General features: G+C 64.8%; 107 protein-coding genes, 3 tRNA genes and 1 riboswitch (2 of these 111 running past the window's edge). Of the genes, 57 read left to right on the top strand and 53 right to left on the bottom strand.

All coding sequences use genetic code 11. The annotated features are described in order from the left end of the window. From ACT6Q8_RS13360 to ACT6Q8_RS13330, 7 genes are all read right to left on the bottom strand, one after another. Positions 1-1,073 carry the 5' portion of an HsdM family class I SAM-dependent methyltransferase gene (locus tag ACT6Q8_RS13360; RefSeq protein ID WP_444732720.1) on the bottom strand. It extends 715 nt beyond the left edge of the window, so only the first 1,073 of its 1,788 coding nucleotides appear in the window; it begins with the start codon at positions 1,071-1,073; its stop codon lies beyond the left edge, outside the window. A gap of 76 nt (positions 1,074-1,149) precedes the next feature. Continuing rightward, positions 1,150-2,064 carry a substrate-binding periplasmic protein gene (locus ACT6Q8_RS13355; protein ID WP_444732721.1) on the bottom strand — a complete coding sequence of 305 codons (915 nt, stop codon included), beginning with the start codon at positions 2,062-2,064 and terminating at the stop codon, positions 1,150-1,152. A 94-nt stretch (positions 2,065-2,158) separates the two neighbouring features. Further along, the gene (gene dnaA, locus ACT6Q8_RS13350) at positions 2,159-3,574 is read right to left on the bottom strand and encodes a chromosomal replication initiator protein DnaA (protein WP_054168599.1); all 1,416 of its coding nucleotides are present in this window, start codon (positions 3,572-3,574) and stop codon (positions 2,159-2,161) included. Between the two features lie 701 nt (positions 3,575-4,275). Then, positions 4,276-4,539 (bottom strand): 30S ribosomal protein S20, encoded by a 264-nt coding sequence (rpsT, locus tag ACT6Q8_RS13345; RefSeq protein ID WP_444732722.1) that lies wholly within the window; start codon positions 4,537-4,539, stop codon positions 4,276-4,278. Positions 4,540-4,814: 275 nt separating this feature from the next. Continuing rightward, the gene (locus tag ACT6Q8_RS13340; protein WP_444732723.1) at positions 4,815-5,201 is read right to left on the bottom strand and encodes a hypothetical protein; all 387 of its coding nucleotides are present in this window, start codon (positions 5,199-5,201) and stop codon (positions 4,815-4,817) included. 17 nt (positions 5,202-5,218) lie between these two features. Beyond that, positions 5,219-6,061, bottom strand: coding sequence for a bifunctional DNA-formamidopyrimidine glycosylase/DNA-(apurinic or apyrimidinic site) lyase (mutM, locus tag ACT6Q8_RS13335; RefSeq protein ID WP_444732724.1), 843 nt, complete (start codon positions 6,059-6,061; stop codon positions 5,219-5,221). A 75-nt stretch (positions 6,062-6,136) separates the two neighbouring features. Then, a complete protein-coding gene (locus ACT6Q8_RS13330; RefSeq protein ID WP_444732725.1) occupies positions 6,137-6,895 on the bottom strand; it encodes an SDR family oxidoreductase in 759 nt (252 codons plus the stop codon). A gap of 135 nt (positions 6,896-7,030) precedes the next feature. Between ACT6Q8_RS13330 and ACT6Q8_RS13325 the strand changes: the two genes are divergently transcribed. Next, positions 7,031-7,945, top strand: a complete 915-nt coding sequence (locus ACT6Q8_RS13325; protein ID WP_054168594.1) for a LysR family transcriptional regulator — start codon at positions 7,031-7,033, stop codon at positions 7,943-7,945. 16 nt (positions 7,946-7,961) lie between these two features. On the opposite strand, the gene ACT6Q8_RS13320 is transcribed toward ACT6Q8_RS13325, so the two are convergent. Next, positions 7,962-8,288 carry an ArsR/SmtB family transcription factor gene (locus tag ACT6Q8_RS13320; RefSeq protein ID WP_054168593.1) on the bottom strand — a complete coding sequence of 109 codons (327 nt, stop codon included), beginning with the start codon at positions 8,286-8,288 and terminating at the stop codon, positions 7,962-7,964. Between the two features lie 100 nt (positions 8,289-8,388). Between ACT6Q8_RS13320 and ugpQ the strand changes: the two genes are divergently transcribed. After that, positions 8,389-9,141, top strand: coding sequence for a glycerophosphodiester phosphodiesterase (gene ugpQ / locus ACT6Q8_RS13315; RefSeq protein ID WP_054168592.1), 753 nt, complete (start codon positions 8,389-8,391; stop codon positions 9,139-9,141). 29 nt (positions 9,142-9,170) lie between these two features. Here ugpQ and secB read toward each other — a convergent pair whose 3' ends face one another. Next, positions 9,171-9,683: a protein-export chaperone SecB gene (secB, locus tag ACT6Q8_RS13310; RefSeq protein ID WP_054168591.1), complete on the bottom strand. Its 513-nt coding sequence runs from the start codon at positions 9,681-9,683 to the stop codon at positions 9,171-9,173. 130 nt (positions 9,684-9,813) lie between these two features. Next, positions 9,814-9,893, top strand: a riboswitch (SAM riboswitch). Between the two features lie 60 nt (positions 9,894-9,953). On the opposite strand from secB, the gene metZ reads away from it, so the two are divergent. Further along, positions 9,954-11,162 carry an O-succinylhomoserine sulfhydrylase gene (gene metZ, locus ACT6Q8_RS13305; RefSeq protein WP_444732726.1) on the top strand — a complete coding sequence of 403 codons (1,209 nt, stop codon included), beginning with the start codon at positions 9,954-9,956 and terminating at the stop codon, positions 11,160-11,162. A 226-nt stretch (positions 11,163-11,388) separates the two neighbouring features. Continuing rightward, positions 11,389-14,376, top strand: a complete 2,988-nt coding sequence (locus ACT6Q8_RS13300; protein ID WP_444732727.1) for an ATP-binding protein — start codon at positions 11,389-11,391, stop codon at positions 14,374-14,376. Between the two features lie 84 nt (positions 14,377-14,460). Here ACT6Q8_RS13300 and ileS read toward each other — a convergent pair whose 3' ends face one another. Further along, on the bottom strand, positions 14,461-17,652 hold the full coding sequence (gene ileS, locus ACT6Q8_RS13295; protein ID WP_444732728.1) for an isoleucine--tRNA ligase: 3,192 nt from the start codon (positions 17,650-17,652) through the stop codon (positions 14,461-14,463). 259 nt (positions 17,653-17,911) lie between these two features. Between ileS and ACT6Q8_RS13290 the strand changes: the two genes are divergently transcribed. Beyond that, positions 17,912-20,647, top strand: a complete 2,736-nt coding sequence (locus tag ACT6Q8_RS13290) for a glycoside hydrolase family 127 protein (RefSeq protein WP_444732729.1) — start codon at positions 17,912-17,914, stop codon at positions 20,645-20,647. A 57-nt stretch (positions 20,648-20,704) separates the two neighbouring features. Here the strand turns inward: ACT6Q8_RS13290 and ACT6Q8_RS13285 are convergent, their stop codons facing one another. Then, entirely contained in the window at positions 20,705-21,517 is an 813-nt protein-coding gene (locus ACT6Q8_RS13285) for a helix-turn-helix transcriptional regulator (RefSeq protein WP_444732730.1), read from the bottom strand. Positions 21,518-21,611: 94 nt separating this feature from the next. Between ACT6Q8_RS13285 and ACT6Q8_RS13280 the strand changes: the two genes are divergently transcribed. Continuing rightward, positions 21,612-22,403 carry a class I SAM-dependent methyltransferase gene (locus ACT6Q8_RS13280; protein WP_444732731.1) on the top strand — a complete coding sequence of 264 codons (792 nt, stop codon included), beginning with the start codon at positions 21,612-21,614 and terminating at the stop codon, positions 22,401-22,403. 31 nt (positions 22,404-22,434) lie between these two features. After that, positions 22,435-22,731: a hypothetical protein gene (locus ACT6Q8_RS13275; protein ID WP_054168585.1), complete on the top strand. Its 297-nt coding sequence runs from the start codon at positions 22,435-22,437 to the stop codon at positions 22,729-22,731. Positions 22,732-22,740: 9 nt separating this feature from the next. On the opposite strand, the gene ACT6Q8_RS13270 is transcribed toward ACT6Q8_RS13275, so the two are convergent. Then, positions 22,741-24,672 carry an ATP-binding protein gene (locus ACT6Q8_RS13270; RefSeq protein ID WP_156344646.1) on the bottom strand — a complete coding sequence of 644 codons (1,932 nt, stop codon included), beginning with the start codon at positions 24,670-24,672 and terminating at the stop codon, positions 22,741-22,743. A 312-nt stretch (positions 24,673-24,984) separates the two neighbouring features. Here ACT6Q8_RS13270 and ACT6Q8_RS13265 point away from each other — a divergent pair. Continuing rightward, positions 24,985-25,060: transfer RNA gene (locus ACT6Q8_RS13265), tRNA-Ile, on the top strand. Positions 25,061-25,248: 188 nt separating this feature from the next. Beyond that, entirely contained in the window at positions 25,249-26,034 is a 786-nt protein-coding gene (locus tag ACT6Q8_RS13260; protein WP_444732732.1) for a dioxygenase family protein, read from the top strand. Between the two features lie 72 nt (positions 26,035-26,106). Here ACT6Q8_RS13260 and hppD read toward each other — a convergent pair whose 3' ends face one another. Then, complete coding sequence (gene hppD / locus ACT6Q8_RS13255) at positions 26,107-27,222, bottom strand: 4-hydroxyphenylpyruvate dioxygenase (RefSeq protein WP_444732733.1); 1,116 nt, start codon at positions 27,220-27,222, stop codon at positions 26,107-26,109. A 97-nt stretch (positions 27,223-27,319) separates the two neighbouring features. Here hppD and ACT6Q8_RS13250 point away from each other — a divergent pair, with 97 nt between their 5' ends. Both ACT6Q8_RS13250 and phhA read left to right on the top strand, forming a co-directional pair. Then, positions 27,320-27,841 (top strand): Lrp/AsnC family transcriptional regulator, encoded by a 522-nt coding sequence (locus tag ACT6Q8_RS13250; protein WP_444732734.1) that lies wholly within the window; start codon positions 27,320-27,322, stop codon positions 27,839-27,841. A gap of 147 nt (positions 27,842-27,988) precedes the next feature. Continuing rightward, positions 27,989-28,900, top strand: a complete 912-nt coding sequence (phhA, locus tag ACT6Q8_RS13245; protein ID WP_444732735.1) for a phenylalanine 4-monooxygenase — start codon at positions 27,989-27,991, stop codon at positions 28,898-28,900. Positions 28,901-29,070: 170 nt separating this feature from the next. Here phhA and ACT6Q8_RS13240 read toward each other — a convergent pair whose 3' ends face one another. Continuing rightward, a complete protein-coding gene (locus tag ACT6Q8_RS13240; RefSeq protein WP_444732736.1) occupies positions 29,071-30,399 on the bottom strand; it encodes a class I SAM-dependent RNA methyltransferase in 1,329 nt (442 codons plus the stop codon). A 195-nt stretch (positions 30,400-30,594) separates the two neighbouring features. On the opposite strand from ACT6Q8_RS13240, the gene ACT6Q8_RS13235 reads away from it, so the two are divergent. Beyond that, positions 30,595-30,837: a hypothetical protein gene (locus tag ACT6Q8_RS13235; RefSeq protein ID WP_054168580.1), complete on the top strand. Its 243-nt coding sequence runs from the start codon at positions 30,595-30,597 to the stop codon at positions 30,835-30,837. A 73-nt stretch (positions 30,838-30,910) separates the two neighbouring features. Here ACT6Q8_RS13235 and ACT6Q8_RS13230 read toward each other — a convergent pair whose 3' ends face one another. The 3 genes from ACT6Q8_RS13230 to pyrF are packed head-to-tail and all read right to left on the bottom strand — an operon-like array spanning position 30,911 to position 32,833. Beyond that, positions 30,911-31,465 carry a GNAT family N-acetyltransferase gene (locus ACT6Q8_RS13230; RefSeq protein ID WP_444732737.1) on the bottom strand — a complete coding sequence of 185 codons (555 nt, stop codon included), beginning with the start codon at positions 31,463-31,465 and terminating at the stop codon, positions 30,911-30,913. A gap of 4 nt (positions 31,466-31,469) precedes the next feature. Beyond that, positions 31,470-32,120: a phosphoribosylanthranilate isomerase gene (locus ACT6Q8_RS13225; protein WP_054168579.1), complete on the bottom strand. Its 651-nt coding sequence runs from the start codon at positions 32,118-32,120 to the stop codon at positions 31,470-31,472. Continuing rightward, positions 32,117-32,833 carry an orotidine-5'-phosphate decarboxylase gene (gene pyrF / locus ACT6Q8_RS13220; RefSeq protein ID WP_444732738.1) on the bottom strand — a complete coding sequence of 239 codons (717 nt, stop codon included), beginning with the start codon at positions 32,831-32,833 and terminating at the stop codon, positions 32,117-32,119. The genes ACT6Q8_RS13225 and pyrF overlap by 4 nt, the downstream gene beginning before the upstream one ends. Positions 32,834-33,023: 190 nt before the next feature. Between pyrF and ACT6Q8_RS13215 the strand changes: the two genes are divergently transcribed. Beyond that, positions 33,024-33,611, top strand: coding sequence for a DUF2889 domain-containing protein (locus tag ACT6Q8_RS13215; protein WP_054168626.1), 588 nt, complete (start codon positions 33,024-33,026; stop codon positions 33,609-33,611). 115 nt (positions 33,612-33,726) lie between these two features. Here ACT6Q8_RS13215 and ACT6Q8_RS13210 read toward each other — a convergent pair whose 3' ends face one another. Then, on the bottom strand, positions 33,727-33,903 hold the full coding sequence (locus ACT6Q8_RS13210; protein ID WP_444732739.1) for a polymer-forming cytoskeletal protein: 177 nt from the start codon (positions 33,901-33,903) through the stop codon (positions 33,727-33,729). A gap of 47 nt (positions 33,904-33,950) precedes the next feature. Next, positions 33,951-34,145 carry a hypothetical protein gene (locus ACT6Q8_RS13205; protein ID WP_444732740.1) on the bottom strand — a complete coding sequence of 65 codons (195 nt, stop codon included), beginning with the start codon at positions 34,143-34,145 and terminating at the stop codon, positions 33,951-33,953. Between the two features lie 252 nt (positions 34,146-34,397). Between ACT6Q8_RS13205 and ACT6Q8_RS13200 the strand changes: the two genes are divergently transcribed. Genes ACT6Q8_RS13200 through hslO form a run of 3 tightly spaced genes read left to right on the top strand, consistent with a single transcriptional unit; the run spans position 34,398 to position 37,449 of the window. Beyond that, complete coding sequence (locus ACT6Q8_RS13200; RefSeq protein WP_054168576.1) at positions 34,398-35,570, top strand: aspartate aminotransferase family protein; 1,173 nt, start codon at positions 34,398-34,400, stop codon at positions 35,568-35,570. Further along, entirely contained in the window at positions 35,567-36,481 is a 915-nt protein-coding gene (gene argF, locus ACT6Q8_RS13195) for an ornithine carbamoyltransferase (protein WP_444732741.1), read from the top strand. Before ACT6Q8_RS13200 ends, argF begins: the two co-directional genes overlap by 4 nt. Next, on the top strand, positions 36,478-37,449 hold the full coding sequence (gene hslO, locus ACT6Q8_RS13190) for an Hsp33 family molecular chaperone HslO (RefSeq protein ID WP_082372393.1): 972 nt from the start codon (positions 36,478-36,480) through the stop codon (positions 37,447-37,449). The genes argF and hslO overlap by 4 nt, the downstream gene beginning before the upstream one ends. A gap of 44 nt (positions 37,450-37,493) precedes the next feature. Here hslO and ACT6Q8_RS13185 read toward each other — a convergent pair whose 3' ends face one another. The 4 genes from ACT6Q8_RS13185 to ACT6Q8_RS13170 form a co-directional block, all read right to left on the bottom strand. Continuing rightward, entirely contained in the window at positions 37,494-37,952 is a 459-nt protein-coding gene (locus ACT6Q8_RS13185) for an aspartate 1-decarboxylase (protein WP_444732742.1), read from the bottom strand. Between the two features lie 32 nt (positions 37,953-37,984). Beyond that, positions 37,985-39,310 (bottom strand): thymidine phosphorylase, encoded by a 1,326-nt coding sequence (deoA, locus tag ACT6Q8_RS13180; RefSeq protein ID WP_444732743.1) that lies wholly within the window; start codon positions 39,308-39,310, stop codon positions 37,985-37,987. Between the two features lie 12 nt (positions 39,311-39,322). Next, positions 39,323-40,318, bottom strand: coding sequence for a TAXI family TRAP transporter solute-binding subunit (locus ACT6Q8_RS13175; protein WP_444739392.1), 996 nt, complete (start codon positions 40,316-40,318; stop codon positions 39,323-39,325). A gap of 144 nt (positions 40,319-40,462) precedes the next feature. Then, positions 40,463-40,684, bottom strand: coding sequence for a DUF4287 domain-containing protein (locus tag ACT6Q8_RS13170; RefSeq protein ID WP_054168623.1), 222 nt, complete (start codon positions 40,682-40,684; stop codon positions 40,463-40,465). Positions 40,685-40,904: 220 nt separating this feature from the next. Between ACT6Q8_RS13170 and ACT6Q8_RS13165 the strand changes: the two genes are divergently transcribed. Continuing rightward, positions 40,905-42,458, top strand: coding sequence for a S41 family peptidase (locus ACT6Q8_RS13165; RefSeq protein ID WP_444732744.1), 1,554 nt, complete (start codon positions 40,905-40,907; stop codon positions 42,456-42,458). A 140-nt stretch (positions 42,459-42,598) separates the two neighbouring features. Then, on the top strand, positions 42,599-42,766 hold the full coding sequence (rpmG, locus tag ACT6Q8_RS13160; protein ID WP_029012212.1) for a 50S ribosomal protein L33: 168 nt from the start codon (positions 42,599-42,601) through the stop codon (positions 42,764-42,766). A 451-nt stretch (positions 42,767-43,217) separates the two neighbouring features. Here rpmG and ACT6Q8_RS13155 read toward each other — a convergent pair. Together ACT6Q8_RS13155 and ACT6Q8_RS13150 are read right to left on the bottom strand one after the other, a co-directional pair. Continuing rightward, positions 43,218-43,292: transfer RNA gene (locus tag ACT6Q8_RS13155), tRNA-Gly, on the bottom strand. 42 nt (positions 43,293-43,334) lie between these two features. Then, positions 43,335-43,409, bottom strand: a tRNA-Gly gene (locus ACT6Q8_RS13150). Between the two features lie 239 nt (positions 43,410-43,648). Here ACT6Q8_RS13150 and trxA point away from each other — a divergent pair. Genes trxA through ACT6Q8_RS13130 form a run of 4 tightly spaced genes read left to right on the top strand, consistent with a single transcriptional unit; the run spans position 43,649 to position 45,871 of the window. Beyond that, positions 43,649-44,569 carry a thioredoxin gene (gene trxA, locus ACT6Q8_RS13145; protein WP_444732745.1) on the top strand — a complete coding sequence of 307 codons (921 nt, stop codon included), beginning with the start codon at positions 43,649-43,651 and terminating at the stop codon, positions 44,567-44,569. Then, positions 44,566-45,231 carry an LON peptidase substrate-binding domain-containing protein gene (locus ACT6Q8_RS13140; RefSeq protein ID WP_054168571.1) on the top strand — a complete coding sequence of 222 codons (666 nt, stop codon included), beginning with the start codon at positions 44,566-44,568 and terminating at the stop codon, positions 45,229-45,231. Before trxA ends, ACT6Q8_RS13140 begins: the two co-directional genes overlap by 4 nt. A gap of 43 nt (positions 45,232-45,274) precedes the next feature. After that, positions 45,275-45,484, top strand: a complete 210-nt coding sequence (locus tag ACT6Q8_RS13135) for a Trm112 family protein (protein ID WP_054168570.1) — start codon at positions 45,275-45,277, stop codon at positions 45,482-45,484. Beyond that, entirely contained in the window at positions 45,485-45,871 is a 387-nt protein-coding gene (locus tag ACT6Q8_RS13130) for a gamma-butyrobetaine hydroxylase-like domain-containing protein (protein ID WP_054168569.1), read from the top strand. A gap of 13 nt (positions 45,872-45,884) precedes the next feature. On the opposite strand, the gene mtgA is transcribed toward ACT6Q8_RS13130, so the two are convergent. Continuing rightward, positions 45,885-46,586, bottom strand: a complete 702-nt coding sequence (mtgA, locus tag ACT6Q8_RS13125) for a monofunctional biosynthetic peptidoglycan transglycosylase (RefSeq protein WP_444732746.1) — start codon at positions 46,584-46,586, stop codon at positions 45,885-45,887. Positions 46,587-46,694: 108 nt separating this feature from the next. On the opposite strand from mtgA, the gene ACT6Q8_RS13120 reads away from it, so the two are divergent. Then, complete coding sequence (locus ACT6Q8_RS13120; protein WP_444732747.1) at positions 46,695-47,333, top strand: glutathione S-transferase family protein; 639 nt, start codon at positions 46,695-46,697, stop codon at positions 47,331-47,333. A gap of 431 nt (positions 47,334-47,764) precedes the next feature. Then, on the top strand, positions 47,765-48,334 hold the full coding sequence (locus ACT6Q8_RS13115) for a DJ-1/PfpI family protein (RefSeq protein ID WP_054168620.1): 570 nt from the start codon (positions 47,765-47,767) through the stop codon (positions 48,332-48,334). Positions 48,335-48,495: 161 nt separating this feature from the next. On the opposite strand, the gene ACT6Q8_RS13110 is transcribed toward ACT6Q8_RS13115, so the two are convergent. Beyond that, positions 48,496-48,789: a DUF1244 domain-containing protein gene (locus ACT6Q8_RS13110; protein ID WP_054168567.1), complete on the bottom strand. Its 294-nt coding sequence runs from the start codon at positions 48,787-48,789 to the stop codon at positions 48,496-48,498. Positions 48,790-48,996: 207 nt separating this feature from the next. On the opposite strand from ACT6Q8_RS13110, the gene ACT6Q8_RS13105 reads away from it, so the two are divergent. Continuing rightward, positions 48,997-49,173 (top strand): hypothetical protein, encoded by a 177-nt coding sequence (locus ACT6Q8_RS13105; protein WP_156344645.1) that lies wholly within the window; start codon positions 48,997-48,999, stop codon positions 49,171-49,173. 6 nt (positions 49,174-49,179) lie between these two features. On the opposite strand, the gene ACT6Q8_RS13100 is transcribed toward ACT6Q8_RS13105, so the two are convergent. The 6 genes from ACT6Q8_RS13100 to ACT6Q8_RS13075 all read right to left on the bottom strand — a co-directional run bounded on the left by ACT6Q8_RS13100 (position 49,180) and on the right by ACT6Q8_RS13075 (position 54,551). Further along, positions 49,180-49,956 (bottom strand): N-formylglutamate amidohydrolase, encoded by a 777-nt coding sequence (locus ACT6Q8_RS13100; protein ID WP_444732748.1) that lies wholly within the window; start codon positions 49,954-49,956, stop codon positions 49,180-49,182. Positions 49,957-49,996: 40 nt separating this feature from the next. After that, the gene (locus ACT6Q8_RS13095) at positions 49,997-51,460 is read right to left on the bottom strand and encodes a coniferyl aldehyde dehydrogenase (RefSeq protein WP_444732749.1); all 1,464 of its coding nucleotides are present in this window, start codon (positions 51,458-51,460) and stop codon (positions 49,997-49,999) included. A gap of 59 nt (positions 51,461-51,519) precedes the next feature. Beyond that, entirely contained in the window at positions 51,520-52,041 is a 522-nt protein-coding gene (locus ACT6Q8_RS13090) for a hypothetical protein (protein WP_054168564.1), read from the bottom strand. 5 nt (positions 52,042-52,046) lie between these two features. After that, on the bottom strand, positions 52,047-52,577 hold the full coding sequence (locus ACT6Q8_RS13085; RefSeq protein ID WP_054168563.1) for a hypothetical protein: 531 nt from the start codon (positions 52,575-52,577) through the stop codon (positions 52,047-52,049). Between the two features lie 137 nt (positions 52,578-52,714). Next, positions 52,715-53,554 carry a ChbG/HpnK family deacetylase gene (locus ACT6Q8_RS13080; RefSeq protein WP_444732750.1) on the bottom strand — a complete coding sequence of 280 codons (840 nt, stop codon included), beginning with the start codon at positions 53,552-53,554 and terminating at the stop codon, positions 52,715-52,717. 10 nt (positions 53,555-53,564) lie between these two features. Then, positions 53,565-54,551, bottom strand: coding sequence for an ABC transporter ATP-binding protein (locus ACT6Q8_RS13075; RefSeq protein WP_054168561.1), 987 nt, complete (start codon positions 54,549-54,551; stop codon positions 53,565-53,567). A 209-nt stretch (positions 54,552-54,760) separates the two neighbouring features. Between ACT6Q8_RS13075 and ACT6Q8_RS13070 the strand changes: the two genes are divergently transcribed. Next, a complete protein-coding gene (locus ACT6Q8_RS13070; RefSeq protein WP_054168560.1) occupies positions 54,761-54,949 on the top strand; it encodes a zinc-finger domain-containing protein in 189 nt (62 codons plus the stop codon). 110 nt (positions 54,950-55,059) lie between these two features. Here ACT6Q8_RS13070 and ACT6Q8_RS13065 read toward each other — a convergent pair whose 3' ends face one another. Beyond that, the gene (locus ACT6Q8_RS13065; RefSeq protein ID WP_444732751.1) at positions 55,060-55,926 is read right to left on the bottom strand and encodes a CAP domain-containing protein; all 867 of its coding nucleotides are present in this window, start codon (positions 55,924-55,926) and stop codon (positions 55,060-55,062) included. A gap of 216 nt (positions 55,927-56,142) precedes the next feature. Between ACT6Q8_RS13065 and ACT6Q8_RS13060 the strand changes: the two genes are divergently transcribed. The 3 genes from ACT6Q8_RS13060 (at position 56,143) to ACT6Q8_RS13050 (ending at position 61,254) form a co-directional block, all read left to right on the top strand. Beyond that, positions 56,143-56,445 (top strand): hypothetical protein, encoded by a 303-nt coding sequence (locus ACT6Q8_RS13060; RefSeq protein WP_054168558.1) that lies wholly within the window; start codon positions 56,143-56,145, stop codon positions 56,443-56,445. 451 nt (positions 56,446-56,896) lie between these two features. Beyond that, positions 56,897-58,003: an efflux RND transporter periplasmic adaptor subunit gene (locus ACT6Q8_RS13055; RefSeq protein ID WP_444732752.1), complete on the top strand. Its 1,107-nt coding sequence runs from the start codon at positions 56,897-56,899 to the stop codon at positions 58,001-58,003. 110 nt (positions 58,004-58,113) lie between these two features. Further along, positions 58,114-61,254, top strand: coding sequence for an efflux RND transporter permease subunit (locus tag ACT6Q8_RS13050; protein WP_054168556.1), 3,141 nt, complete (start codon positions 58,114-58,116; stop codon positions 61,252-61,254). Between the two features lie 235 nt (positions 61,255-61,489). On the opposite strand, the gene ACT6Q8_RS13045 is transcribed toward ACT6Q8_RS13050, so the two are convergent. Beyond that, the gene (locus ACT6Q8_RS13045; RefSeq protein ID WP_444732753.1) at positions 61,490-62,962 is read right to left on the bottom strand and encodes a Do family serine endopeptidase; all 1,473 of its coding nucleotides are present in this window, start codon (positions 62,960-62,962) and stop codon (positions 61,490-61,492) included. Positions 62,963-63,503: 541 nt separating this feature from the next. On the opposite strand from ACT6Q8_RS13045, the gene ACT6Q8_RS13040 reads away from it, so the two are divergent. From ACT6Q8_RS13040 to ACT6Q8_RS12995, 10 genes are all read left to right on the top strand, one after another. Beyond that, the gene (locus ACT6Q8_RS13040; RefSeq protein ID WP_444732754.1) at positions 63,504-64,187 is read left to right on the top strand and encodes a winged helix-turn-helix domain-containing protein; all 684 of its coding nucleotides are present in this window, start codon (positions 63,504-63,506) and stop codon (positions 64,185-64,187) included. Then, a complete protein-coding gene (locus tag ACT6Q8_RS13035; protein WP_444732755.1) occupies positions 64,174-65,556 on the top strand; it encodes a sensor histidine kinase in 1,383 nt (460 codons plus the stop codon). Before ACT6Q8_RS13040 ends, ACT6Q8_RS13035 begins: the two co-directional genes overlap by 14 nt. 328 nt (positions 65,557-65,884) lie before the next feature. Then, positions 65,885-66,703, top strand: coding sequence for a phage capsid protein (locus ACT6Q8_RS13030; protein WP_054168552.1), 819 nt, complete (start codon positions 65,885-65,887; stop codon positions 66,701-66,703). Positions 66,704-66,708: 5 nt separating this feature from the next. Then, positions 66,709-66,978: a hypothetical protein gene (locus ACT6Q8_RS13025; RefSeq protein ID WP_054168551.1), complete on the top strand. Its 270-nt coding sequence runs from the start codon at positions 66,709-66,711 to the stop codon at positions 66,976-66,978. Between the two features lie 92 nt (positions 66,979-67,070). Beyond that, positions 67,071-67,643 (top strand): hypothetical protein, encoded by a 573-nt coding sequence (locus ACT6Q8_RS13020; protein ID WP_444732756.1) that lies wholly within the window; start codon positions 67,071-67,073, stop codon positions 67,641-67,643. Continuing rightward, positions 67,640-69,535 (top strand): hypothetical protein, encoded by a 1,896-nt coding sequence (locus ACT6Q8_RS13015; protein ID WP_444732757.1) that lies wholly within the window; start codon positions 67,640-67,642, stop codon positions 69,533-69,535. Before ACT6Q8_RS13020 ends, ACT6Q8_RS13015 begins: the two co-directional genes overlap by 4 nt. Then, a complete protein-coding gene (locus ACT6Q8_RS13010) occupies positions 69,535-70,092 on the top strand; it encodes a hypothetical protein (RefSeq protein WP_444732758.1) in 558 nt (185 codons plus the stop codon). The genes ACT6Q8_RS13015 and ACT6Q8_RS13010 overlap by 1 nt, the downstream gene beginning before the upstream one ends. 129 nt (positions 70,093-70,221) lie before the next feature. Continuing rightward, positions 70,222-72,588, top strand: coding sequence for a glycosyl hydrolase family 28-related protein (locus ACT6Q8_RS13005; RefSeq protein ID WP_444732759.1), 2,367 nt, complete (start codon positions 70,222-70,224; stop codon positions 72,586-72,588). Then, complete coding sequence (gene terL, locus ACT6Q8_RS13000) at positions 72,588-74,072, top strand: phage terminase large subunit (RefSeq protein WP_444732760.1); 1,485 nt, start codon at positions 72,588-72,590, stop codon at positions 74,070-74,072. The genes ACT6Q8_RS13005 and terL overlap by 1 nt, the downstream gene beginning before the upstream one ends. 17 nt (positions 74,073-74,089) lie before the next feature. After that, a complete protein-coding gene (locus ACT6Q8_RS12995; RefSeq protein WP_444732761.1) occupies positions 74,090-74,527 on the top strand; it encodes a cell wall hydrolase in 438 nt (145 codons plus the stop codon). Positions 74,528-74,636: 109 nt separating this feature from the next. Here the strand turns inward: ACT6Q8_RS12995 and ACT6Q8_RS12990 are convergent, their stop codons facing one another. After that, on the bottom strand, positions 74,637-74,858 hold the full coding sequence (locus ACT6Q8_RS12990; RefSeq protein WP_156344644.1) for a hypothetical protein: 222 nt from the start codon (positions 74,856-74,858) through the stop codon (positions 74,637-74,639). A gap of 256 nt (positions 74,859-75,114) precedes the next feature. Here ACT6Q8_RS12990 and ACT6Q8_RS12985 point away from each other — a divergent pair, with 256 nt between their 5' ends. From ACT6Q8_RS12985 to ACT6Q8_RS12975, 3 genes are read left to right on the top strand one after another with little or no spacing between them, the layout of a single operon-like run. Further along, complete coding sequence (locus tag ACT6Q8_RS12985) at positions 75,115-75,474, top strand: DUF952 domain-containing protein (RefSeq protein ID WP_054168544.1); 360 nt, start codon at positions 75,115-75,117, stop codon at positions 75,472-75,474. Further along, entirely contained in the window at positions 75,474-76,535 is a 1,062-nt protein-coding gene (locus ACT6Q8_RS12980) for a quinone-dependent dihydroorotate dehydrogenase (protein ID WP_444732762.1), read from the top strand. Before ACT6Q8_RS12985 ends, ACT6Q8_RS12980 begins: the two co-directional genes overlap by 1 nt. Before the next feature lie 43 nt (positions 76,536-76,578). After that, positions 76,579-77,763, top strand: coding sequence for an EAL domain-containing protein (locus ACT6Q8_RS12975; protein WP_054168542.1), 1,185 nt, complete (start codon positions 76,579-76,581; stop codon positions 77,761-77,763). 90 nt (positions 77,764-77,853) lie between these two features. On the opposite strand, the gene ACT6Q8_RS12970 is transcribed toward ACT6Q8_RS12975, so the two are convergent. Genes ACT6Q8_RS12970 through ACT6Q8_RS12955 form a run of 4 tightly spaced genes read right to left on the bottom strand, consistent with a single transcriptional unit; the run spans position 77,854 to position 84,599 of the window. Beyond that, a complete protein-coding gene (locus tag ACT6Q8_RS12970; RefSeq protein ID WP_444732763.1) occupies positions 77,854-79,938 on the bottom strand; it encodes a hypothetical protein in 2,085 nt (694 codons plus the stop codon). Next, positions 79,935-82,673 carry a DUF4159 domain-containing protein gene (locus ACT6Q8_RS12965; RefSeq protein WP_444732764.1) on the bottom strand — a complete coding sequence of 913 codons (2,739 nt, stop codon included), beginning with the start codon at positions 82,671-82,673 and terminating at the stop codon, positions 79,935-79,937. Before ACT6Q8_RS12965 ends, ACT6Q8_RS12970 begins: the two co-directional genes overlap by 4 nt. Before the next feature lie 4 nt (positions 82,674-82,677). Beyond that, a complete protein-coding gene (locus ACT6Q8_RS12960) occupies positions 82,678-83,574 on the bottom strand; it encodes a DUF58 domain-containing protein (RefSeq protein WP_444732765.1) in 897 nt (298 codons plus the stop codon). A 5-nt stretch (positions 83,575-83,579) separates the two neighbouring features. Further along, complete coding sequence (locus ACT6Q8_RS12955) at positions 83,580-84,599, bottom strand: AAA family ATPase (RefSeq protein ID WP_054170538.1); 1,020 nt, start codon at positions 84,597-84,599, stop codon at positions 83,580-83,582. 116 nt (positions 84,600-84,715) lie between these two features. On the opposite strand from ACT6Q8_RS12955, the gene ACT6Q8_RS12950 reads away from it, so the two are divergent. From ACT6Q8_RS12950 to ACT6Q8_RS12925, 6 genes are all read left to right on the top strand, one after another. After that, positions 84,716-85,324, top strand: coding sequence for a DUF1285 domain-containing protein (locus ACT6Q8_RS12950; RefSeq protein WP_444739390.1), 609 nt, complete (start codon positions 84,716-84,718; stop codon positions 85,322-85,324). Positions 85,325-85,355: 31 nt separating this feature from the next. Then, positions 85,356-85,976 (top strand): CoA pyrophosphatase, encoded by a 621-nt coding sequence (locus ACT6Q8_RS12945; RefSeq protein ID WP_444739389.1) that lies wholly within the window; start codon positions 85,356-85,358, stop codon positions 85,974-85,976. A gap of 58 nt (positions 85,977-86,034) precedes the next feature. Next, positions 86,035-88,323 (top strand): ATP-binding protein, encoded by a 2,289-nt coding sequence (locus ACT6Q8_RS12940; RefSeq protein WP_444732767.1) that lies wholly within the window; start codon positions 86,035-86,037, stop codon positions 88,321-88,323. A 179-nt stretch (positions 88,324-88,502) separates the two neighbouring features. Beyond that, entirely contained in the window at positions 88,503-89,156 is a 654-nt protein-coding gene (locus tag ACT6Q8_RS12935; protein ID WP_444732768.1) for an OmpW/AlkL family protein, read from the top strand. 207 nt (positions 89,157-89,363) lie between these two features. Beyond that, positions 89,364-90,483, top strand: a protein-coding gene (gene prfB, locus ACT6Q8_RS12930) for a peptide chain release factor 2 (RefSeq protein ID WP_156344907.1) whose coding sequence is annotated in 2 segments (ribosomal slippage) — positions 89,364-89,432 and positions 89,434-90,483 — 1,119 coding nt in all. Because the reading frame shifts where the segments join, the coding sequence is not laid out codon by codon here. Between the two features lie 192 nt (positions 90,484-90,675). Beyond that, complete coding sequence (locus tag ACT6Q8_RS12925) at positions 90,676-92,292, top strand: sensor histidine kinase (protein ID WP_054170529.1); 1,617 nt, start codon at positions 90,676-90,678, stop codon at positions 92,290-92,292. A 675-nt stretch (positions 92,293-92,967) separates the two neighbouring features. Here the strand turns inward: ACT6Q8_RS12925 and ACT6Q8_RS12920 are convergent. Beyond that, on the bottom strand, positions 92,968-93,102 hold the full coding sequence (locus ACT6Q8_RS12920; protein ID WP_444732769.1) for a hypothetical protein: 135 nt from the start codon (positions 93,100-93,102) through the stop codon (positions 92,968-92,970). 108 nt (positions 93,103-93,210) lie between these two features. On the opposite strand from ACT6Q8_RS12920, the gene ACT6Q8_RS12915 reads away from it, so the two are divergent. Next, on the top strand, positions 93,211-93,723 hold the full coding sequence (locus ACT6Q8_RS12915) for a helix-turn-helix domain-containing protein (protein WP_054170527.1): 513 nt from the start codon (positions 93,211-93,213) through the stop codon (positions 93,721-93,723). Between the two features lie 91 nt (positions 93,724-93,814). On the opposite strand, the gene sucD is transcribed toward ACT6Q8_RS12915, so the two are convergent. The 6 genes from sucD to ACT6Q8_RS12885 all read right to left on the bottom strand — a co-directional run bounded on the left by sucD (position 93,815) and on the right by ACT6Q8_RS12885 (position 100,533). After that, a complete protein-coding gene (gene sucD / locus ACT6Q8_RS12910) occupies positions 93,815-94,687 on the bottom strand; it encodes a succinate--CoA ligase subunit alpha (protein ID WP_054170526.1) in 873 nt (290 codons plus the stop codon). Position 94,688: 1 nt separating this feature from the next. Further along, on the bottom strand, positions 94,689-95,885 hold the full coding sequence (sucC, locus tag ACT6Q8_RS12905) for an ADP-forming succinate--CoA ligase subunit beta (RefSeq protein WP_054170525.1): 1,197 nt from the start codon (positions 95,883-95,885) through the stop codon (positions 94,689-94,691). A gap of 372 nt (positions 95,886-96,257) precedes the next feature. Beyond that, entirely contained in the window at positions 96,258-96,569 is a 312-nt protein-coding gene (locus ACT6Q8_RS12900; RefSeq protein ID WP_102112291.1) for a hypothetical protein, read from the bottom strand. Positions 96,570-97,048: 479 nt separating this feature from the next. Next, positions 97,049-97,363 carry a hypothetical protein gene (locus tag ACT6Q8_RS12895; protein WP_054170523.1) on the bottom strand — a complete coding sequence of 105 codons (315 nt, stop codon included), beginning with the start codon at positions 97,361-97,363 and terminating at the stop codon, positions 97,049-97,051. Between the two features lie 556 nt (positions 97,364-97,919). Further along, positions 97,920-98,885 carry a malate dehydrogenase gene (mdh, locus tag ACT6Q8_RS12890; protein WP_054170522.1) on the bottom strand — a complete coding sequence of 322 codons (966 nt, stop codon included), beginning with the start codon at positions 98,883-98,885 and terminating at the stop codon, positions 97,920-97,922. Between the two features lie 268 nt (positions 98,886-99,153). Next, complete coding sequence (locus tag ACT6Q8_RS12885) at positions 99,154-100,533, bottom strand: pentapeptide repeat-containing protein (protein WP_444732770.1); 1,380 nt, start codon at positions 100,531-100,533, stop codon at positions 99,154-99,156. A gap of 370 nt (positions 100,534-100,903) precedes the next feature. On the opposite strand from ACT6Q8_RS12885, the gene ffh reads away from it, so the two are divergent. From ffh to rplS, 7 genes are all read left to right on the top strand, one after another. Further along, positions 100,904-102,262, top strand: coding sequence for a signal recognition particle protein (gene ffh, locus ACT6Q8_RS12880; protein WP_444732771.1), 1,359 nt, complete (start codon positions 100,904-100,906; stop codon positions 102,260-102,262). Then, positions 102,262-102,609, top strand: a complete 348-nt coding sequence (locus tag ACT6Q8_RS12875; protein WP_054170519.1) for a hypothetical protein — start codon at positions 102,262-102,264, stop codon at positions 102,607-102,609. Before ffh ends, ACT6Q8_RS12875 begins: the two co-directional genes overlap by 1 nt. Then, positions 102,606-103,730 carry a GNAT family N-acetyltransferase gene (locus tag ACT6Q8_RS12870; RefSeq protein ID WP_444732772.1) on the top strand — a complete coding sequence of 375 codons (1,125 nt, stop codon included), beginning with the start codon at positions 102,606-102,608 and terminating at the stop codon, positions 103,728-103,730. The genes ACT6Q8_RS12875 and ACT6Q8_RS12870 overlap by 4 nt, the downstream gene beginning before the upstream one ends. Positions 103,731-103,828: 98 nt before the next feature. Next, positions 103,829-104,176 carry a 30S ribosomal protein S16 gene (rpsP, locus tag ACT6Q8_RS12865; RefSeq protein WP_054170517.1) on the top strand — a complete coding sequence of 116 codons (348 nt, stop codon included), beginning with the start codon at positions 103,829-103,831 and terminating at the stop codon, positions 104,174-104,176. Between the two features lie 61 nt (positions 104,177-104,237). Further along, positions 104,238-104,870: a ribosome maturation factor RimM gene (gene rimM, locus ACT6Q8_RS12860; RefSeq protein ID WP_444732773.1), complete on the top strand. Its 633-nt coding sequence runs from the start codon at positions 104,238-104,240 to the stop codon at positions 104,868-104,870. Next, positions 104,867-105,697 carry a tRNA (guanosine(37)-N1)-methyltransferase TrmD gene (trmD, locus tag ACT6Q8_RS12855; RefSeq protein WP_054170515.1) on the top strand — a complete coding sequence of 277 codons (831 nt, stop codon included), beginning with the start codon at positions 104,867-104,869 and terminating at the stop codon, positions 105,695-105,697. The genes rimM and trmD overlap by 4 nt, the downstream gene beginning before the upstream one ends. A gap of 5 nt (positions 105,698-105,702) precedes the next feature. Further along, positions 105,703-106,098 (top strand): 50S ribosomal protein L19, encoded by a 396-nt coding sequence (gene rplS / locus ACT6Q8_RS12850; protein WP_054170536.1) that lies wholly within the window; start codon positions 105,703-105,705, stop codon positions 106,096-106,098. A gap of 229 nt (positions 106,099-106,327) precedes the next feature. Here the strand turns inward: rplS and ACT6Q8_RS12845 are convergent, their stop codons facing one another. From ACT6Q8_RS12845 to ACT6Q8_RS12820, 6 genes are all read right to left on the bottom strand, one after another. Next, positions 106,328-107,005 (bottom strand): ABC transporter permease, encoded by a 678-nt coding sequence (locus ACT6Q8_RS12845; RefSeq protein WP_444732774.1) that lies wholly within the window; start codon positions 107,003-107,005, stop codon positions 106,328-106,330. A 13-nt stretch (positions 107,006-107,018) separates the two neighbouring features. Continuing rightward, positions 107,019-107,732, bottom strand: a complete 714-nt coding sequence (locus tag ACT6Q8_RS12840; protein WP_054170513.1) for an ABC transporter permease — start codon at positions 107,730-107,732, stop codon at positions 107,019-107,021. A 31-nt stretch (positions 107,733-107,763) separates the two neighbouring features. Next, on the bottom strand, positions 107,764-108,945 hold the full coding sequence (locus ACT6Q8_RS12835) for a glycosyltransferase family 4 protein (RefSeq protein ID WP_444732775.1): 1,182 nt from the start codon (positions 108,943-108,945) through the stop codon (positions 107,764-107,766). 34 nt (positions 108,946-108,979) lie between these two features. Beyond that, positions 108,980-109,360: a DUF6165 family protein gene (locus ACT6Q8_RS12830; protein ID WP_054170511.1), complete on the bottom strand. Its 381-nt coding sequence runs from the start codon at positions 109,358-109,360 to the stop codon at positions 108,980-108,982. A 23-nt stretch (positions 109,361-109,383) separates the two neighbouring features. Beyond that, on the bottom strand, positions 109,384-110,256 hold the full coding sequence (locus ACT6Q8_RS12825; RefSeq protein ID WP_054170510.1) for a transporter substrate-binding domain-containing protein: 873 nt from the start codon (positions 110,254-110,256) through the stop codon (positions 109,384-109,386). A gap of 74 nt (positions 110,257-110,330) precedes the next feature. Continuing rightward, positions 110,331-111,125, bottom strand: coding sequence for an ABC transporter ATP-binding protein (locus ACT6Q8_RS12820; protein WP_054170509.1), 795 nt, complete (start codon positions 111,123-111,125; stop codon positions 110,331-110,333). A gap of 176 nt (positions 111,126-111,301) precedes the next feature. On the opposite strand from ACT6Q8_RS12820, the gene ACT6Q8_RS12815 reads away from it, so the two are divergent. Next, positions 111,302-111,327, top strand: the 5' portion of a protein-coding gene (locus tag ACT6Q8_RS12815) for a hypothetical protein (RefSeq protein WP_054170508.1). Its footprint extends 943 nt past the window's final position; the window shows 26 of its 969 coding nt (coding positions 1-26); the start codon lies at positions 111,302-111,304; its stop codon lies off the right edge, out of view.

Here is a 111,327-nt window from a genome sequence, read left to right as displayed (position 1 = left end):
CCGCCGCTGCCGGCCCGGATCATGTTGACCAGGGCGCGTTCGGGCCGCTTCTTCTTCGGCCCCATCCGGCGATATGTCGCCAGCACCGTCTCCTGCAGGACATTGTCGAACACGCCCTTGCGTTCATCGACGAAATCCAGCGACAGGGGCGGGGCCAGATCGGACAAGGTGCGGCGCAGATGCTTGAAATAATCCCCGGCCAGGAAGGAGGAGGGGGTGAGGAAAGCGATCAGCCCGCCCGGCAAGGTCCAGCGCACGGCCTGATCCATGAACAGGGCATAGAGATTGGCATGGCCATACAGGCTGCGCGCGAACCGCGCCCGCATGTCCGGCGCCAGGGTCAGGCGGCCATAGGGCGGGTTGCCGATCACCAGATCAAACTCCGCCGCCGCCGAGATGGACAGCGCGTCGGCGTGCCGGCAGGGTGACAGGCGCTTACCCCCCGCCCGGATCAGGGGGGCCAGTGCCGCCTCCACCATCACCCCCGATATCCAGGCGGCGACAGGGTCAAGTTCCAGCCCGCGCAGGCGGTTGGCGATGGAGCGCAGGGCCAATGCCGGTTCCACACCCTTCAGGGCCTTGGCCATGCGCAGCGCGGAGGGTACCAAAAACGCGCCGCAGCCGGCGGCCGGGTCCAGCACCCGGGCCTCGGCCCAATCGACCTTGCCGCCCTCGGCCAGATCGACAAGGCGGGCGGCCAGGGCGGGTGGCGTGTAATAGACACCGTGGCGTGCCCGTTCATCGGACGGCATCAGGCCGGCATGCAGGGCGCCGATCCGGTCCGCCACCGCCGCCACGGGTAGCGGTGCCAGGCTTTCGCCATAGGCACGGGCGGCGGCGGCAACCTCTGCCCCCAGGCTGGGCGGTGTTTTGGTGACGGGGGGCGGGGAAAGGTCCAGGCCCGTCTCCAGCGCCTGCCACCAGCCGCGCACCACAAGCTGCACCAGGGCCGCCTCCTGACGGCGCTGCTGCGCCGTCAGGGACGCGACGGCAGCCAACAGCAACGCCCCCGGTTCGGGGGCGTCGGTGGGGGCCGGCTTTATCGCGGCGGGCGGGATCGGGCGGCGGGACAAGGGGGTTTTGGGGACGGTTCAGGTTCCAGATGTTCCATGATCGTTCAGGGTCCGGACGGACGCAAGCGCGATCCCGTCAGGACGGCCCGTTACCCGGCCTGCCCACATTCAGCCACAGGGTCGGGTCCGACAAGGGGGTGGCCGGCGGCAGGTTGGGATTGGGCAGACGGATGATGGTGGCCTCATTAAACCGTTCCAGCGGGAAGGCGCCGCGTGTGGATGGATGGGTGGACAGCATGCGCTTCAATTCGCCATTGGCCAGCAGGGTGCGCAACCCTTCCTCCAGCCGGCGGGCCAAGCTGTCCATGCCCGGCGCCACATAGAAATAGACCGGCATGGGATAGGCGATGACCAGCCTGTCAAAGACCATCAGGTCCGACCCGCCATAGGTCTCATACTCCTCCGCCACCTCGGCCAGACCGCGCGCGAAATAGTCACAGCGACCGGCGCGCAGCATGGAATAAAGCTGGTCGAAATGCACATTGGTCACCTGGGGCAGGCCGCTGGCGGCCAGCACGTCGAAATCCGGCCATTGCGCGCCCTGACAGGCCGTGAAGCGCTTCAGATCCTCCACGGTGCGGACGGCGGCAAAGGCAGCGGCATCACGCGCCCGGATGACGGGCACCCGCTGCCCGATCAGGCCCATATCGATGGGGATGCGGATGGGGTTACCCTCCTTCTCCCGCTCGATATTGGTGCCGGTCCAGGTGACATCGATGCGCCCGGCCTTCAGTTCCGCCAGAAGCCGGCCCTGGCTGAACTTCTCCCGCACCCGCTCGATGCGGACGGGGCCATATCGCGGCGTCGTCTCGTCTATCAGGCGGCGGAACAGGTCATGGAAATAATCAACCCGCGTCTCCTGCCCCTGCGACTGCCAGTCGGAGACACGCACGATGGTGGGTTCGGCGGTTTCGGCACAAAGCGCGGGGACGGCCATAAAAAGCGACGCCAGCAGCAATGCCACCCAACGGCCCCTGCGTCCCCGCATCATGCGCTCTCCCGGCATCCGCCCCCGTCGCGATTCCTTCAGGGAAACATCCGGGGGCAGGGGATGGCAAGGGGACATGGGCGCGCAGTGGGGGTTGTCACCCCTCCAGCATGCGGCGCAGCAGTTCGACATCTTCGGCGAAGGCCGGGTCGGTGCCGCACAGTTCGTCCACCTTTCGGACGGCATGCATGACGGTGGTGTGGTCGCGGTCGCCGAATTTACGGCCGATTTCCGGCAGGGAGCGCTGTGTCAACTGCTTGGCCAGATACATGGCCACCTGACGCGGGCGGGCCACGGCGCGGGCGCGGCGGGCGCTGCTCATGTCGGCCAGGCGGATGTTGAAATGCTCCGCGACCTTCTTCTGAATCTCTTCGATGGTCACGCGGCGGTTGCTGGCCCGCAGCAGATCGTGCAGCACATCCTGCGCTGATTCGAGCGTGATGGCGCGGCCCACCAGCTCAGCATGGGCGACGATGCGGTTCAGTGCCCCTTCCAACTCGCGCACATTGCTGGTGATCTTGTGGGCCAGGAATTCCAGGACCTTGGGCGGCACCTTGGCACCGATGCGGTCGGCCTTCTGGCCCAGAATGCCCAGGCGCAGCTCGTAAGTCGTGGGGTGGATATCGGCCACGAGACCCCAGCCCAGACGCGAGCGCAGCCGCTCCTCCATGCCTTCCAGGTCCGACGGGCTTTTGTCGGCGCTGATGATGACCTGACGGTTCTGGTCCACCAGGGCATTGAAGGTGTGGAAGAATTCTTCCTGGGTGCTGTCCTTGCCGCTGATGAACTGCACATCGTCGATCATCAGCACGTCGACCGACCGGAACTGCTCCTTGAAGGCCATCGTGTCCTTGAAGCGCAGCGCCCGGATGAACTGATACATGAACTTTTCGGCCGACAGATAGATGACGCGGCGCGACGGGTCCTTCTTGCGGATGGCCCACGCGATAGCGTGCATCAGATGCGTCTTACCCAGACCCACGCCGCCATAGAGGAACAGCGGGTTGAAGGGCACGGCCTGGGCATCGGCCACGCGGCGGGCGGCGGCAAAGGCCAGCTCGTTCGGCTTGCCCACAACAAAATTCTCGAACGTGAAGCGCGGGTCCAGCGGGGCCGACATCTCGTCGGTGCGGTCCTCGACCACCACCAGTGCGGGGCTGGGTTCGATCACCAGTTCGGTGACGGGTTCCGGCTTGGCCGCAGGCGGTGCGACAGGCGCGTCATTGGCAGGGGTGGCGGTAAGGTCCGGCTTGGCGGCACTGGCCACCACGATCTCCACCGACTGCACGCCCGGATTCTCACCGGAGAACAGGGCGCGGATACGGTCGGCGTAATGGGTGCGAATCCAGTCGCGCATGAAGCGGGTCGGCACCAGGATGCGCAGCTGTCCGCCATCCAGCGAACCGACGGTCAGCGGCTTCAGCCAGGAACGATAGGCGGTTTCGCCCACCTCATCCTTCAAGCGGCCCCGCACCCGCGCCCACTGTTGATCCAGCGAACCCTGCACTGACATTCGACCGTTGCTCCCCGCCCCAAGGCTCAACTTCACCGCAGCGCGCCCGCCATCGCAGCGCGCGTCATCCGCAACCAGGATTGAAACGTCCGGGACGGCAAAACCACCCCTGCGCATAACCTACAGGCCTGCGACCCACTGGCCGATCCATGGCGCCCCGGCGCCGCGATCAGCCATTCCCTTATCATCAGGGCCAATGTCGCCATTGGCACCGCCCACACCGGTACCCGACCCGCCCCATCCTTCTTCGGTTCACCCTTATTGTGGGTAATGAAGATGGTTGCGGAAACACAAAACCGTAACAACGGACGTTCCCTTGCGGAATACCCCCTTCGTACAGGTCTTGTTTTTCAAGAAATGGCAGGCGATCGCCGGGGGTCGGGACTTGGGATGTAATACACATCCATTATCCGCGCGCCACTTTGGATTACAATCCAAAGACGCCATACACCCGTCTGCATCGCTTCCATTGCACTGCCGAACAGCAGTTGAGGGATGCTAGAGGGGTGGCGGAAGAGTCGCAACGGGACCGAAAAGGGAACGCCGAAAAAAGCAAAAATCGTTCGCCACGGATTCAACAAGCCCAAGCCGCAACCCTTTGAAAAGGATGTGGGGCGGGACATGAACCCGGTTTCGTGGCGCCATAAGAAAACCGCGCGGGCGATAGGCACCGCGCGGGTTCCTCTACGGCTAGCGAAGGATCAGCCCAGGGCCTTGATACGGCCGGACAGACGCGACAGCTTGCGCGAAACGGTGTTGGCGTGCAGCACGCCCTTGCTCACACCGCGCATCATCTCGGGCTGGGCCTGCTTGAAGGCCTCAGCGGCGACGCTCTTGTCGCCAGAGGCGATGGCGGCCTCAACCTTCTTCAGGAAGGTGCGGATACGGCTGACGCGGGCGCGATTGACCTCAGTCCGGGTGGCGGTCTGACGGATGCGCTTCTCAGCGGACTTATGATTGGCCATAGGAAACCTTTACGCGGAACATGGTGGTGCCGTAGGAAGCGGCGCTTATACAAGGGGCCAGACGCCCCGTCAAGCGGGTGCGGGCAGGGTCCCCATACGAAACTTGCTGGTCTGACAGTCGCCTTTCGGACTGCGCCAGAGTCGAGCCCCGAGTCGAGACACGCCCGTCACAAGACAGTCAGCAGTAATGCGATGTATATAGGGGGCGACTTCATTTGAACACCCCATAGGTTGTTCAGGCAGGTTTGCGTGCCGAGAGCATCACCTGTGTTCCGTCAATTCCCCGCCGGCGAAAGCTGAAACCGCACCGTCAGGCGGCGGCTTGTTGCATCCATGGCGATGGCGATGTCCAGCACCTCATCCCCGCGTGCCCAGCGCCCATCCTTGCCCCGGCTCCAGCCCAGCTGCGGCAGGGTTTCGGCATAAAAGCGGGTGATGGCGTCGGCGTCGCTGACGCCGGTCGCGGTCGCCTGAATGATGCGGCCTGTGGGATTGTCGAAGACCAGGGCGTCATCGGCACTGGCCGTCAGGCCCGGCGCCAGGGGTACATCCTCCGTCCCCGGCACGAAGGCGGCCAGGGCTGCCCCCGGCAGAAGCGCGGTGGTCAGCAGGATCAGTGCGGCGGCGGCACGGGCGCGAAGGCCCCGGATCAGGTGCGGCATGATCTATCCTCGATACCTCAACGCTGATGGCGCGCACAGAAGAAAGTGGAGCGCCCGGCCTGGGTGATGCGGGCCACGCCGCCGGTCTTTGCAATGTCGCAGTCGCAGCGTCCGCACGCCTCCCCCTCGCGGCCATAGACCTGGAAGCTGTGCTGGAAATAGCCAAGCTCCCCATCGGACTGCACAAAGTCGCGCAAGCTGGAGCCGCCGGCGGCAATCGCCTCTCCCAGGACATCGCGGATGATGGGGACCAACCGTTCGGCATCGGCCCCGGCAACACTGTCGCCGCTGCGTGTCGGGTCGATGCCGGCGCGGAACAGGGCCTCGCAGACATAGATATTGCCCAGGCCCGATACGACTTTCTGATCCAGCAGCATGGATTTGATGGGGGCGGCCCGCCCGCGCAGCTTGGCCGACAATCCCTGGCCATGGAAACCATTGCCCAGCGGTTCGGGGCCAAGCGCCGCCAGCATGGGATGGGCATCCATCCCGGCCTCATCGAACAGGTCCATGAAGCCGAAGCGACGGACGTCATTATAGGTGACGACCCAGCCATCATCGGTATGAAAGACCAGATGGTCATGGGTGGTGGGGGCGGGGGCCGGGCCGGGTTTCACCACCATGCTGCCCGACATGCCCAGATGGATCATCCAGACCAGCCCGCCTTCAACCCGGATCAGGATATATTTGGCCCGCCGATCCAGCGACAGGACCTGCCGCCCCGTCAGACGCTTGGCGAAATCGACGGGCAGGGGGAAGCGCAGGTCGGGCCGATGCTGATCCACCCTTATCAGCCGCCGCCCCTCCAGCTTCAGGGCCAGACCGCGTCGGACGGTTTCAACCTCAGGCAATTCGGGCATGGATGGGGGCTCTGATCACACGAAAAGGACCCGGTCGTGATAGCACGGCCGGGTCCCCATCGCGAAGGCCGGGTTTCAGGCGCGGGCCGCCGACAGCCCGCCATCGACCATGCTGGCCGTACCCGTGACAAAGCTGCTGTCGTCGGACGCCAGGAACAGAACCGCCTTGGCCAGTTCATCAGGCTGACCGGCACGCTTCAATGCGTGAAGATTATTGATGAAGGCCTGCTTGTCGGCGGTGTCGTTGGCGGCGCGATACATCTCCGTCTCTACGGCCCCCGGCAGGACGGCGTTCACCCGCACGCCCTTCGGTCCATATTCGGTGGCCAGCGCCTGGGTCAGGCCTATCAGACCGGCCTTGCTGGCGGCATAGGCGGCCATGCCGGGGAAGGCGCCGGTATAGCCGACAAAGGTGGAGGTGAAGATCACCGAGCCGCCATTGCCCATGGCCGGGATCTGGTACTTGGCGCCCAGGAAGGCGCTGGTCAGGTTCACGGCCAGCGTCTGGTTCCAGGCGTCGGCATCAATGCTGTCGGTCGGACCCATGGCGCCCAGCGTGCCGGCGTTGTTGAAGGCGATATCCAGCTTACCGAAGCGGCTGATGGCCAGATCGACCAGGGCCTTGGCAAAGCTTTCGGACTGTACGTCACCGGCCAGCGCCACGGCCTGACCACCGGCGGCTTCGATTTCGGTCACCAGGCTGTCCAGTTCGGCCTGACGGCGGGCGGCGACAACCAGTTTGGCGCCTTCGGCGGCGAAAAGCCGGGCGGTGGCGCGACCGATACCGGCGCTGGCACCGGTGATGATGGCGACCTTGTTCTGCAAGCGGTTCATGATCGGGGTTCTTTCGGTTTGGGTAGGCACCGTCATCGGCGCCGTTGATGATTGAACCCTAAGCCTCATGATTACTTTCATCGATGGAATGAAAATGGTTATATCATTCAGTTTTACTGAATGGTTGGAGCCGCCATGGACCGGTTGCGCGCGTTTGAGGTTTTTGTAGGCGTCGTGAGCAAGGGCGGCTTCGCGAAGGCCGCGGATGCGCTGAACACGTCGCCCGCCAATGTCACTCGCTATGTCGCTGAACTGGAGGCGTATCTGGGCACGCGGCTGCTGAACCGCACGTCGCGCCGCCTGTCACTGACGGAGGCGGGCCAGGCCTTGTTCGACCGCGGCCGCCTGATCCTGGATGAGGTGGCGGAGCTGGAGGCATTGGCCGGGGCCGCCGCCGTGCAGCCGCGTGGGCGGTTGCGCATCAATGCACCCGTCAGCTTCGGTATCCGCCATCTGGCCCCGCTCTGGCCGCGTTTCATGGCGCTGCATCCTGACGTGTCGCTGGATATCGCGCTGATCGACCGGGTCGTGGATATTGTGGAGGAAGGCTATGACATGGCCATCCGCATCTCCCGGGCCGGATCGCAAAGCCATGTGGCGCGGCGGCTGGCAATTTCGCGCAATCTTGTCTGCGCGTCGCCGGCCTATATCGCCCGATACGGCCAGCCGGAAAGCCCGGAGGATCTGGCCGCCAACCATCGCTGCATTCTGTATTCCCACGCCGTCGCGCCCGACGAGTGGTCCCTGACCGATGCAGGGGGGCGGGAACAGCTGGTGCGGGTGCAGGAGGTGATGTCCAGCAATAATGGCGACACAGCCCGCATGGCGGCGCTGGACGGGATCGGTATTATCCGGCAGCCGACCTTCCTAGTGGGCGACGATCTGCGTGCGGGGCGGCTTATCCCGCTGCTGCCGGGATACCGGTCGCCCGATATCGACATTCTGGCGCTCTACCCCTCACGCCGGCACCTGTCGGCCAAGGTGCGGGTGATGGTGGACTTCCTGGCAGAGGCTTTCCAGGGCACCCCACCCTGGGATCGGGGACTTTAGGGTGCGGCTACCCGGCTCATGTCGTCTCTTTCCATTGCGCGCTGTCCCACGGCACATCCAGCACGGGTATGGCCGGTGCCTCGATATGGAATCGGTTCAACCACAGGCGCACCGCGCCCAGGCCCGCCTGATCGATATGGTAGAGGCGGCGTGTGCCCGCGCTTCTGTCGCTGACCAGCCCCGCCGCCTTCAGCACCTTAAGATGCTGTGACACGGCGGGACGGCTGACGGGCAAACCGGCGGCAAGTGTGCCCACGGACAGGGGGCCTTCCGCGATCCGTTCAAAGATCATCCGGCGGGTGGGGTCGGAAAGGGCCGCAAGAATGCTTGTTATGTCAGCCATGACTTACGGTAAGTTTTTACTTACATAACGTCAATGCCTGTCAATCCCCTGCGGATCGGCTATCATCAGATCCCGATCTACCCGCCTGGAACCCTGCATCATGACGCTGTCCATCCCCCGCCTGATCGGCCATCGCGGTGCCGCCCGCCACGCGCCGGAGAACACGCTGTCCGGCATGCGGACCGGCGCCTTGCAGGGGGCGCTGTGGGTGGAGGTGGATGTGAAGATCACGCGCGATGGCGTGCCCATCCTGATGCATGATGATGATGTCGACCGGACCAGCGACGGCCATGGACTGGTTGCCGATATGGATTTTGCCGATATCCGCCGCCTGGATGCCGGGTCCTGGTTCGGGCCGGATTTCAAGGGGGAGCGTGTGCCCACCCTGGCGGAGGCGATCCAGGCGGCCACCCTGCTGGACATCAATCTCAATCTGGAGATCAAGCCCTGTCCAGGCCGGGATGAGCAGACGGCGGGCATCGCGCTGTCCATGGCGCTGAACCTGTGGCCCGCAAACCGGCCACCGCCCCTGATCTCCAGCTTCTCCGTCCAGGCCCTGGCCATGGCCAAGGTGGTGGCCCCGCAATGGCCGCGCGGATATCTGATGGATGAAGAACCGGCGGATTGGGAGAATATTGCCGACCGGCTGGGGGCCGCCACCATCAATGTGGATGCCAAAAAACAAAGCGCGGAAAGCGTTGCCGCCTTCCGCGCTTCTGGCCGGCCCGTGCTGGCCTGGACCGTCAATGACCCCGAACAGGCGCGTCGCCTGTTCCAATGGGGCGTGGCCGGGGTATTCACCGACACGCCCAAGGGGCTTTATCAGGGGCTGACGAACCGTAGCGCGGATTAGCGAAGCGTAATCCGCGAAACCACAGCTGATCAGGCGTTACCCTGCGCGTCGCCCATTTCCGCCTGCTGGGAGAGAACCTGACGGCGATAGAGATCGACGAAGTCCAGCGGCTGCAGCAGCAGCGGCGGGAAGCCGCCCTGGGCCGTGACGTCGGCGATGATCTGGCGGGCGAACGGGAACAGCAGGCGTGGCCCCTCGATCAGCAGCACGGCGCGCTGCGTCTCCGCCGGCATCGGCGGCAGGGTGAAGACGCCGGCATAGACCAGTTCGGCGATGAAGGCCGTGGCGTCACCCACCGTGGCTTCGGCGCGCAGGCGGATCTGCACTTCGGCGACATTGTCGGCCAGGCCCTGGGCCTGCAGGTCGACCTGCAGGTCGATCTTCGGCTGTTCGGACGCGCTGGCCAGGATGCGCGGCGCGTTCGGGTTCTCGAAGGACAGGTCCTTCACGTACTGCATATTGACGACGAGCGGCGGCACCGGCCGTGCGGACTGGGCTTCCTCGGCGGCGTCTTCGGCCTGGTTGATCGTCTCGTCGGACATCGGATACTCCGGTTTAAAAAGGTGTGAAAGGTTTGGGCGGGACCTAGCACGGAACGCCACCAGTCGGCAACCGGGCCTGTGCCGCCATGCGCCACCCGCGTCTTGACAAGCCGGCGGCGGCGGGATTTAACAATCCTTACGTGGTGATTTGGTGACCGGATTGCAGGCCACGTTTTAAAGAAGCTGCTAAAAGGTCGAAGCCATGGATCGGACGCCGCATGAGGGCGCTGGACCGGGCCTCGATCGAACGGTCGAGGCTTGTGAAGGACCATGGCGATGAGCGACCTGCCCGATGATCTGAACCCCGCCACCCTGCTGGTGCATGGTGGGACCCGCCGTTCCCAGTTCGAAGAGACGAGCGAGGCGATCTATCTCACCTCCGGCTTCGTTTATGGCAGTGCCGAAGCGGCAGAGGCCGCCTTCGTCAATGATGGCTCGCGCTTCGTCTATTCCCGGTTCCGCAACCCGACCGTCGCCATGTTCGAGGATCGGCTGGCGCAGTATGAAGGGTACCCCCGCTGCTTTGCCACGGCGTCGGGCATGGCCGCGGTTCATGCCGCCGTCTTTGGCCTGCTGAAGGCCGGCGACCGGCTGGTGGCCAGCCGCGCCCTGTTCGGCTCCTGCCTCTACATCGTCAGCGATTTGGCCAAGCGTTTCGGCATCGAAAGCGTGATCATCGACGGCACCAAGAATGAGGAATGGGAAAAGGCCCTGTCGGTGCCCACCAACCTCGTCTTCCTGGAAACGCCCAGCAATCCCTGCCTGGAAGTGGTCGATCTGGAACATGTGGTGCCGCTGGCCCACAAGGCCGGCGCCAAGGTGGTGGTGGACAATGTCTTCGCCACGCCCGTCCTGCAAAAGCCGAAGAAGTACGGCGTGGATGTCGTCGTCTATTCCGCCACCAAGCATATTGATGGCCAGGGCCGTTGCCTGGGTGGTGCGATCCTGTGCGATGATGAGGTGGCGGCGACGCTGGCCCCATTCCTGCGCCATACCGGCCCCGCGCTGAGCCCCTTCAACGCTTGGACCCTTTTGAAGGGTCTGGAGACGCTGGAGTTGCGCGTGAAGGCGCAATCGGCCGCCGCGCTGAAGGTCGCGACCTTCCTGGAAAGCCATCCGGCGGTGGAGCGCGTGCTCTATGCCGGGCTGGAAAGCCATCCGCAGCATGCCCTGCTGAAGCGGCAGATGAAGGCCGGCAGCAACCTGATCTGCCTGCATATCAAGCCCGTGAACGGCGATGCCAAGCAGGCGGCCTTCACCGTGCTGAACAAACTGCGCATCGCCAAGATTTCCAACAATCTGGGCGACTCGAAGACGCTGGCCACCCATCCCGCCACCACCACGCATCAGCGCCTGTCGGTGGAAGAAAAGGCGATCCTGGGCATCGGCCCCGGCACCATCCGCGTGTCGGTGGGTCTGGAGGATGCCGACGACATCATCGCCGATTTCAAGCGCGGTCTGGACAGCCTGATCGGTTGATCGATGGCACCGGGGGTGTTCCGTCACTCCCGGTCCGTTTCAACTGTTTCTTATGTGGCTGCATGGACATGCCGAACATGGCTGTTCGACCACAGGTGGCAGGAAAAATCCCAGAATCCGGGGGTTCCGCCCCCGAACACAATTGCCCCCCGCCCGGCAGTTGCGTAGCATTTGATTGAAATGCTGCCCGCAAGCCTGTGGGCCGGCGGTCGGACTTGGGCGGTCCATGGCGGATAGTGTGGTGGAAACGGGTGATGATCTGGTCGCGGTCGGCGGTTTGCCGGCCCTGACGGATTTCGACCCGCCGCCGGATACCCCCATCCAACCTGACTGCCCCACGCTTCCCGGTTCCTCCCTGGTCGGGCCGCTGGACCTGTATGGTCTGGCCGAACAGGTACTCTCGGCCGAACATCATCTGGTCAATGCCCAGGACCCGGTGCAGCGTCTGCTGCTGCTGACCACGTTGGCCTGGTACAACCGGCAGCGTGACACGCGCGCCGCCCTGGATATGGTGACCGATGCCATGGGGCTTCTGCCCTATGCCACCGGCGCCAATGAGCGTGAATTGCGCCGCCTGACGGCCCGGCTGCTGCTGATCAAGGCGGAGGCCAAGGCCCTGTTTGCCGAACTGGATCAGGCAGAGGCACTGCTGGAAGGCGCGCGGGCCACCTTCCGCCAGATCGGCGATGTGCTGGGCGAGGGTGATACCTCGATGACGGAGGCGTTGCTGGCCCTGGACCGGGGGCAGACGCGCCGCCGCATCCAGGCCCACCGCAACGCCCACAGCCTGTATCTGCGCGCGGGCGACACCATACGCCAGCAGATCGCCCAGGCCTGGATGGCGCGCGACGCCCTGTTCGGCGATGCCGCCGCGGCGGAGGCGGAATGGGTGCGTGTGCTGCCCGAAGGGCCCCTGCTTGAACATCCCGGCCTGGATGCGGTCGCTGCCTATTTCCATGGCGGGGTCTGTTTCGCGCATGGCGATTTCATGAAGGCGCTCCGCCATTATCAGCGCGGCTGTGATCAGGCGGTGCTGGCCGGGCAGATGCGGTTGGCCGTGCTGCTGGCCGGCAATGTCGGGGCCGCGCATGCCAATGTGAATGATTATGTCAGCGAGTTTCTGTGGCGGGAGCGGGCGCATGGCCTTGCCCGCGCCACCGGCTGGCCCGCGGCGGTGGGTCAGTGCCTGCGCGGCATGGGCGATACCCTGCGCCGGTTGCAGCAGACGGGTCGTGCCCGCCATCTGCTGCTGGAGTCGCTGGAATGGCTGGCCCCGTTCGGTCGGTCCCGCAACCACGCCATCGCGTGCCAGTATCTGGGCGATCTGGAACTGGATGTCGGCGATGCGGCGGCGGCCCTGCGCTGGTTCGATGATCTGCTGGATGTCGGCACCGACCTGGAACAGAGCGATTTGCAGGCGGAGGCACAATGTGGCCGCGCCCGCGCCCTGACCCTGCTGGATCGCTGCGCCGATGCCGTGACGGCGGCGGATGCGGCGCTGGACCTTGTGCGTGCCCGGTCCGACCGCTGGCGGGAGATCGATGTGTTGCGCGCCAAGGCGGCCATCCATCAACGCTTCACCGATCTGCCGCTGCCGCCCGATATGGAACCGGGCGATACCGCCGCCATCCATTATCTGCGCCGCGCGCTGGACCTGGCCGAATCGATCCAGGGCTATACCGCGTCCGCCGATCTCTTGTCGGCCCTGGCGTCGGCCTATGAGGCGGCGGGGGATATGGGGGCCGCCCTGCGCTGGGAACGGCGGGCCGGTCAGGCACGCGGCATCATCCATAGCCGGGAGGTCAGCGACCGGCTGCTGGCAATGCAGGCCGGGTTTGAAACCGAACGCCTGAAGGCGGAAGGCGAATATCACCGCCAGTTGGCCGCCGCAGAGGCATCGCGCGCCGCCGCCTTGCATGAGGCGACGCAGACGCTGGAGATGCTGGGCCGTATCGGGCAGCAGATCACGGCGACCCTGGATGCCGAAGCGATATTCCACGCCCTGCACCGCCATGTCGGCACCATGATGGAACTGGATGCCTTCTCCGTCTATGTCGTGGATGAAAGCGGGGAACAGCTGGAACTGCGCTATGGGCTGGAGGGGGGGCGGCCCCTGCCCACCATCTGGCGGCGCGTTGCTGATCCCGTGTCGCTGGTCGCCCGCTGCGCACGGGAACGGCAGGAAATGCTGATCCTGCGTGGTCAGCATGAACAATCATCCCCCTCTCACATCCCCGGCACGCGCTTCATGCGCACCCTGCTGTTGTCCCCGCTGATCGTGGGGACACGCCTGTGGGGCGTGATGACGGCGCAGGCGGCGGCGGAAAATGCCTATGGGGAGCGGGAGAAGCTGGTCTTCCGCACGCTTTGCGCCTATGGCGCCATCGCGCTGTCCAATGCCGCCGCCTATGCCAAGGTGGACAGCACGCTGTCAGAGCTGCGCGCAACGCAGGGGCGGCTGGTGCAGCAGGAAAAGCATGCATCGCTGGGCCAGCTGGTGGCCGGCGTGGCGCATGAGATCAACACGCCGCTGGGCGTAGCCTTCACCATGGCGACGCACCTTCAGGTGGAACGGGACGAGATTGCGCAGGCGTTCAATGCCAACCAGCTGAAACGGCTGGCCATGGAGCAGTTCCTGGACAAGCTGAATGAGGGCTTGCGCATCCTGACCGGCAATCTGGAACGTGCCGCCGATTTGATCCGCAGTTTCAAGCAGGTTTCTGCCGACCGCAGCAGCGAGGCCCTGCGCACCGTCGATCTGGGTGCCTATGCCGGTGACGTGCTGAAAAGCCTGGACCCGATGATCCGGCAACGGCGCGTGGCCGTCACGATCGATGGCCCGCCGGGGCTTGCCATCACCACCCTGCCGGGCCTCTTGGCACAGGTCGTGTCCAACCTGGTGCAGAACGCCATCGTCCATGGCTTTGCCGGCGTGGAGAGGCCGGAAATCCTGATCGCCATTGGCCGGGCCGGCAGCGACCGTGTGGCCATCGCCATCACCGACAATGGTAATGGCATGCCGCCGGAGGTGCAGGCCAAGGCCTTCGACCCGTTCTTCACCACCAAGCGCGACAGCGGCGGCACCGGCCTGGGCCTGCATATCGTGCATAATCTGGTGACGGGGCCCTTGCAGGGCACCATTGATCTGGCGTCCGTGCCGGGGCATGGGACGCGGTTCCTGATCACCCTGCCGGTGGATGTGGCGGGGGGGTAGGAAAAGTCGCATGCGGGCTGGCGCTCTTATGCGACCTACGGTGGTTCGTAGGTCGCATAAGCATAAGCGCATGCGACTTTTTTCTCACGCCTTTGCCAGGATCAGTGACACCGACGTGCCCGACAGGTCAACCGACACCGCGCCCTCGGGCAGCGTTGCCGGGTTCACCGTCAGCGACAAAGCCAGCGTTTCGCGCTTGATCGTCTCGGCATGGGTGGTCAGGGCGCCGGCGATGGTGTCCGGCACCTGGGCCGTGATGGTGATCCGGTCGGTGACCTGGAAGCCGCTATCCTTGCGCGTGGACTGCACCGCGCGCACGAAATCGCGGGCCCAGCCCTCGGCTTCCAACTCGGCATCGACGGTCACGTCCAGCATGACCACACCCTTGCCGCCGGCAAAGCGCGACGCATGCGTGCCTTCCTTGGCCTGGATGCGGATGTCGAAATCGCCGGCTTCCAGCACGACACCGGCCAGTTCGACGGTGCCGTCGCCCTTGTCGGTCCAGTTGCCCTGCTTGGAGGCGGCCATCACCTCCTTCATCTTCGGCCCGACCTTGGGACCGACGATGGCGGCGTTCACGGCCAGCTGGCGGGTGCCGACCAGCGAGATGTCGGACGACACCACCACCTGCTTCACATTCACCTCGTCCGCGACGAGCGCACCCAGCACCGTATCGAACTGGTCCTTCAACCGGTCGGCATCGGGATGGACGATGGTCAGCATGCGCAGCGGCAGGCGGATGCGCAGCTTCTTGGCCTCACGCAGCGACATGGCCGAGGCACAGATTTCCCGGACAAGGTCGATCTGGCTGGTCAGCTCATGGTCGGACGGCAGGTGCGACACGTCCGGCCAATCGGCCAGATGCACCGATGCCTCACCGGTCAATGCTGTATAAATCCGCTCCGTCACATGCGGCAGCAGGGGGGCCAGCGCCTTGGTCGCCGTCACCAGACAGGTATAGAGCGTGTCATAGGCATCACGCTTGTCCTGGCCATCGCCTTCCCCGGCCTCGCGCCAGAAACGCGAACGGGAGCGGCGGATGAACCAGTTGTTCAGCGCGTCGTAATAGCCGGTGATGATGGCATAAGCGCCCGGCAGGTCGTAGCTGTCCAGGCGGCCTTCGATGCCTTCCACCAGTTCGCGCGTCTTGGCCAGGATATAGCGGTCCAGCAGCCCCTTCTGATCGGCGCGGATCTGCCCCTTCACCTGATCGATATTGGCATAGAGCGTGAAGAAGCTGTAGGCGTTCCACAGCGGCAGCACGCCCTGACGCAGGGATTGCGCGATGCCGCGCGCATCCTTGGGCATGGCCAGATCGCCACCCACCATCAGCGGCGAGGACACCAGATACCAGCGCAGCGCGTCCGCACCCTGGTTGTTCAGCACCTCCACCGGATCGGGATAGTTGCGCAGACGCTTGGACAGCTTCTGCTTATCCTCGTCCAGCACGACGCCGTGGCAGATGACGTTCTTGAAGGGCGCGCAGTCGAACAGGGCCGTGGACAGCACCATCAACGTGTAGAACCAGCCACGGGTCTGGGCCACATATTCGACGATGAAATCGGCGGGGAAGGCGGCTTCGAACCGTTCCTTATTCTCGAACGGGTAATGCTGCTGCGCGAACGGCATGGAGCCGCTTTCGAACCAGCAATCCAGCACATCCTCCACGCGGCGCATCATCGACTGGCCGGTCGGATCGTCGGGGTTCGGGCGGACCAGATGGTCGATGGCGGGGCGGTGCAGGTCGGTGACCTTCACCCCGAAATCGCGCTCCAGTTCAGCAATCGACCCATAGACATCGATGCGCGGATAGCGCGGGTCGTCGCTGCGCCAGACCGGGATGGGCGAACCCCAGAAGCGGTTGCGGGAGATGTTCCAGTCGCGGGCATTGGCCAGCCAGTTGCCGAAGGACCCATCCTTCACATGGCCGGGCACCCAGTTGATCTGCTGCTGGTTCAGCTCGACCATCCGGTCCTTGAACTTGGAAACCTCGACGTACCAGCTGTTCACCGCCTTGTAGATCAGCGGCTGATCGGTGCGCCAGCAATGCGGGTAATTGTGCAGGTACGTCTCGTGCCGCAGCACCACGCCGCGCGCCTTCAGGTCCTGGATGATGGGCTTGTTGGCCTCGATCACGTTCAGACCGACATAGTCGGACACTTCCGCCGTGAAATTGCCGGCCACATCCACCGGCACCTTGACCGGCAGGCCATTGGCCTTGCAGACGGCCAGATCGTCTTCACCAAAGCCGGGCGCCATGTGGACGATGCCCACGCCGTCGCCGGTGGTAACAAAGTCCGCCACCAGGATCTGGTGCGCCTTTTCCAGCCCCTTGAAATAGGGGAAGATCGGCTCGTAGGTGCGGCCACGCAGGTCCTCGGCGGAGAGCGTCGATTCCTGCTCGTAGCCTTCCAGTTCCTTGGCATATTTGCCGATGGCGCTGGTGGCCAGGATCAGGCGGTCATCGCCCTTGCGCATGACCGCGTATTCGATCTCCGGCCCGATGGCCAGCGCCAGGTTGGACGGCAGGGTCCAGGGCGTGGTCGTCCAGGCCAGGATATCCAGCGGACCGGCATCGCCGTCGCGCGCATCCAGGCGGAAGCGCACGGTCAGGGCCGGGTCCTGGCGTTCGCGGTAGGAATTGTCCAGGCGCGTCTCGAAATTGGACAGCGGCGATTCCACGGCCCAGCTATAGGGCACGACGCGGTAGCCCTCATAGACCAGCCCCTTATCCCAGAGCTGTTTGAAGGCCCACATCACGCTTTCCATGAACGTGATGTCCATGGTCTTGTAATCATTCTGGAAATCTACCCAGCGGCCCTGGCGCGTGACGTAATATTCCCATTCCTGGGTAAAGCGCAGGACCGAGACCTGGCAGTGGGCGTTGAACTTGTCGATGCCGTATTTCAGGATGTCATGACGCCCGGAAACGCCCAGTTCCTTTTCCGACTGCAATTCCGCCGGCAGGCCGTGGCAGTCCCAGCCGAAGCGGCGTTCCACCTTGCGGCCCTTCATGGTCTGATACCGCGGCACCAGATCCTTCACGAAGCCCGTGACCAGATGGCCATAGTGGGGCAGGCCGTTGGCGAACGGCGGGCCGTCATAGAAGACGAATTCATTATGCTTGCCGTCCTTTTCCAGCGGGCGGAAATCGACCGAGCGCTGGAAAACCGCGTTCTCCTTCCAAATCCGCTGCACCTCTTCCTCGATCCGGGGAAAGTCCGGGTTGGGTTCGGCGGCGGGATAGGGCTGGAAGGTCTCATTGGACGCGGTCATGGGACACCATCTCGTTGGCAATGCCCGCACGGGGCACGGATCAGTATCCGCACCCGTGGGAAACTCTCATGTAACCATCGGGGCGGGCGCTGTCCAGAACGGGCGGGCGCAAGGCACGCCTGCCCCTTTCCCATAAGGCCGCTTGATCAGGTGTCGTCTTCATCTTATTAGTATTACTAATTGCCCGACGAGGCAGCCGGGCAACGATAGCGGGGAGGCGGCAATGGGCTTGGGTGAATGGGGTCAGGGGAACCGGGAGATGGCGCCTGTGTCGCGTCGGCAGCTTCTGGCCGGTGCGGGGAGCGCCGTTCTGATGCCCCTGTTGAACCCCGCGGAGGCGGCGGGTGCCCCCATTGATCTGGCCCAGGGCGCCATGCCCAGCAGCAGCCGTCTGTCGGAAGTCTCCGACCTGGAGGCCCTGCTGCGCACCAGCGTGCCGGCGGGGTCAAAGGATGGGGCCAGCGGCATGTGGGAGGTCTGGGAAACCGGACCGGAGCCGCATTGGATCGACCTGACCTGGGCGGAACCGGTCACCACGGACCGGGTGGAGATTTACTGGGGCGGGAACACGCCGCCACGTACCGCCCGGCTGCTCTACTGGGACAAGGACCGGTTCGTACCGGTGGCTGCATCGGCGGCCTTGGGCCGGGAGCCGGACCGGTTCAATATCCATAGTTTCGAGCCGGTGCGCACCGACCGTCTGCGCCTGGAGATTGAGGGGGAGACACGCAAGGCAGTGGGCATCCGGCGATGGCGCGTGCTCAATGCCGGGCCGGTACCCAGCATTCCGCCGGTAGTGGAGGCGGGGATCGACCGGACGGTCGTGATGGGTGGTGCGACATATCTGGCGGCGCGCGCCGGTTGGCTGCGCCGGGGGCCGGGCGATGATCTGCGCTGGAGCAAGGTTAGCGGGCCGGGTGAGGTGAGTTTTGCCGATCCCGCTGCGGTGGAGACCACGGCCCGCTTTTCTGAGATCGGTGACTACACGCTGCGCCTGACCGGCACCGCCGCCGGGCGCGAGGCATCGGATGAACTGCGCGTCCGGGTCGTGGCGCCGCCGCCGGCCAAACGGCTGGATGTCGTCTATACAACGCCCTATGCCCTGACCAGTCCATTCTGGCGGGCGCGGGCGCGTTCCCTGATCGTCAACTGGATCCCGCATTGCATCGCCTATTGCGAACGCGCCGACCTGCCCACGGGCCAGGGCGGCATCGATAATTTCGTGGAGGCCGCCAAGGCCCTGCGGGGGCAGCCGCACGGTCCCCATCTGGGCTATGTCTTCTCCAACGCCTGGGTCCACCAGACGGTGGAATCCATCTGTCTGGCCCTGATGGTCGATCCGCAGGGCGATGAGGGCATGCTAGCCGCACAAGCGCAGATGCGCGCCACCCTGGAACGCTGGATACCCATCATCCTGGCGGCACAGGAACCGGACGGGTATTTGCAGACGGCATATACCCTGGCCGACCGTGCCAAGTGGGCCGAGCGTTGGTCGCCGCGCAACCGTGGTGACCATGAAGGCTATGTCGCCGGTTACTTCATCGAATCGGCCATCAACCATTACACCCTGACAGGCGGGCGCGACCGCCGCCTGTATGATGCAGCCAAGAAACTGTCGGATTGCTGGGTCGCCAATATCGGGCCGGGAAAGAAACCCTGGTATGACGGGCACCAGCAGATGGAACAGGCGCTGGTCCGGTTCGGCCGCTTCGTCAATGATGTGGAGGGCGGGGGACGCGGCGATGCCTATGTGGCGCTGGCCCGCTTCCTGACCGATCAGCGCCGGGGCGGCGCCCGCTATGATCAGAGCCACCTGCCCGCCGTGAAACAGTATGAGGCCGTGGGCCATGCCGTGCGCGCCGTCTATTTCTACTCGGGGATGGCCGATATCGCGGCGCAAACGGGTGACGTGGATTACCAGAGTGCTGTCGCCTCGCTCTGGGACAATATGGTCAACCGCAAATACTATGTCACCGGCGGGGTCGGCAGCGGCGATACGGCGGAAGGGTTCGGCGCCGATTACGGCATGCGCCATGATGCCTATTGCGAAAGCTGTTCGTCCTGCGGGCTGGTCTTCTTCCAGTACAAGATGAACCTTGCCTATCACGATGCCCGCTACGCCGATCTCTATGAGGAGACGATGTATAATGCCCTGCTGGGCGGCGTGGATCTGGAGGGGAAAAGCTTCTGCTACACCAACCCGCTGGCAGGCACGGAGCGGGCGAAATGGCATGTCTGCCCCTGCTGTGTGGGTAACATCCCCCGCACCCTGCTGATGATGCCCACCTGGGCCTATGCGAAACAGGCGGACGCGCTGTACGTCAACCTGTTCGTGGGCAGCCGGATCAATGTGGGCAAAGTTGCCGGCACCGAGGTGGAGATGGTGCAGGAGACGGACTATCCCTGGGCCGGGGCGGTGGCGGTCACCGTCAATCCTGCCCGCAAGGCCCGCTTCGCCCTGCATGTCCGCGTGCCCGACCGGGCGACCAGCACGCTATACAGCGCCAGCCCGGCGATCAGCGGCCTGTCGGCGCTGTCCGTTAATGGCAAGCCGGTGACGCCCATTATCCGCAATGGCTATGCCGTGATCGAGCGGGAATGGAAGCGCGGGGACAAGGTGACGTTCGAGCTTCCTCTGGCGGTGCAACGGGTGACGGCGCGGGCGGAGGTGGAGGCGACGCGGGGGCAGGTGGCCCTACGCTATGGCCCCCTGGTCTATTCCGTCGAAACCGCCGATCAGCCCAACATCGCTGGCCCCATCGGCGGTGGGCCGTTGTCGGCAGTGTGGCGGGGTGATCTGCTGGGGGGTGTCATGGCCATTGAGGGGGCGTGGCGTGACGGCAATGCCCTGCGCGCCGTGCCCTACTATGCCCGCATGAACCGCACCGGGGAACCCGTGCGGGAGTTCCCCACCGCCGATGGCGGCATGCCGCAGGTGGAAGAGGCCGAGCGCAAGGCCCGGGCGCAGGCGTCAAAGGTCTGGATCGGGGTATAGAGGGCTTAATCTGCGGCTACGGTCTGTCAGGTGTTCATAAAAAACACCTGACAGATTCTAATCCGGTAGCAGCATGACCAGACGCAGGTCGGGTCTGGTTTCAACCGACAGGGTCATCTGACGATAGCGCCGAAGGCCATGGACGGGATGTTGAAACAGCCGTTCGCCCCCTTCCCGCCCCCTTATATCGGCCCCGGCCCAGCGGGCGGCGAATTCGGCACTGCCGGCGCGCAGTTCGGCGATCAGGGCGGTCAGCCCCGTATCAGCCAAATGCCGGCCATGATCGACCCGGAATTCGGCTAGCACGCGGGCCGCGCGGCCTGGCCAATCCACCAGCAGCTTCTTCGCCGCCGGGTCCAGGAACAGATAGCGCAGCAGATTATGCGGACCCGGCCCGTCCAACCAGCCCGCGAACAGGTCCGCCGCCGCCACGTTCCACGCCAGCAGGTCCAGGCGGTGATCCAGCGCATAGGCCGGTACCGCGATAGCGGCCACCGCATCGCGCAGGCGGGCACAGGTCCCGCCATCATCCTGTCCGGGATCGGGCTGCCGTGGGTCGCGACGGCCCGAAAGCTGGAACAGATAGGCCCGTTCCGCCCCCGTCAGGCGCAGGGTGCGGGCCAGCCGGTCCAGCGCCTGGGGCGAGGCCTGGATATCACGCCCCTGTTCCAGCCAGGTCAGCCAAGTGGCGCTGATCCCGGCATCGGCGGCCACTTCCTCCCGCCGCAGGCCGGCGGTGCGCCGCCGCCCCGTCACGGCCAGCCCCAGCACCGCCGGGTCCAGCCGCCCGCGCCGGTCGCGCAGAAAGGCACCCAGCAGGTGACGCTGGTCGGCGGCGGGATCCTCAAAGGGCGGGATGGGCAACTTCATAGGGGTATTCATACCAGTATAAGTGCTTATCTTGTACCCCCCTTTGGTCGGGCGTAATCAGGAGGAACCCCACCCGACGACAGGAACCCCGGCCATGAATGCCCAGCCCGACAGCCAGCATGACCTTGTCACACAGCAGTTCGGTCCCCGTGCCGATGCCTATGTCAACAGCCCCACCCATGCCGCCGGCCCCGACCTTACGGCGCTGCAATCGCTGCTGCGGGCCGCACCTGTGGCGGATTTCCTCGATCTTGGCTGCGGCGGCGGGCATGTCAGCTTCCACGCCGCCCCCTTCGCGGAACGGGTCACCGCCTATGATCTGTCGGATGCCATGCTGACGGCGGTGGCGGCAGGTGCCGCGCAACGCGGGCTTGCCAACATCACCACCCGTCAGGGCCGGGCAGAAGTTCTGCCCTTTGCCGATGCCAGCTTCGACATGGTGGTCAGCCGGTACAGCGCCCATCACTGGCGCCATGTCGCCCCCGCCATGGCCGAGGCGGCACGCGTGCTGCGGCCCGGCGGCATCTGCGTGATGATGGATGTGTACGCGCCTGCCGATCCCTTGCTGGACACCCACCTCCAGACCATCGAAATGGTGCGCGACCCCAGCCATGTGCGCAACTACAGCCTGGCCGAATGGCGGTCGCTGCTGTCCGCCGCCGGCCTGACGCCGCAAGTGCCGCAGACCTTCCGCCTGCCGCTGGGTTTCCAGTCCTGGGTGGACCGGATCAACACCCCGGCTAGCCATCGCCCGGCCCTTCTGTCTTTGCAGGCTGGGTCGGCGGCGGAGGTGAAGGAGCATTTCGCCATCCAGCCGGATGGCAGCTTCACCCTGGACACGATGCTGATCATTTCCGTTAAGGAAAAATCCGCGCTTGCCTCTTGACTCCGGCGGCGGAGCGGCGATCTGATAAAACATGATCATCCCGTCGCAGCCAGCACCGCCGCTGCCCACCGCGCAACCGGCCCCCACCAACCCGCAGAACAATGCGGCGCTGGCGACGGCTGGCCTGTTGGCACAAAAGGTGGCTAAGCCCACCGAAACCCAGACCCGCCGCGCCGCCACCGCCGTGGCGCGGGGGGAGGCGGCACGCGAAGGCACCGGCAGCAGCTTTGTGGGCCGCGCCTTCGACAATGAAGCCGCCGCCGTGGAGGCCCGCACCAACCAGCAGCCCCCGCGCGGACGCGGCGACAAGCTGGACCTAAGCGTCTAAGCGATAAGGTTAATCCGCCGCGCGCTGCATCAGGCGCCGTGTCTCTGCCGGGTCGGTGGAAAGCGGAATGGTGAAGCTGGCGATGGTGCCGCGGCCAGGATTGCTTTCCAGTTTCAGTTCGCCGCCATGGCGCAGGACCAGATCGCGGACCAGCGTCAGGCCCAGGCCGGTACCGGTTTCGCCCTGCGTTCCCGGTCGGCTGGCCTTGGGACCGCCGCGCAGGGCCAGTTCCAGCTGCGCCGGCTCCATGCCGACCCCCTTATCGGTGACAGCCACCTCCAGCCGGTCGCCCAGGGCGCGGCTGGTCACATGCACTACGCCGCCCTGGTGGCTGAACTTCACGGCATTCATCATCAGATTGCGCAGCACCGCCAGGATCATGGTGCGGTCGGCCAGGACCCAGCGGTCACCGGCGGCATCCAGGATGGTAATCTCCTTGGCCTGGGCGGCGGACGCTACATCGCGGATGGAATCGCTCACCACCTCGCGCATGGGGAAGATGGTGGGGGCGAACGGCGTGCCCGACATCTGCACCCGCGACCATTGCAGCAGGTTCTCCAGCAGCTCGAACACCTTGCGCGCCATTTCATGGACGGTGCGGGCGAAATCCGCCACCTCTTCCGGCTTCATCTTTGGCGCGTGATCGGCCAATTCCTGGGTCATGCCCAGCATGGAATTGAACGGCCCGCGCAGATCATGCGAGATCAGGGAGAAGAAGCGTGTCTTCTCCCGGTTCAGGAAGTCCAGTTCATCATGGGCGGCGCGAAGGTCGGCCAGGGCGCGTTCGGCTTCTGCGCGCGCCTCGCGTTCCGCCACGGCGGCCGTGTCGCGCACGGCCAGCGCCCGCAGCATCAGACGCCGCGCCACGAACACCACCACCAGAACCGCCGCCACGAAACCTGCGACAGAGATCAGTACATCCGTGAGGATCGGCAGCAGGGAGGCACCAGGGGGGGCGACATATACAACGCGCCAGGGCGCCTGCTTCAACGGGATCGCCACAATATGGCTGTTGAAGAAGCCGTGGCTGATCATGCCATCGGGCCCGGCCTCCAGGCTGGCGCCGGACGGCAGGATGTCGATGATGCTGCGGGGCAGCGGCTTTTCCTGATTGCGGGAGGAGCCGGTGATGACATTGCCCGCCTGATCCACCAGCAGCAGCATGCTTTCCACCCGCTGCACCGCGCCCAGCGCATCACGCAGGCCGGCGACGGGGATATCGATGCCCAGTGCCCCCGCATAGCGCCCCTGCAGGGTCAGGGGCAGAGCCAGCATGGCGCTGTCGGGGAAATCGCCTTCACGGCCCGACAGTGTCCAGACAGGCCCGGCCATCGGATTGGCGGCGGGGGCGGCATTCACGAAGGCCGGCAGCGTGCCCACCTGCGACAGCAGATCGGCCTGACGGCTTTCCACCCAGGGGTGGATGGCCAGCATGCCCGACAGGGAGGCATAGACCAGCCGCCGCGCCTCCGGCACCACCTTCTGCGTGACGGCCATCAGCGGCAGAAGCTGCACGGCCATGGCCGCCTCCTGCCGCCATCCGGCCTCGTCTGGGCGGGACAGTACGGGATTGGCGGGTATATCGCCGGACGGCAGGGCCGCGATATTGCCGATCTGATCCACCAGATAGGGTGGGGGCAGCCGGTCCAGGGAATAGCCCTGCCTGGCATCGCCACGCGGATTGCTGGCCAGGAACGCGGTCAGAAGGCTGCTGGCGGGCACATCCTCGGGCGCGGGAAATTCGGCATAGAAGAATTCGGCGCGCTGACGCAGCGCCTCCAGATGGCCGACCGCCACCCGCATCTGCATATCCAGCGAACCGGCGCGGGTGCGGATCTGGCCATTCATCGCCGTTTCAAAGGCGCGGATACGCTCGCTGGCATGCGACCATAACAGGACGGCCCCCAGCATGACGCCGGCCAACAGGGCAAGAATCAGCATGCGGTCCGCATGCGCCGCCCCCGACAATGCCGTTCGCCAGCCCTTCCCCGCCACCTGCACCGCCCCTGGTCCGAATATCGCCTGCACAGGCCGAAACCTATGGCCGGAAAGGCATTTGCGGCCTCCGGCGAACTATCCCATCAGTGGTAACACCAAGTGCGGGGCAGGGGCAACGCGGCTACCGGGCAGGACCCTGGATTTCCGCAGGCTCCCCGCCATCCGATGGGCACCACATACGGGGCGATGAATTTTTTTCGAACGAAAGCGCTTGACACCCGGCCCGCAGCTCTCTATCACCGCGCTCCACGAGAGGGGCGCGTAGCTCAGGGGTTAGAGCACTCGCCTGATAAGCGAGAGGTCGGTGGTTCGATTCCACCCGCGCCCACCATCCCCTCCCGGATGTGAAATCGTTGAAGCGAAAGCTTCCAGTGCGACAAGGGCCGGCTGCAAAGCCGGCCTTTCGCATTTCTGGCCTGCGGCATCACCCGCCGCCGCCGGCGAAGGTCGGGCTTCCCCGCCGCCGCCGCCATGCCCATGTGAAGGGCAATCGATCAATCACGACAGACAGGTGGCCCGATGGCCCGATTGCCTTCCATCTTTATCTCCCATGGCTCGCCCATGCTGGCCCTGGAACCCGAAGCCCCCGCCCACCGCTTCCTGAAGGGGCTGGGCGGCATGGTGGAGCGGCCAAAGGCCATTCTGGCCGTCTCGGCCCATTGGGAGACGACACGGCCCGCCCTGTCCCTGTCGCCCCGTCCCGCGACCATCCATGACTTCCGGGGCTTCCCGCCGGCCCTGTTTGCCATGCAGTATCCCGCCCCCGGTGCGCCGGCCCTGGCGGAACGTGCGGCGGGCCTTCTGGCGGCACAGGGATTGGAGCCGGCACTGGTAGCCGACCGTGGGCTGGACCACGGCGCTTGGACGCCGCTCAGCCTCGCCTGGCCCGATGCCGATATCCCCGTCACCCAACTGTCGGTACAGCCGCACCTGTCCGCCGCCCACCACGCCACCGTGGGCGCGGCCCTGCGCCCCCTGCGGGACGAGGGGGTGCTGATCCTGGGATCAGGCAGCTTCAGCCATAATCTGATGGAATTCCGGGGCCAGGACCCCGATGCGCCGTCGCCCGCCTGGGTGACGGTCTTTGCCGACTGGATGCGTCAGGCGCTGCTGGAAGGCCGCCAGGGTGATCTTCTGGCCTGGGACCGGCTGGCACCAGAGGCGCGGCGCAACCACCCCACGCCCGAACATCTCTGGCCCCTCTACAGCGCGCTGGGTGCCGCCACACCGGGCATCCCGGCCCGCCTGCTGCACAGCAGTACCGACCGCGCCATCCTGGCCATGGATGCGTTTGCGTTTGACTGAGTGAACATAAACAAAAATGGGGCGACCGATCCTACGACCGGCCGCCCCTTTCCCATCTTATATCTATAAGGCTTACTCAGCCGACAGCACGCCGCGTTCCACCTGATCGCGTTCGATGCTTTCGAACAGGGCGCGGAAATTGCCCTCGCCGAAGCCGTCATCGCCCTTGCGCTGAATGATCTCGAAGAAGATCGGGCCGATCACCGTGCTGGTGAAGATCTGCAGCAGCAGACCGCCGCCGGGCGCGCCATCCAGCAGGATGCCACGGGCCCGCAGCTCTTCCGTCGGCTGGCCATGGCCGGGCAGACGCTCTTCCAGCATATCATAATAGGTGCCGGGCGGCGGCGTCATGAAGGTGACGCCGTTGGCCTTCAGCGCGTCAAAGGTCTTGATGATGTCGTTGGTCGACAGGGCGATATGCTGGATGCCTTCGCCCTTATATTCGCGCAGATATTCCTCGATCTGGTCGACACGGCCTTCGACGCCGGCACTCTCATTGATCGGGATGCGGATCTTGCCGCAGGGTGCGGTCAGCGCCCGGCTTTTCAGACCGGTCAGCTTGCCTTCGATGTCGAAGTAGCGGATCTGCCGGAAGCTGAACAGCTTGGCATAGAAATCGTACCAATGATCCATGCGGCCACGATGGACATTGTGGGTCAGGTGATCAACCTCCACCAGACCACAGCCGACCGGGTTCTGATCCACGCCATCAACGGGCACGAAGTCGATATCATAGATGGAGGCGGCGGACCGGTGGCGGTCCACCAGATAAATCAGACTGCCGCCGATACCCTCGATGGCCGGAATGTTCAGTTCCATCGGGCCGACAGAACCCTTTACATCCTTGGCACCCAGTTCCAGGGCGCGGCGGTGGGCAAACGCGGCATCCTTCACGCGGAAGGCCATGGCGCAGGCGCTGGGCCCATGGTCGCGCGCAAACTGCTGCGCCATGCTGTCCTTCTCGCCATTGACGATGAAGTTGATGCCGCCCTGGCGGTACAGGGTTACATTCTTCGACCGGTGGTGGGCCACCTTGGTGAAGCCCAGGACGGTGAACAGGCTGTCCAGCGCCGCCGTATCCTCAGCCGTATATTCCACGAATTCAAAGCCGTCCGTGCCCATGGGATTGTCCCACAGATCGCCCACGATCTGGCCGTTTTCCACGCGCGCCGTGCCGCCGTCCGCCATCTTGATCTCCTGTGAAAATCTATCGGTTGGGGAATTGTTTCCATGATAGGGCCGAAGGCCGGGGCATGTCCTTGCGAACTGTCCCCGGAATCTGGCAGTGTCGGGTGAGAAATTGCGCCAATCCACCAATCAGGGGCAGAATATGGGCAGTGTTGGTTTGGACGCAGCAGATATCCGCATACTTACTGCATTGCAGCGCAATGGCCGCCTGTCCAATGTCGATCTGGCCGATCAGGTGGGATTGTCGCCCAGCCCCTGCCTGCGCCGGGTGCGCGACCTGGAGGAACAGGGCTATATCCAGGGCTACACCGCCATCCTGGACCGCAAGAAGCTGGGCATGGGTGTCGTCGCCTTTGTCGAGGTGAAGATCGACCAGAATGCCGAAGGCGACGCCGATTTCCGGCGCGGCATTCTACTGCTGCCAGAGGTCATCTCCTGCTTCGTGATGACCGGCACCATGGATTACCTGTTGCAGGTTATCGTGGAGGATCTGGACAGTTTCGCCGACCTGTCGATGCGCAAACTTCTGTCGATCAAGGGGGTGAAGGAGGTGCGGTCCAGCTTTGTGCTGGATGTGGTCAAGCACTCCACCGCCGTGCCATTGCCGAAACCAACCTGATCAAGGCAGGATGTGGCGTCAGGTCGGCCCAATCTGACGAAGAAATTGCGGAGAACCCCCACTACCCCAGCACATCCGCAAGGAAATGCCCCGCCCCTGGCGCTATGATGGTTTCCAACAATTCCCACATGATTTGGGGAGGAAGCCATGAACCAGACCAACGCGCCCGCCAGCGACTTTGCCTCGCGCGTCACCGACAGCGGCAAGACCGACACGGCGCTGCGCGGCGATTACAGCCATGTACAGCCTGACTTCACCATCGACCAGGGCTGGGACGCCTATACCAGCGCCGACCACGCCATGTGGCGGACGCTTTATGACCGGCAATCGGCCCTGCTGCCGCGCTATGCCGCCCCGGAATTCCTGGAAGGCTTGACCCGCCTGGATGTGCGTAACGGTATCCCGGATTTCCGCCGCGCGTCAGAGGTGCTGGACAAGGCCACAGGCTGGACCCTGGTGGCGGTGCCGGGCCTGATCCCGGAGCGAGAATTCTTTGAACATCTGGCTGCCCGGCGCTTCCCGGTCACCAACTGGATCCGCAAGCCCGAAGAGATGGATTATCTGGTCGAGCCGGATGTGTTCCATGATTTCTTCGGCCATGTGCCGCTGCTGACCCATCCGGTCTTTGCCGATTATCTTCAGGCCTACGGTATCGGCGGGGCCAAGGCCATTGCGCTCAACGGCCAGGAACATCTGGCCCGGCTCTACTGGTACATGGTCGAATTCGGCCTGATCAACACCAAGGACGGCTTGCGCGCCTATGGCGCCGGCATGCTGTCATCGCGCGGGGAGACGCAGTTTTGCATCGAAAGCCCGTCGCCCAATCGCATCGGCTTCGATCTGGAACGCGTGATGCGTACCCAGTACCGGATCGATGACTATCAGCAGACCTATTTCGTGCTGGACAGCTACGAACAGCTGATGAACGCCACGGCGGTGGATTTCACCCCGCTCTATGCAAGGCTGCGTGAGCTGCCGCCCATCGGCCCGACAGAGGTCCTGCCCACCGACCGCGTCTTCACCCTGGGCACCCAGGGGGAGGGGCACAAGGCGGCGTAAGGGTTGTTTGCGACGGTGGGGTTACCCTCACCCTTCCATTGGCTGCCGCCAATGGGCCCCTCCCTCTCCCACGTTCGTGGGCGAGGGGTGAAATTTAGCCCCTCGCCCGCTTGCGGGAGAGGGAGGGGCCCAAGCCGGAAGGCTTGGGAGGGTGAGGGAACGACGCAACCCTAGCGCCGGAACCAGCCGACCAGTTCCATATGGGCCGACCACAGGAACTGATCCACGGGCCAGATATCGGTCAGGCGGTAGCCACCCTGGATCAGCAGTTCGGCATCACGCGCGAAGCTGACGGGGTTGCACGACACGCCCACGACGGCGGGCACGGTAGAGGCAGCGATCTCTGCCGCCTGCGCCTGCGCGCCGGCGCGCGGCGGGTCGAACACGACGGCCTGGAACCGGTTCAGGTCATAGGGGGTCAGCGGATCGCGGAACAGGTCGCGCTTTTCCGCCGTCACCTTGCCGCCCAACTGCCGCGCCCCGCCCATCAGGCTGTTATAGGCCGTGGGATCGCCTTCGACCGCATGCACCTTGGCCTTGGTGGCCAGGGGGAAGGTGAAGGTGCCGCTGCCCGCGAACAGGTCGGCGATCATTTCTGCTTCGCCCACCCCGGCCAGGGTAGCCGCGACCAGGGCCTGTTCGCCCTGCTTGCTGGCCTGAAGGAAGGCGCCGGGCGCGGGGGAGACACTGACGGCGCCAAAACCCAGCAGACCCGTACGGCGGAACGCAATAGGCTCGGCCGGCTGGCCCTCCCGCGCGCGCCAGGACAGGCGGGCTAAATCCTGGGAAGCCGCGAAGTCCGTCAGATGTTCCAGGGTGCGCAGGTCGGGCCGCGACAGACCTTCCAGCACCAGATCCACCCCGTCATCCAGCAGGGTCAGCGCTACATCGATCGATTGACCATCAGCCAGCAGCGGGGCCAGCGCATCACGCAGCGGGGCGACCACCGCCAGCAGCTTCGGTGCCAGGACGGTACAGTCCGACAGATCGACTAGCCGGTGGGAATGCGCCTCGTTAAAGCCCAGCCACACCCGGTTGCCCCGGCGCACGGCATTCATGACGGCGCGCCGCCGGCTGCCCACGGGCGTGCGGGCCACGGGATGCAGCGTGACGCCATCGCCCAGCAGGCCGCAGCGCGACAGGACGGTGGTCAGCGCCTCCAGCTTCCATGTCTCGTAGGTCGCATCATCCATATGCTGTGCGACACAGCCGCCGCAGCTGCCGAAATGGGTGCAGGCCGGATCGGTGCGGCCCTTGCCTTCCTCCAGCAGGGAGACGGGAACTCCTTCCCAGCCATCGCCACGATGGGCCCCGAACTTCACCATCAGCCGGTCACCGACCAGCGTCTGCGGCACATAAAGCCGGTGGCCCTGCCATTCCGCTAACCCGTCACCGCGCCCGCCGACACGGGTGATGGAGACCTCTACCGGGCCGCGCGTGGGCGGTTCGGGGGCGGGACGCTGGGCGGGGCGGCGGGGGGCTTGTCTGCGGGGTGGCATTGGTACGGTTCCGAAATATTATAATCTGGCCGGTTTTATTTCGATTGCGAAATAAAAGGCCGCCATGGGGCGTCCGTGGCCTGGATCAATCCTTATCAGGGCATAGGGGGGCCGTGCGGATTTGGCAAGAAGTGTACGCGAAAGGATGCTAGAAGGTGGGCATCATTTATTCTTGCCCGGAAGGGAGCCGAACCCATGTCCGAACCCAATACCAGCGCTGCCGAGCAGCTTTTCGAAAAGGCCCTCGATGTGGCCGAAAAGCACCTGGAAGCAGCCATGAAGGAGGGCGGCGCCCTTTCCGGTTATGTCGCCATCGCCATGATCGAAGCCGCCGTCAACCAGGCCGTGGAAGAGACCAGCCACACCGACGTTGCCGACATGCTGCGCGATCTGGCTGACCAGATCGAAGCCGACGCCGAGGAAGGCGACGACGAGTAATCGTCCCGCCGGCTTTCGGGCATGCCTCACGAAAAACCCCGCTGGGCGACCGGCGGGGTTTTTCTTTTGGGGATTATGGCCGTTTGGGTCGGATTCGTCCCATGGCCAGGGCATCGATATAGACCCCATCGCGGAAGGCGTAATCGCGCAGGCGCCCTTCCTCGACAAAGCCGAAATGCCGATACAGGCGGATGGCCCCGTCATTATCGGCAAACACCGTCAGTTCGATACGGTGCAGGTCCAGCCAACGGTCGGCGGCATCGATCAGGGCATGCATCAGGGACTTGCCCACCCCCATACCCTGGGCGTCATCATGAACGCCAATGGCCAGATCGGCCACATGCCGCCGCCGCCCGCCCTGGCGGAACAGTCCGGCGGACCCGACAAGCCGCCCGTCCAGGATGGCGACGACCTGCAAATCATCGGCCCCACCCTTTTCCATCCAGGCCCGCGTCCCTTCCACGCTGGGGAAGGGCGGGCGCAGGGTGCCGTGGCGGAACTTGGGCATGGAGGCCATGGCCGCCATCGCCGCCGCATCATCCAGCTGCCGCGCCCGCAGCCACAGGCCCGGTGGGCCAAAGGCGGCAGGCGTGCCGCCGGGCGGTGGGGTGAAGGCAGGCTGGCTCATAGCTTTACGCTCCTGTTGAGGTCACCGCCGACAGAAAGGCCCGGATCAAATCCGGACTTTTGCGGCCCGGCGCATCCTCCACCCCCGATGAGACATCGACGGCCTTGGCGCCCGTGGCCCGGATGGCATCGGCGACATTGGCGGGGTCCAACCCGCCCGACAACATCCAGGGTTTCTGCCAGTCACGGCCCGTCAGCAAGGACCAGTCGAAGGCAACCCCATTGCCACCGGGCAGAACGGCACCCTTGGGCGGCTTGGCATCGAACAGAAGCATGTCCACCACCGGCTCATAGGCCGTGGCGGCATCAAGGTCGGCGGCGTCGCCCACCTTCAACGCCTTCATAACCGGCAGGTTGAAACGCGCGCGGATGGCGGCCACCCGCTCCGGCGTCTCGCCCCCGTGCAACTGGATCAGGTCCAGCGGCACTTGGCCCGTGACATCGTCCAACAGGTCATCCGTCGGGTCCACGAACAGGCCCACGACGCGGGTACCCGTGCCGACCATGCGCGACAGTTCGGCAGCGGTGGCGATGGAGACGTTGCGCGGCGATTTCGGGAAGAACACCAGCCCGACCCAGCGAGCGCCGGCATCAAGGGCCGCCTGCATCGTCTCCGGTGTGCTGATCCCGCAGATCTTGGCCTTCACCGCACTCATGCGCCCAACTCCTCCGCAATACGCCGGGCGGCGGCGGCGGGGTCGGCATCCGCCGTGATGGGACGCCCGATGACCAGATGGTCGGCACCCGCGGCCACCGCATCGCGCGGGCCCATCACCCGCTTCTGGTCATTGGCCGCCGCCCAGGTCGGGCGGATGCCGGGCACCATCAGCGTGAAATCGGCAGGCAGATCTCGGCGCAGCAGCGCGACCTCGGCGGGCGAGCAGACGATGCCGTCCGCGCCATTGGCATGGGCCACCCGGGCCAGACGGCGAACCTGATCAGCGGCGGGCACGGCCTGCCCCACGGCGGTCAAGTCCTCGTCCGACAGGCTGGTCAGGACAGTGACCGCCAGGATGCGCATGCGGGGCAGCCCCAACCGTTCCGCCTCCTCCCGCGCGGCATCGGCGGCGGCGCGGATCATGGCGGGTCCGCCACCGGCATGGATGGTCAGGAATGTCGGCGCCAGCGGCGCGACGGAACGGACCGCACCCGCCACCGTGTTGGGAATATCGTGGAGCTTCAGGTCCAGGAACAAAGGCAGATCGCCCGCCGCGATGACATCGCGGATACCGGCGGGCCCCTGCGCCATGAAGAATTCCAGACCCAGCTTCACGCCCCCGACCAGGCCCGCAACCTGTGCCGCCATGGCCTTTGCCCCCTCAATCTCCGGCATATCCAGGGCGACGAAAACGCGGTCGGTGGGGCGCATGGTTCAGGGCTCCAGATAAAAAGGGCTTTCGGCAGGTTTAACGCGGAATGGCGGCGGCGCGAAGGGACGATGCGGTAGCCCTTCCATGCCGGACGCGGGGCGGCTTCCCAAAACGTAAGCCCGCCTCTTGACCCACGACCATGGCCCGGCCCAAGATGCAGCCCCATCGCCCTCACCCATGGAGCCTGCCATGCCCCTGCCACCCCCGGACGCCGCGCGGGAGCCGTTGCATACGCGTCAGGTGACCTGCAAAGGCTATCGCCGGGCCGATGGGCTGTGGGATATCGAAGGCCATATTACCGACCGTAAATCCTATGATTTTCAGCGCGATGGCCGCACGGTGCCCAGCGGTGATCCCATTCATGAGATGTGGGTACGGCTGACGCTGGATAACCGGCTGACGGTGAAGGCCGTCGCCGCCGTGACGGATGCAGCACCCTATCGGATGTGCCCATCGATCACGGAGAATTTTCAGCGGCTGGTGGGCCTGTCCATCGCCAGCGGCTGGACCGCCGCCGTCAAGGAACGGCTGGGCGGGGTGGAAGGCTGTACCCATATGGTGGAACTGCTGGGCCCGGTCGCGACAACGGCCTTTCAGACCATCGCGCCTTATCTGGAAGACCTGGACAAGAAGGCCCGCGCCGCCATGGTCGAGCGCGGCGAAACCCCGCCGCCCCGCCGCCGCCCGCCCATGCTGGACACCTGTCACGTCTGGGCCACAGACGGAGAGGTCGTGGCGCGGGAATGGCCGGAATTCGCGGTTGCAAAGCCGCAATGAGTAAATCGGTCAGATGTTTTGACCGATTGCACGGCGGCGACTGCCGCCGCGCCGCACATGCGGCGTCAAGCCCAAGCCCGCGGATGCGGGCGCCCGGCGCCTGAGGGAAAACTAATTACGGAGCCTTACCGGTCTGCAGGGTACCGGTCACGCTGCCGCCATCGGCGATGTTGATGCGGCCGTAACGGATGGTGCCGTCAATCTGCCCCGTCTCACCCACCGACAGGATGCCCGATACTTCGATGGTGCCCGTTGCGCGGCCATTGACGCGCATCTGTTCGACCTTGGCCACGCCTTCGAAATGCCCGCCCTCGGCGATTTCCAGGATCTTGATCTCGTTTAGAGTGACATCGACCAGACGGCCCCCGCCACATGCAGCGTGTGGCAGTGCGAAATCTTGGCGCCTTCGATGCGCGCCTCGGCAGAGATGGTGGTGATGCCCCCGGTGACGGGCCCGCTTTCAACCGCCGCTTCGGCAATGCCATGCAGGCCGGGACGCTGGAAACTACGCGGGTCCAGGATATCGTTGGGCATCGGTTGAACAACTCCGCCAGGGGACCGGGGGACGGTCGCAATCGTCGAACGGACCCTAAAGGAAACGGCCCGTCATTTCGGTTTCATTCATAAGCTGAAAGGGTTAAATCCGCAACGCTTCTTGCCCATGTCACGTTAGGGATGCATGGGGGTGCGTTGACAGGGGGAACCAGGGGCCCAATAGTCCCCGGTTCCGGCGCCCGGACATCGGGTTCGTGGCGCTTTGGACGATGGCTCCATGGAGTTGCAGCCGTGATCCCTGTTGTGATGCCCACCTATTCCCGCATCGACATCGTGTTCGAGCGGGGTGAAGGCGCCCATATCTGGGACACAACAGGCCGACGATTCCTGGATTTCACCGCCGGCATCGCGGTGAACGCCCTTGGTCACGCGCACCCCTATCTGGTGGAAAAGCTGACCGAGCAGGCGGGCAAGCTGTGGCATACCTCCAACCTGTTCCGGGTTGCGGGTCAGGAACAGCTGGCCAAGCGGCTCTGCGATCTGACCTTTGCCGACACAATGTTCTTCACGAATTCGGGCGTGGAAGCGTTTGAATGTGCGGTCAAGACGGTGCGCAAGTATCAGCATGATACCGGCCACCCGGAGAAGACCCGCTTCATCGTGGTCGGTGGGGCCTTCCATGGCCGTTCCACGACGGCCATTGCGGCTGCCAAGTCGGAAAAGATGGTCGGCGGATTCGGTCCCCTGCTGGACGCGTTCGATCAGGTACCGTTCGGCAATATGAACGAGTTGCGCAATGCCATCACGCCCCAGACGGCCGCCATCGTGGTGGAACCCATCTTGGGCGAAGGCGGGATCGTGGTGGGCAGCGATGAGTATCTGAAGGCCCTGCGCGATACCGCAGACGAGTTTGGCCTGCTGCTGGTGTTCGATGAGATTCAGACGGGCGTGGGCCGTACCGGCAAGATGTTTGCCCATGAATGGGCCGGCGTCACCCCGGACGTCATGCCCATCGCCAAGGGTATCGGCGGCGGCTTCCCCGTCGGCGCCTGCTTGGTCAGCGAGAAGGCAGCCAAGGGCATGGTGCCGGGCACCCACGGCTCCACCTTCGGCGGCAACCCGCTGGCCATGGCCGTCGCCAACGCCGTTCTGGATGTCATCACGGCCCCCGGCTTCCTGGAGCAGGTGACCGTCACCGGCGACAAACTGAAGGCGGAACTGGAGGCCCTGGTTGCCAAGTACCCGACCATCCTGGCCGAAGCGCGTGGCAAGGGGCTGATGCTGGGCCTGAAATGCGTGAAGCCGAATGGCGAGGTGGTGACCCGCCTGCGTGAGAACGGACTGCTGACCGTTCCGGCGGCGGAGAATGTCATCCGCATCCTGCCGCCCCTGACCATTGGCGACGCAGAAATCGCCGAAGCCGTTTCGATCATCGACAAGACCTGCCAGGAGCTGGCGCAATGACCATGCAGAAGTCCCCCCGCCATTTTCTGGATATCCATAACCATTCCATCGATGAGCTGCGCGAGATGCTGTCCCGCGCCGCCTTCATGAAGCGTGGTCAGGGGGCCGAGCGCCCCCTGCTGGGCAAGACGTTGGCCCTGATCTTCGAAAAGCCCAGCACGCGTACCCGCGTCTCGTTCGAGGTGGGCATGCGTCAGCTGGGTGGCGAGGTCATCTGCCTGACCGGCAAGGAAATCCAGCTGGGCCATGGCGAGACCATCGGCGACACAGCGCGTGTCCTGTCACGCTATGTCGACATCATCATGCTGCGCACCGACCATGAGACGAAGTTGCAGGAAATGGCGGAGGCGGCGACCGTCCCCGTCATCAACGGCCTGACCGACAGCTCTCACCCGGTCCAGATCATGGCCGACATCCTGACCTATGAGGAACGCAAGGGCCCTATCAAGGATGCGGTCTTCTGCTGGACCGGCGATGCCAACAATGTCTGCGAAAGCTTCATCCACGCTTCCGTGGCGTTCGATTTCGAGCTGCGCATCGCCTGCCCCCCGGAACTGTCGCCCTCGCACCAGACCTTGGAATGGATCAAGGCCAATAAGGGCCGCGTGACCGTGCATCGTGATGTGGAAGAGGCGGCGGCGGGTGCCGATGCCCTGGTCACCGACACCTGGGTGTCGATGCACAACAAGGACGCGCATCGCCGCCACAATCTGCTGAAGCCATATCAGGTAAACGATCGGATCATGGGTCTGGCGAAAAAAGACGCCATATTCATGCATTGTCTGCCCGCACACCGCGAGGAAGAGGTGACGTCCAGCGTCATTGATGGTCCGCAGTCGGCCGTGTGGGACGAGGCAGAGAACCGTATGCACGCCCAGAAGGGCATTCTGACCTGGTGCCTGAACCGATGAATTCCGTTCCCCCCGTGGCGGGCCAGCCCCGCCACGATACCGATGCCGTAACCGCCGAATTCGATATCTGCCAGCCGTTCCAGCTGGACAGCAGCTCCTTCCGTGGGCGGCTGATCCGGCTGGGTCCGGCCCTGGATGAGATCATCCGGCGGCATGATTACCCGGACGAGCTGGCGCCCCTGCTGGCCGATACCATCCTGCTGGCCGCGACCCTCGCGTCCGGCCTGAAATATGACGGCATCTTCACGCTTCAGACCAAGGGTGACGGTCCTGTCGCCTATACGGTGTCGGACGTCACCTCGGTCGGTGATCTGCGCGGCTACGCCCGCTTTGATGCCGACCGTCTGGCCGAACAGCGCCGGCATAAGGGCTTCCAGCCCGATCTTGGCGCGATGCTGGGTTCCGGCTATGTCGCCTTCACGGTCGATCAGGGGGAGCACACCGAGCGCTATCAGGGCATCGTGGAACTGCGCGGGGCCACGCTGGCCGATGCCGTGCGCCATTATTTCCGGCAGTCCGAACAGCTGGCCGCCAGCATCAAGAGCTTCGTGTCCAAGGATGCGGATGGCAAATGGGTGGGCGGGGCCATCATGCTGCAGGCCCTGCCGCCGGAAAATGCGGGTGTGTTCAGCGAGCATCAGGCCGGCGTGCGCGAGGAAGACTGGCACCGCGCCGGCGTCATGCTGGAGACGGTGACGGCACATGAGCTTCTGGACCCGGCCCTGACGGTAAATGAGCTGATCTACCGCCTGTTCCACGAGGAAAGCCCGCGCATTTACGAGCGCCGGGAACTGCGCCCCGGCTGCCGCTGCTCCCGCGAGCGGGTGACGGACGTGCTGCGCAGCCTGGATCGGGGCGACCTCGATGAACTGCGCGTGGACGGCCTTGTCGCCGTGACGTGCGAGTTCTGCAACGCCACCTACAGCTTCAACGACACTGAACTGGACGAGGTTTACGCGGCGTTTTGAGGGCGGATACCGGATGCGGGTTCAGGCCCGCATCCAGCCCCCCGTCAAATCTTAACCGGTACCGACAGTTCCACGGCCCCGTCGCGCCCGTCGGTGATGTCCAGCGTGCGGAAGTCGAAATCCCGCTCCGGCCCCTTGAACACATCATATTCCAGGACGCGGTCCACGGAATTGTCGGGCTTGAAGGTCAGGACCTTGGGCTTGATCGAATAAAGCTGGTCCGGGGTGATGCTGGCGGATGCGGCGATGATCACCTCGTCCCCCTTCTGGCAGGTGCGGGCGGCGGCACCGTTCAGGATGCAGGCCTTGGACCCCGGCTCGCCAAAGATCACATAGGTGGAAATCCGCGCCCCGCTGCTCTTGTTCCAGATCTCCACGAATTCCAGCGGATAGATACCGGCCAGCGCGCACTGTTCCGGGTCCAGGGTGATGGACCCGTGATAGTCCAGATCGGCACCGGTGACGCGGATGCCGTGGAACTTGGCGCGGACAATCTTGATCATAAGGGGCTGCTCCGGTCGGTCTGGCACGATCCTCAGGACCCGCCGATCATTCCGGCCACCGGATCGGCGGCCGCGTCGACGGTTTCGCCAATCACATAAGCGTTCCTGACGCTGCATACCACCGCATCCGCCGCAGCCCTGTCCGCCGCATGCACGAAGCAGAGCGGCTGATCCGGCCCCACCGCCGCCCCGATGGGCGCCACCTGATCCAGCCCGACACGCGGATCAACCGCATCCTGGGGCCGGGTGCGCCCGCCGCCCAGCGCCACGACGGCCAGGCCAAGCGCCCGCACATCCTGCCCCGTGACAATGCCGGGCCGGTCGGCGAAGACCGGCACGATGACGGGGGCGGAGGTCAGATGCCGGTCGGGCCGTTCGATCAGGTCGGGCGGCCCACCCAGCACCGCCACCATGCGGGCGAACCGGTCCGCCGCGGCTCCGGTGGCAATGGCCTGATCCACCAGCTTTCCGGCGCTCGCGGCATCGGTGGCCAGCCCAGACAGGATCAGCAGTTCCACGCACAAGGCCCGCGTCACCCGCCACAGCCGCGTTTCCGCCGCCCCACCAGCCAGGATCGACAGGCATTCGCGCAGTTCCAGGGCATTGCCGGCACTGTGACCCAGCACCTGTCCCATATCGGTCAGCAGGGCGCGGGTGGGCAGGCCGGTATCGCTAGCGGTGCGAACCAGCATTTCCGCCAGTCCGGCGGCATCCTCCCGGCTTTCCATGAAGGCACCCGATCCGAACTTCACATCCAGGACCAGGGCATTCAGGCCGGCGGCCAGCTTCTTGGACAGGATGGAGGCGGTGATCAGGTGGATGCTTTCCACCGTCGCGGTGACATCGCGAATCGCATAAAGCCGGCGGTCGGCAGGGGCGATTTCATCCGTGGCCCCGACAATGGCGCAGCCGACCCGCCGCACGACGGTTTTCAGCCGGTGCAGGTCCGGTTGCGCATCATAGCCTTGGATGGCTTCCATCTTGTCGAGCGTGCCGCCCGTATGGCCCAGCCCCCGACCAGAGATCATGGGCACATAGCCGCCGCAGGCCGCGATGATGGGGGCCAACAGCAGGCTGACCTTGTCCCCCACCCCGCCCGTGGAATGTTTATCCAGAACCGGACCGCCCAAACCTTCGCGCGACCAGTCTAAAATCGTCCCCGACCCGGTCATGGCCCGCAGCAGGGCCACGCGCTCGCCGGCATCCATGCCCTGGAACCAGACCGCCATGGCAAAGGCCGCCGCCTGGCCTTCCGACACCGATCCGTCGGTCAGGCCCGCGATGAAGACAGCAATATCGTCCGCCGACAGGGCATGCCCGTCACGTTTGCGGCGGATAATCTCCTGCGGCAGGAACATGGGCGCGGATACTCACCGGGGCTTTTGGCCGGGGCAGGCCATGGCAATGGGATCCACACCATAGCGTGTTCCCGCCGCCGGGTGCAGGGGGGCCGACATGCGAAATGCCGCAGGGCGTAGCAGCACCATATCCGGGTCCTGCCTGTGCAGCGCCTCCCGATTCGCGCGGCTGGCCAGCGCCGCCGTCAGTTGTGCCGCCAGCTTGGGGTCCAGGGACGGGCCGGCGATCCAGGCCACGGGCTGCATCATGGTCGCCACCTCGCCCTGGTCGGGGCCATAGGTTCCGGCGGCAATGGTACCGGGCGCACCGAACGGGTGCAGGCCTGACAGGCGGCCCGCCGGATCACCCGTGACGGGCAGCAGCCGCGCACCCGCCGTCACGGCCATGGCCACCACCGGGTCCGGTGCGGCGGCGATTCGGAACAGCGCATCGACACGACCATCGGCCAGCGCCAAGGCCGCCTGTTCGCCACCGATCTCCACCGCCCGCACCTGTTGCCGGCGCATTCCGTAGGCGGACAGGATGCGTTCGGCCAGACGGCGTTCATCGCTGCCCGCCACGCCGATGGCGACGCGCCGGCCCTTCAGCTGTGCAATATCGGTCAGGCCGGTTTCGGCACGGACCAGAACATGCAGCGATTCGTTATAGATCTCGCCCAGGATGGTCAGTTCCGCCGGCCTGGCACCGGGGGCGGGGAAGCAGCGGGCGGCATAGATGCGGTCGGCAGGCGCCAGCCCGGTTTCAACGGCACCCGATGCCACCGCCTCCACAATGTCGCGGCGGTCGGGCAGGCTCTGCGTCAGTGCCACCAGCCCTTGCACGCCACAGGCGCGGTCATCATCCTTGCAGGCCGGCATGCCCGGCGGGCGCGACAGGATGGAGGCCAGGGCAGAGCCGACATCGAACCCGCGTTCCCCCGACGGATCGGCCGCGATGCGCAGATAGCGCGCGGACGCATCCACACCCGCCGGTGCCCGGCCCAAGGCCACCAGTGCGGCCAACGGCACCGCCAACAGCGGAATTAACCAATATCTGGGGGACATGGCACAGGCGCCCTACCAAGTTTGGGCTTATTCACGCCTTTCCAGCCTGCCTGTCAAATGCGCCCTGGTGATGGCAGTCCGAAAAGTTCCGCCTGTTGCCCCGCAGATTCATTCCTTTTGGACAGGCGGGACGGCCAGCGCATAGGCGACGATGGCGTTGGCATGACCATGGCCCATGCCATGCTCCGTCTTCAGCAGGGCGACCAGTTCCATATGTTTGGCGGGCAGGCGCTGTTTGACCAGATCCAGCCAGTCCGCGATGGGACGGCCATATTTCTTCTCGATCGATGGAAAATAGGATGCGGGTCCCTTCACCGGTTCGTCAGCCATCGTCCCACCCAGCCATTGCATTTCAGGTCGATACAACCCATGCGCCGGGAAGCGGGCGCTGTAAACAGCTGTGAGGCGTGGTTATGGGGCTGACACCCCGGATTCCAGGACAGAACTAGCCTTTTGGGATATGCACGGGCTTTACGGTCCCCCCTGGCTGCGGCACTCTGTCCATAGGGAAGCATCGCCATTGAGACGATGCCCGACGGGGGAAACGCGCATGGCATCACGGCTTGGCTCGATGCTGCTGGTCCTGGGTCTTCTGGGCGGTGCCGTCACCGCGCGGGCTGAACAGCAGATATTGCCCGCCGCCGCCAACCTGACCGCCGAACAGCTTTTCTCTGTCGCCTTCCGCCCCATCATCGACAATGCCCTGAAACAGCCCAACATGCCGGCCCTGCTGGGCGATGGGCTGCGCCGTGTGGCGGCATCGGACCGGACCCTGGGCGTCGTGTCGGTGCCGGGGCACCTGCTGCTGACGCGCGAGGGCGTGGAACTGGCGCGTGTGGTGCTGCCGGGTGACATGATCCCCGAACGCTGGGCCAACGCGACGGCGGAGATGCTGCGGGCCATCGCCGCGGCCTCTCCCGCCATCGCCGCCAAGGACCGGGAACAGGTCTGGCGCGACATGTTCGACGGCATGATGACCGATCTGGACCCCTATTCCCGCTATGCCGAGCCCAACCGGGCGCAGGGGGAGCGCACCCAGCGCGAGGGGTATGACGGGATCGGCGTCGGCATCCGCAATGTCGATGGCTTTTACGAGATTTCCGACATGGTGCCCGACGGGCCGGCAGCGGCAGCCGGTGTCAAGGTCGGCGACCGGATATTCGAAGTGGCCGGCACCCGCACCCTCGGCCTGCCTTATGAAAGGCTGTCAGCCCTGATCCAGGGGCCGGAGGGCAGCTGGGTGGAAATGAAGCTGGGTCCCAGCGACCAGCGCCCGCGCAATGTCACCATCCGCCGCCGGCATCTGGTACCCAATACGGTTCAGGCCGTCCTCAATGATGGCGTCGTGACCGTTCGGGTCGAGCGGTTCAACAATGCCACCCAGGATAATGTGCGTCAGGCCATCCAGCGCTATCTGGACCGGGGGCCGGTGCGTGGCGTCGTCATGGATCTGCGTGGTAATCCCGGCGGGGTGATGGTGCAGGCGGTGGGCGTGGTCAACCTGTTCGTGCCGCAAGGCCGAATCATCACCACGCGGGGCCGCAACCCCAGCTCCATCCAGTGGTTTGAGGCGCAGAAGCCGACCACCCTTTTCCCCGACCTGCCGCTGGTCGTCTTGATCGACGGGCAGACGGCGTCATCGGCGGAGATTGTGGCGGCGGCACTGCAGGATGCGGGCCGCGCCCTGATCGTCGGCTCCTCTTCTTATGGCAAGGGCAGCGTGCAGCATGTGACGCAACTGCCCAATGGCGGGGAACTGTTCATCACCTGGAGCCGGATTTACGCGCCCAGCGGATATAGCTTTGACGGCCAGGGCGTGCTGCCCAGCCTCTGCACCTCGCAGGCGGGCGTGAATGTGCAGTCGCTGCTGGCCGCCGCGGCGCAGGGCGACCGGGGCGAACAGGCAACAAGGTCACGTCAGCGGCTGGCCGCCCCCGACGATGCCGAGGCGCTGGCGCAACTGCGCGCCACCTGTCCGCCAAAGCCCGCCGACAGCGTGGCATCCGCCGCCGTAACGGTATCGCTGGCCCGTGCCCTGGTGGAGGATGTGGGGCTTTACCGCCAAGCCCTCGCATCACGGCACATCAACGTTGCGGAGAGGTAGGGTCTTTGTCCTTGACAGACGGGGGCGGATGCGTAGATTCCGCCGCTGTGCCGCCGGGGGTCTTCCTCCGGTGGACTTGGTTTATACTCATCGGCCGCGCGTCCTTGCGGTGGCCGCAAGTCAGACGCAGGTAGGGTATCATGGCTAAGCAGAACACCGTGCTGATCAAGCTGGTTAGCACCGCTGACACGGGCTACTTCTATGTGAAGAAGAAGAACCCCCGTAAGACGACCGAGAAGCTGGAATTCAACAAGTACGATCCGGTTGCTCGCAAGCACGTCGCCTTCAAGGAATCCAAGATGAAGTGATCTCCCTTTCGGGATGATCCTCTTTTGGATCGGGGCCACGGCCCTGACGAAGCATAAACCCCCGCCGGTCCGCCCGGCGGGGGTTTTGCTTTTGGGGTTGGGGTTGGGTTGTGCTGATCAGGGCCTGTGAGGTCTTGATTGAAGCGCCACCCTTCGTCATCCCGGCGCAAGCCGGGACCCAGGGGCCACAGGAAAGGACCTGGACGCAGCTTCGACCATCGTCGCTGAACGGTTGGTCGTCTGCCCGCTGGATCCCGGCTTGCGCCAGGATGACGAAGGAAGAAGCGATTCCGGTCAGTGCGTATCCGCACTGGCGACACGCAAGCCGCGCGACGGACGCCACCAGGCCCGATTCTACCGCTCCGGTGGTCTTGGGGGATTGTCAGGGGAAAGCCCCAAACGCAAAAGGCCGCCTTGAAGGCGGCCTTTGATGCATCATCTTGATTTTGTCTGGAGCGGGCGAAGGGATTCGAACCCTCGACCCCAACCTTGGCAAGGTTGTGCTCTACCCCTGAGCTACGCCCGCATTACCAGACAGGCCTGCCTTGCGGCAGTGGGTTATCGGAACTGGAGCGGGCGAAGGGATTCGAACCCTCGACCCCAACCTTGGCAAGGTTGTGCTCTACCCCTGAGCTACGCCCGCCCATTTCCGATGTCCGTCCGGGTCGTCCCCGGCGGTGAGCGCGGAATATAGCCATCAAACTTTGCCATGCAAGGACTTTTTTTCCATGCCTGTATGGTTTTCTGCGAAAGCACCCCATCCTTGATGCATGGCACCCCATCGGGAGGTTTGCCGCAGGGCCATGGCCGATCTATATAAGCCAGTGACGATCCCCGCATCGCGGGGCCATGCATGATCACCCGATCCAGGAACAAGAACCCATGTTCTCGCCCACGCCTTCGCCCCAGCCAAAGCCCGCCGCCACCGACCTGATCAAGGATGGCAGCGACGCCGGTTTCATGGCCGATGTCATCGAGGCGTCGCAGGAAGTGCCCGTCATCGTCGATTTCTGGGCCACCTGGTGCGGCCCCTGCAAGACGCTGGGTCCGATCCTGGAAAAGGCCGTGACCGCCGCCAAGGGTGCCGTGAAGCTGGTGAAGATCGACACCGACAAGCATCCCGCCGTGGCGGGCCAGCTGCGGGTACAGTCGATCCCCACCGTCTATGCCTTTTTCCAGGGCCGCCCCGTGGACGGGTTCCAGGGCGCTCTGCCGGAAAGCCAGATCAAGGCCTTCATCGAACGTCTGGTGAAGCTGTCGGGCGGCACCGGCGCCATCGACATCGCCGCCATCCTGGCCGAGGCCAAGGGCCTGCTGGATGCCGGTGATGCGCAGGGGGCTGCCGCTGTCTATCAGGAAGTGCTGGCCGAGGAGCCGGAGAACGCCGCCGCCTATGCTGGCGTCATCCGCTGCCTGCTGGCCGTGGGGGAAGCCGACGCTGCCAAGGGCATGCTCGCCGACGCACCCGCCGGTATCGCCAAGTCCGCCGAACTGGCCGCCGTGAAATCGCAGATCGAACTGTCCGAACAGGCCGCCAATGCCGGCCCCCTGGATGATCTGAAGGCTGCGGTCACCGCCGACCCGGCCAACCATCAGGCCCGTTACGATTACGCGGTGGCGCTCTTCGCCGCCGGGCGTAATGAGGAGGCGGTGGAAGCTCTGCTGGAGATCGTGAAGCGCGACCGGGAATGGAATGAGAAGGCCGCCCGCACCCAGCTTCTGAAGATGTTCGAGGCGCTGGGCCCCATGGACAAGCTGGTCATCCAGGCCCGCCGTAAACTGTCGTCGCTGCTGTTCGCATGAGCCAGAACCCGTTCGACCTGCCCCATGATCAGTTGCCGGACACCATCCCCGTCTTTCCGTTGACGGGAGTGCTTCTGCTGCCGCGTGGCAAGCTGCCGCTCAATATCTTTGAGCCGCGCTATCTGAACATGGTGCAGGACGCGCTGGCATCGAACCGGCTGATCGGCATGATCCAGCCGCGTGATGGCGGGATGGGCAACCACCCGCCCCTTTACGATACCGGCTGCGTCGGGCGCATCACCAGCTTCAGCGAGACCGAGGATGGCCGCTTCCTGATCACCCTGACGGGGATCAGCCGGTTCCGTATCGCGGGCGAGGTGCCGACCACGCGTGGATATCGCCGCATCATCGCCGACTGGTCAGCTTTCGCCGCCGACCTGCACGAGGATGCCCCCTGCGATCTGGACCGCACCAGCCTGGACGGCACCCTGCGCGCCTATTTCAAGCAGCAGGGGATCAGCGCCAATTGGGACAGCATCGCCCAGGCGCCATTGGACCGGCTGATCACTTCGCTGGCCATGATCTGTCCCTTCGATGCGCCGGAAAAGCAGGCCCTGCTGGAAAGCCCCGACCTGAATGCCCGTGCCAAGCTGTTGCTGGCGCTGGTTGAAATGGCCGTCCATCAGGGCGGCGACAATGAAGGTGGCGGCGCCCGCCATTGATCTTTTTGACGTTGAGGCTTGCCTCAAACCCGGAGTATCCACGATGACCGACGCCCCCACTCAGACCGACAGCGCCCGCGTCGATCCGCGCCTGCTGGAGATCCTGGTCTGCCCGCTGACCAAGGCGCCCCTGCGCTATGACGCCGCCGCCCAGGAACTGATCTCTGATCAGGCCAAGCTGGCCTATCCCATCCGTGACGGCATTCCCATCATGCTGGTGGATGAAGCGCGTCGCCTGGACGATGCCGCCTGAATGAGCGAGGAACGTTTCGCCAGCGAGGCTGGCGGCAGCAGCCACTGGCCCACCGAACTGCGCCTGAACCGGGCCGAGCGCGTGCTGTCCGTCAGTTTCGATGATGGTAGCCGTTTCGACCTGCCGGCAGAGTTTCTGCGCGTGGAAAGCCCGTCGGCAGAGGTGCAGGGCCACACGCCAGCACAAAAACAGCTGGTGACTGGCAAACGTCATGTCGCCATCACCCGCGTCGATCCCGTGGGCAACTACGCCGTCCGCCTGACCTTTGACGACGGCCACGACAGCGGCATCTATAGCTGGACCCTGCTGCACCGCCTGGGCAGGGAACAGGGTGGCCTGTGGCAGACCTATCTGGATGCGCTGGCCGTCAAGGGGTTGGCGCGGTAGATCGCAGTCCCCTTCACGGCAGCGCGCAATCATCCAGCCCGTCGCGGCGCACGATCTCCATCCGTTGCTGCAAGGTGCCGGCGCGGCCCGCGACATAGCGACCGGGCGGATTCGCCTTCCATTTCAGGGGGCTTGGCAGGATGGCGGCCAGAAGTGCTGCCTCACGCGGGGTCAAGGCCTCGGCCCCCTTGCCGAACCAGTATCGCGACGCCGCCTCCGCGCCATAGGTGCCGGGGGCCCATTCCACGATGTTGAGATAGACCTCCAGGATACGGCGCTTGGACCAGAAGGTCTCCACCAGCATCGTGAACCACAGTTCCACGCCCTTGCGCAGCCAGGACCGGTCGGGCCACAGAAAGGCATTCTTGGCCACCTGCTGGCTGATGGTGCTGCCGCCACGCATGCGCTGATGGGTTTGGTTGCGTTCCAGCGCTTTCTCGACGGCGTCCAGGTCCACACCCATATGGTCGCAGAAGCGGCTATCCTCCGCCCCGATAACGGCGCGGGCCAGATGCGGGCTGATCCGGTCCATGGACCGCCAGGAATGGTTCCAGTCGGCCCCGCCCAGGGTGCGGATCACCATCAGCGGCGTGGCCGGCACAGGCAGCACGGCATAGGCCAGAACCCACAGGATGGAAAAGCCGACCAGCCCGGCGAGGCCCAAGGCCACCACCCGCGCGATGCGCAGCATGTTCCATCGCTTGTCCTGGGCCATCCGGGCCAGACCTCCTTGTCTTTTTCCGTCCGCATCTTGGCGCAGACAGGGGGCATAAAGCACCGTAAAAAGACGGGCACCCGTTTCTGCTGCCAAGGATGACCCGCGATGTACAGGCTTTATGGCAATTCCGGCATGGCCAATCTTGCCCCGCACATGGCCCTGGAAACCATCGGCGCGCCCTATAAAATGGTGCTGGTGGACACGGGCGCGAAGGAACATCACGGTGCCGCCTATCTGCGCCTGAACCCCACGGGCCGCGTGCCGGTGCTGGTGGATGGGGAACAGCCGATCTTCGAGACGGCGGCCATCCTGTTGCATCTGGCCGACCGCCATCCCGACGCGGGCCTGATGCCGCCCGTGGGTACGGTGGAACGGGCGCTGGCCTATCAATGGCTGATCCACCTGACCAATTCGGTGCAGGTCGCCTATCTGGCCTATTATTACCCCGAGCGGCAGATCGCGGACCCGGCCCTTGCCGACAGCGTGAAACAGGCGGCGGAGGTTCGGGCAGGGGAACTGTTCGACCTGTTGGACACGGCGCTGGCGGGGCGTGACTGGCTGACAGGCGACAGGCCGGGGATCGTGGATTTCATGCTACTGATGCTGACGCGCTGGGGCCGTAATTTTGCGGGGCGCCCGCCGCGCCTGCTGCCCAATATCGGTGCCCATGCGGCGCGTACCGCCGCCCTTCCTGCCGTCATCCGGGCGTTCGAACAGGAGGGGCTGGCCCAGCCCTGGTACTGACCCCGCAGGGCGTCTCCATCCCCTTTGCGTACGCTCGTCCCCTACCGATTCGCCGCCTCCGCCGCCCTTGGATGGCTGGATTGTCGGAAATGCGGATTGACGTTGCGTGCGCGAAGGGCCAATTAGCGCCCTATGCATGAAAAGACGTAACCCGCCCCCGGGTCCCGTGCGGGAACCCAGGGGGCCCAAAGCCCGACCGAACCCGCGATGACGGGTTGGCGCGGATGGCTTGTGGCGTACCTGGACCCTGTGGCCACCGGTGCCTGACGCACCACGGCCCCTACCGCGCACGGGGGATCACCGGGATCGAGCGCCGCTTTCAGCATGGAATTTCCGAACGTTCCGGCCCGGCCGGCGCGTTCACCGCCTATCGGATCGCACCGGCCCGGCCGGTGCCGGACGGGGCGGACCAACCAGAAGGAGACGAGACCTTGACTGAACAACTGCTTGCCGGAAAGAACATCGCCATTCTCGTGGCCAATGGCTTCGAAGAGCTGGAGATGACCGAGCCGCAGCGCGCCCTGCTGAAGGCCGGCGCCAAGCCGAAGGTGATTTCGCCCGAGCAGGGCCTGGTGAATGGCTGGCACGGCGCCGCCTGGGGCCATTATTTCCCGACCGACCGTCATGTCGGTGAAGTGCTGGCCGCCGATTTCGACCTGCTGGTCCTGCCGGGCGGCGACCGTTCGGTGGCCAAGCTGGCGACCAACCCGCATACCCGCCGCATCATCGGCAGCTTCGTCGACAGCGGCAAGGGCATCGTTGCCTTCGGCAAGGGCGTTGAGCTGCTGGCCCTGGTGGAGCGTATCAAGGGCCGTACCGTGACCGGCGCCGACAGCGCCCGCGCCGCCCTGGAAGCCGCCGGCGCCAAGTGGTCGGACGACGAGATCGTCCAGGATCGTTTCCTGCTGACGGCCAAGAGCAATGAGGACATGTCCGGCCTGATCGACGCCATGCTGCGGAACTTCACCGCCGCCGTCGAACAGCGCAAGGCTGCCGCCTGATATTTCAGGCAGGCTTGTCCCTGTGACGAAAAACCCCGCTGTCCAGCTGGACAGCGGGGTTTTTGTTTGCGCGGAACCCGGCCCGATTCTCTTACCAACGGCCATAAATTATGACCGTCGGTACGGCGGTGACTACCGCCGCGCCGCCCATGCCGCCGATATCAGTGCGCATTGGCCTGCTGGAACGCGGCCTTCTGTTCGGCGGTGGCCTCACGCTGGTGCTTGGCCTTCCATTCGTCGTACGGCATGCCATAGACATGCTCCCGCGCCTCGGCATCGCTGACGGCCACGCCTTTTTCATCGGCGGCGGCGCGGTACCATTTCGACAGGCAGTTCCGGCAGAAACCCGCCAGATTCATCAGATCGATATTCTGGACATCGGTACGGGTTTGCAAATGCGCCACCAAACGGCGGAAAGCCGCGGCTTCAAGCTCGATACGGGTCTGGTCGTCCATGGTCAGGCTTCCCTGGGATTGGTTGGTCGAACGTGTCGACGCAAATGGTGTATCCCGACCCGATTTTAAAGGAAACCATCTAAAATTTTAACCTATTACTAGGTGTTACTTTTCTGATTGATACAATCGTCGGGTCGTGCATCAATAGGGTCAAGACAAGAACATATAACCAAAAGTATCGGACTCGGCTCTTACAGGGGGACCCAAATGGTCATCGATATGCGCACCCGTCTGCCCCACGGTCACATCGCCACCCACGCCGCCAATATCAGCTTCCATGCGCAGCAACTGCGCCGTTGCGCTGACGATCTGAACCAGGCGCTCGCCGCTTTGCAGGCGCTGGATGTCGGCGCCCTGCTGGAGGAGTTTGAGGCCGCGCGCTGACCGAAATTAGGTCAGCCCCGCGATGACGACCGGCAGCAGCCGGGCCAGCCGTGCCGCCCAGGCATCGGCGCCCGCTGCATCTGCGATCAGGTCCTGACGGATCTCCAGCATCAGCACGGGCAGGTTCGCCGCCTCCCCATGGTGGATGATGGTGAAATCGGTGCCGGTGCGCGCGCTGTAGGGTTCGTTGTCGCCGACGGTCAGGTCACCTTCGGCCCGCAATGCCGCCAGCATGGGCAGGGCCAGCCGCCCGTCGCGGTTCCACAACACGCCCACCTGCCAGGGCCGCTGGAACCCGTTCATCTGCGGCGTGAAGCTGTGGATGGAGATCAGGACGGGTACCTGCCCCTCTGCCTGGATGCGCGCGCGTTCCGCCGTGATGGCGTCGTGATAGGGCTGGTACAGGGCCTCCATGCGCAGGGCCCGCGCCGTGTCGGATAGATCCTGGTTGGCAGGGACCGGCGTACCGTCGCTGATGGCGGGCATCAGGGTCGGGCTGTCGGGCCAGCGGTTGCAATCCACGACCAGCCGGGAATAGACCGACAGCACGGCCCGCGCGTCCAGACGCCGGACCAGCCCCTCCGTCACTGCCGCCGCCCCGATATCCCAACCGATATGCCGGTCTAGTTCCGCTTCCGGGACGCCCAGCCCATGCAGGGCCGCCGGCACTGCCTTGCCGGCATGGTCACAGACCAGCAGCAGGGGACTGGATGCGGTCGGGTTCAGGATGCGGACGGGCGCCGGATCGGCGGCGGTCAACAGGGTGGGAGAGGCGATGTCCATGCTTTCCTGATTATCGCAATCCCGGTTCCGGCGAAAGCGTTCACCGGATAAACCAACGAAGGATCCGGTCGATCCGGTCGCCATAGGGCGGGCGGATCAGGCGGGCGGCGCTGAAGCGGCTGGCTTTGAAAATGGGCTGTTCATGGCTGAAGGTCCGGAACCCGGCCTCCCCGTGATAGGCGCCCATGCCGCTTTCCCCGATGCCGCCAAAGGGCAGCGCATCCTGGGCCGCGTGCAGCAAGGTATCGTTCAGTGTCACGCCGCCGGCCCGTGTACGGGCCAGCACGAAATCCACATCCAGCGTGCGATGGCTGAACAGGTAGAGTGCCAGGGGGCGGGGCCGGCTGTTCACGATGCCCACCGTCTCCTCCAGCGCCGTATAGGGCAGGATGGGCAGGACGGGTCCGAAAATCTCCTGCCGCATGATGTCGGCCTCTTCGGGCACCTGCCACAGCAGGGTGGGGGCCAGCTTGCGCCGCGCCGGTTCCAGCGCCTCGCCTGCCGGATTGATGAAGCGCGCATGGGCACCGCGCCGTCTGGCATCGTCGATCAGGCCCAGCAGCCGCTCATACTGGGCGTCGTTGATGATGGATGTGTAGTCGGGGTTGTCGCCCAGCCTGGGGTAGAGCCGCGTCACCGCGCGCTCAAAATACTCCACAAACTCCAGTTCCCGCCCGCGCGGCACCAGCACGTAATCGGGTGCGATACAGGTCTGGCCGGCATTCAGCAGCTTGCCGACGGCAATGCGACCCGCCGCCTGTTCCAGATCATAGCCGGGGCCGATGATGGCGGGCGATTTGCCGCCCAGTTCCAGGGTGACGGGGACCAGTGCGTCGGACGCCGCCCGCATCACCTGCCGCCCTGCCCCAGTGGACCCAGTGAACAGCAGATGGTCCAGGGGCAGGTGGGTGACGGCCTGCGCCATGTCCACATCCCCCGTCACCACCGCCACCTCCGACGGGTCGAACACTTCTGCCAGTAGCCGTTCCAGCAGGCTGCTGGTGCGCGGGGTGCGTTCGGATGGCTTCAGCAGCACGCGGTTGCCGGCGGCAATGGCGGCGGCCAGCGGCACCAGGGCCAGTTGTATGGGATAGTTCCAGGGGCTGATGATCCCCACCACGCCCAGGGGCACCCTCTGTACCCGTGCGCGGCCCGGCAGGAAGGGCAGGGCCACGCCCACGCGGCGGGGCCGCATCCAGCGGCGGAAATGCCGCTGGGCGAACCGGATGGCTGACAGGCTGGCATGGATATCGGCAAGCCGTGTCTCATGCGGGGACCGGCTGCCGAAATCCTGCGACACGGCCTCCACCAGGGCCGCCTGATATTTCACCAAGGCGCGGCCCAGATGGTCCAGCGCCTCATCACGCCGTTCGGGCGACAGGCCGGCATCGCGGCGCCAGCCGGCGCGCAACTGGGCAAAGGCGGTGTGCAGGCGCTTGTCGGCGGCGCCCGATAGACGCTGACGCACCTGCCCTGTCGGGAACTCGATGACCGCATCGGCCATGACGCCTCCCTCCCCGTCCGGCGTGGGGTGGCGTCATCTCCCAAGGACAAGGATTGACGTCAGGCGCGCCGGAACCGTTCAACCTTCATGATCCGATATCCCATTGAGGGCAGGAACTTTGGTTCCGCCCGGAACTTGGCATCGCGATCAGTCGTTCCTGGTACAATATAGGTACGGCCATTGGCCCATTCCACGGCCTGATCACCCGCCACGCTGCTTTCGTTGCCGCCGGCATTGGTGATCAGCACTTCCCACAATTTGCCATGGCCGATGGTTCCCTTGTCAAACATGTAGAGCCGCTGTTTGGGCGCTTCCGACAGGGCGTTGATCTCCGCCTCCAACTGGGCGCGGGCGTCCGTCACTTCCGTGATGTCGGCGCGCAGCTTCGCCATCTCCTCGCCCACCTGATTGCACAGGCCGCGCAGCGTGTTGCACGCCACTTCCAGCTTGTGTTGGTCCTCCTCCACGGCGCGCAGGTCGCGCTGATACTGCACGACATCGGACTCGATGCGGCGCATCACTGCCGCGGCATAGGCGATGGAAACCAGAACGACGAGGATGACACCGACCTGGAGCAGCATAGGCCTTACTCCGCTGCGATGGCGGCCGGATTGGCCGGCACGGCCTTGGACAGGATGAAGCCATTGTCGGGCGGGAAGTTGGTCCGGGCGATGCGGTTGGCATCGTCGGCATTGTCGGCCCAGATTTCGATGAAATGCTTCACGTTGCGGAACTTGCAGTCCTTCACGATGTTCTGGCCCAGCGTCAGGGTGCTGCCCAGCGTCATGGCCACGACGAACAGGCGGCGCGAACCCGTCTGCTCGTTCACCTCATGGATGAGGACGTAATTATCTTCCTTGGCGATCTTCAGGCGGCGCTGGGCATCGGCCAGCTGCGTGGCGGCGGCCTTGCGCTCCACCTCTGCCTGACGCACGCCCTCCTGACCGTCGCGATAGGTCTTGGTCAGTTCTTCCTGCTTGCGGTGCAGTTCGCGGTTCTGCTCCGTCACGCGGGTGATATGGGCGCGGCGGGAGTAATAGAGAACCTGACGCACAAGCGCGATGCTGACCGCGCCGATGGCAGCCAATATGCCGATCACAAAAAGAACGGTATTCATTTCCAATATGGCAATCCCGCGCTGCCGGTCAAACGCTGATTCGCGACTGTATTGAAATCAGCGAATCATGGAGGATTGTACCACCGTTGGGCGCGCTTGTCGCGGGCCTGAACCTATCCGAAAGCCATAAGATGACGTTATCCAAGCCGCAGCCCGGCTCGGAATAGCGCGGCTGGCCATTCTTGCCCTGCAAGGTACGACATTTCCGCCTGCCGCGCGGCCACGACCGGGTCCAGGGCGGCCAGTTCCTGGTCGGGCAGGGCGGGGTGAACCATCACCAGGGCCCCTGCCGGCAATTCGAAAAGGAAACGCTCCATCAAGGCGGGAAAGTCGCCGTCAAACCCGTAAATGCCGCTGAAGCCGGCATTTGTGGGAATGGCACGGGATGCGGCCTGACGGGCCAGACCCCGCGACAGCAGCGCGATGAACAGGGCCTTGGCCCCCGTCACGCCGCGCCGCACGATGCGCCCCGCCGGTTCCGCACAATTGCGCAGCCAGACGGAACTGGGCGGATAGCGGCGGGCGATGGCGTCCAGCAGCAAGGGCCGGATGCCGTGCAGAAGATGCAGATGCTGATGCCCGTCCACGAAATGCGGGGCCCGGCCCATCGCCCCTTCGAACGCATCCAGCTGCCGCGCGATCTCTGCCGACAGGTCCCGTTGCGCCGGCCCCGACGACAGCAGCCCAGCATGGGCCATGGCCAGCCACCGGCCCAATGTCGGGAACCGGCCATCGGGGCAAAGGGCCGGCATCGGGCCCAGGGGTGACAGGCCGCCCGTCAGGGTCAGATGCACACCGGTCTGGAACCCGGCGGGCGTGTCCAGCAGGCGTCTGGCATCTTCGCGCCAGCGCGGACCCGGCACCATGGCACCGGTTCCCGACAGGCGCCCGGCCCGCGCCAGCGTCAGGATGCCCTCCGAAACGCCCGGTGACAGGGCGTAGTCATCGGCAATGACGCGGATGGCGCGGGGCTGCATGGAAAGCCCCTCAGGCGGCGGGCGCGCGGGTCATTTCCAGAAACACATCCTCCAGGTCGCTTTCGACCATGGACAGGTCCTTCACGGCCAGACCCGCCGCCGCCATGGCGCCCAGCAGATCGGCGACGCGGGTCTGGCTGGGCTTGTAATGGATGGTCAGGCGGCGGGTACCGTCCAGCTTGGCGTCGAAGCCACGGAAGGCCTCGGGCACTTCCGTCAGGTCGGCATCCAGCGTGACCACCATTTCCTTGCTGTCGATACGGCCCAGCAGCTTTTCTGTCGATTCGCAGGCCACGACCTGACCATGGTTCACGATGGCGATCGTGTCACACAACTCCTGCGCTTCCTCCAGGTAGTGGGTGGTCAGGACGATGGTAGTGCCGGCCTTGTTCAACTCGCGCACATGGGCCCACAGGCTTTGCCGCAGTTCCACGTCCACGCCGGCGGTCGGTTCGTCCAGAACCAGGACCGGCGGGGCATGCACCATGGCCTTGGCCACCATCAGACGGCGGCGCATGCCGCCCGACAGGGTGCGGGCATAGGCATTGGCCTTGTCCTTCAGGCCCACGGCTTCCAGCAGGGCATCGGTCTGGCGTTCCGACTTGGGCACGCCATAGAGGCCGGCTTGCAGGTCCAGGATCTCACGCGGGGTGAAGAACGGGTCCAGGTTCAGTTCCTGCGGGACCACGCCGATGGCGGCGCGGGCCGACCGGGGCTGTTCATCGATATCGATGCCCCAGATGCTGGCCTTGCCGCTGGTCTTGTTCACCAGACCGGCCAGGATGTTGATCGTCGTGCTTTTGCCCGCCCCATTGGGGCCCAGCAGACCATAGATCGACCCGCGTGGAATGGTCAGCGAAATGCCCTTTAGCGCCTCCTTCGGCGGGGATTTGGGCGTGCCGCGATAGGTCTTGCGCAGATCCTTGATCTCCACCGCGGCGGCGGGGGCATGGCCGGTGGCAGAGGTATCGGCGGGGCGGTTCAGGCTGTCAGGCATGGGGGATGGGTTCCCGATGGGTGGGCGACATTGTTTTGTCGCGGGACATGGGTCTGGCGTACACCCACCGCCGCCGCCGGTCAATTTGCCGAAGGGCAGGGGCCGGACAGGGGCGGGGCCGGCTCTCTTGCGCAAACCGCGCGCCGGAGTATGATGCGCCGCACCCCGGATATCGGGATCCGAACAGTAAGCTTCAAGGAACGACAGACATGCAGCCGGCCGAGACCATCTATATCGACGAAGACACCGTCGGCTGCGATGGCGGCGGCGGTGCGCTGGGCCATCCGCTGGTCTATCTGACCCTGTCGCCCAAGGGCAATGTCGATTGCCCCTATTGTGGCCGCCATTATGTGCAGACCGAAGCCGGCAAGGCCGCCGGCGGCGGCCACGGGCATTAACTTGCACGTTCCCTAACTTGCACGTTCCCTCAGGCGCCGGGCGCCGCCATCCGGCGGCTTGGCTTACGCCGCATGGGCGGCGGACCGGCGGTCGCCGGCCTGTTGGATTCTCAGTTGACCAGTAGCATCGGGCCCGGATGGATGGTGAATTTCGCCGTCCGGGCCGTCATTTCCTGCGTGCGGGCGAAGAAGCTGCGGTGCGGTCCCCTGCGGGTCGGTGCTGTTGCTGATCCTGGCCGCATGAAATCCTCCGCCGCCACCTCACGGTCCAAGGGCACCAGCGCCAGGCCGCTGAAGGTCCCCTCGGCGGCCTGCTGACAGCCGGCGGGAAGGGGCGTGCCGGGGGACAGGCGCACGGGCATCGCCTCCATCAGCAATGCTGCGCGTTCAGCGAACAGCTGCACCAGGAAGAACCCTTCCCGTCCTGCCGCCGCACCGCATCCGGCATGGGTCCAGCGCGGGTCAAGGATGTTGGCCCGGTGCCCCGGCGATTGCATCAGATTATCCACGGCCAGCCGCCCCGCCGCCTCTGCCCGGTCGGGGTCGAAGACGCTGTTGGTGAACAGGTTTTCGGCATTCACCCCCACCATGCGCCGGTGCAGCAGGGCGATGCGGTCACCCGGATGGCGTCCGCCCGCATCCTCATGCGCGAAGGGGGCACCCGCCGCCATCTGTGCGGCGTAATGGCGCGCAATCCAGCTCAGTTCCGCATCATCACGCAGGAAGGAGGCGCCTTCCGCCAGACGCGTGGCGCCCGTCGCCCGCGCCGCCGCCATTTCCGCCTGGAATAACGGGTCGCCTGTGATGGGGGCGCCGGATTCCCGCTGAAAATCCTGAAACTGATCGAGATAGGCAGCCATCGCCGCGCTGGGCAGGCTATTAGCCTTCACCAATGTTGCCGCATCGGCAACAGCTGCGCGGGCTGCGGGGGCCAGAAACAGGGCAATCGCACCCGCCAGCAGACCCCGTCGTCCCACCCCATCCGTTCGGACATAACCATCCGCACATGTGACAACCGGGCGATCATCCCCTAACCTGAACAGGCATTGCATCCCGATTCCTACCGTATATAGTAGTTAATTGTCGTTTCCTACCGATTACTTGTAAACGACAGTTTAACAAAGTCTAACCCCGTCCGCATCCCCCCCGTATTCGAACGCCATCGCATCATGTCGAAACCGGCACAGCCCAACATGAACCATCAATCCGCAGCATACCGTCTGCCGGTGACCAAGCTGCCGTTCGTCGGTGAACGGGCCGATGGGCGTTTTGGCTATTGGGTTCTGCCTGAACTTCGCGATGATCAGGACCCGCGCATCACCGGTCGCACCTTCGCTGCCTGGTATCTGCTCTATGTCGAGTATAACGGGCGGATGGCGGCGGAGGATCTGATGGACCGGATCGAACGGGAAATGCCGTCGCGTTATCCGGCTGTCGACCGCGCCTTCCTGGCAGAGGTCATGTCCCGCCGTTCCCAGAATAGCAGCGCTGCCTGATATACCGGTCGGGTGGGACATTCGCGCGATGATATCTGTCCGCTTCCCACGCTTTGCCGGTACTGCTTGTGGATAAGTCTGGTTTGCGACGGCCTCTGATCCGGCGCGCGACCCCGGACAAAGGGTCCGGCATCGCCGTTCACAGGCAGCTTCCCCGCTGTTTTCGCATGGCTTTTCCTTCAAATGTAAAAGTTTGTCCCCTACCGCTGCCGGTTACAGTTGCGTAACAATTGGGGGGTTGGAGGATTGGGCCGTCCGCTCTAGTTGGTGGGTGTCGGTATCCTGGACCGGGATTTGCCGCCGAAAGTCGTCTTAAGGGACGGCTGCGGATGCCTGACAAAAACAATTAACGAAGCTTGCTGTCTCCACTGTGGGATAGAATGGCTTTTCAATGACATGGACCGGTAGCGCCGCACCCTTTGCGGCTGCGCCGACAAGATCGGACAGGAAAATGCGCCTGCCAATTCAGATTGCCACGGCTGTTGCCATCGTCGCCATTGGCGGCGGCGTCTGGTACATGACCGGTCGCGACGGTGCCAAACCCGCCGCACAGCAGCAGGCGGGCGCCCGCCCCGTGAATGTCGTCGCCACCCATGTGACGCGGGGTGACATCGCCGTCACCTTTGACGCCGTGGGCACCTTGCGCGCGAATGAGGCGGTGACGGTGACGGCCAAGACAGCCGGTCTCGTCAAATCCATCAACTTCACCGAAGGTCAGCTGGTCCAGGCCGGTGCCGTCCTGATCGAACTGGACGACCGTGAGGTGCGGGCCAATCTGGCGGTGGCCGAAGCCGGGCGCCGCAATGCGGCACAGTTGCTGGACCGGGCGCGGGCATTGCTGGTGAAGCAGAATGTGGCCCAGGCCCGTGTCGATGAATTGTCGCTGCAACTGGCCGGCAATGATGCAGAGGTGCGGGCGGTGCAGGCACGTCTGGCCGACCTGACCATCCGGGCACCCTTCACCGGCTACACCGGCCTGCGGCAGGTCAGCCCCGGCGCCCTGGTCCGTCCGGCCGATCCGGTGACCACGCTGGACGATACCCGCACCGTGAAGCTGGAATTCACCGTGCCCGAATCCTCCCTGCGCTATCTGCGTGACGGGATGGAGATCGCGGCCCAGACCACGCTGTATCCGGATCAGTCCTTCCTGGGCAAGGTGTCGGCCATCGATACCCGTATCGATCCCGTCACCCGCACCGTTGCCGCCGTGGCGCAGATCGACAATGCCGACGGGCGTCTGCGCCCCGGCCTGTTCATGACCGTACGGTTGACGCTGGATAACCGGGTCAATGTCGTGCTGGTGCCGGAGGAATCGCTGGTGCCGGTCGGTGACCGGCAGTTCGTGTTCCTGGTGGCCTCGGGCAAGGTGGAACGCCGCCTGGTCACCATCGGCGCCCGGTCGCGCGGCGTGGTGGAAGTGGCGGATGGCCTGACCGGTGGTGAACTGGTCATCACGCGCGGCGTGCAGAAGGTGCGTGACGGCGTGCCCGTGCAGGCCGAAATCGTCAGTGCGCCTGCCGCCACCGGCACGCAATCCGCCGCGCGGCCCGCGCCCTGACGGCGAATTGACGGTGACCGTTCGCGGTCACCCCTCTGCCGCCCCGATCATCCGGTCCGCCGGGGCGGCATCGACATGGACATGACAGCGACACGCCTGGGAACCTCACCATGGTGATCTCCGACATTTCGATCCAGCGTCCCGTGCTCGCCTTCGTGATCAGCGCCATGCTGGTCGTGTTTGGTGTGCTGGGATATGAAAAGCTGCCGGTGCGCGAGCTGCCGAAGATCGATTATCCCATCGTGTCGATCAGCACCACCTATCCCGGCGCCAGCGCCGAGGTGGTGGATAATGAGATCACGGAACGCATCGAAGGCGTCATCAACGGCATCGAGGGTGTGAAGACCATCCGCTCCCGCTCCCGCGAAGGCAGCTCGTCCGTGTCGGTGGAGTTCGAGATCGACCGCGATATCGACGCCGCCAGCAATGATGTGCGCGACCGCGTGGGCCGCATCAGCGACAGCCTGCCCGAAGAAGCCGAACTGCCGGAGATTAGCAAGGTCGATGCCGACAGCAACCCGATCATGTGGATCACGCTGTCGTCCGACCGCATGAACCAGTTGGAACTGACCGATTTCGTGCGCCGCTATTATCTGGACGCGCTGGGCACGGTGCCGGGCGTGGCCTCGGTGCGTATCGGTGGGCGGCGTGATTTTGCCATGCGCGTCTGGCTGGACCGCAACGCCATGGCGGCGCGCCGGGTGACGGTGCAGGATATCGAAGCCTCGATCCGGCGCGAAAATGCCGAACTGCCCGCCGGGCGTATCGAAAGCAGCCAGCGTGAATTCACGGTGCGGACCGACACGCGCCTGAACCGCCCCGAACAATTCTCGTCCATCCTGGTGCGTCAGGACGGGGCCAACTGGATTCGCCTGGGCGATGTCGCGCGGGTGGAGGTGGCAGCCCGTGACGACCGTGGCGATTTCCGTATCAATGGCGGCAGCGCCATCGGCCTGGGCATCATCCGCCAATCGACCGCGAACACGATGGAAGTGTCCGAAGGCGTGCGCAAGCTGCTGGGCGAGTTCCGTCAGAACCTGTCGCCGGGGATGAAGCTGGAGGTCCGTCAGGACGATTCCACCTTCGTCAGCCAGTCGGTCTATGAAGTGTTCCATGCCATCGCCGTGGCCATCGGACTGGTGGTGCTGGTGGTCTGGGTGTTCCTGCGCACCTTACGTGCCACCCTGATCCCCGTCATCGCCATTCCGGTATCGCTGGTCGCGGCCTTCGGCGTGATGGCGGCGCTGGGCTTCTCCATCAATGTGCTGACACTTCTGGCCTTCGTGCTGGCCGTCGGTCTGGTCGTGGATGATGCCATCATCGTGGTGGAAAACATCTCCCGCCGGATTGAGGAAGGGGAGCCGCCGCTGCTGGCGGCCTATCGCGGGGCGCGGCAGATCGGCTTTGCCGTGATCGCCACCACCGCCGTGCTGATCGCCGTGATCGCACCCTTGTCCATGCTGCCCGGCGACCAGGGCCGCCTGTTCCGGGAATTCGCCATCGCGCTGATGGCTGCCATCGCCTTCTCCTGCATCGTGGCGTTGACCCTGTCGCCCATGCTGTCATCAAAGCTGTTGCGCGGGCATCAGGAAGCGCGCGGCCTGTTCCGCCTGTCCGAAGCGTTTCTGGACATGCTCACGCGTGGCTATACGGCCCTGCTGCGTCAGGCCCTGTCAGCCCGCATGCTGGTCATGGCCCTGATGGCCGGCGCCCTTGTCCTGACGGCGGTGCTGGGCCGCACCCTGCCCAGCGAGCTGGCGCCCGTGGAAGACCGCGGCGTGGCGCGCATTTCCATCACCGGGCCGGAAGGTGCCAGCATGGATTACACCATGCAGGAGGTGGCGCGGGTGGAAGGGCTGTTGCAGCCCTATCTGAAGTCGGGCGAGGTGGACAGTATCCTGACCATCGTTAATCCCGGCTTTGGCGGCAGTTCGGGCGTGAATCGTGCCATGGTGGTTATGCGCACGCCGCCCTGGGCCGAACGCGTCAGCGACCGCACCGTGCCGCAGATGGTGAATGAGCTGCGCCCGCAACTGTCGGCCATGCCCGGTTCCCGTATCGTGCCCATCCTGCCCTCTGGTCTGGGCGGCGGTGCCTCGGCCAATCAGCTGCAGGTCGTGATCGGCGGCAATACGTTCGAGGAGTTGGCCGAATGGCGCGACGCCCTGATCGAGCGGTTGCAGCAATATCCGGGCCTCACCGGCTTCTCCGCCGATTATGACGAAACCAAGCCCCAGCTTTATGTGACGGTGGACCGCAACCGCGCCGCCGACCTGGGCGTGCCCGTCACCACCATCGGCACCACCCTGGAAACCATGCTGGGTGAGAAGCTGGTGACCCGTTATCTGGACCGGGGTGAGGAATATGACGTGGTGCTGCGGGCCGAGGCGCAGGACCGTGCCAATCCGCGCGACCTGTCCAACATCTTCGTCCGCTCCACGACGGGCACCACCACGGGGCAACTGATCCCGCTGGCCAACCTGATCCAAGTGCGTGACGTGGCCGGTGCCACCGAACTGAACCGCTATAACCGCCTGCGTTCCATCACCATCACGGCCAACCTGACCGAAGGTGCCGTGATGGGCGATGCCATCCGCGAGGTGCGGCAGGCCGCTGCCGAGGTGCTGCCCGCAGAGGCGCGGATCAATTTCGAAGGGGCCGCGCGGTTGCAGCTGGAAGCCAGCAGCGCCATCTGGTTCGCCTTCGGCATGGCCATGCTGGTGGCTTTCCTGGTGCTGGCGGCACAGTTCGAGAATTTCCGCCTGCCGGCTATGATCCTGGGTTCGGTGCTGCCCGCCGGTCTGGGGGGCATCCTGGCCATCTCCATCACGGGCATGTCGCTGAACACCTATACCCAGATCGGCCTGATCATGCTGATCGGCCTGATCGCCAAGAACGCCATCATGATTGTGGAGTTCGCCAATCAGCTGCGCGAGGAAGGGTATGAGTTGCTGGAAGCAGTGGTGGAGGCCTCGCGCCTGCGCCTGCGCCCCATCCTGATGACCTCCATCGCGACCGTGTTCGGTGCGCTGCCCCTGGCCCTGGCGCATGGGGCGGGCGCCGAAAGCCGCATGGCCATCGGCTGGGTCATCGTGGGCGGCGTGACGGTGGGCACGGCCCTGTCCTTGTTCATCACGCCCGTGCTGTACAGCATGTTCGCCAGGGGCGTGCAGCCCATCGGCATCATCCGCCGCAAGATCGAAGAGGAAGAACGCCTGCACAATGCACCGCCGCAGGTGCCGGCGGAGTGAGGAGATTGAAGTGGGGTTGCCCTCACCCTCCCGTCGGCTGACGCCGCCGTGCCCCTCCCTCTCCCACCTTAGTGGGCGAGGGGCAGAGTTTTAAACCCTCGCCCGCTTGGCAGGGAGAGGGAGGGGCCCGAACGCGGCAGCGTTTGGGAGGGTGAGGGAGCAACGCCAGCTCCAGCAGACAACAAAAAAGGGGAGCGGATTTCCGCTCCCCTTTTTCTTTGACCGGTATCGCTGATCAGCCCATATCCACCGGGATGGTCAGGAAGGCCGTCGTCTCGCCACGGCGGACCTGTACCAGGGCGTTCTTACGCCCGGCCTTGGAGGCGGCCTTCACCTGGGCTGCCACATCGGCGGGGCTGGTGACGGCGCTGTTATTGACCGAGGTGATCAGGTCGCCGGGGCGCAGCCCCTCCACCCCGTCACCCACATCCAGCACCACGACACCGGCGGCATCGCCGGGCAGGCGCAGACGCTGACGCCACTGGTCGGTCAGGCCGGACAGTTTCAGGCCGGCCACTTCCTCGCCATCCTGCTTCTGCGCCTCGGCCTTTGCCAGACGCTGCTGCGGCTGGCCGGGGGCCTGTTCGACGGTGACGGCGATGGTCTTTTCCTTGCCGTCGCGCCACAGGGCCATGTCCAGCTTGGTGCCGGGCTTCACCATGCCCACCTGACGGGCCAGATCGCGGGTATCCTTGATGGGCTTGCCGCCGGCGGACAGGACGACGTCACCGGGCTTCAACCCGGCCTTCTCCGCCGGGCTTTTCGGTTCCACGGCGGCAATCAGGGCGCCGCCCTCCTTCGACAGGCCCAGACCATCGGCCAGTTCCTTGGTCACGCCCTGCAGATTGACGCCCAACCAGCCGCGTTCCACCTTGCCGTCGCGCTTCAGCGCCTCGACCACCGGCTTGGCCAGGTTCGAGGGGATGGCAAAGCCGATACCGACGGAGCCGCCATTGGGCGTGAAGATGGCGGTGTTGATGCCGATCACGTCACCGGCCATGTTGAAGGTCGGGCCGCCGGAATTGCCGGAATTGATCGACGCATCCAGCTGCAAGTAGTCGTCATACGGACCCGACCCGATATCGCGGCTCCTGGCCGACACGATGCCGGCGGTGACGGTACCGCCCAGGCCGAACGGATTGCCCACGGCCACCGCCACATCGCCCACGCGCACCTTGTCACTATCGGCGAATTTCAGGGCGGGCAGGGGCTTGTCGGTCTTGACCTTGAGGACGGCCAGATCGGTGCGTTCATCCTCGCCGATCACTTCTGCCTCGCGTTCGGTCCCGTCGCTGAAGGCCACGGTCACCTGATCGGCGTCGGCAATGACATGCCGGTTGGTGACGACATAACCGGACGCGTCGAACACGAAGCCGGAACCCAGCGCACGGGCCACCGGTGCGCCACGACCCTGGCCGCCGCCACCCTGGCCCGGCAGGCCCGGCACGCCGAAGCGGCGCAGAAATTCCTCGAACCCCGGCGGCAGGTCGCGGGCGGCGGTGCGGGTTGGGGCCGTCTGGGCGGCGGTGATGGTCACGACGGCGGGCGACACGCGCTCCACCAGATCGGCGACACCGCCATTGGCCAGCACTTCGGCAGGAGCCGCCGCGGCGGTCTGGATGGTCGCCGGGGCCAGCAGGGCGGTGCCGGCAAGCAGGGCCATGGCCAGATTGCGGCGGAAATTCCGTGCGGTGGCAAGCGACATCATGGTCTCCATTGTCTTTCTTCTGCCTTGGCCGCCATTCGGTCCGGCGGCGCTTTCGATGGTCACAGCTTGACCAGTGTCCGCCCACAGGCAACTGACAGGCGGATGAAAATTCTGTCATCCAGGCCGACGGATGACGGTGGGTCCGGCACGCCCCGGTTTCAAGCGCCGACAGATGAAACTTTGTTCATCTTCCCGAAATGTGGCTGTCAGCGGGCCTGGATTAGGGTGCAGACATGGATCGACGGGGCACCAAGCCCCACACCCCCCCGCCCCGCCGGTCCATCATGAGAGGTCGGCGGGGACCGCTTCCCCACTCTCCGGTCCCCGCCACCATCCTCTCTCCCTCGGTTAGTACATCGTAGTCTCTCTCGTCCCCTGTGGCCGGGCGGCCCCCACCGCCCGGCCATATCTTTTTGTCTGTTCCCCCAGGCGCCGGGCGCTTACGACGCACGTGCGGCGGTTGCACTGCCGCTTTGCTGCTTCGGGAAAGTAGATTGGCGAGTTCCCAAGCGGACCTGTCCGGGTTTAGGATGCGTGCATCATGAAGATCCTTGTCATCGAAGACGACCGCGCCACCGCTGATTACCTGGTCAAGGGCCTGAAAGAGGCTGGCCATGTGGTCGATCATGCCGATAATGGCCGCGACGGGCTGTTTCTGGCGGCATCCGAACCTTATGATGGCTTGATCGTAGACCGGATGCTGCCGGGCCGGGACGGGTTGTCGCTGCTGGAGGTGCTGCGCGCCACCGGCAATGACACGCCGGCCCTGGTGCTGTCGGCACTGGGAAGCGTCGATGACCGGGTGAAGGGCCTGCGCGCCGGGGCCGATGATTACCTGACCAAGCCCTTTGCCTTTGCCGAACTGCTGGCCAGGCTGGAGGTGATGCAGCGCCGGGCCAAGGGCGGCGGATCGGCACCTGTGACCCGGTTGCAGATCGCCGATCTGGAGATGGACCTGCTGTCCCGGACCGTGAAGCGGGCCGGAAAGCCGGTCGATCTGCTGCCGCGTGAGTTCCAGTTGCTGGAATATCTCATCCGCAATGCCGGCAATGTCGTGACCCGCACCATGCTGCTGGAAAATGTCTGGGACTATCATTTCGATCCGCAGACCAATGTCATCGACGTGCATATCGCCCGCCTGCGCCAGAAGATCGACAAGGATCATCCGGTGGCCCTGATCCATACGGTACGCGGGGCGGGCTATGTCATCCGTGAGCCGGTTTAACCTTAATTTCCTGCGCACCACCAGCTTCCGGCTGGCGGCCTTCCATCTGGGCCTGTTCACCTTGTCGGTGATGGTGGTGCTGGGCGTTGTCTATTGGTTCACCGCCGGCTTCATCAACCGCCACACGGAAGAAACCGTGCTGCGGGAGGTGGAGGAACTGAGCAATGTCCTGAATGAACGTGGGCGCATCGGACTGCTGCGGGTCATTTCGGAACGCGCCTCGGACGGGCGCACGGACATGATCTATGCCCTGACCACGCCCGCCCGCGATATCATCGCCGGCAATCTGGCCAGCTGGCCGTCGGGGGACCCTGGTTCCGGCTGGGTGGAATTCGACATCAAATCGCGCAAGGATCCGGGCCGCAAGCGCCAAGCCGTGGCCGTCATCCTGCCGATCGAGGGGATCGGCTGGCTGCTGGTCGGGCATGACATGACCGACCGCTATCTGCTGCGCGGGCAGTTGTTGACGGGCCTGATCTGGGCAGTGTCGCTGGCCTTCGCGGTGGGCATGGCGGGTGCCATCTATATGAGCCGGCGCGTGGCCGAACGTATCGAGAGCATCAACCGCACCATCGACCGCATCACCGCCGGGTCCTTTGCCGACCGTATGCAGGTGACGGGATCGGGGGATGAAATCGACCGGCTGGTGACCAAGCTGAACCGCATGCTGGATGAGATCGGGCGCCTGATGCTGGGCATGCGGCAGGTCACCGACAATGTCGCCCATGATCTGCGCACGCCGCTGTCGCGTCTGCGCGCCCGGCTGGAACTCGCGCAACGCGATGAAACCCTGTCTGACGCGCAGTTCACCACCCTGGAACAGGCGATTGCCGAGATCGACCGGCTGCTGGGCGTGTTCAACGCCATCCTGACCATCGCGGCGGCGGAAACGGGCCGGGCGCGGACTGATTTTGAACCGGTCGATCTGGCAGCCCTGGCGGCGGAGGTGGCGGAGCTTTACACCCCGCTGGCCGAGGAACGGGGCCTGTCCATGGATGTGGAGGCGCCCCTGCCGGTGATGGTCAGCGGTAGCCGGCAATTGCTGGCGCAGTTGATCAGCAACCTGATCGAGAACGCCGTGAAATACAGCCCCGAACAGGGCCACATCCGGGTGATGGCCGGTACCGATGCCGGGCGTCCCCTCCTGTCGGTGGCCGATCAGGGGCCGGGCATTCCCGCCGATCAGCGCGAGAAGGTGCTGGAGCGATTTGTCCGGCTGGAGACGCATCGCGGCACGCCGGGCCACGGGCTGGGTCTGTCCCTGGTTGCTGCCGTCGCCCGCCTGCATGATGCCGCCCTGGCCCTGTCCGATGCGCGCAATGATGTGACCACACCAGGCCTGAAGGTTGAACTGCGCTTTCCAGCCTGAAAGGCTATAGCAGTGTATCGTTTCAATATAAAGTAATGCACTAGTATTCACGTTGATTTTATATTGACGAGTTGTGGATTTTAATCCTATAACTCTTTCCACCAAGGCCCGAACTCTATTCCGGCTGTTCCGCCGGGCGCGGGTCCTGGTCCATCGTCCCCCCTCCCATGGCCTGATCACGGGTCCCGCTGCCGGCAACCCTTGCCTCACAAGGGTCGGCGCGGGCCCGTGTTTCTTCGGGCCTTTCCCCCATCGCTGCCCGACATGCGGCCGGACCCTGTTCCGGCAACCGCGACGGCTGCCATCATGACAGGAATGAGGTCCCAGGATGTCCACCGACATCGAGAAATCGTTCGTGAAGCAGTATGAACGCGAGGTGCATGAGGCCTATCAGCGCTTAGGTTCGAAGCTGCGCGCCACTGTGCGCTCCAAGAACAATGTGAAGGGCGCCAGCACGGTCTTTCAGAAGGTTGGCAAGGGCGTGGCCAGCACCAAGTCGCGCCATGGCAATGTCCCGGTCATGAACCTGGACCATGGCACCGTCGAATGCAGCCTGGCCGATTATTATGCCGGCGACTGGGTCGACAAGCTGGATGAGCTGAAGACCAATATCGACGAACGCAGCGTCATCGCCAATGCCGGCGCCTATGCGCTGGGCCGCAAGACGGACGAGCTGATCATCGGTCGGCTGGATACCGGTGCCCGCTATGCCGGCGGCGATACGGACGGCCTGACCAAGGACAAGGTCCTGGCGGCGTTTGAAATGCTGGGCGGTGCCGACGTGCCCGATGATGGGCAGCGTTACGCCGTGGTCGGCTGGAAACAGTGGAGCCAGTTGCTGGGGATCGAGGAGTTTGCCAATTCCGACTATGTCGGCGATGGCGAGCTGCCCTGGCGCGGGACCCAGGCCAAGCGCTGGCTGGGCACGCTGTGGATGCCGCATTCGGGCCTGACGCTGGGGTCCGGCAATGTCCGCCTCTGCCACTGGTACCACAAGACTGCCGTGGGCCATGCCAGCGGGGCCGATGTGACCAGCGACATCACCTGGCACGGCGACCGCGCCGCCCATTTCGTCAACAACATGATGTCGCAGGGGGCCGCCCTGATCGACGCCACCGGCGTCGTCACCCTGCGCTGCAAGGAGTAACCGCCATGGCCTTTCAGCCCCGCGACCTGTCGGTCCTTGCCTATGCCAATGGCTTCACGCTCTGGCATTACGCCACGCCGGATGCTCACACGGCGGTGCGTGTCGCCGGTTACTTCAACCCTGCCAGCCACATGATGCGCCTGGGCGACATGGTCCTGGCCAATACCGGTGTGGGCACCACGCCTGTCGCCGGCATCCTGCTGGTCAATGCCAATAGCGGCGGCGTGATCGACACCGCCGACCTGACCCAGGTGGGCGCGGCGGATACCGATTGATCCGTCGCCGCTCGCTCTCTTCTTCGTCATCCAGGCTTGCACCGGGATGACGGGAGAGGGGCGGGAAAGCAGGCAACCCAATGGAGTCCCCCATGGCCTATTCCGCTGTCGGGCTGTGCGCCCGTGCATTGTTGAAGATCGGGGCGAACCCGATCACGTCGTTTCAGGACGGCACCGCCGAAGCGGAACTGGCCGCTGCCCTGTATGCCCCCACCCGCGATGCCCTGCTGGCCGCCCATGGCTGGAGCTTTGCCACACGGCAGGTGCCGCTGGTCCGGCGGGCCGATCCGCCGCCCGCCGATTTTGCCCATGGTTTCGCCCTGCCGGATGATTTCCTGCGGGCCTTGTCGCTGGGCAGCGGTGGGCGGGGGCGGGGTCTTCCCTACCGTATCCAGGGCAAGGACCTGCTGGCCGATGCCGATGCGGTCACCCTGACCTATGTGGCGCGTGTCGCGGAAGGTGGCTTCCCCGCCTTCTTCGATGCGGCCCTGATTGCCCGGCTGGCGGCGGAATTCTGTGTGCCGCTGACGGAGAATACGTCGCGGGCAGAGGTTCTCCAGAAGCAGGCCGAGGCCGAGTTCCGCCGCGCCCGCCTGACCGATGCCTCGCAGGACAGCCAGGACGGGTTCACCGATTTCACCCTGATTGAGGCCCGCCTGTCATGACCCGCCTGAAAGCTGTGAAGACCAGCTTCACCGGCGGCTGCGTCAGCCCCGACTTGCTGGGAAGGGGCGATCTTGCCGCCTTTGAAAACGGGGCGCTGACCCTGACCAACGTTCTGATCGAACCGACGGGCGGCATCACGCGCCGGCCCGGCACGGGCTTCATCGCCACCGTGTCGGGGCCGGGCCGCCTGATCCCCTTTACCTTCAGCAGTGAGCAGACGCACCTGCTGGTCTTGACCGACCGTCAGGTGTCGGTGTTCGGCGATGATGCCCTGCAGGCGACCTTGCCCGCCCCCTGGACCCTGGCACAGCTTGCCAACCTGACCTGGGCACAGAGCGGGGATGTGCTGCTGGTCTGCCATCCCGATGTGGAGCCGCGCCGCATCAGCCGGCGCGGTCCCGGCCACTGGACGGTCGAGCCCTGGGTGTTTGCCGACGAGGAGGGGCGACCCCGCATCCCCTTCTTCCGCTTTGCCGATGCCGCCATCACGCTCACCCCCTCGGGTCTGACGGGAAGGGTGCGGCTGCGCGCCTCCGCCCCCGTCTTCATGCCGGCGCATGAGGGGGCGCCCTGGCGCATCCACCGCAAGCCGGGGCGCATCGCGGCGGTGCGGTCGGCGACAGAGGCGGAGATCGACCTGGCCGACAGCCTGCCCCACACCAACCCCACCGCCGACTGGGACGAGGCCTCGTTCAGCCCGCAGCGCGGCTGGCCCCTGTCGGTGGCCTTCCACCAGGACCGGCTGGTCATTGGCGGGTCACGCGACCTGCCCAACCGCCTCTGGCTGTCAAAATCCGGCGACCTGTTCAATTTCGATCTGGGCGAGGGGGAGGATGACAGCGCCATCGAATTCGCCATCCTGTCGGATGAGGTGAACCCCATCCGCGCCGTCTATTCCGGGCGGCATTTGCAGGTTTTCACCACGGGCGGTGAATGGGCCGTGACGGGCGTACCCCTGACCCCGTCCGCCATCCGCCTGGACCGGCAAACCCGGATCGGCAGCCCGTCCGACCGCGCCATTCCGCCGCAGGAGATTGAGGGCGGGACCCTGTTCGCGGCGGGCGACGGGTCGATCCGCGATTTCCTGTGGACCGATCTGGAACAATCCTATTCCGCCGCCGACCTGACCCTGACCACACGGCCCATCCTGCCCGGCACGGTCGATATGGAATATGACCGCCGCCGCCGGCTGCTGCTGGCGGTGCAATCGGACGGGACCCTGGCGGTGCTGACCCTCTACCGCAATGAACAGATCCGCGCCTGGGTGCGGCTGGTCACGGCGGGCCGCATCCTGTCCACGGCCCTGGTGGGCCGCCATCTCTACTGGCTGGTGGACCGCGATGGCCGTGTGGCGGTGGAGGTCTGGGACGACGCAATGCATGTCGATGCCGGCCTTTCCGGGTCGGTGGACAGCCCCACCGCCCGCTGGTCCGGACTGGACCATCTGGACGGGCGCGATGTGGCGGTGCTGGCCGATGGCGCCGTGGTGACGGTGACGCCCGTCGCGGCGGGGCGCATCCGCCTGCCCAATCCGGCCACCCAGGTCCAGGCGGGGCTGGCCTTCACGCATGAGATCGAACCTATGCCGCCCAATCTGCTGGCGGCAGAAGGACAGGGACGGCGTGCGCGTCTGCTGGCGGTGACCTTCCGGTTGAAGGATACGCCCGCGCTGCGCGCCGACCTGGGGCGGGGGCCGGTGGAGGTGCCGTTACGGCGCGCCGCCGGCCCCGCGCTGGCCATGGACCCGGCCCCCGGCTTCACCGGCGACCGGCGCCTGACGGCCACCGGCTGGCAGACCAGCCGCGCCGGCCCCCCCTGGCGCATCGTAGAGGAAAGGCCGCTGCCCTTCACCCTCCTGTCCGTAACCCATGAGCTGAAGGTGAACGAATAATGGGCGGCATCACCACCCCGGCCCTGATGGTTCTGGGCCATTCCGGTGTCGGCAACAGTCTGATCAGTTCGGCGGACAGGCTGGTCGGCACCACCAACACGGCCAAGGACCTGCTGGGCATCACCAAATCCCGGCGCCGGAAAAGCGAACGCCGCGTTCTGGAAACCGAAGAGGCTGCCGACAATGCCGATCTGGCGGCCCGGCAAGCGGCGGATCTGGACGATCTGCAACAACGCAACGCCCGCACGGCAGCGCGCATCCAGGCCCAAAGCGAGATCGACGAACGCCACCGCCGCCGCGACCTCCGTCAGGAAACCGGCAGCCTGAGGGTATCCCTGGGTGCGCAGGGCATCAGCAGTGCCGATGGATCGGGCGAGGCGGTCATTCTGGGCCGGGAACGCGCCGCCGCCGAGGCGCGCGACGATGCTGCCCGCCTGGACGCCCTCAAACTGGCGGGCCTGTCGGAGGAGGAGACGGCGCTCAAACGCCGCAATCTCCTGGACCTGACGCGCCAGCAGGAACGCCAGCGTCTGGAACGTCTGGCGCGGGGTTTGTGACCAGCCGGACGGATGTCGCATGCGGGCATTCGCTCTTATGCGACCTACGAAGCCCACGACCCGTCGTAGGTCGCATAAGCGTAGCGCATGCGACGCCCCACAACGACACCCCGAGATCAAGAGGCCCCCATGCCCACCGCCCCGATCCCGGCGGCCAGCCCTGTCGCGCAATTTGTCGCCGACGGGGTGGTCAGCCGTTTTGCCTTCACCTTCCCGATCTACGCCCCCTCCGACCTGTCGCTCTATCTGGACGCTGCCCCCTGGACCAGCGGTTACACGCTGGAAGGGCTGGGGGATCCGGCGGGTGGGGCGGTGCAGATGGATGCGGCACCGCCCGCCGGCACCCTGGTCACCATTGAGCGCCGTGTCGTGCTGGACCGGCAGGCGGATTTCCTGGAAAGCGGGCCGCTGGCAGCCCGTAGCCTGAATGAACAGCTGAACCGCCTCACATCCATGGTGCAGCAACTGGCGGCCGATCAGGCAAGGATGCTGCGGGCGTCCGCCACCGACCTGCCAGCCTCCTCCCTGCTGCCCGACCGGGCCGTCCGGGCAGGTGCTGCGCTGGGCTTTGATGCGTCGGGCAATCCCATGGCCTTGCCCCTGGATAGTCTGCCCGCCGCCGGCACCATCGCGGCGCATGGCGCCGGGGCCGTCACCCGTGCCGTGGCGGACAAGCTGCGCGATGTCGTGACGGTGCGGGATTTCGGGGCCGTTGGCGATGGGGTCAGCGATGATACCGGCGCCATCCTGGCCGCGCTCGCCGCCCACCGTTCCGTCTTCCTGCCCGCCGGCACCTACCGCACCAGCGCGCCCATCGTCCTGTCCTATGGCCAGACCCTGTATGGCGAGGGGGAGGGCAGTGTCATCCAGGCCCGCGCCGCCGCCTACGACCCCGTCAACCTGCCCACATATCCCAGTATGTTTAATGCGGTCGAGATAGTGGACGGCTACGCCAGCCTGCGCGACCTGCGCATCGTGGGTGGTGCCACAGGCGTCAAGCTGTTCGGGCGTGATGGGCCGTGCGTGAAGAATGTTGTGGAGAATCTGTCCATCTGGGACAGCATCAACGGCATCGTCCTGGACGGCTATCACGACACCAACCGGCCCTGTTACTGGAACCATGTGGCCCGCATCCTGATCGCGCGGCCCCAGGCGCAGGGCGTGTTGTTGACGGTCGAAGGCGACGGCGACACGCCCAATGCTAACAAGTTCCAGGATGTGCGCGTCTATTCCCTGTCCGCCCCCATCAGCGGCTGTGGCTTCTTCATTTCCGCCGGGCGCTTCAACAACAGCTTCACCGATTGCGAGGCCAATCTGCATCCGGGTGGACAGGCCTGTCTCCGGCTGGGCGCGGCCACGGATCAAAACCTGATCGTGAATTTCTACGCCGAAAGCCTGGGCGCCCTGCCCGGCATCCGCATCGACAATGGCAGCCAGAACACCAGCATCGTCAACCTGTTCAGCGCCACCGGCGGGCAGCCGATCTGGGACACCTCCTCATCCCGCGCCTATACGGCGATCAATGCCGGCTACCCGCTGCGCAACCTGTTGAAGGAAACCCATGTCACCGACCTGCGGGTGGAGGGGTTCAGCGTTGACACGAATTATGTCGAGCCGGCCAGCGGCGGGCTGGTCAATGCCGACCTTTCCTCCATCACGCATCTGGTCTCGGCCTTTGGCGGGGCTGTGGAATTCCGCCTGCCCAAGGCCGACACGGCCAATGGCCGCATCCTGACCATCAAGAAGACCGACAGTTCGGCCAACCCGGTTACCGTCACCGAACTGGGCGGGCCGGGGCCGGACGGGCGGCCTGTCTTGCTGTGCAGTCGTTACGACCATGTCAGCGTCGTGTCCAACGGGGCGGGATGGTGGGTAACGGCGCGCACCGGACAGCCGGGCAATGCCGAATTCCGCGATACTGCCGGCCTGTTCGAACCCGACCTGATGAAGGACCTGTACCTGATCAGTGGCGGCGATGGCCCGGTTGAGGTGCGCCTGCCCAACCCATCGGCCACGCAGGCCGTGGGCCGGCGCATTACTATCAAGAAATCCGACACATCCGACGCCATGGTCAGCGTCACGGCGGCCACCGGCACCGGCCCCGATGGCCGGGTGTGGAAACTGGCGCGGCAGTTCGAACAGGTGACGGTTTTCTCCAACGGTGCCGCCTGGTGGGTGACATCGGCCAGCCGCATGCCGGCAACGGTGCATTTCCATGAGGCGGCGGGCCTGTTCCAGCCCGACCTGGGCGCCGAACATTATCTTGTCTCCGCCTATGCCGGCGTGGTGGAGCTGCGCCTGCCGGCCCCAGCGGCTGCCAATAGTGGCACGCGCCTGACCGTGAAGAAGACCGATCCGTCCACCAACATCGTTAATGTCACCAGCGGTGACGGCAGCGGCGGCCCCGATGGTGGGCCCAAGACCCTGACGGCGCAGTATGACGGCATGACCCTGCTGTCCAACGGTGCCGCCTGGCACATTCTCGGGCGAACGTGATGGGCACCGCCGGGGAGGAGGAGAAGGACGACTTTATCGGCTTTCTGGATCGCTGGAACCTTGAGCAGGGCATGACCACCCCGGCCCTGCACGCCGATATGGCCGGCTGGCTGGAAAGCCGCTGGCGGGCGGGATCGCGGGAGTTGCTGTTGCTGGCCTTCCGTGACAGCGGCAAATCCACGTTGATCGGGCTGTTCTGCGCCTGGCTTTTGTATCTGGATGCCAATCGCCGCGTCATGGTGCTGGCCGCCGATACGCATCTGGCCAAGAAGATGGTGCGCACGGTCAAGCGCATCGTGGAACGCCACCCGCTGTGCCAGGGCATGAAGCCCGCGAAACCCGAACTTTGGGGGGCCGAAGAATTCGCCATCTCCCGCGACAAGGTGGGCCGCGACCCCTCCATGGTGGCCAAGGGCATCACCGCCAATGTCACGGGCAGCCATGCCGACATCGTGGTCTGTGACGATGTGGAAGTGCCCAACACCTGCGGTACCGCGGAAAAGCGGCTGGAGTTGCGGCAAAGGCTGGGAGAGATCGCCTATGTCCTGTCACCGGGCGGAACCCAGCTCTATATCGGCACACCGCATTCGTTTCAGTCGATCTATAGCCGCCGCGCTTGCGTGGAGGAGGGGGAGGAGGTGCCCTTTCTCGATGGGTTCGACCGGCTGGAAAAGCCGATCTTCACCGGGGATGGTGACAGCGCCTGGCCAGACCGGTTCCCGCCAGAAGCGATTGAGCGCATCCGCCGGCGCAGCAGTGTCAATAAATTCGCCAGCCAGATGCTGCTGAAGCCCGTTTCGCTGGAGGATGGGCGGTTGGATGCCGACCGGCTGATCCCCTATGGCTGGGGCCTGGAACCGCCGATGTTGGCAAGGCCCGGCTTTGTTCTGGGTCCCCACCGGCTGCGGTCGTTGCGCGTCTGGTGGGACCCGGCCCTGGGCCTGCGCGACAAGAAGCGGCGCAAGGCGGGGGACGGGTCCGTCGCTGTCCTGCTGGGGGAGGATGGGGAGGGAAGGTTCTTCATCCACCGCGCCCTGTACCTGACTGTGCCGTCGGGGTCGGAGGAAGAGGCAGGCGCCGCGCAATGCCGCGAACTGGCAGCCCTGGTGGCTGAAACAGGTGTCGGCCTGATCCATCTGGAGGTCAACGGCGTCGGTGCCTTCCTGCCCGAGGCCCTGCGCCGGACCCTGCGCGAACGGGAGTTGGGTAAGGTCACGGTGCGGGAGGAAAGGTCGGTGCGGGCCAAACTTGACCGCATCCTGGGCAGCATCGACGGCCCGCTGCACGCCAACCTGCTTTACGCCCATGACAGCGTCATTGCCGGCCCTCTGGGTCGGGAGATGCGGGAATGGCGACCGCGCGGGCGGTCCCATGATGATGGTCTGGATGCCCTGGCCGGCGCCATCGCCGCGTGCGCCCGCCAACGCCCCGACCATACCCGCCAGACCGGGCCGATCCAGGCCCAGACCGATTTCGATCTGTAGATGCAGAACAGGAGAGGATGATGACACGACCGTCACTGACCCCGGTAACCGAGCCCACACCCGCCGGTCCCGATGCCGCGCTGGATGCGCTGGCCCGTGCCATCTGGGCTCATGGCCGTGATCGGGGCATTCGTGCCATGGAGGCGCTGGCCGCCACAGCCATCAACCGCCGTTACCGGTCGCCGGGCCGGACATTGGCCGATCTCGTGCGTGATCCGGCCCTGTTCGCGGCCTGGGACCCCAATGATCCGCGCCATGCAGAGATGCAAGCCGTGGACAGCACTGATCCGGCCTTTGCCGCCGCTCTGCGCGTGGCGCGCCGGGCCATGGCCGGGGCCGATGGCCTTGTCGGTGGGGCCGATCATTTCGTGGATGATGCCCAGCCGCTGCCCGACTGGGCATCATCCCTGACGCCGACGGCAAGCCTCGCGGGGTTCAGCTTTTACCGCGCCTGAAAAAGAAATGCCGTCCCTTCACGGAGAAGAAGGGACGGCATCAGTTTTCCTCTGGGAACAAAAAAGAGATACGAAGAAGCAGAAAGCAGAAAACAGAAGTAAAAGCCGTTCAGTCAGCGGCGCGCAGCATGGCTGTATAGACAGCCATCACCGTCTCGATACTGATATTCCCGGCACGGGCACCGGCCGTCAGCATCTCCTGCGTCGGCTTCACGGGTACGGCGGTCAGGCCGCGAATTCCCATTTGTTCCACTTCATTCAAAGCGAAACGCATCCGCTCACTGAGCATGCTTTCATTGACGTCCTGGAACATGCGGGCCGCGTCCTTCATGGCGGTTACTCCTGACCCTGGTGGGGTGGGCCGCTGGTCGCAACATCGGCCCGCCCTGTGGATGTTCAAATACTGGCGCAGCTTTCGGCCCGGCACCACTGTTCAGACGTATAGTTTGGGGTATTCATCCAATACATAACCTTTCGCGCGGTCTTTCGCGCCGATGGCATTCCTGGCACGGATCATGGCCGTGCTGGCAGTCGCCCCGCTTTCAGATTAGGGTGGCGTCCATCCTTTTGTCTTTTGAACGAAAACCATGGCATCCCCCATCTTCCATATGTGCCGCGCCGATGAATGGCAGACGGCCCAGGCCCTTGGCCGTTATGACGGATCGTCCCAGGACAAGGCCGATGGCTTCATCCATTTCTCCACAGGCGCGCAATTGCCGGAAAGTGCGGCCAAGCACCGGACGGGGCAGACGGGCCTGCTGCTGCTGACCGTCGATCCCGATGCCTGCGGTGCGGCGTTGAAGTGGGAAGCCTCGCGCGGGGGGCAGCTTTTCCCCCATCTTTATGGCCCGCTGCTCCCCAGTGCCGTCATCCGCGTCGATCCGCTGCCGCTGGGCGATGATGGGTTGCATGTCATGCCGGCGCATGTGGCCGGCGGGGGGCTGTGATGGTCGATCTCTATCCCCTGGCCCGCCCGTTCCTGATGGCGATGGATGCCGAACAGGCCCACAACCTGACCATCGCGGCCCTGAAAACGGGTCTGGTCCCCGGCGGGTCACGGCGTGACCCGGATGTGCTGGCCACCCGCGTCTTCGGCCTGGATTTTTCCAATCCCATCGGTCTTGCCGCCGGCTTCGACAAGAATGCCGAGGTGCCGGACGCCATGCTGAAGCTGGGCTTCGGTTTTGTCGAATGCGGCACCGTTACCCCGCGCCCGCAGGATGGCAATCCCAAGCCGCGCCTGTTCCGCGTGCCCACCGCCAAGGCCGTGATCAACCGCTTCGGTTTCAATAACCAGGGCCTGGACGTTTATGCCGCCCGACTGTCGGCGCGGGCAGGACGGCCCGGTATTGTTGGCGCCAATGTCGGCAAGAACAAGGATACGGTGGACGCGGCCAGCGACTATATCGCCTGCATCCGCCGCGTGGCGCATCTGGCCAAATATCTGGTCGTCAATGTCTCTTCCCCCAACACGCCGGGCCTGCGCACCCTACAATCGCGCGACGCGCTGGCCGATCTTCTGGGTCAATGTCTGGCGGCACGCGCAGAGACGGGGGCCACGCCGCCCCTGCTGCTGAAAGTGGCTCCCGACCTGACGGATGAGGACAAGGCCGATATTGCCGCCGTCGTTCTGGACAGCGGTATCGATGGCCTGATCGTCTCTAACACCACCCTGGCCCGCCCCGCCGCCATTCCGCCCACCCTGGCGGCAGAAGCCGGTGGCCTGTCGGGCCGCCCCCTCCTGGAACCCTCCACCAAGGTGCTGGGCGAGTTCTATCAGTTGCTGGGCGGAAAACTGCCGCTGGTGGGTGTGGGGGGTGTGTCGTCTGGTGCCGATGCCTATGCCAAGATCCGGGCCGGTGCCAGTTTGGTGCAGTTCTACTCCGCCATGGCCTATCAGGGTCCGGCTCTGGTGGGCCGGATCAAAGCGGAACTGGCGCAACGCCTGACCGATGACGGCTATGCCCATGTTGCCGACGCGGTCGGGGCGGCACATCGCAAGGGCTGATTGAAGGCCGGCGCCTGAGGGAACGGTTTAGGGAGGTGCGCGCATGAACTGGTTCCGCCATCTGGTGTTTGCCGCCGTCTATGTCGCCCTGGCCCTGGTTGTGGCGCTGACCCTGCCCCTGTCGGTCGGCGGCATGGACGGGCATACGGCCTTGCTGTTCGGCATTGCCATCCTGACCTTTGGCGGGCTACTGCATGAATTCTGGGCGCGCCAGGATGAACGCAGCCGCCTGGAATCCCGCATTTGGGACCTGGAGGCGGTGGCGGAGGAGATGCGCCTGGAACTGGATGCCCTGCGCGGCCATTCCGGCGCCCTGCCCGCCGACCCGCCGGAGGTGGCGGCGGTATTGTCCGAAGCGCGCGTGCTGGAACGGCTGGCCCACCGCCTGCCTGCATCCGGCCCGCGCCCGGCCGCCGGACCTGATGCCGGCCCCCTGTTCGCACCGCAACCCCTGCCGGCCGATCCCGATGCCGTCCTGGACCATGTCCGCACGGCGTTGCGCACCGATCATGTGGATATCTTCCTGCAGCCCGTCGTCAGCTTGCCTCAGCGCAAGCATCGTTATTATGAGCTGTTTTCCCGTATCCGGGCCGGGGTCGATGCCGATGGCAAGCCGCGCTATATGCTGCCCGAACAATATCTGGGCGTGGCGGCAGAGGCGGGGTTGATCGCCACCATCGATAATCTGCTGCTGTTCCGCTGTATCCAGCTGCTGCGCGAGACGGAGAAGCGGCACCAGAATGTCGGCTTTTTCTGCAACATCTCCGCCGCCACCCTGAACGATGCCGCCTTCATGCGGGAATTCGTTACCTATATGGGGCAAAGCCCGAACCTGGCGACCAAGCTGGTGTTCGAACTGTCGCAGGATGATCTGATGCAGGGCGGCCTGTTCGCCACCGGCTTTCTGGACGGGTTGCGGCGTCTGGGGTTCCATTTTTCCATGGATCAGGTGGTCAGTCTGGATCTGGATTGGAACGAGCTGGCCCGCCACGAAATCCGCTTCGTGAAGCTGGACGCCGCCCGCCTGCTCGACCCCGACAGCCGCTTTGCCGACCCGCGCGCCGTGCGTGAACTGCGCCAGCAGCTGGACCGCAACAATATCGACCTGATCGTGGAAAAGGTGGAGACGGAAGCCCAGCTTCTGGAACTGCTCGACCTCTATATCGATTTCGGCCAGGGCTACCTGTTCGGCGAACCCAGGCTGGCGAAGAAGCAGACGGCGGGCTGACCATTCATGGAGTGGATGAAACACCCTATGAAAAACTGTTTCACCTTGTTGCACGGGGCGCGAAATCGGGACCGATGGTCTGGCCCGTGCCTACCCGCGCCCCTCCCGCCGCCAGGCCAGCACCAGCATGCCCATGGCCAGCAGCAGCACCGGCAAGGCCGGCAGCAGCGGGGTCTGCGTCACGCCGGTGACGACATGGTCGCCATTGCCGCGCAGGCCCAGCCAGCCGGAACCGGCGGCGTCGCGGTCGGGGCGGACGCGGCGAATGATGGGCACGGACGACCCGTCCCCTTCCAGCCAATAATAACCGCCACCGGTGGCCTTCAACGCCGGTTGCAACGGGTCGGGGGTAGAACGGACATCGGCCAGTTCCGGCGGGTTCACGGCACCCACAACCGCTACCGCTGACTTCTCCCCATCGCTCACCCGCCAGATGCCGGGTTCGGACGCGATCAGGGTGCCCACGGCCTGACCCGTGCCGCTATCCCGCATCTCCACCTGCGTTGCCTGATCGGCGGGGGAGGTGACGGTGACGGGCCTGGTATCGGGTTCCAGTGACCGGCGGGTGATGGTGATGCGGCTGCCATCCACGGCGGTGCGCAGGTCATTCTCTTCCAGCTCCGGCTCCTTCATCAGCCAGTGGGCCAGACGGCGCAGCAGTTCGGCCTGCGGTCCCCCGCCTTCATAGCCGCGTGACCAGAGCCAGAAATGATCGGATGAAAGCTGCGCCACGCGGCCCTGGCCCACCCGGTCCAGGATCAGCAGGGGCCGGCCCTCCGCCCCCGACATGACGGTGGCGCCCTTGTCGGCGGTCACGTCGATCTGCCGCATCCAACGGCCCCAGGGACCAACCCCGTCGGCAGCGTCGGTCAGGCCCGCCGTCACGGGATGGCGCTTGCCCACCTCTGTCACCGTCGGCTTGAACGGCTCCTCCAGCACGCGGCCCGTGGGTTCGGCGGGCAATATGGTGCCGATGGGGGAGCGGTAGAGCGACATGGGCGTCGCGAAGGTTGGGCCACTGGCTTCCAGGAAGGCGCCGCCACGCTCCACATACTCGGCGATATTGGCTAGGTACATGTTGTTGATGACGCCGCGCTTCTTGTAGCGGTCGAAGATGATCAGGTCGAATTCCGACAGCTTCATCTCAAACAGCTCGCGGATCGGAAAGGCGATCAGCGACAGCTCGCGGATGGGCGTGCCGTCATTCTTCTCCGGCGGACGCAGAATGGTGAAATGCACCAGATCGACGGCGGGATCGGCCTTCAACAGGTTGCGCCAGGTGCGCTCCCCCGCATGCGGCTCGCCCGACACCAGAAGCACGCGCAGCCGGTCGCGCACGCCATTGACCACGACAGCAGCGCGGTTATTGGCCAGCGTCAGTTCGCGCCGCCCGGCCTCTGCCGTCAGTTCAACGATGTTCAGCCCGCCATGGTTCAGGGGCAGGGTGATCGGCACCTCCTGTCCCACAGGCACGGCCATGCCGATCGGGTCCTGCCCGTCCTGGCGCAGGGTGACGGATGCCACCTCTCCGTCGGCAGCGGCGGGCAGGTCATCGATGCGGATGGTGAAGGTGATGTCCTTGCCGACAATGCCGAAGCTGGGCGCCTGTACGATGGTCAGGCGGCGGTCGCCCTCATCCTTGTCACCCGTCAGCAGGGCATGGACCGGCCCGAAATCGGCCAGCGAGGGCAGGGTGGATGCCACGTCATGCACCTGCCCGTCGGTAATCAGGATGGCCCCGGCCAGCCGACCGCGCGGCACATCCGACACTGCCCGCGTCATCGCCTCCATCAGGCGGGTTTCCTCCACCTCCGCTTCACCGCCGGTCCCACCGCCGGCGCGCACCACCCGCACCTCCAGGTCGGGAAAGCGTGACAGCTTCTCCTGGATCGCGGCGGCTGCCTTCTCGGTGCGGGCGGTGCGGTCGCCGATCTTCTGGCTGGGCGACTGGTCGATGACGACCACGGCCACATCCTTGATCGGCTCCCGCTTCTCGGTCACCAGCGACGGGTTGGACAGGGCCAGGACCAGAACCAGCAGCCCACCTAGGCGCCACCAGCCGCCGCGCGCCCGGCGGTACAACCCGTAACCGGCGATCAGCACCGCCAGCAAGGCCAGCGGGATCAGGGCGGCCCAGGGGATCAGCGGGGCAAAGGCAATGTCCTGCCCGATCATTGGCCCAGCCTTTCCAGGATGGCGGGCACATGCACCTGATCGGCCTTATAATTGCCGGTCAGGGCATACATAACCATATTGATACCGACACGATAGGCAATCTCCCTCTGTCGTTCCGGTCCCGGAACAACGGGATAGAGGGGGCGGCCCCGTTCATCCATGGCCCAGGCGGCGGCCCAGTCATTGGACCCGATCAGGACGGCAGAGACGCCGTCATTGCTGGCATTATCCTCCCGCGCCTCGGCCCACAGTTCGCCGCCGGCATAGCGTCCGGGGAATTCCCCCAGCAGGTAGAAGGCCTTGGTCAGCACATGTTCGGGACCGACAGGGGCCAGCGGCGGGATATCCAGCCCGCGCAGCAGCGCCTCCAGCCCCGGCCCACCCGGCCCATCGCCAGCGGCGCTGGGCGTACGGGTATCGATCAGGACCATGCCGCCCTGGCGCATATAGGCGTTCAGGCGGTTGCGCGCCGCGTCGGACAGGTTGGTCTGCCCCTCCGTCACGGGCCAGTAGATCAGGGGGAAGAAGGACAGTTCGTCATTGTCCAGATCGACGGGCATGGCACCCGCCACCTCCACCGCCGTGCGGTCGGCCAGGACCCGGCCCAGCCCTTCCAGGCCAGCCTTGCTGACCCCGTCCACGGCCCCGTCGCCGGTACGGACATAGGCCAGCCAGTTCTGGGCCGTCGCCTCGATGGCGCGGGCATCGTCGGCCCGTGCGTCGCCCATGGCCAGCCCGCCTGCCAGCAGCAGGGCTAGACCGGCGGCGGCACCCCGGCCCAGGCCCGGCAGGCGCGGCAGAAGCCCGCGCAGCGACAGCGCGATCAGCAGATCGATCAGGCCCAGGATCAGCGCCATGGTCAGCAAGGTCGGCTTCAACTCAGTTTCACCGCCGGCAGCGTACAACCCCTTGGGCACGCCCGCCAGCAGCGCATCGGGCGTGGTCATGGCCGGGATGGCGGGCGACAGGTTCAGGGCGCGGGGCGATTCGGCGGGACCGTAATATCCCGGCGGATGACGCGGGCTGATTGGCCCGCCCAGATCGGTGGCGGCCAGAGGGAAGGTGGTTCCCGCCGGATCGGCCAGCCGCCCGAACCCGTCCAGGATGGCGCGCGGGGCCAGCATGCCCGCCGCCTCCCCGCCCTCAACACCGGCGGAAAGGGCGACCACCCGGCGCAGCATATCCACATAAAGCCCTGACAGGGCCAAGTTGGACCAGTCCGGCCCGGCACTGGTATGGACCAGGACCAGGGCGCCGCGTCCACGCCGTTCGGCGGTGACCAGCGGCGTGCCATCGGCCAGCCGGGCCCAGGTGCGGGACGCCAGATCAATGCCGGGTTCGGCCAGGACCTGTCGCTTCACCGTCACATCGGCGGGCACGGTCAGGCCGTGAAAGGGGCTGTCATCGGCAAAGGGCGACAGGCCGGCGGGATTGTCCCAGGACAGGGCCCCGCCCAACGCCCGGCCCCCGGCGCGCAGTGGCACCGGGACCAAAGCGTCGGCATTTTGCGCCAGGCGCGGGCCGGCAAAGCGCAGCAGTACGCCGCCACCCTCAATCCAGCTTTGCAGCCGCGCGATCTCCACTTCGGTCAGCGACCCGACATCGGCCAGGATCAGGACCGACAGGGTGCGGTCCAGCAACTCCCCGATCTCGCCTTTGCGCAGTTCGGCATAAGGGGAAAGGGCGCGTTCCAGGTAATAGAGATCAGACAGAAGCGGCTGTTCGCCCGCCGCCCGGCCGGAGACCAGCCCCACGGGCCGGCGCCGCCAGCGCTCATCGGTCAGCAGCACGGCACCGGCTGTGTCCTGGCCTTCCAGGCGCAGGCTGGCCAACTCGTTGCGCAGTTCAGTGGGCAGATCCAGCGGCACCTCCACCCGGCTTTCGCCGGTGGGCAGGGTGGCGGTAGCAGCCCCCAGCAGCCGGCCATCCGCACCTTGCGCCCGCAGGGTGATGGGCAGGGGCAGGCTGGTTTCCGACCGTTCGATGGGCACGCGCAGGCTGGCGCCGTCCAGCACGGGCTGACGGATCAGCAGGGCCGGGCGTTCCTGCCCGTCGCCGCGTACTTCCAGTGCGCCCAGACGGCGCAGGTGGGTCACCAGATCGGCGGCGGCGGGATCGGCGATGCCCGCCGGGCTGGCCGTGACGACCCCATCGCTGAGCCAGACGATATAAGGCGATCCCTGCGGCTTGAACGCCTGCCTCAGTGTCTGCAAGGCGGCGGCCCGGTCCACAGGCCAGGGATGGGGCGCCATCGTCTGCGCCACCCGCTTGGCGGCATTGGCCGGCATGGGGCCGGCCAGTGCGGGGTCGTCGCCATTGGGGGAGGGGGCGGTGGCCAGCAGGGTGACGGTCCGTCCCTGCCGGTCGGCCTGATCGATCAGATTGTCCATGGCCGACAGTCGCGCCGGCCAATCCCGCGCCGCCGCCCAGCCATTATCCACGACCAGCAGCAGCGGCCCCCCCCCCGGCAGCGTGGCCGCCGGGTTCAGCAGCGGGCGCGACAGGGCCAGAATGACCAGGGCCGCCAGTACCATGCGCAGGATCAGAATCCAGAGCGGCGTACGGTTCGGTGTCTCCTCCCGATGAACCAGATCGGCCAGAAGGCGGATGGCGGGAAAGCTGATGGTGCGCGGGTTGGGCGGCGTGACCTTCAGCAGCCAGTAAAGCAGCGGCAGCGCCACCAGCCCCAGCAGCAGCCAGGGGGCGGCAAAGGCGATGGGACCCAGGTTCAGCATCGGCTCACCCTTCCCCCGAAAGGGCCGTCCACAGCGACAGCAGGGCTGTCTGCGGCGGCTTGTCGGTGCGGTGCAGGGTCAGGGTCCAGCCGGCGGCGCGCGCAATGGCGGCCAGACCGTCGCGCTGTGCGGCCAGCCGGTCCAGATAGGCCTCGCGCACGCCATCGACACGCGGCACCAACAGCGATCCTTCGCCCTCCAGCCCCTTGAAGCGCACCCGCCCCTCGTAGGGCAGGGTCTCCTCACCGGGGTCCAGCACCTGCACCAGATGCCCGCGCACCCCGCGCGCGGCCAGCCGCGCAACCGCGCCCTCAATCTGGTCCAGCGGGGACAGAAGATCGCCGATCAGTACGGCCTGGGCATTGCGGGGCAATTGAATGGCGGTCGGCGGCAGGCCGGCGCCTTCATTGAAATAAATCTGCCCCGTCAACCAGTCGGCCAGGCGCGGCAGGATGGAGCGGGCGGCGGATGGCGGCACATCGCTGCCCGCCAGTTGCACCCGCTCACCCCCGCGCAGCAGCAGGGCGGACAAGGCCAGGGCCAGAAGATCGGCGCGGTCGCGCTTGGTCGACAGTTCCCGCCCCGACCGCCAGTTCATGGACGGGCTGTCATCGCGCCAGATCCAGACGGTCTGGGCGGCTTCCCATTCATTCTCGCGCACGAAGACATGGGCGGATTTACCGGTCTGGCGCCAGTCGATGCGGTTATAGGCGTCGCCCGGCTGATACCGGCGGAACTGCCAGAATGTCTCCCCCGTTCCCACCCGGCGCCGCCCATGCGCCCCTTGCGCCACGGTCGCCGCGATGCGTTCGGCGGCGACCAGAAGGGCGGGCAGATTGCGGGCCAGATCCTCCGCCCGGTGCTGGGCGCGGATGGAGGCGGGCGGATGGCGCGTATCCATGGCGGTTACGCCAGCGGTGCGCAAAGCTGATCGATGATGGCGTCCAGCGTGATGCCGTCGGCCCTGGCCGCGAAGTTCAACGCCATGCGGTGGCGCAGAACCGGCTTGGCAAGGGCGATGACATCATCCAGCGACGGGGTCAGCCGCCCGTCCAGCAAGGCGCGGGCGCGGGCAGCTAGCATCAGGGACTGCGAGGCGCGGGGACCGGGGCCCCAGGCGACATGGCGGCGGACAATGTCCAGGGGGCTGCTGTCGGGCCGTGCATTGCGGACAAGATCCAGGATGCCGTCCACGATACTATCGCCCACCGGTACGCGGCGGACCAGGGCCTGGGCCGCGATCAAGTCCTGCGGCGTCAGCACTGCCGTGACGGTGCCGGCATCGGCCCCGGTGGTGGCGATCATCATGCGGCGTTCGCTGTCGCGGTCGGGATAGTCCACATCCACCTGCAACAGGAACCGGTCCAGCTGCGCCTCAGGCAGCGGGTAGGTGCCTTCCTGTTCCAACGGGTTCTGGGTAGCCAGCACATGGAAGGGGCGGGGCAGCGGGTGATAATGGCCGGCCACCGACACGCGGCCTTCCTGCATGGCCTGCAACAGGGCCGACTGTGTGCGCGGGCTGGCGCGGTTGATCTCGTCCGCCATCAGCAATTGGGCAAAGACGGGGCCGGGGATGAAGCGGAAGGCGCGCCGTCCATCGTCGCGTTCCTCCAGCACCTCCGAACCCAGAATGTCGGCAGGCATCAGGTCGGGCGTACATTGCACGCGGCGGTCATCCAGGCCCATGACGGTGCCCAGCGTTTCAACCAGCCGCGTCTTGGCCAGACCCGGCACGCCGATCAGCAGCAGATGCCCGCCGGCCAGCAAGGTGACCAGCGACAGGTCGATCACGTCCTGCTGACCGAAGATGACGCGTCCGATGGCCTGACGCGCGGCGGCCAACTTGTCCCCCAGCGCCTCCACATCCCGCAACAGCGCCTGCGGGTCGCTATTGCGCCCGGCCTCCGTTGAATTCAGCACCATCATCATCCCTTCAAACCCGAACAACACCCGTATGATGGGTGTAATACCCTGGGTACCAGAAGCTTGGCATCACGACTATGTTATCAATGCGGCATGAAGACCGCGACTGACAGAGCTGGATGGTCCAATCCACCATGACGGAATGCAAGCAGAATAGGCATGCCAATGCCGCCCCGCACGATGGGGCCAATGAAGCCGACGCCGCGCTGAAGGCGCTGGGTGGTGGTGCGCCCCGCACGCCCAGCGCGGAGGATGAAGCCTATCCCATCGTCATCCGTGCCGACGGCACCTGGACCTATCACGGCAGTCCCATCGGGCGGCTGCCGCTGGTGAAGCTGTTTTCGACCGTGCTGCGCCGGGACCAAGCGGGCGATTACTGGCTGATCACGCCGGCCGAACGGGGCCGGATCAGCGTGGAGGACGTGCCCTTCGTGGCTGTGGGCCTGGGGGTGCAGGGGGAGGGGCCGAACCAGTCCCTGACCTTCACCACCAATCTGGAGGCCAGCGTCACCGCCGGCCCCGACCATCCGATCCGCGTAGTGACCGATCCGGCCACCGGCGAACCGCGCCCCTATATCCGCGTCAAAGGACCGCCGGAGACACCGTTGGAAGCGCGGATAAACCGTGCGATCTTCTATGATCTTGTCGAACGGGCGGAACCCGGTGAGGCCGGTGATATCGGCGTCTGGAGCCAGGGGATATTCTTCTCCCTGGGCCGGGTGGATTGAGGGTTTAGCAGCGGTGGTTGAAACAGAACTGATGGCGGCCAGCCCCTTAATGCGGGGCATATACGACCTGTTCGCGCGGATGGAACCGCCGGTGGGCGGGCGTGGCGATCTGGATGGCAATCCCGGCCTGCCGACTGTCCCGACCCTGCGTGATGCCGCCGTCTTGGTGCCGCTGGTCGACCGGGTGGAGGGGCCGACCCTCCTGCTGACCCAGCGCACGGCCCATCTGGCGGCCCATGCCGGTCAGATCAGCTTTCCCGGTGGCGGTGTGGAACCGCACGATATCGACCCCATCGCCACCGCCCTGCGGGAGACGGAGGAAGAGATCGGCCTGCCGCGCAGCCATGTGCGGGTTCTGGGCCGGCTCGACACCTATATTACCCGCACCGGATTCCGGGTGGTGCCGGTGGTGGCGCATGTCCGCCCGCCCTTCACCTTGACACCGGACCCCAACGAAGTTGACGCCATTTTCGAGGTGCCGCTGACCTTCATTCTGAACCCCGCCAGCCGGGTGCGGGAAAGCCGGGAATTCATGGGCGCACAGCGGCATTTCTGGGCCTTCCCTTATGGTGACCGCTATATCTGGGGTGCGACCGCTGGCATGCTGGTGAACCTGTGCGACGTGCTGGCGGGTCTCAACGACGCGACGTGACAATCCCCGCCTTCCATGGTTGATAAGGGGGAAATGTGCAGGCCGGGGGTGAGCCGCGATGGAAGTGCTGCGCCAGCTTGACCAACTGACCCTGCTGGTCACCTTCGCGGCGGTGGCGTCCGGTCTTGGTGTCTCGCTCTGTATCTATTGGTGGCGGCAGCGGGCCATTCCCGGTCTTGGCTTTCTGACCGGCGGTGTCGTGCTGGGCGCGACGGGCGTCGCCATCCTTGCCACGCGCGATTACATCCCGCTCTGGCTGTCGGTGCTGCTGGGCAATCTGGGGGTGGGATGGGCGCATATCCTGCTGCTGCTGGGCATCCGGCGTTTTGCGGGTCGGCCCCTGCGCTGGACCGTGCCGGTCGCCACCCTGGCCATCCTGACGGCGGTACTGCTCTATGATGTGCTGCACCGGAACGACATCATCCTGCGCTCCATCGCGGGCTCGATCTGGCTGATCGGGATCAAGATCGCCATCGCCTATGAAAGCTGGCGGCAAGGGCGCACAGTGGCGCCCCGCCTGTGGGTGGTGATCACCACCGTATTCGCGGGGATGGCCCTGGTGATGCTGATCCGCATCATCGATATCGTCTGGCGGCAGGACGAGGGGGGATTCTTTTCCCCCAGCCCGGCGGCGGCCCTCAATTTCCTGCTGGCGACCGTGGGGCTGGTGGCCGGTTGCATGGCGGTCATGGCCCTGACCAACGATTTCCTGCAACGGCGGCTGGAGGCAGAAGCGGCGGAGAATGCCCGTGTGGCGCGCGAACGCGATCAGGCCGCGCAGACGGCGGATGCCGCCAACCGCGCCAAATCCGTCTTCCTGGCTGCCGTCAGCCATGAGATCCGCACCCCCATCAATGCCGTGATGGGGGGCCTGGAAATCCTGAACGGCCAGGGACAGCACGACCCCGCCTCCCCCCAGGGCAAGGTGCTGGAGGTGATGGACAAGGCGGGACAGTCCATGCTGGCGCTGCTGGATGATCTGCTGGACATCACGCGGATCGAGGCGGGTCACCTGTCGCTGCTGTCGGCCCCCATGGACCTGCACCAGCGTCTGCACGACGCCATCGACCTGATGGCGGGGCGTGCGGCGGCGGGCGGGCTGTCGCTGGAACTGACCATCGGCGCCGATGTTCCCCGGCATGTCAGCATGGATGCGGCCCGCCTGCGTCAGATCCTGCTGAACCTGATCGGCAATGCCATCAAATTCACCGAACGCGGCGGCATCAAGGTGGTGGCCGCGCGACAGCCGCCCGCCGTGGGCCATGCCAGCGCCACGCCGGGTGCCGCCCTGGTGCGGATCACGGTGGCCGATACCGGCATCGGCATTCCCGCCGCGAAGTTGCCGCATGTCTTCGACGCCTTTTATCAGGCCGAAGCCGGGGACAGCCGCCGTTTCGGCGGGGTCGGCCTGGGGCTGGCCATTTCAAAGCGGTTGGTCGGCATGATGGGCGGCACCATCCAGGTGGACAGCGCACCCGGCCATGGCACCGTCTTCACCCTTGACCTGCCCATGCCGCTGGCCGCCGCCCCGGCCCAGGCACCGGGTGCGGCGGCCCGTCTGCTGCCCTACTGGACCAGCCGCCCACAGGTGCTGCTGGTGGAGGATGATGCCGTCAATCAGTTCGTGGCGACGCAGCTGCTGACCCGGCAGGGTGTGCAGGTGATCACGGCGGAGGATGGGGAGACGGCGCTGGCCACGCTTGCCACGCAGCGGGTGAAGCTGGTGCTGATGGATATCGGCATGCCCGGCATGGACGGGTTTGAAACCACGGCCAAGCTGCGCCAGGGCGGCGGACCGATGGCGTCGGTGCCCGTCGTCGCCCTGACGGCCAATGTCCTGCCGGAAACCGTGTCGCGCAGCCGGGCCGTGGGCATGCAGGGCTTCATCGCCAAGCCCATCAAGCTGGAGGAACTTCTATCCACCCTGGCCCGCATCATCCCGCCCGACGGCGTGGGTGCCGTGGCCCTGGCCGGCGCGGAACCGGCGCAGGTGACCCAGATGCGGCCCACCGATACCGGCCCGATGGGCGCGCTGCGCGGGCGGCTGGGCGGGCCGGCGGTGGATGGGCTGTTGCTGCTGGCGGCACAGAATGTCGCCGATGCCCGCCGCAGCCTGCGCCCCGCCGGTGATGATGACGCCATTGATGTCGCGGCGGTGCGGCGTCTGGCGCTACGTATGGCCGATGGGCTGGACGCTGTCGGTTTCCCCGCCGATGCACAGGCCCTGCGCGATTGTCTGGGCCTGCTGCGTCCGGGGCAGCCGGTCAATACGGCCCTGGCCGCCATGGACGCCATCCTGGCCGACGCACAGGCCCGTTTGCCGCGCATCCGCACTGCGGCGGAATGATCGCGAATATGGCACGCCAGCCATTCATCAAAAGAATGCCGGTGATTTATTTGAATTGATCCAAATCAGGGAAATGATCACGCCGAGCTTTTATAAGAAAACCTGTAAGCGACGACTGAAAACAGCGTCCAGCCGGCGGCGGAAATATTCGCCCGGCACACGATACAGGAGCCTTATCCATGAAGAAATTCGCTGTTCCGGCGCTGGCCGCCGCGTTGACGATGGGTGCCGCTGTCATGCCGGCCCATGCCGAAAAGGCCGCCGGCGACCTGCTGGTCCGTGGCCGCGTCATCTATGTACAGCCGGATGAAAGCAGCAGTCTGAAGCTGGGCACGACCGCCATCGCCGGCAAGGCCGCTGTTGACAGCTCCGTCGTGCCGGAACTGGATTTCAGCTACTTCTTCACCGACAATCTGGCCGCCGAACTGATCCTGGGCACGACGCACCACAATGTGGCGGCCAAGGGCTCGCCGCTGGGCGCCTCGGTTGATCTGGGCGATGTCTGGCTGCTGCCGCCGACCCTGACCCTGCAGTATCATTTCAATCCGAAGGGCAAGATCAGCCCCTATGTCGGCGCTGGCGTGAACTACACGATTTTCTACGGCGACGATCCGGGTGCCGCCAAGGGCATCTCCTATGACAATGCCTTCGGGCTGGCTGCCCAGGCCGGTGTGGATATCGAACTCAACGACAAATGGTCGCTGAATTTCGATGTGAAGAAGATCTGGCTGGATACGGATGTGAAGGTGAATGCCGGCTTGGCCAGCCCCGTCAATGCCAAGGTTGATATTGATCCCTGGATCTTCGGCGTGGGTGTCGGCTACCGGTTCTAATTTTCTGCCGCAGATGCTGGGCTTCACGCGGCTTCCGGCAAGCCGAAAGCCGCTCACTGAGCCGGTCCGTCCCTTGAAACCGGGGGCGGCCATGTTGGGAAGGGACTTGGCCTCGGGCACCGTCCGGGGGTACATAAGCCCCTTTCCAACGTGGCCGCCCCCGGACCTTTTCGGGGCTGGCCCGCCCTTGAGATCGGGAGCACGCACATGCGCGCTGAAATCCAGGCGGTGACGGAGGCTGTTGAACAGTCTCTGGTCCTGCTGAGGAGGCATCTTTGACTGGGAGAAATCCCTTTTCCGCCTCGACGAACTGACCGCCCTTACCGAAGACCCGAACCTGTGGAATGACAGCGACCGGGCCCAGAAGCTCCTGCGCGAAAAGAACCAGCTGGAAGCGTCGCTGAATGGCACGCGGCAGCTGGAGCGCGATCTGAAGGACAATCTGGAACTTCTGGAAATGGCCGAGATGGAAGGCGATCAGGATATGATCGCCGAAGCCGAAGCGGCCGTTCTGTCGCTGAAGGACCGTGCGGCCACCATGGAGCTGGAAAGCCTGCTTTCCGGTGAGGCCGACGCCAACGACGCCTATCTAGAAGTGAATGCCGGTGCCGGTGGCACAGAGGCCCAGGACTGGGCCCTGATCCTGTTCCGCATGTATTCCCGTTGGGCCGAACAGCACAATTATAAGGTCGAGCTGCTTGACGAGACCAATGGTGAAGAGGCCGGCATCAAGTCCGCCACCATCCAGGTCAAGGGCCACAATGCCTATGGCTGGCTTAAGTCGGAGACGGGCGTGCACCGCCTGGTGCGCATTAGCCCGTTCGACAGCCAGGCTCGCCGCCATACCTCCTTCTCCTCCGTCTCCGTGACGCCCGTGATCGACGACAAGATCAATGTCGAGATCAATGAGAAGGATGTGAAGGTCGATACGTTCCGCGCGTCGGGTGCCGGTGGGCAGCACGTGAACAAGACCGACTCGGCGGTGCGCTTCACCCATATCCCCACCGGGATCGTGGTGTCGTGCCAGCAGGAACGCAGCCAGCACAAGAACCGGGCCAAGGCCTGGGACATGCTGCGCGCCCGCATCTATGAGATGGAACTGCGCAAGCGCGAGGAAGCGGCCAACGCCCTGGAAGCCACCAAGACCGATATCGGCTGGGGCCACCAGATCCGCTCCTACGTGCTGCAGCCCTATCAGATGGTGAAGGACCTGCGGACCAATGTCGAAACCTCCGACAGCGCCGGCGTGCTGAACGGTGATCTCGACAAGTTCCTGCAGGCAGCATTGGCGATGCGCATCAACGGCCATGGTGATGCGCAGGCCTAACGATCTGGCGGCTTCATCAAAAGTGACGTTTTCTGCCAAGGCCCGGTAACAATCTGTTGCCGGGCCTTCGTTTTTGCCTCAGAAAGGGGCAACCGGGCGCGGCGCATGAAAAAGCGCCAGCCCGTTCCCATTTTTCAAAACGGATGCCCCAGCGTCGGTGGGACGCGATCAGGCATCGTATGGGGTTGCCCGATGGTCGCGTTGGATTCGACCGCGCTTGATTTGCCGGCCCTGGGGGCGGCGGGGGCGGACCGTCTGTTCCTTTCCTATTTCAACAGCACCTCGCAGGTGCTGGTCCTTTTGGACTCGGACGGAACCGTTCGTGCGGCCAACCGTGCCGCCCTGCGCGTGGGTGATCTGGCGGCAGAACAGGTGTTGGGCCTGGCTCTGTGGGATACGCCCTGGTGGCGCGGGTCACCGGGGGTGCGTGAACGGCTGATATCGGCGGTACAGGCGGCCGGCAGGGGCGCCACCATCCGTTTCGATGCGGCCACGGGGCCGGAAACGGGTGCCCCGCTGGTCTTCGACCTGTCGGTCACGCCCATCGATCCCGGTGCCGATGGCGCCATCCGCCTGATGGTGGAGGCGCGCGACGTGACGGAGGCGCGCGACATCGAACAGGCGATGCGCGCCAATGAACAGCGCCTGCGCGACATGGTCGAAGGCTCGGTGCAGGGGATTGTCGTGCATTCGGGCCGGCGCATCCTGTTCTGCAACACCGCCTATGCCCAGATGCTGGGCTATTCGTCGGTGCTGGATGTGCTGTCGATGGAGTTGGACCGCATCATTCCGGAACCGGGGCGCGAACAGGCCAATCGCGCCTGGTCCATTCTGCTGGCCGGGGGCAAGCTGCCCATCATCCGTTCAACCCCCAATATCTGTTGCGATGGCTCGCTGATCCATGTCGATGTGTTGGCCCGCCGCATCGTCTGGGACGGGCAATATGCCATCCAGGCGACGGTCGTGGATGTGACGGCGCAGGCCAAGGCCGCCGCCGCAGAGGCGGCCCGTCTGGCCGCGGAAGCTGCATCCCGGACAAAATCCGCCTTCATCGCGACCATGAGCCATGAGTTGCGCACGCCCCTGAATGCCATTCTGGGCTTCGCCGGGATGATCGCCAGCGGCGACCGTGACGGGGTGCCGCCCGACCCGCGCCATGCGGAATATGCGGGTGACATCATGGTGGCGGCCAACCATTTGCTGGCCGTGATCAATGACATGCTGCACCTGTCGAAGATTGAGGCGGGGCGGCTGACGCTGGAACCCTGCTGGATTCCCCTGGAAGGGGAACTGCGTCAGATTCAGCGGATCGCGCGCGGCCTGTCGCGGGATAAGAACCTGTCCATTGAGGTGGAACTGCCAGCGGGTGAGCCGCTGCTGCTGCTGGCCGATGAACGGGCGCTGCGGCAATTGCTGCTGAACATTGTCGGCAATGCCGTGAAGTTCACGCCCCATGGCGGGGATATCCGCCTGGTCGCTGAATTAGACCGCCATGACGGACGGCTGGTCCTGTCCGTAGCAGATACCGGCATGGGCATTCCCGAGGGCGATCTGGAGCGCATCTGGCGTCCGTTCGAACAGGTGGGGCGGGTACAGGATCATCAGAACGGGACGGGCTTGGGCCTCTCCATTGCACGGGCTCTGGCTGAACTGCACGGTGCCGCTGTGTCGGTGGACAGCAAGCTGGGCCAGGGCACGGTCTTCCGTTTTCGGTTCCCCGCGAACCATGTGGCGCGCGGCTCCGCACCGCGTCCCGCACCCTCCAATGACGAGATGGACGAATCGATGGTCGCTCGCGTCGGGCGGTAGGTCCCGTCGCGCTGCTATTGTTCGTCCTGTGCTCCCGCCGAAGCGCCTGTCCGGTGACCGGTCAGGAAAGTGTCGTGTCGTTGCTCATCCCCACTGTTGTCGTGCTTATGGACCGGTCCGGCGCGGATGATCGGGCGTCTTGCCGGCCCAATGCATGTAAACCCGTTCCTATGCCAAAGAACAGGTGAGGCAAGGCAGGACACTTCGCCAGGGTAACGGAAACATAACAGTTTTGCTCTATCTGCTTTGCTCCCGACAATGTTGCAGATGGGCGCAGGGCCTCTCTTAACTTGTCCAGAACAGGGGCTTGGAGAGCAGATTGTTGACGAAATAGGTCATGTCTGGACGTGCAATCAAAGCAAGAATAGAGATCGCACTCCATCGCCTGTAGTCATATGACTTCACCGACATCGTCAAGATCGGATACAACCGACTTTGACAAATGGGTGCAAAGTCAGTCACCATCAACAGCATTCGACTGATGGAGACTAGGACCGGCAGGCACATCACACACTTTGCAGTTTCACAACAGAAAACACGAGGAGAGTGGCCTTCGGTGCCCGGAATGTATTTTCGCACCTGCTTCCATTCCTGGACCACATTAGCTGTGGTCGGGGGCTGGATTTGCGGAAATTCGGCTCTCTTGTTTCGTTTTCTGAATTTTTCTTTCATCCCTCAAAGGGCCTTTCTCTTGAAAACGAGTTTACGCATCGAAAAACGGGAATTCAACGATAATCCGTTGCCAACGCGCGTGTTCTCGGGCGCGATGGTGAATGGAAGGTTGGCGTCTTCACGCGCATGCACCAGCATGTGCAGCACCTCCTGGCGCCATCACATGCTTTCGCGTAAACATCTTTCGGTTGCTGAAATAGTCGCTGTCAACGATCGCCGAATCGGACACCTGACCGGGGAGCGGTTATGACGAATAGTATCGCTGCACGGCTGCGGCTTCTGCGCCATCGCCTTGGCTTTGCCCGCCGGTCCGACATGGCCGCGCATCTGGGCCTGCCCAGTTCCACCTACAGCGCCTATGAGGGGGATGCCGGTCCGCCCAAGGTGGAATGGCTGCTGGAACTGGCCCGCCGGGGTGTGAACCTCAACTGGCTGCTGACCGGGGAGGGGGAGATGCTGGTCCCCGGCCAGGATGTGGCCTCCATGAACCCGACCATCATCTCTTTGTCGACCGCTGCCGCTTCCACCCCTTCCCTTCGTCCTCATCCAGTCGGGGAGCCCGAGCCTGTGGTGGACGCCTATCTGCTGGCCGCCATGATCAGCCGGGTGGAGCGGGAGGAACGCGACCGTGGCCGTGCCTTGAGCGCCCTTGAGAAGGGCGAGATGATCGCCCATCTCTATGTCGCATCTGCCCGCCTGACCGAAAGCGAATTGGCCGGCCATCCGCTGTCAAGGGCGGCGGAAGCGCCGGAGAAGTAGAACTGATCCTCCCTGATTGCCTGAAACGAAAAACCCCCGCCGGAGCGATCCCGCGGGGGTTTTCCTTACTCAAACGCCTTGGGCCAAAAAATCAGCCCAGTGCCTTCACCATGGTCGAGCCCAGGCTGGCCGGGCTTTCGGAGACATGGATACCGGCGGCGCGCATGGCTTCCACCTTGAACTCGGCGGTGTCGTTACCGCCGGAGATCACGGCACCGGCATGGCCCATGCGGCGGCCCGGCGGGGCGGTGCGACCGGCGATGAAGCCGACGACCGGCTTCTTCAGGCCCGACGCCTTGATGTACTCCGCACCGTTCACCTCTGCGTCACCACCGATCTCGCCGATCATGATGATGCCTTCGGTTTCCGGGTCGCGGGCGAACATTTCCAGCGCGTCCACGAAGTTCGTGCCATTGACGGGGTCGCCGCCAATGCCGATGCAGGTGGTCTGGCCCAGGCCCGCCGCTGTGGTCTGCGCCACCGCTTCGTAGGTCAGGGTGCCGGAACGGGACACGATGCCGATCTTGCCACGCTTGTGGATGTGGCCGGGCATGATGCCGATCTTGCACTCGTCCGGGGTGATGACGCCGGGGCAGTTCGGACCGATCAGGCGGGTCTTGCTATTGGCAAGCGCGCGCTTGACGCGGACCATGTCCAGCACCGGGATGCCTTCGGTGATGCAAACCACCAGCGGCAGTTCGGCATCAATGGCTTCCAGGATGGCATCGGCGGCGAACGGCGGCGGCACATAGATGACCGAGGCATTGGCGCCGGTCTTCAGCACCGCGTCCGACACGGTGTCGAACACCGGCAGGTCGAGATGCTTGGAACCGCCCTTACCGGGGGTCACGCCGCCGACCATCTTGGTGCCATAGGCGATGGCCTGTTCGGAATGGAAGGTCCCCTGCGCGCCGGTGAAGCCCTGGCAGATGACCTTGGTGTCTTTATTGACGAGAACGGCCATGTTACGCGGCCTCCTTCACGGCCTTGACGATCTTCTCGGCGGCGTCGGCCAAGTTGTCAGCCGACAGGATCGGCAGACCGCTTTCGGCCAGGATCTTCTTGCCGAGGTCGACGTTGGTGCCTTCCAGACGGACAACCAGCGGAACATGCAGCGAGACTTCACGCGCGGCGGCGACAACGCCGTCGGCAATGACGTCACAGCGCATGATGCCGCCGAAGATGTTTACTAGGATGCCTTCGACATTCGGGTCGGACAGGATCAGCTTGAAGGCGATCGTCACGCGTTCCTTGGTGGCGCCACCGCCCACGTCCAGGAAGTTGGCCGGCTCGCCGCCATACAGCTTGATGATGTCCATGGTGGCCATGGCCAAGCCGGCGCCGTTGACCATGCAGCCGATGTTGCCATCCAGCTTCACATAGTTCAGGCCATGCTTGGTGGCTTCCGTCTCGGACGCTTCTTCTTCGGTCGGGTCGCGCAGTTCTTCGACGTCGGGGTGACGGTAGAGCGCGTTGTCGTCGAAATTGACCTTGGCATCCAGCGCGATCACGTCGCCGGCGCCGGTCACGACCAGCGGGTTGATCTCAACCATGCTCATGTCCAGGTCGATGAACGCCTTGTACATGGCAGTCATGAACTTGGCGGCGGCATTGACCTGCTTGCCTTCCAGGCCCAGGGCGAAGGCGACCTTGCGGGCGTGATAGCCCTGCAGGCCTTCGACGGGGTCGATGGCAACCTTGGTGATCTTCTCGGGGTGGCTGTGGGCCACTTCCTCGATCTCCATGCCGCCCTCGGTCGAGGCGACGATGGTGACGCGCGACGAGCCGCGATCCAGCAGCATCGACAGATACAGCTCGCGCTTGATGTCGGCGCCTTCCTCGATATAGAGGCGGCCGACTTCCTTGCCCGCTTCACCGGTCTGCTTGGTGACCAGCACCTGGTTCAGCATGGCGGCGGCGTTGGACTTTACATCATCCACGCTCTTGACGACGCGGACGCCGCCCTTGCCGTTGGGGTCGTTTTTGAAACGACCGGCGCCACGGCCACCAGCATGGATCTGCGACTTCACCACCCAGACGGGACCACCCAGTTCGGTGGCAACCTTGGCGGCTTCGTCCGGCGTATAGGCGACGCCGCCGCGGGGCACCGCGACGCCGTACTTCTTCAGCAGGCTCTTGGCCTGGTACTCATGGATATTCATCGCTCAGCCGTCTTGCTCTGGATGGGAGACGGGCCGGCAGAGCGGGGATCCGCCCAGCCGCACACGGAGGTCCAACCCCCACGCGGGCGGCACTTTAGCACTATGGGAACCGGGATCAACCATCCAAAGGTCCCTTGTCGTGCCCGTCAATATGCGGAATTTTGCACGGGTCCACGGGCGCCTTCACGATACGAAATGGCGCAAACCCTTGCAGCGCAACAAGAGCCTGCCGCAGATGCGGTAAGCACGAGCGTCGGGTGCAAGGGTGCCATGTAACGGCGACAGGACCACTACGTCTGTCACCTGCCGGTGAAATGTCCCACTGGCCGGCCCGCACATGCCTGGAACCGGCCAGTAAGACATATGTATGGATCAACCGCCCCGGCCCTTGAAGGCCTTCAACTGCTTGTTGAAGTTGGCGGCCAGCTTTTCCATGCGCTCGGTCGACTTGTTGTAGCTTTCGATATCCATCTTACCGCGCTTGCCCTCGGCGGTCAGGCAGGCCTGATACTCCTCGGTGGCGGCGATGTAGGCCTTCACGGCCTTTACGGCGTCCGCCATCTGGGTCTCAGACGCGGTGGCCCCGTCGGGCAGGGTGGGCGGATCACCCTGTTCACAGGCAGCCTGTGCGGCACCGGTAAACAGAATCATGGCGATGGCGGTAGACAGGATTGCTTTTTTCATCGTTTGACACCCCAAAGAACAATAAAATTTTAGACATCGGAATCGTCCTTGATGCCCGCGCATCAACCACGGCCCGTTATCCAGGTTTTATTGGGTGCCAAGTTATCCCCAACTGACTAATTATTGGGCAATTATGCCCTTATCTCCCTAAACTTGTTGTGAAGGATAAAATCTTCACGCCTGCCCGTCAATTACAGCTGCGGCGGGACCGAATGGTAAATGCATGCGCCAACGTCGGGCGGCCAAAATGAAAAACCCGCGCCGGTTTCCCGGCACGGGTTCTCGTAAAAGCGCCTGCCCAGCGAAGAGCGGGTGGCGGCAGAAACCTGGAGCGTATTTCCGTTGACCGGAAACACGCTCCATCCGTTCGTTTTCCTCAAGCGCCGGCGCGGCATCCGCCGCTTGGCTTCACGCCGCATGTGCGGCGCGGCGGCAGTCGCCGCCGGAGCTGTTTCCGGCAAACCGTAAACAGCTCTAAATCAGCCGTTGCGGGCCTTGAAGGTCTTCAGCTGCTTATTGAAGTCGGCGGCCAGCGCTTCCATGCGGGCGGCGGACTTGTTGTAGGCTTCCATGTCCATCTTGCCGCCCTTGCCAGCAGCTTCCAGGCAGGCCTGATATTCCTCGGTCGACACGATGTAGGCCTTAACGGCCTTCATGGCTTCGGCCATCTGTTCCTGGCTGGCGGTGGCGCCATCAACCAGAGCCGGCGGGTTACCCTGTTCGCAGCCAGCGGCGAAAGCGGAGGTGGCGGTCAGGGACAGCAGGGCGGTGGCGAACAGCAGGGCGGTCTTCATGGGGTGTCCAATTCCTTACGATGGCGTGTTTGTCGGTGCGATGGGGCGGGGAGGTGCCAGCAAAGGCGCCAAGCCGTCAACAGAAATCGCACCCTTTTGGGCACGTGCCACTGTTGGCCGCATGTCTTTACTGACCTTGTGACGCCACCTTGTTCGAACGACTTGGCAACGCCACCAAATTAACTAGACACTTCATGGGATCACCACAGCGACAGCGCGATCAGCGCTTTTTTATTCGTGGCGTCCGTCTGATGGAGCGGACTATACGGGCGACCCGTAACCGAATGGTTAAGAAAATGACCCAAACCTATACTTTCGTACCGCTGTGATGCAGATCAGTTTTGCAACAGAAGCAAAGATCACAGGTCCAGCCATGCAGTTTCTTTGTGGATATTTGGCCTGTATTTTATGAAATTATTTATAAAGGCAGCGGGTATTGATAAATAATGACCAGCGGGCGCTGTGCCGCGGAAACAAAAAACCCCGCCCGGATGGTCGGGCGGGGTTTTGTGCCGGAAGGGCTGGAAACCAGCACCTTCTGATAAAGGTAAAGGGATCAGCCTTCGGCCGAAACCTTCTTGGTCACGTCGACCAGAACCTTAACGGCGTCGACCGACTTGTCGAAATTGGCCTTCTCGTCGGCGGACAGGTCGATCTCGATGATCTTTTCCACGCCCTTGGAGCCGATGATGGTCGGCACGCCGATATAGAGACCGTCCACGCCATACTGACCGGTCAGCTTGGCAGCCACCGGCAGAACGCGCTTCTTGTCGCGCAGGAAGCTCTCGGCCATGGCGATGGCGGAAGCGGCCGGGGCGTAGAAGGCGGAGCCGGTCTTCAGCAGGCCGACGATCTCCGCGCCGCCGTCACGGGTGCGCTGCACGATCTTGTCCAGCTTCTCCTGCGTGGTCCAGCCCATCTTCACCAGATCGGGCAGCGGGATGCCGGCGACGGTGGAGTAACGGACCGACGGGACCATGGTGTCGCCATGACCGCCCAGCACGAAGGCCGTGACGTCTTCGACCGACACGCCGAATTCTTCGGCCAGGAACCAGCGGAAGCGGGCGCTGTCCAGAACGCCAGCCATGCCGACGACCTTTTCGGCGGGCAGACCCGACACTTCCTGGAACAGGCCGACCATGGCGTCCAGCGGGTTGGTGATGACGATGACGAAGGCGTTGGGGGCGTGTTCCTTGACGCCTGCGGCCACGGCCTTGATGACCTTGGCGTTGATGCCGACCAGATCGTCACGGCTCATGCCCGGCTTGCGCGGCACGCCGGCGGTGATGATCACCACATCGGCGCCAGCGATATCGGCATAGTCGGACGTACCGGAGTAACCGGCGTCGAAACCGGCGACCGGCGACAGCTCGGCGATGTCCAGCGCCTTGCCCTTGGCAACGCCCGCGAAGTCGGGGATGTCGAGCAGGATGATATCACCCAGCTCCTTCTGGCCGGCCAGCAGGGCCAGCGTGCCACCGATCTGGCCGGCGCCGATCAGCGCGATCTTCTTGCGTGCCATGGGAATTTCCCTTCGATTGGTTCGGGTCAGGAAACAAGATTACGTTTGGAACATCCGGTTGCAACTTTCCTTAGCTGCAATGCGGGATGACCCTGGGCGGCGTGATTAGCGTGAAACAGCCGTTCGGGCAAGCCGACAAGGGTCGTGGGTGCGGGGTGGCAGGCCAGCGCCTGACGCAAGGCCCGTATGCGGCACTGCGGCGGGAACGGAATAGGTGACGGCGCGGCCCTGACTTCGCGGCATTCCGCACCGTCGCACACCTTATATATTATAGATCGTCCAGTTCCGGCAGGATCAGGTCCCTGGCCCCGGCATGGCGCAGGTCGGTGGTGTTGGCCCCGTCCAGCGCCAGTTGGGTGCAGACGGCACCCGACATATCGGCGCTGATCAATTCCGCCCCGCCCATGTCGGTCCGGATCAGGCTGGCCCGGGTGAAGACGGCCTGCGTCGCCTTGGCCTTGCGCAGGTTCGCGGCCCCCAGGTCGGCCCCGTCGAAGCGCACACGGTTCAGGTTGGCAGGCCACAGCCTTGCGGCGTTGCTTTGTATCTGTACCGGCCCCAGGTCGGCCCGGACCAGGACGGCCCCCGAACAGGTGGCCCGTTCCAGACTGGCGCCGCGCATGTCGGCGGCGGTCAGGTCGGCATCACGCAGGTCGGCCAGCGACAGGTCGGCCATAGCCAGCGTGGCACCTGAAAGGTCGGCCCCGCGCAGCATGGTCCGGTGCAGCAGGGCCGCCGACAATGTCTGTCCCGACAGGTCGCGGCCCGACAGGTCCACGCCCGACAGGTCGGCCCGGATACCGTCACGTCCCTGGCTGTCCACCCAGACGCGATGATCGGCCAGGATCTGCTCCAAGGGCCTTCCATCGCTGGACAGTTCACGCGACAGGATGGCCCCGTCCAGATTGGCGGCGCGGCGCGTCACATCATCCATGATCACGCCGATCAGGTCGGCACCCAGGAACCGCGTCGCGTTCAGTTCCGCCCCCGTCAGGTTGGCCCCCGACAACCTGGCCCCCGACAGGTTCGCCTCCCGCAGATCGGCACCCGTCAGGTCGCAGCCCGTCAGATTGGAATTGGACAGGTTGGCGCGCACGAACTTGGTCCCGCGCAGGATGGCATCCGTCAGGTCCGTCTGCATGACGAACGCGTTGGAGATTTTGGCGCGCGACAGGTCGGCGGCCCGGATGGTCGCCACCGACAGCTCGGTATTCACCGACACCGTCTCAAACTCATGCGCGGCGATGTCGCCATTCTTGCGCACATGCATGATGGTGCCATCGCGCAGGTCGCTGTCGGACAGGATGGCCTCGGTCAGGACCGCGCCGCGCAGACAGGCACCGCGCAGATCGGCCTTGCGCAGGTCCGCTCCTTCCATATTGGCCAGACGCAGATCGGCGGCATAGAGCGTGGCCCCCGACAGGTTCGCCCCCTCCAGCCGCGTGCCGAACAGCTTTGCCCCCGACAGGTCGGCATCCGACAGGTCAAAACCGGACAGGTCCATATGCGACAGGTCGCGCAACTTCAAATTGGCGCGCGCTCCACCGGCCTGCCGGCGCAGAAAGGCCTGATGCCGGCTCAGCACGCCTTGCAATTCCGCAACACTGATCCGCGACCGGTCCGGGCCCCGCCCGATCTCGCCGCCCATGTCCTCACCCCATTATTACGGGATATTCAAAGCAATCTGACGATCCACAAGGATCACCCTAGCATTAAGAAGACGAAAGTGAAGATTTCGTATAGCCGGACAGTAAGACTATTACGGAAGTGGGTATCGGACCATCATGCCTGCATCTTTGCGTGGCATGCGGGTGCCGGCACCCTTCATCCCGGACCGCCACATTGACTCTGTGCCCTTACCGCTGTATCAACTCGGCCACCCTGCATTGGGTAGGAATTCGGCACCGAGGTGCCCCGCCAGTCCGCGAGTGTCGCGCACTGGCGCTTTTGCGTTTGGGCATGGTCCATCCACAAGGGCGAAAGCGGGGTGGCCAAGGCACCGGGATGGAAGGCAACGGATGTTCGACGGACTGACGGGACGGCTTGGCGATATCTTCGACCGCCTGCGCAAGCGCGGGGCGTTGTCGGAGGATGACGTCAACGCGGCATTGCGCGAGGTGCGCATCGCCCTGCTGGAAGCCGACGTTGCCCTGCCCGCGGTCAAGGCCTTCGTCACCGGCGTCAAGGAAAAGGCCATCGGGACGGAGGTGCTGCGCGGCATCAATCCCGGTCAGATGGTCATCAAGATCGTCCATGACCATCTGGTCGAGCTGCTGGGTTCACAGGTCGAGGATTTGAACCTGGAGGCGGTACCGCCGGTTCCCATCTTGATGCTGGGTCTGCAAGGCTCCGGCAAGACCACCACGTCGGCCAAGATCGCTGTCCGCCTGAAGAACCGCGACAAGAAGAAGGTGCTGCTGGCGTCGCTGGACACTCGCCGCCCGGCGGCACAGGAACAGTTGCGTATCCTGGGTGAACAGACGGGTGTGGCCAGCCTGCCCATCATCGCCGGCCAGCAGCCGGTGGAGATTGCCCGGCGCGCCATGGAAGTGGGCCGCCTGGAAGGGTTCGACGTCGTCATCCTGGACACCGCCGGTCGCCTGGCCATCGATGAGGAGTTGATGGCCGAGGTCGTGGCCATCCGCGACGTCGCCAATCCGGTGGAAAGCCTGCTGGTCGTGGATGCCATGACCGGTCAGGACGCCGTGACCGTCGCCACCAATTTCAATGACCGCGTCGGCATCACCGGCATTGTCATGACCCGTATCGACGGCGATGCGCGCGGCGGTGCCGCCCTGTCCATGCGCCATGTCACCGGCAAGCCCATCAAGCTGATGGGTATGGGTGAGAAGACCGACGCGCTGGAGCCGTTCCACCCCGACCGTATCGCCGGCCGCATCCTGGGCATGGGCGACGTGGTCAGCCTGGTGGAAAAGGCCGCCGAGAGCATCGACAAGGAAGAAGCCGAAAAGCTGGCCAAAAAGCTGGAAAAGGGCGGCTTCGACCTGGAGGACATGCTGTCCCAGATGCGGCAGATCCGCAAACTGGGCGGCATGGGCGGGATGATGAACCTGCTGCCCGGCATGGGGAAGATCAAGGAACAGCTGAAAAACGCCAATATCGATGAGAATATCCTGGACCGCCAGGAAGCCATCATCCTGTCGATGACCAAGAAAGAGCGTAAGAAGCCCGATATCCTGAACGCATCGCGCCGCCGCCGTATCGCCACGGGTGCGGGCGTGACCGTTGCCGATGTGAACCGTCTGATCAAACAGTATCAGGACATGTCGGAAATGATGAAGAAGATGAAGAAGATGGGCCAGAAGGGTCTGCTGCGGCAGGGCCTGGGCGCGCTGATGCCGAAGGGCCTGCGCTGATGTCCGTCACCGCCGAAACCCTGATGCAGCGCTTCTCGCTGGACAGCCTGTGGCTCGATGCCACGCTGGCGGCGTTGCTGCATGGGGCGAACAGCACCCTGTTCGCCGCCGTCCACCGCGACGGACCGGCCCTGCGCCGTCTGGCTGGGCTGCTGGGTTTCGTCGGTCTGACCGTGGCGCTGTCGGCCCTGGCCGGTCGCGGCTGGGCGTTGGGCTTTCTGGCGGCATCGACGGCTTTCGTCTTCTATTTCCATGCTGTCTGGCTGCCCAATCATGGCGTCAATGGCTGGACCGGGGAACCGCGCGACCGGTTCCTGTCTCTGACCCGACGGAAGAACCGGGTATGACCAATCAGGTACGCAACCCCGCCGCCCCGGAACACGCCACGCTGCTGACGCCGCGTTTGGTGCTGCGCCCGCTTTCCTGGGCCGATACCGATGCCATGCACGCCATCCTCAGCGACGCGGAGACGATGCGTTACTGGTCCCATCCGCCCGTCACCTCCATCGAGGAGACGAAGGCGTCGATGGAAAAGGCGCTGGTCGAGGATGATACGGTCCGTACCTGGGCCGTGACCACCGATGGCCGCGACTGTCTGGGCTGGGTCACGCTGTTCGGCGTGCGCGATGGTATCGGCTGGGTCGGCTATATCCTGTCGCCCGCAGCAAGGGGCAAGGGCTATGGCGAGGAAGCGGTGGCCGGCGCCCTGAACCATGCGTTCGGCGCCTGGGGCCTGCACCGCATCGCCGCCAATATCGATCCGCGCAACCACCGTTCGGCGGGGCTGCTGCTGCGTCTGGGCTTCACCTGGGAAGGCACGCAGCGCCAGGACTTCGTCTATGGCGGTACCTATCTGGATACCGGCGTCTTCGGCATCCTGGCGTCCGACTGGCAGAAGCGGCGGGAGAACCCGCCGGCCCTGTTGCCGACGCTGCGCCATGGTCCTGCCATCCTGCGCCCGTTGAAGGCCAGCGACGCCGATGCCCTGCATGCCGCCTATGGCGATCCGGACAGCATGCGCTACATGCCGCATAAGGCCCATGACAGCATCGAACAGACGCGCGACAAGATGCTGTCCATGGCGTCGGGCGCGCGGTCCGGCTGGCATTGGGCCATCACCACCGATGGCGGTGAATGCCTGGGCTGGGCCCTGCTGCTGAAGGAGACGCCGGCGCAGGTCAATCTCGGCTATATCCTGACGCCCGCCGCACGCGGCAAGGGGCTGGCCAAGGCCGCCACCGCCGCCATGCTGCGCTATGCTTTCACGGTTCTGAAGAAGAACCGGGTGGAGGCGGAGCTTGATCCGCGCAACACCGCGTCCGCCCGCGTGTTGGAAGCCAACGGCTTCGTGCGCGAAGGCATCCGCCGACAGGGTTATGTCCGCCTGCATGGCGAGGTGGTCGATAATTGTCTTTACGGAATCCTGGCGTCCGAATGGACGGCAGCGAATGGCGGGGATGAAGCATGACCCGTCACAAGGAACATCGCCGTCGGGGCTGATCTGATCCCGCGTCGATTATCTCTCAACCCAGATCGTTTCATCTTTTGTAAGCAAGGAAGATCAACATGTCCGTCAAGATCCGTCTGGCCCGTGGTGGCTCGAAGAAGCGTCCGTTCTACGCCATCGTCGTCGCCGACAGCCGCGCCCCGCGCGACGGCGCCTTCATCCAGAAGGTTGGCACCTACAACCCGATGCTGGCCAGCGACCATGCCGACCGCGTCACCCTGAACGAAGAGGCCATCAAGGGCTGGCTGGCCAAGGGCGCCCAGCCCACCGACCGCGTCGTCAAGTTCCTGGCCAAGGCCAACCTGATCGCCACCCCGGCCATCATCGAAAGCCCGAAGAAGTCCGCTCCGAAGGCCAAGGCCCAGGAACGCGCCAAGCTGGCCGCCAAGGCCGCTGCCGCTGAGTAAGTGACTGTCACGCCCCTCCCCCATCCGTGGGGGAGGGGCGTTTTATTGAGAGAGCAGCTTGATGACCGACCGCATTTGCGTGGCCCAGATCATCGGATCGCACGGGGTTCACGGCCGCCTGCGGGTGAAGAGCTTCACCGCCGATCCCGAGGCCGTGTTCGACTACAACCCGCTAACCGACGAAGCCGGCGCCCGCAGCTTCACGCTCCGCATGACCGGGATGGGCAAGGACCATTTCCTGGTTGAAGCGACGGGCGTGAAGGGCCGCGATGCCGCCGATGCGCTGAAGGGCGTCAAGCTGTTCGTGCCGCGCGACCGGCTGCCGGGTCTGGAGGATGAGGACGAGTTTTACCACGCCGATCTGATCGGCATGGAAACCGTCACGGAAGGTCCCGAAGGCGACGCCGCCTTTGGCACCATCAAGGCCATCCATGATTTCGGTGCCGGTGATGTTCTGGAACTGGTGCATGTGTCGGGCAAGACGGTGTTCATCCCGTTCTCCCGCGCCGTCGTGCCCGTCGTGAACGTCAAGGCGGCCCGCGTGGTCATCGATCCGCCCGTCAACCTCTTCACCCCGGCCCGTCCGGACCCGGAAGAGCTGGCGGAAATGGGCGGCAAGCTGACGCTGGATGACGAGCCCGAGGGGGAAGAACCCGAGGGTCAGGAAGCTGGTGAGCAGCTGACAGCCCCATGACCGAGTCCAACGCCCCGTTCTGGCACGTCACCGTGCTGACCCTGTTCCCGGAGATGTTTCCGGGGCCGCTGGGGCTCAGCCTTGCGGGAAAAGCGCTGGAAAAGGGCACCTGGACACTGGAAAAGCTGGACATCCGTTCGTTCACGCGCGATAAGCACCGCTCCGTGGATGATACCCCGTTCGGCGGCGGCCCCGGCATGGTCATGCGCCCGGATGTGCTCGATGCAGCCATCCGCGATGCAAAGGCCAGGCAGGAGGCAGCCGGACTGAAACCGGGCCGGATCGTCTACCTTTCACCGCGTGGACGCGTGTTGGACCAGGCGCTGGTGCGAGAGATCGCCAGCGAAGGGACCCTAACATTGCTGTGCGGGCGGTATGAGGGGATCGACGAACGGGTGATCGAGGAACATCACCTTGAGGAGGTCTCCTTGGGTGATTTTGTGCTGTCCGGTGGTGAACCGGCGGCCCTCTGTCTGATCGACGCCGTGGTCCGGCTTTTGCCGGGTGTCATGGGGAACGTCGAGACAGCGGGGGAAGAGAGTTTTGAACGGGGGTTGCTGGAATACCCCCATTATACGCGGCCACCCATCTGGAATGGCCGTGCGGTGCCGGAGATCCTTTTGTCCGGTCACCATGAGAAGGTCCGGGCTTGGCGGCTCGAACAGGCGGAAAAGATCACGCAAGGGCGACGGCCCGACCTGTGGTCCGACTACCTGGCAAGCCGTCCGGCCCCAAAGGTGAAGAAACGCCGAGCCCGTCGGGCATCGGCCGAGCCAACCAAAACCACCGCGATCCCGGACGGGAACGGTGGCAGTGACGAAGGATGAGTACCATGAACATTCTGCAGAAGCTGGAAGCCGAGCAGGTTGCCAAGCTGTCCGAAGGCAAGAAGATCCCCACCTTCTCCCCCGGCGACACCGTGAAGGTGAACGTGAAGGTCACCGAAGGCACGCGTGAGCGTATCCAGGCCTATGAAGGCGTTGTGATCGCCCGCAAGAATGCCGGCATCAATTCCAGCTTCACCGTCCGCAAGATTTCCTACGGCGAAGGCGTGGAGCGCGTGTTCCCGCTGTACAGCCCGCGCGTTGACAGCATCGAACTGGTCCGTAAGGGTCAGGTGCGTCGCGCCAAGCTGTATTACCTGCGTGGCCTGACCGGCAAGTCCGCCCGTATCGCCGAGCGTACGACGGGCCGTGGCATGAAGAACGGCCGCTCGATCGCCGAGTGATCGTTTTTCGCCCCTGGGCTGAAATGGAACACCCCGCCGGAGCGATCCGGCGGGGTGTTTTGTTTTTTGGGTTGTTCCCTCACCCTCCCAAACGCTGGTGCGTTCGGGCCCCTCCCTCTCCCACTGTCGTGGGCGAGGGGCGATATCAAGCACACCATGAAACTCTGCCCCTCGCCCGCTTGCGGGAGAGGGAGGGGCCCGTCGGCGCTAGCCGATGGGAGGGTGAGGGTTACCCCGCCGCCGCATTCTTCCGCTCCGCCCAGCGCACGCCCTGGGCGATGACGAAATTCATGGCCAGATAGATGGCGCCGGCAATGATGAACATCTCCACCGGCTGAAAGCTGCGTGACGCGATGGTGCGGGCGGCACCGGTCAGTTCGATCAGCGTGATGGCGCTGGCCAGGGAGGTGGCCTGCACCATCTGGATCATCTCATTGCCATAGGCGGGCAGGATGGTGCGCAGCGCCTGGGGCAGCACTATACGGCGGTAGAGCAGGGGACGCGACATGCCCAGCGCGCGGGCCGCCTCGATCTGTCCGAAGGGAACGGCCTGGATGCCACCGCGCATGATTTCGCCCGTATAGGCCGCTGTGTTCAGCGTCAGCGCGATGATGGCGCACCAATAGGCCTCGCGCAGGACGGGCCACAGAAAACTCTCCCGGATGCCCGCAAACTGCCCCAACCCGTAATAGATCAGGAAAATCTGCACCAGCAGCGGGGTGGAGCGGAACAGGAAGACGTAAACGCCCGTCCCCCCCGATATGACCCGGTTTGACGACAGCCGTCCGAACGCTACCGCCAGGGCCAGCACGAAGCCCAGCGACAAAGACAGCACCACCAGTTGCACCGTCACCCACGCACCGGCGAACAGGGCGGGCAGGGAGGAGAGGATCATGTCGATATTCATGGCCCCGCCCCCCTCAGTTGTTCACGGCGCGGCGCACGCCGCGTTCGGCCCGCCGCGACAGGGCACGGAACAGAGCCTCCGAACAGGTGGTCATGATCATGTAGAGGATGGCCGCCGTGACATAGAACAGAAAGGGCTGCCGCGTTGACTGCATGCCCAGATAGGCCTGACGCATCAGTTCGGCCAGCGACACGACGGACACCAGGGTGGTGTCCTTCAAGGTCATCTGCCAGACATTGCCCAGGCCGGGCAGAGCATAGCGCAGGGCCTGCGGCACCAGGATGCGTCGCAGGATCAGGAACCGGCCCATGCCCAGGGCGCGGGCGGCCTCCAGCTGTCCCTTGGGCACCGCCGTCACGGCACCCCGGATCACCTCTGCGGCATAGGCGGCGGAGACGATGCCGACGGCGGTGACGCCGACCGCGAAGGAGGACAGTTCCACCGGGCCGGAATAGCCGAACAGGCCCGCGACCCAGCCGATCAGACCAGACCCGCCAAAGAACAGCAGCCAGATGACCAGCAGTGCCGGCACGCCGCGCACGATGGTTGTATAAGCCGCGGCCAGCCAGCGCACGGGTGCCGGCCCCGACAGCTTGGCGGCGGCCACGCCCGATCCGGCCAGGATGCCGATCAGATAGGCCAGGATGGCGACAGCCAAGGTCATGCCGGCCCCCCGGGCGATCTCATCCCCCCATCCGTCGCTGCCAAAACGCAGAAGATCAAGCATCAGGACTTATCCGGTCGCAGGAAGGAGAGGGTCAGCGCAGGCAGACATCGACAAACTCCGCCGCGAACTGATCCCAGCGGCGATTGCCCAGGACCCAATCCGATCCTTTCTTGCCGCGTGCGCGTGCGTCGTCGCGGTTCTGATAGGCGAACTCCATGGTTTCCAGCAGTTCTTCCACGTCGCTTTCGCCCCAGTAACGGCGGGCTTCAGGGTCATTGGCCACCGGGCTCTGGCGCGACAGCACATAGGTGCGGTCTTCCCCGATCAGGTCCAGATGGCCGGTATTGGCGGACAGGATGACCGGCACGCCGCAGGCCATCGCCTCCATCGCCACCAGATTGGTGCCGGGCTCGCAACGGTTGGGAAAGATGGCCAGGTGGCAATTATGCAGGACCGGGGCGATCATCTTTCGTCCAAGGAAGCCGCAATTGAAAAAGGCCCCATCCGGCAGGCCGTTGGCTCGCAGCCAGCCTGCCTCGTCCACCCCTTCCGCGGTGACTTCCGGAGCGACGGCCAGGACGGGGCTTTCCCGAAGGCTCAAGGCTGTGCCGGGCCAGAAATTTCCCCAGGCCGTCACCAGCAGCGCATCAGGGTGACGCTGGTGGAACGCCCTGAAGGCCGCAATCACCAGGTCCTGTCCCTTGCGGAACTCGGTTTTGCCGCCGGAAAAGATAATATAGCGTTCACCGAACATGCCATTCCCGGTGCCGGGAAACACCTCGACCGGGTCCACCCCCTGAAACACGCAGTCCGACGCCACCCCGTGATCGGCCAGCACCTGCTTGTTGAAATTGGAATGGATGACGACCTTGGAGTAGGAGAGGGCGTCGCTGATCCCTTTGGGCGGCAAGGCTGTTCCCGTGAACGCCCCCACACCGATATTGCGGTCGCCGAAGAAGGATTGCTCCCCCAGGGAGGGCTGCATCATGCTGCCCAGCGCATAGAGCACGGTTGCCTCGGGTATATGCAGCCGCCGGCCCTGGGCCTGCAACGTCTGCACGACGGCTTCCAGACCCCGTGAGGCATCCCCCACGGGGGCAACCAAAGCCTGGGTTTCCGGCCGCATCGTATTCAGTTCGGGATACGTATACAGCACGGGGGAGCCGCCTATCCGCAGCAGGTGCAGGCAGGTATGGACCCCTACCAGCCCCCAACCATGGATTTCAGTCAGGCGCCAGTTCAGGATGAAGGGGTTTTTAAGCAGATCGCTCAAGACGTACATCCTTTCGGCGTGGCGCAGTCACGGCTCAACAATAGGATTTTTCCTCAACGATGCTGGCACCCAGCAGATCGTTGATTTTCCGCTTCACGGCGGCGCGGCGGTCATTCGTGAAATAGACGGCACGGGCCAGACGGATGAATTCGTCGCCGAAATCGCTCCGCTTCTCGCAGATGCGGATATCATCCTCGATGACCCACAGATCCTCGTTGATGGTCTTCAATTCGGCCCGCAGCGCATCCAGTTCGGCAGAAGGCGGGATTTCCGCCTTGGCCGTGGCCTCCAGCACCTCATATTCGTGCCGGACATTCTTCAGCTTGGCGGGATCGCTGATCCGGGCCAGCTTGACCTCCAGGATCGTGATCTTGTCGATCAGTTCGCCTTCGCCGACTTCAACCTTGATCGTCATTTTATCTACGCCCGTCCTTGGAATTACGGCATGGAGCTGTCAAAGCCGAACCACTGCACCGAGAGGTTCTTCATGGTGCCGTCGGCCTTCATCTCGGCAATGGCCTTGTTCAGGGCGGCCAGCAGTTCCGGGCGGTTCTTGGCGATGGCCACGCCCTGACCACGACCGAACAGGCCACCGTCGAAACCGGGACCGAAATAGCTGAAATCCTTGCCTTCGGGGCGCTGCAGGAAGGCGTTCCAGGTGATGGCATCGGCCAGACCCACCTCGACCCGGCCCGTCTGCAGGTCCAGCGCCAGGTTTTCCTGGGTGTCGTAACGGCGGATATCCACCACGTCGGCCAGGTATTTATCGACGAAATTGGCGTGGATGGTGCTGGTCTGGACGCCGAGAACCTTGCCCTTCAGCAGGCCCTTGATCTTGTCGATGGCTGCCTGCTCGTCCGGGGTGATCTCGGTCAGGTCGATACGCTCGATCCCGTAATCGACATCCTGCAACGGGTTGGCGTTGGCAGAGACCAGATAGGCGGGTGTGGTCGTATAGCCGCTGGAGAAATCGACGGCGGCCATCCGTTCATCCGTGATCGACATGCCGGCGACGATGGCGTCGAAATGGCCGGCCTGCAAAGCGGGGATCATGCCGTCCCAGGCCTGCGCCTGGAACTTGCACTCGGTCCCCATGCGCTTGCAGACATCCTTCATCATGTCGATCTCAAACCCGACCAGATTGCCGGACGCATCGACCATGTTATAGGGGGGATAGGCGCCTTCCGTGGCGACCCGCAACGGGTTGGGGATGCCGCCAGGGGCCGGGGCCGCCTGCTTGGCGTCCTCCTTGCCGCAGCCGGAGAGCGCCATCACACCGGCCAGCGCCAGTGCCGCCATCAGCTTCTTCATACCTTCAACTCCCCCAGATACGCGGACCATGGCCGGGTGTCCCGGCTCGATACGGTCAATGGATTGCCTGTTACTTACCGCTGTCCCTCACGGGACAGGAACTGGCGGCACCGTTCCGACGACGGGTTGCCGAACACTTCCGCCGGTGTCCCCTGCTCTTCGATCCGGCCTTGATGCAGGAAAACGACCTTGTGCGATACCTCGCGCGCAAAGGCCATTTCGTGGGTGACGATCAGCATCGTCGCCCCCTCAATGGCCAGATCGCGTATGACCTTCAACACTTCGCCGACCAGTTCGGGGTCAAGGGCGCTGGTCGGTTCATCGAACAGCATCACCTTAGGTTCCATGGCCAGCATGCGGGCGATGGCCGCGCGCTGCTGCTGCCCGCCCGACATCTGCGACGGATAGGCATCGCGCTTGGCCGACAGGCCGACCTTGGCCAGCAGCGCCTCTGCCTTGGCGATGGCCTGATCCTTGGGCTGTTTCAGCACATGGACCGGCGCCTCGATGATGTTTTCCAGCACGGTCATATGGGTCCAGAGATTGAAACTCTGGAACACCATGCCGCAGCGCTGCCGGATGCGCTCCACCTGCCGTGCATCGGCGGGCTGGTTGCCGTGGCGGCCCTGCTTCATGGCGATCTGTTCGCCGCCGATACGCACCACCCCCTCATCGGGGATTTCCAACAGATTGATACAGCGCAGCAGCGTGCTTTTGCCTGACCCGGACGACCCGATCAGGGCAACCACCTCGCCCTCGGTGGCGTTCAGCGACACGCCCTTCAGCACCTCATTGTCGCCGAAGCGCTTGTGCAGCGCCTCCACCTCGACGGCGCGGACCGGACCGGAAACGATGGGGGCAGATGACATCGGCATCCATTAAGGGCAATTCAAGGAATTCATGCCAAGCTACTCCGCCAAGGCATGGCCGCGAAAGGGGAAATCCTGGGTTTCGGCACAGGCTTGGATTTGGGCGCGGCTGCATGATCGCGGCCATGCTATCTGTTGCACAGCAAGTACGCAGTCTGACCGGAAACGACCCTCACATGAGCCAAGGCATCCAGCCCAGCCC

The organism is Niveispirillum sp. (genome assembly GCF_052437035.1).
Taxonomy (GTDB): domain Bacteria; phylum Pseudomonadota; class Alphaproteobacteria; order Azospirillales; family Azospirillaceae; genus Niveispirillum.
The sequence above is the reverse complement of the archived record's forward strand: the minus strand, read 5'-3'. Positions and strand labels throughout refer to the sequence as shown.

Bases quoted from the DNA above. Each gene is read 5' to 3' on its own strand.
- ACT6Q8_RS13055 (WP_444732752.1), top strand. From the start codon at position 56,897: ATGCGCCTGCCAATTCAGATTGCCACGGCTGTTGCCATCGTCGCCATT.
- ffh (WP_444732771.1), top strand. From the start codon at position 100,904: ATGTTCGACGGACTGACGGGACGGCTTGGCGATATCTTCGACCGCCTG.
- ACT6Q8_RS13060 (WP_054168558.1), top strand. From the start codon at position 56,143: ATGAACCATCAATCCGCAGCATACCGTCTGCCGGTGACCAAGCTGCCG.
- ACT6Q8_RS13290 (WP_444732729.1), top strand. From the start codon at position 17,912: ATGGCGCCTGTGTCGCGTCGGCAGCTTCTGGCCGGTGCGGGGAGCGCC.
- ACT6Q8_RS12875 (WP_054170519.1), top strand. From the start codon at position 102,262: ATGTCCGTCACCGCCGAAACCCTGATGCAGCGCTTCTCGCTGGACAGC.
- trmD (WP_054170515.1), top strand. From the start codon at position 104,867: ATGACCGAGTCCAACGCCCCGTTCTGGCACGTCACCGTGCTGACCCTG.
- ACT6Q8_RS13185 (WP_444732742.1), bottom strand. From the start codon at position 37,952: ATGATCAAGATTGTCCGCGCCAAGTTCCACGGCATCCGCGTCACCGGT.
- sucC (WP_054170525.1), bottom strand. From the start codon at position 95,885: ATGAATATCCATGAGTACCAGGCCAAGAGCCTGCTGAAGAAGTACGGC.
- ACT6Q8_RS13110 (WP_054168567.1), bottom strand. From the start codon at position 48,789: ATGGACGACCAGACCCGTATCGAGCTTGAAGCCGCGGCTTTCCGCCGT.
- ACT6Q8_RS12975 (WP_054168542.1), top strand. From the start codon at position 76,579: ATGAACTGGTTCCGCCATCTGGTGTTTGCCGCCGTCTATGTCGCCCTG.
- rpsP (WP_054170517.1), top strand. From the start codon at position 103,829: ATGTCCGTCAAGATCCGTCTGGCCCGTGGTGGCTCGAAGAAGCGTCCG.
- ileS (WP_444732728.1), bottom strand. From the start codon at position 17,652: ATGACCGCGTCCAATGAGACCTTCCAGCCCTATCCCGCCGCCGAACCC.
- ACT6Q8_RS13105 (WP_156344645.1), top strand. From the start codon at position 48,997: ATGGTCATCGATATGCGCACCCGTCTGCCCCACGGTCACATCGCCACC.
- ACT6Q8_RS12965 (WP_444732764.1), bottom strand. From the start codon at position 82,673: ATGCTGAACCTGGGTCCCATCGCCTTTGCCGCCCCCTGGCTGCTGCTG.
- mtgA (WP_444732746.1), bottom strand. From the start codon at position 46,586: ATGGCCCAGGACAAGCGATGGAACATGCTGCGCATCGCGCGGGTGGTG.
- ACT6Q8_RS12970 (WP_444732763.1), bottom strand. From the start codon at position 79,938: ATGATCGGGCAGGACATTGCCTTTGCCCCGCTGATCCCCTGGGCCGCC.
- ACT6Q8_RS13120 (WP_444732747.1), top strand. From the start codon at position 46,695: ATGTACAGGCTTTATGGCAATTCCGGCATGGCCAATCTTGCCCCGCAC.
- ACT6Q8_RS12950 (WP_444739390.1), top strand. From the start codon at position 84,716: ATGGTCCAATCCACCATGACGGAATGCAAGCAGAATAGGCATGCCAAT.
- rpsT (WP_444732722.1), bottom strand. From the start codon at position 4,539: ATGGCCAATCATAAGTCCGCTGAGAAGCGCATCCGTCAGACCGCCACC.
- ACT6Q8_RS12940 (WP_444732767.1), top strand. From the start codon at position 86,035: ATGGAAGTGCTGCGCCAGCTTGACCAACTGACCCTGCTGGTCACCTTC.
- ACT6Q8_RS13260 (WP_444732732.1), top strand. From the start codon at position 25,249: ATGGCCCGATTGCCTTCCATCTTTATCTCCCATGGCTCGCCCATGCTG.
- ACT6Q8_RS12980 (WP_444732762.1), top strand. From the start codon at position 75,474: ATGGTCGATCTCTATCCCCTGGCCCGCCCGTTCCTGATGGCGATGGAT.
- ACT6Q8_RS13020 (WP_444732756.1), top strand. From the start codon at position 67,071: ATGGCCTATTCCGCTGTCGGGCTGTGCGCCCGTGCATTGTTGAAGATC.
- terL (WP_444732760.1), top strand. From the start codon at position 72,588: ATGGGCACCGCCGGGGAGGAGGAGAAGGACGACTTTATCGGCTTTCTG.
- ACT6Q8_RS12915 (WP_054170527.1), top strand. From the start codon at position 93,211: ATGACGAATAGTATCGCTGCACGGCTGCGGCTTCTGCGCCATCGCCTT.
- hslO (WP_082372393.1), top strand. From the start codon at position 36,478: ATGAATTCCGTTCCCCCCGTGGCGGGCCAGCCCCGCCACGATACCGAT.
- ACT6Q8_RS13040 (WP_444732754.1), top strand. From the start codon at position 63,504: ATGAAGATCCTTGTCATCGAAGACGACCGCGCCACCGCTGATTACCTG.
- ACT6Q8_RS13285 (WP_444732730.1), bottom strand. From the start codon at position 21,517: ATGAAGTTGCCCATCCCGCCCTTTGAGGATCCCGCCGCCGACCAGCGT.
- mutM (WP_444732724.1), bottom strand. From the start codon at position 6,061: ATGCCCGAATTGCCTGAGGTTGAAACCGTCCGACGCGGTCTGGCCCTG.
- ACT6Q8_RS13085 (WP_054168563.1), bottom strand. From the start codon at position 52,577: ATGAATACCGTTCTTTTTGTGATCGGCATATTGGCTGCCATCGGCGCG.
- ACT6Q8_RS13235 (WP_054168580.1), top strand. From the start codon at position 30,595: ATGTCCGAACCCAATACCAGCGCTGCCGAGCAGCTTTTCGAAAAGGCC.
- ACT6Q8_RS13340 (WP_444732723.1), bottom strand. From the start codon at position 5,201: ATGCCGCACCTGATCCGGGGCCTTCGCGCCCGTGCCGCCGCCGCACTG.
- ACT6Q8_RS13300 (WP_444732727.1), top strand. From the start codon at position 11,389: ATGGCGGATAGTGTGGTGGAAACGGGTGATGATCTGGTCGCGGTCGGC.
- rpmG (WP_029012212.1), top strand. From the start codon at position 42,599: ATGGCTAAGCAGAACACCGTGCTGATCAAGCTGGTTAGCACCGCTGAC.
- ACT6Q8_RS12825 (WP_054170510.1), bottom strand. From the start codon at position 110,256: ATGAAGAAGCTGATGGCGGCACTGGCGCTGGCCGGTGTGATGGCGCTC.
- ACT6Q8_RS13070 (WP_054168560.1), top strand. From the start codon at position 54,761: ATGCAGCCGGCCGAGACCATCTATATCGACGAAGACACCGTCGGCTGC.
- rimM (WP_444732773.1), top strand. From the start codon at position 104,238: ATGACCGACCGCATTTGCGTGGCCCAGATCATCGGATCGCACGGGGTT.
- ACT6Q8_RS13215 (WP_054168626.1), top strand. From the start codon at position 33,024: ATGCCCCTGCCACCCCCGGACGCCGCGCGGGAGCCGTTGCATACGCGT.
- ACT6Q8_RS12885 (WP_444732770.1), bottom strand. From the start codon at position 100,533: ATGGGCGGCGAGATCGGGCGGGGCCCGGACCGGTCGCGGATCAGTGTT.
- ACT6Q8_RS13140 (WP_054168571.1), top strand. From the start codon at position 44,566: ATGAGCCAGAACCCGTTCGACCTGCCCCATGATCAGTTGCCGGACACC.
- ACT6Q8_RS12920 (WP_444732769.1), bottom strand. From the start codon at position 93,102: ATGCTGGTGCATGCGCGTGAAGACGCCAACCTTCCATTCACCATCGCG.
- ACT6Q8_RS13005 (WP_444732759.1), top strand. From the start codon at position 70,222: ATGCCCACCGCCCCGATCCCGGCGGCCAGCCCTGTCGCGCAATTTGTC.
- ACT6Q8_RS12845 (WP_444732774.1), bottom strand. From the start codon at position 107,005: ATGAATATCGACATGATCCTCTCCTCCCTGCCCGCCCTGTTCGCCGGT.
- argF (WP_444732741.1), top strand. From the start codon at position 35,567: ATGACCATGCAGAAGTCCCCCCGCCATTTTCTGGATATCCATAACCAT.
- ACT6Q8_RS13045 (WP_444732753.1), bottom strand. From the start codon at position 62,962: ATGATGTCGCTTGCCACCGCACGGAATTTCCGCCGCAATCTGGCCATG.
- ACT6Q8_RS13165 (WP_444732744.1), top strand. From the start codon at position 40,905: ATGGCATCACGGCTTGGCTCGATGCTGCTGGTCCTGGGTCTTCTGGGC.
- ACT6Q8_RS12870 (WP_444732772.1), top strand. From the start codon at position 102,606: ATGACCAATCAGGTACGCAACCCCGCCGCCCCGGAACACGCCACGCTG.
- hppD (WP_444732733.1), bottom strand. From the start codon at position 27,222: ATGGCGGACGGCGGCACGGCGCGCGTGGAAAACGGCCAGATCGTGGGC.
- ACT6Q8_RS12900 (WP_102112291.1), bottom strand. From the start codon at position 96,569: ATGAAAAAAGCAATCCTGTCTACCGCCATCGCCATGATTCTGTTTACC.
- ACT6Q8_RS12990 (WP_156344644.1), bottom strand. From the start codon at position 74,858: ATGAAGGACGCGGCCCGCATGTTCCAGGACGTCAATGAAAGCATGCTC.
- ACT6Q8_RS13355 (WP_444732721.1), bottom strand. From the start codon at position 2,064: ATGATGCGGGGACGCAGGGGCCGTTGGGTGGCATTGCTGCTGGCGTCG.
- ACT6Q8_RS13325 (WP_054168594.1), top strand. From the start codon at position 7,031: ATGGACCGGTTGCGCGCGTTTGAGGTTTTTGTAGGCGTCGTGAGCAAG.
- ACT6Q8_RS12840 (WP_054170513.1), bottom strand. From the start codon at position 107,732: ATGCTTGATCTTCTGCGTTTTGGCAGCGACGGATGGGGGGATGAGATC.
- ACT6Q8_RS13080 (WP_444732750.1), bottom strand. From the start codon at position 53,554: ATGCAGCCCCGCGCCATCCGCGTCATTGCCGATGACTACGCCCTGTCA.
- ACT6Q8_RS12830 (WP_054170511.1), bottom strand. From the start codon at position 109,360: ATGACGATCAAGGTTGAAGTCGGCGAAGGCGAACTGATCGACAAGATC.
- ACT6Q8_RS13320 (WP_054168593.1), bottom strand. From the start codon at position 8,288: ATGGCTGACATAACAAGCATTCTTGCGGCCCTTTCCGACCCCACCCGC.
- sucD (WP_054170526.1), bottom strand. From the start codon at position 94,687: ATGGCCGTTCTCGTCAATAAAGACACCAAGGTCATCTGCCAGGGCTTC.
- ACT6Q8_RS13240 (WP_444732736.1), bottom strand. From the start codon at position 30,399: ATGCCACCCCGCAGACAAGCCCCCCGCCGCCCCGCCCAGCGTCCCGCC.
- ACT6Q8_RS12820 (WP_054170509.1), bottom strand. From the start codon at position 111,125: ATGTCATCTGCCCCCATCGTTTCCGGTCCGGTCCGCGCCGTCGAGGTG.
- ACT6Q8_RS13275 (WP_054168585.1), top strand. From the start codon at position 22,435: ATGATCATCCCGTCGCAGCCAGCACCGCCGCTGCCCACCGCGCAACCG.
- ACT6Q8_RS13135 (WP_054168570.1), top strand. From the start codon at position 45,275: ATGACCGACGCCCCCACTCAGACCGACAGCGCCCGCGTCGATCCGCGC.
- deoA (WP_444732743.1), bottom strand. From the start codon at position 39,310: ATGTTCCTGCCGCAGGAGATTATCCGCCGCAAACGTGACGGGCATGCC.
- rplS (WP_054170536.1), top strand. From the start codon at position 105,703: ATGAACATTCTGCAGAAGCTGGAAGCCGAGCAGGTTGCCAAGCTGTCC.
- ACT6Q8_RS13225 (WP_054168579.1), bottom strand. From the start codon at position 32,120: ATGAGTGCGGTGAAGGCCAAGATCTGCGGGATCAGCACACCGGAGACG.
- ACT6Q8_RS13100 (WP_444732748.1), bottom strand. From the start codon at position 49,956: ATGGACATCGCCTCTCCCACCCTGTTGACCGCCGCCGATCCGGCGCCC.
- ACT6Q8_RS12895 (WP_054170523.1), bottom strand. From the start codon at position 97,363: ATGAAGACCGCCCTGCTGTTCGCCACCGCCCTGCTGTCCCTGACCGCC.
- ACT6Q8_RS13130 (WP_054168569.1), top strand. From the start codon at position 45,485: ATGAGCGAGGAACGTTTCGCCAGCGAGGCTGGCGGCAGCAGCCACTGG.
- ugpQ (WP_054168592.1), top strand. From the start codon at position 8,389: ATGACGCTGTCCATCCCCCGCCTGATCGGCCATCGCGGTGCCGCCCGC.
- metZ (WP_444732726.1), top strand. From the start codon at position 9,954: ATGGCGATGAGCGACCTGCCCGATGATCTGAACCCCGCCACCCTGCTG.
- mdh (WP_054170522.1), bottom strand. From the start codon at position 98,885: ATGGCACGCAAGAAGATCGCGCTGATCGGCGCCGGCCAGATCGGTGGC.
- ACT6Q8_RS13050 (WP_054168556.1), top strand. From the start codon at position 58,114: ATGGTGATCTCCGACATTTCGATCCAGCGTCCCGTGCTCGCCTTCGTG.
- ACT6Q8_RS12960 (WP_444732765.1), bottom strand. From the start codon at position 83,574: ATGGATACGCGCCATCCGCCCGCCTCCATCCGCGCCCAGCACCGGGCG.
- ACT6Q8_RS13095 (WP_444732749.1), bottom strand. From the start codon at position 51,460: ATGGCCGATGCGGTCATCGAGTTCCCGACAGGGCAGGTGCGTCAGCGT.
- ACT6Q8_RS13280 (WP_444732731.1), top strand. From the start codon at position 21,612: ATGAATGCCCAGCCCGACAGCCAGCATGACCTTGTCACACAGCAGTTC.
- ACT6Q8_RS13030 (WP_054168552.1), top strand. From the start codon at position 65,885: ATGTCCACCGACATCGAGAAATCGTTCGTGAAGCAGTATGAACGCGAG.
- ACT6Q8_RS13270 (WP_156344646.1), bottom strand. From the start codon at position 24,672: ATGCTGATTCTTGCCCTGTTGGCCGGCGTCATGCTGGGGGCCGTCCTG.
- ACT6Q8_RS12995 (WP_444732761.1), top strand. From the start codon at position 74,090: ATGATGACACGACCGTCACTGACCCCGGTAACCGAGCCCACACCCGCC.
- pyrF (WP_444732738.1), bottom strand. From the start codon at position 32,833: ATGCGCCCCACCGACCGCGTTTTCGTCGCCCTGGATATGCCGGAGATT.
- secB (WP_054168591.1), bottom strand. From the start codon at position 9,683: ATGTCCGACGAGACGATCAACCAGGCCGAAGACGCCGCCGAGGAAGCC.
- ACT6Q8_RS13010 (WP_444732758.1), top strand. From the start codon at position 69,535: ATGGGCGGCATCACCACCCCGGCCCTGATGGTTCTGGGCCATTCCGGT.
- ACT6Q8_RS13075 (WP_054168561.1), bottom strand. From the start codon at position 54,551: ATGCCTGACAGCCTGAACCGCCCCGCCGATACCTCTGCCACCGGCCAT.
- ACT6Q8_RS12985 (WP_054168544.1), top strand. From the start codon at position 75,115: ATGGCATCCCCCATCTTCCATATGTGCCGCGCCGATGAATGGCAGACG.
- ACT6Q8_RS12945 (WP_444739389.1), top strand. From the start codon at position 85,356: ATGGCGGCCAGCCCCTTAATGCGGGGCATATACGACCTGTTCGCGCGG.
- ACT6Q8_RS13170 (WP_054168623.1), bottom strand. From the start codon at position 40,684: ATGGCTGACGAACCGGTGAAGGGACCCGCATCCTATTTTCCATCGATC.
- ACT6Q8_RS12955 (WP_054170538.1), bottom strand. From the start codon at position 84,599: ATGATGGTGCTGAATTCAACGGAGGCCGGGCGCAATAGCGACCCGCAG.
- ACT6Q8_RS12925 (WP_054170529.1), top strand. From the start codon at position 90,676: ATGGTCGCGTTGGATTCGACCGCGCTTGATTTGCCGGCCCTGGGGGCG.
- ACT6Q8_RS13015 (WP_444732757.1), top strand. From the start codon at position 67,640: ATGACCCGCCTGAAAGCTGTGAAGACCAGCTTCACCGGCGGCTGCGTC.
- ACT6Q8_RS13330 (WP_444732725.1), bottom strand. From the start codon at position 6,895: ATGAACCGCTTGCAGAACAAGGTCGCCATCATCACCGGTGCCAGCGCC.
- ACT6Q8_RS13230 (WP_444732737.1), bottom strand. From the start codon at position 31,465: ATGAGCCAGCCTGCCTTCACCCCACCGCCCGGCGGCACGCCTGCCGCC.
- ACT6Q8_RS12935 (WP_444732768.1), top strand. From the start codon at position 88,503: ATGAAGAAATTCGCTGTTCCGGCGCTGGCCGCCGCGTTGACGATGGGT.
- ACT6Q8_RS13090 (WP_054168564.1), bottom strand. From the start codon at position 52,041: ATGCTGCTCCAGGTCGGTGTCATCCTCGTCGTTCTGGTTTCCATCGCC.
- trxA (WP_444732745.1), top strand. From the start codon at position 43,649: ATGTTCTCGCCCACGCCTTCGCCCCAGCCAAAGCCCGCCGCCACCGAC.
- ACT6Q8_RS13025 (WP_054168551.1), top strand. From the start codon at position 66,709: ATGGCCTTTCAGCCCCGCGACCTGTCGGTCCTTGCCTATGCCAATGGC.
- phhA (WP_444732735.1), top strand. From the start codon at position 27,989: ATGAACCAGACCAACGCGCCCGCCAGCGACTTTGCCTCGCGCGTCACC.
- dnaA (WP_054168599.1), bottom strand. From the start codon at position 3,574: ATGTCAGTGCAGGGTTCGCTGGATCAACAGTGGGCGCGGGTGCGGGGC.
- ACT6Q8_RS13205 (WP_444732740.1), bottom strand. From the start codon at position 34,145: ATGCCCAACGATATCCTGGACCCGCGTAGTTTCCAGCGTCCCGGCCTG.